General features: G+C 36.7%; 106 protein-coding genes, 1 tRNA gene and 2 riboswitches (2 of these 109 cut by a window edge). Of the genes, 89 read left to right on the top strand and 18 right to left on the bottom strand.

Annotated elements, in window-relative coordinates; translation table 11 throughout:
• From atpB to G6Q10_RS08295, 15 genes are all read left to right on the top strand, one after another.
• Window positions 1-452, top strand: partial view of a F0F1 ATP synthase subunit A gene (atpB, locus tag G6Q10_RS08365; protein WP_163655039.1) — the 3' portion only. Its footprint begins 265 nt before the window's first position; only the last 452 of its 717 coding nucleotides appear in the window; the start codon falls outside the window, past its left edge; its stop codon occupies window positions 450-452.
• Between the two features lie 41 nt (window positions 453-493).
• On the top strand, window positions 494-712 hold the full coding sequence (atpE, locus tag G6Q10_RS08360; RefSeq protein ID WP_003723467.1) for a F0F1 ATP synthase subunit C: 219 nt from the start codon (window positions 494-496) through the stop codon (window positions 710-712).
• A 62-nt stretch (window positions 713-774) separates the two neighbouring features.
• The gene (atpF, locus tag G6Q10_RS08355) at window positions 775-1287 is read left to right on the top strand and encodes a F0F1 ATP synthase subunit B (protein ID WP_163655037.1); all 513 of its coding nucleotides are present in this window, start codon (window positions 775-777) and stop codon (window positions 1285-1287) included.
• Window positions 1284-1823, top strand: coding sequence for a F0F1 ATP synthase subunit delta (locus G6Q10_RS08350; RefSeq protein WP_163655035.1), 540 nt, complete (start codon window positions 1284-1286; stop codon window positions 1821-1823). Before atpF ends, G6Q10_RS08350 begins: the two co-directional genes overlap by 4 nt.
• A gap of 26 nt (window positions 1824-1849) precedes the next feature.
• Window positions 1850-3364: a F0F1 ATP synthase subunit alpha gene (atpA, locus tag G6Q10_RS08345; protein WP_163655033.1), complete on the top strand. Its 1515-nt coding sequence runs from the start codon at window positions 1850-1852 to the stop codon at window positions 3362-3364.
• A gap of 40 nt (window positions 3365-3404) precedes the next feature.
• Complete coding sequence (locus tag G6Q10_RS08340) at window positions 3405-4274, top strand: F0F1 ATP synthase subunit gamma (RefSeq protein WP_163655031.1); 870 nt, start codon at window positions 3405-3407, stop codon at window positions 4272-4274.
• 56 nt (window positions 4275-4330) lie between these two features.
• A complete protein-coding gene (gene atpD, locus G6Q10_RS08335) occupies window positions 4331-5752 on the top strand; it encodes a F0F1 ATP synthase subunit beta (RefSeq protein WP_163655030.1) in 1422 nt (473 codons plus the stop codon).
• Between the two features lie 20 nt (window positions 5753-5772).
• Window positions 5773-6174 (top strand): F0F1 ATP synthase subunit epsilon, encoded by a 402-nt coding sequence (locus G6Q10_RS08330; protein ID WP_163655028.1) that lies wholly within the window; start codon window positions 5773-5775, stop codon window positions 6172-6174.
• Between the two features lie 122 nt (window positions 6175-6296).
• Window positions 6297-6530, top strand: a complete 234-nt coding sequence (locus G6Q10_RS08325) for a DUF1146 family protein (protein WP_163655026.1) — start codon at window positions 6297-6299, stop codon at window positions 6528-6530.
• A gap of 190 nt (window positions 6531-6720) precedes the next feature.
• Window positions 6721-8019, top strand: coding sequence for a UDP-N-acetylglucosamine 1-carboxyvinyltransferase (murA, locus tag G6Q10_RS08320; RefSeq protein ID WP_163655024.1), 1299 nt, complete (start codon window positions 6721-6723; stop codon window positions 8017-8019).
• Between the two features lie 180 nt (window positions 8020-8199).
• Window positions 8200-9195: a rod shape-determining protein MreB gene (gene mreB / locus G6Q10_RS08315; RefSeq protein WP_163655022.1), complete on the top strand. Its 996-nt coding sequence runs from the start codon at window positions 8200-8202 to the stop codon at window positions 9193-9195.
• 256 nt (window positions 9196-9451) lie between these two features.
• Window positions 9452-9880 carry a 3-hydroxyacyl-ACP dehydratase FabZ gene (gene fabZ, locus G6Q10_RS08310; protein WP_163655020.1) on the top strand — a complete coding sequence of 143 codons (429 nt, stop codon included), beginning with the start codon at window positions 9452-9454 and terminating at the stop codon, window positions 9878-9880.
• A gap of 293 nt (window positions 9881-10173) precedes the next feature.
• The gene (locus tag G6Q10_RS08305; protein ID WP_163655018.1) at window positions 10174-10911 is read left to right on the top strand and encodes a WecB/TagA/CpsF family glycosyltransferase; all 738 of its coding nucleotides are present in this window, start codon (window positions 10174-10176) and stop codon (window positions 10909-10911) included.
• A gap of 9 nt (window positions 10912-10920) precedes the next feature.
• Window positions 10921-12033 (top strand): o-succinylbenzoate synthase, encoded by a 1113-nt coding sequence (gene menC, locus G6Q10_RS08300; protein WP_163655016.1) that lies wholly within the window; start codon window positions 10921-10923, stop codon window positions 12031-12033.
• Window positions 12034-12052: 19 nt separating this feature from the next.
• Window positions 12053-13102: a glycosyltransferase family 4 protein gene (locus G6Q10_RS08295; protein ID WP_163655014.1), complete on the top strand. Its 1050-nt coding sequence runs from the start codon at window positions 12053-12055 to the stop codon at window positions 13100-13102.
• Window positions 13103-13169: 67 nt separating this feature from the next.
• Here the strand turns inward: G6Q10_RS08295 and G6Q10_RS08290 are convergent, their stop codons facing one another.
• The 4 genes from G6Q10_RS08290 to G6Q10_RS08275 all read right to left on the bottom strand — a co-directional run bounded on the left by G6Q10_RS08290 (window position 13170) and on the right by G6Q10_RS08275 (window position 17026).
• Complete coding sequence (locus tag G6Q10_RS08290) at window positions 13170-14180, bottom strand: leucine-rich repeat domain-containing protein (RefSeq protein WP_163655012.1); 1011 nt, start codon at window positions 14178-14180, stop codon at window positions 13170-13172.
• A gap of 393 nt (window positions 14181-14573) precedes the next feature.
• Window positions 14574-15629 carry an LCP family protein gene (locus G6Q10_RS08285; RefSeq protein ID WP_163655010.1) on the bottom strand — a complete coding sequence of 352 codons (1056 nt, stop codon included), beginning with the start codon at window positions 15627-15629 and terminating at the stop codon, window positions 14574-14576.
• 204 nt (window positions 15630-15833) lie between these two features.
• Window positions 15834-16388, bottom strand: coding sequence for a GNAT family N-acetyltransferase (locus tag G6Q10_RS08280; protein WP_163655008.1), 555 nt, complete (start codon window positions 16386-16388; stop codon window positions 15834-15836).
• Window positions 16389-16390: 2 nt separating this feature from the next.
• Window positions 16391-17026 carry a YigZ family protein gene (locus tag G6Q10_RS08275; RefSeq protein WP_163655006.1) on the bottom strand — a complete coding sequence of 212 codons (636 nt, stop codon included), beginning with the start codon at window positions 17024-17026 and terminating at the stop codon, window positions 16391-16393.
• A gap of 379 nt (window positions 17027-17405) precedes the next feature.
• On the opposite strand from G6Q10_RS08275, the gene G6Q10_RS08270 reads away from it, so the two are divergent.
• The 43 genes from G6Q10_RS08270 to G6Q10_RS08060 all read left to right on the top strand — a co-directional run bounded on the left by G6Q10_RS08270 (window position 17406) and on the right by G6Q10_RS08060 (window position 66286).
• The gene (locus G6Q10_RS08270) at window positions 17406-18092 is read left to right on the top strand and encodes a response regulator transcription factor (protein ID WP_163655004.1); all 687 of its coding nucleotides are present in this window, start codon (window positions 17406-17408) and stop codon (window positions 18090-18092) included.
• A gap of 258 nt (window positions 18093-18350) precedes the next feature.
• Window positions 18351-19688 carry an ATP-dependent helicase ComFA gene (locus G6Q10_RS08265; protein WP_163655002.1) on the top strand — a complete coding sequence of 446 codons (1338 nt, stop codon included), beginning with the start codon at window positions 18351-18353 and terminating at the stop codon, window positions 19686-19688.
• Complete coding sequence (locus G6Q10_RS08260; protein WP_163655000.1) at window positions 19681-20358, top strand: ComFC family protein; 678 nt, start codon at window positions 19681-19683, stop codon at window positions 20356-20358. Before G6Q10_RS08265 ends, G6Q10_RS08260 begins: the two co-directional genes overlap by 8 nt.
• Window positions 20359-20537: 179 nt before the next feature.
• A complete protein-coding gene (gene hpf, locus G6Q10_RS08255) occupies window positions 20538-21098 on the top strand; it encodes a ribosome hibernation-promoting factor, HPF/YfiA family (RefSeq protein WP_163654998.1) in 561 nt (186 codons plus the stop codon).
• A 258-nt stretch (window positions 21099-21356) separates the two neighbouring features.
• The gene (gene secA / locus G6Q10_RS08250) at window positions 21357-23867 is read left to right on the top strand and encodes a preprotein translocase subunit SecA (protein ID WP_163654997.1); all 2511 of its coding nucleotides are present in this window, start codon (window positions 21357-21359) and stop codon (window positions 23865-23867) included.
• A gap of 148 nt (window positions 23868-24015) precedes the next feature.
• Window positions 24016-25117 (top strand): peptide chain release factor 2 gene (gene prfB, locus G6Q10_RS08245; RefSeq protein WP_163654994.1). Its coding sequence is split into 2 segments (ribosomal slippage): window positions 24016-24087 and window positions 24089-25117, totalling 1101 coding nucleotides; the frame shifts between segments, so codons are not numbered across the junction.
• A gap of 5 nt (window positions 25118-25122) precedes the next feature.
• Window positions 25123-25956, top strand: coding sequence for a YitT family protein (locus tag G6Q10_RS08240; RefSeq protein ID WP_370519530.1), 834 nt, complete (start codon window positions 25123-25125; stop codon window positions 25954-25956).
• A gap of 568 nt (window positions 25957-26524) precedes the next feature.
• Window positions 26525-27211, top strand: a complete 687-nt coding sequence (ftsE, locus tag G6Q10_RS08235; RefSeq protein ID WP_163654990.1) for a cell division ATP-binding protein FtsE — start codon at window positions 26525-26527, stop codon at window positions 27209-27211.
• Window positions 27201-28085, top strand: a complete 885-nt coding sequence (gene ftsX / locus G6Q10_RS08230; RefSeq protein WP_163654988.1) for a permease-like cell division protein FtsX — start codon at window positions 27201-27203, stop codon at window positions 28083-28085. The genes ftsE and ftsX overlap by 11 nt, the downstream gene beginning before the upstream one ends.
• Window positions 28086-28174: 89 nt before the next feature.
• Window positions 28175-29392, top strand: a complete 1218-nt coding sequence (locus G6Q10_RS08225; RefSeq protein WP_163654987.1) for an NlpC/P60 family protein — start codon at window positions 28175-28177, stop codon at window positions 29390-29392.
• Window positions 29393-29529: 137 nt separating this feature from the next.
• On the top strand, window positions 29530-30978 hold the full coding sequence (cls, locus tag G6Q10_RS08220) for a cardiolipin synthase (RefSeq protein ID WP_163654985.1): 1449 nt from the start codon (window positions 29530-29532) through the stop codon (window positions 30976-30978).
• A 27-nt stretch (window positions 30979-31005) separates the two neighbouring features.
• The gene (locus G6Q10_RS08215; protein ID WP_163654983.1) at window positions 31006-32181 is read left to right on the top strand and encodes a PDZ domain-containing protein; all 1176 of its coding nucleotides are present in this window, start codon (window positions 31006-31008) and stop codon (window positions 32179-32181) included.
• Between the two features lie 36 nt (window positions 32182-32217).
• Window positions 32218-32916: a response regulator transcription factor gene (locus G6Q10_RS08210; RefSeq protein WP_163654981.1), complete on the top strand. Its 699-nt coding sequence runs from the start codon at window positions 32218-32220 to the stop codon at window positions 32914-32916.
• Window positions 32913-34682, top strand: a complete 1770-nt coding sequence (pnpS, locus tag G6Q10_RS08205; protein WP_163654978.1) for a two-component system histidine kinase PnpS — start codon at window positions 32913-32915, stop codon at window positions 34680-34682. Before G6Q10_RS08210 ends, pnpS begins: the two co-directional genes overlap by 4 nt.
• A gap of 183 nt (window positions 34683-34865) precedes the next feature.
• A complete protein-coding gene (locus G6Q10_RS08200; protein WP_163654976.1) occupies window positions 34866-35735 on the top strand; it encodes a phosphate ABC transporter substrate-binding protein in 870 nt (289 codons plus the stop codon).
• 62 nt (window positions 35736-35797) lie between these two features.
• Window positions 35798-36721: a phosphate ABC transporter permease subunit PstC gene (gene pstC / locus G6Q10_RS08195; protein WP_163654974.1), complete on the top strand. Its 924-nt coding sequence runs from the start codon at window positions 35798-35800 to the stop codon at window positions 36719-36721.
• On the top strand, window positions 36718-37605 hold the full coding sequence (pstA, locus tag G6Q10_RS08190) for a phosphate ABC transporter permease PstA (protein WP_163654972.1): 888 nt from the start codon (window positions 36718-36720) through the stop codon (window positions 37603-37605). The genes pstC and pstA overlap by 4 nt, the downstream gene beginning before the upstream one ends.
• 102 nt (window positions 37606-37707) lie before the next feature.
• Window positions 37708-38454, top strand: coding sequence for a phosphate ABC transporter ATP-binding protein PstB (pstB, locus tag G6Q10_RS08185; protein ID WP_232057832.1), 747 nt, complete (start codon window positions 37708-37710; stop codon window positions 38452-38454).
• 18 nt (window positions 38455-38472) lie between these two features.
• Entirely contained in the window at window positions 38473-39243 is a 771-nt protein-coding gene (gene pstB, locus G6Q10_RS08180; RefSeq protein WP_163654970.1) for a phosphate ABC transporter ATP-binding protein PstB, read from the top strand.
• Window positions 39244-39259: 16 nt separating this feature from the next.
• Window positions 39260-39919 carry a phosphate signaling complex protein PhoU gene (gene phoU, locus G6Q10_RS08175; protein ID WP_163654968.1) on the top strand — a complete coding sequence of 220 codons (660 nt, stop codon included), beginning with the start codon at window positions 39260-39262 and terminating at the stop codon, window positions 39917-39919.
• A 69-nt stretch (window positions 39920-39988) separates the two neighbouring features.
• Window positions 39989-40294: an ArsR/SmtB family transcription factor gene (locus G6Q10_RS08170; protein ID WP_163654966.1), complete on the top strand. Its 306-nt coding sequence runs from the start codon at window positions 39989-39991 to the stop codon at window positions 40292-40294.
• 137 nt (window positions 40295-40431) lie between these two features.
• On the top strand, window positions 40432-42564 hold the full coding sequence (locus G6Q10_RS08165; protein WP_163654964.1) for a heavy metal translocating P-type ATPase: 2133 nt from the start codon (window positions 40432-40434) through the stop codon (window positions 42562-42564).
• A 195-nt stretch (window positions 42565-42759) separates the two neighbouring features.
• Window positions 42760-43410: an HD domain-containing protein gene (locus G6Q10_RS08160; RefSeq protein ID WP_163654962.1), complete on the top strand. Its 651-nt coding sequence runs from the start codon at window positions 42760-42762 to the stop codon at window positions 43408-43410.
• A gap of 16 nt (window positions 43411-43426) precedes the next feature.
• The gene (locus G6Q10_RS08155) at window positions 43427-43648 is read left to right on the top strand and encodes a DUF2198 family protein (protein ID WP_163654960.1); all 222 of its coding nucleotides are present in this window, start codon (window positions 43427-43429) and stop codon (window positions 43646-43648) included.
• Between the two features lie 205 nt (window positions 43649-43853).
• Entirely contained in the window at window positions 43854-45830 is a 1977-nt protein-coding gene (uvrB, locus tag G6Q10_RS08150; RefSeq protein WP_163654958.1) for an excinuclease ABC subunit UvrB, read from the top strand.
• Window positions 45831-45837: 7 nt separating this feature from the next.
• The gene (uvrA, locus tag G6Q10_RS08145) at window positions 45838-48708 is read left to right on the top strand and encodes an excinuclease ABC subunit UvrA (RefSeq protein WP_163654956.1); all 2871 of its coding nucleotides are present in this window, start codon (window positions 45838-45840) and stop codon (window positions 48706-48708) included.
• A gap of 295 nt (window positions 48709-49003) precedes the next feature.
• Entirely contained in the window at window positions 49004-50245 is a 1242-nt protein-coding gene (locus tag G6Q10_RS08140) for a DUF4097 family beta strand repeat-containing protein (protein WP_163654955.1), read from the top strand.
• Between the two features lie 60 nt (window positions 50246-50305).
• Window positions 50306-51535, top strand: coding sequence for a DUF4097 family beta strand repeat-containing protein (locus G6Q10_RS08135; RefSeq protein WP_163654953.1), 1230 nt, complete (start codon window positions 50306-50308; stop codon window positions 51533-51535).
• The gene (locus G6Q10_RS08130; RefSeq protein WP_163654951.1) at window positions 51536-51733 is read left to right on the top strand and encodes a PspC domain-containing protein; all 198 of its coding nucleotides are present in this window, start codon (window positions 51536-51538) and stop codon (window positions 51731-51733) included.
• Between the two features lie 9 nt (window positions 51734-51742).
• Window positions 51743-52093 carry a phage holin family protein gene (locus G6Q10_RS08125; protein ID WP_163654949.1) on the top strand — a complete coding sequence of 117 codons (351 nt, stop codon included), beginning with the start codon at window positions 51743-51745 and terminating at the stop codon, window positions 52091-52093.
• A 186-nt stretch (window positions 52094-52279) separates the two neighbouring features.
• Complete coding sequence (hprK, locus tag G6Q10_RS08120; RefSeq protein ID WP_163654947.1) at window positions 52280-53218, top strand: HPr(Ser) kinase/phosphatase; 939 nt, start codon at window positions 52280-52282, stop codon at window positions 53216-53218.
• Window positions 53219-53241: 23 nt separating this feature from the next.
• Complete coding sequence (lgt, locus tag G6Q10_RS08115; RefSeq protein ID WP_163654945.1) at window positions 53242-54063, top strand: prolipoprotein diacylglyceryl transferase; 822 nt, start codon at window positions 53242-53244, stop codon at window positions 54061-54063.
• Between the two features lie 27 nt (window positions 54064-54090).
• The gene (gene ppaX, locus G6Q10_RS08110; RefSeq protein ID WP_163654943.1) at window positions 54091-54747 is read left to right on the top strand and encodes a pyrophosphatase PpaX; all 657 of its coding nucleotides are present in this window, start codon (window positions 54091-54093) and stop codon (window positions 54745-54747) included.
• Between the two features lie 3 nt (window positions 54748-54750).
• Window positions 54751-55230 carry an acyltransferase gene (locus tag G6Q10_RS08105; RefSeq protein ID WP_163654941.1) on the top strand — a complete coding sequence of 160 codons (480 nt, stop codon included), beginning with the start codon at window positions 54751-54753 and terminating at the stop codon, window positions 55228-55230.
• Window positions 55231-55273: 43 nt separating this feature from the next.
• Window positions 55274-56713, top strand: coding sequence for a tetratricopeptide repeat protein (locus G6Q10_RS08100; protein WP_163654939.1), 1440 nt, complete (start codon window positions 55274-55276; stop codon window positions 56711-56713).
• A gap of 82 nt (window positions 56714-56795) precedes the next feature.
• Window positions 56796-57752, top strand: a complete 957-nt coding sequence (gene trxB / locus G6Q10_RS08095) for a thioredoxin-disulfide reductase (RefSeq protein WP_163654937.1) — start codon at window positions 56796-56798, stop codon at window positions 57750-57752.
• A gap of 299 nt (window positions 57753-58051) precedes the next feature.
• Window positions 58052-59041: a UDP-glucose 4-epimerase GalE gene (gene galE, locus G6Q10_RS08090; RefSeq protein ID WP_163654935.1), complete on the top strand. Its 990-nt coding sequence runs from the start codon at window positions 58052-58054 to the stop codon at window positions 59039-59041.
• A 19-nt stretch (window positions 59042-59060) separates the two neighbouring features.
• Complete coding sequence (locus G6Q10_RS08085; RefSeq protein ID WP_163654933.1) at window positions 59061-60791, top strand: phospho-sugar mutase; 1731 nt, start codon at window positions 59061-59063, stop codon at window positions 60789-60791.
• Window positions 60792-60999: 208 nt separating this feature from the next.
• Window positions 61000-61875 carry an RNase adapter RapZ gene (gene rapZ / locus G6Q10_RS08080; protein ID WP_163654931.1) on the top strand — a complete coding sequence of 292 codons (876 nt, stop codon included), beginning with the start codon at window positions 61000-61002 and terminating at the stop codon, window positions 61873-61875.
• A gap of 1 nt (window position 61876) precedes the next feature.
• Window positions 61877-62833, top strand: a complete 957-nt coding sequence (gene yvcK, locus G6Q10_RS08075; protein WP_163654929.1) for a gluconeogenesis factor YvcK family protein — start codon at window positions 61877-61879, stop codon at window positions 62831-62833.
• 15 nt (window positions 62834-62848) lie between these two features.
• Window positions 62849-63820, top strand: coding sequence for a DNA-binding protein WhiA (whiA, locus tag G6Q10_RS08070; RefSeq protein WP_163654928.1), 972 nt, complete (start codon window positions 62849-62851; stop codon window positions 63818-63820).
• Between the two features lie 21 nt (window positions 63821-63841).
• Window positions 63842-64855 (top strand): NADPH dehydrogenase NamA, encoded by a 1014-nt coding sequence (gene namA / locus G6Q10_RS08065; protein ID WP_163654925.1) that lies wholly within the window; start codon window positions 63842-63844, stop codon window positions 64853-64855.
• A 249-nt stretch (window positions 64856-65104) separates the two neighbouring features.
• A complete protein-coding gene (locus G6Q10_RS08060; RefSeq protein ID WP_163654924.1) occupies window positions 65105-66286 on the top strand; it encodes a NupC/NupG family nucleoside CNT transporter in 1182 nt (393 codons plus the stop codon).
• Window positions 66287-66475: 189 nt separating this feature from the next.
• Here G6Q10_RS08060 and clpP read toward each other — a convergent pair whose 3' ends face one another.
• Window positions 66476-67069: an ATP-dependent Clp endopeptidase proteolytic subunit ClpP gene (gene clpP / locus G6Q10_RS08055; protein WP_163654922.1), complete on the bottom strand. Its 594-nt coding sequence runs from the start codon at window positions 67067-67069 to the stop codon at window positions 66476-66478.
• Between the two features lie 198 nt (window positions 67070-67267).
• Here clpP and G6Q10_RS08050 point away from each other — a divergent pair.
• Together G6Q10_RS08050 and G6Q10_RS08045 are read left to right on the top strand one after the other, a co-directional pair.
• Window positions 67268-67339 (top strand) — tRNA-Arg (locus G6Q10_RS08050).
• 499 nt (window positions 67340-67838) lie between these two features.
• On the top strand, window positions 67839-68720 hold the full coding sequence (locus G6Q10_RS08045; RefSeq protein WP_163654920.1) for a hypothetical protein: 882 nt from the start codon (window positions 67839-67841) through the stop codon (window positions 68718-68720).
• Window positions 68721-69044: 324 nt separating this feature from the next.
• On the opposite strand, the gene G6Q10_RS08040 is transcribed toward G6Q10_RS08045, so the two are convergent.
• The 6 genes from G6Q10_RS08040 to G6Q10_RS08015 all read right to left on the bottom strand — a co-directional run bounded on the left by G6Q10_RS08040 (window position 69045) and on the right by G6Q10_RS08015 (window position 77071).
• Window positions 69045-70373, bottom strand: coding sequence for an APC family permease (locus tag G6Q10_RS08040; protein ID WP_163654918.1), 1329 nt, complete (start codon window positions 70371-70373; stop codon window positions 69045-69047).
• A gap of 76 nt (window positions 70374-70449) precedes the next feature.
• Window positions 70450-71409: an L-threonine 3-dehydrogenase gene (locus G6Q10_RS08035; RefSeq protein ID WP_163654916.1), complete on the bottom strand. Its 960-nt coding sequence runs from the start codon at window positions 71407-71409 to the stop codon at window positions 70450-70452.
• A gap of 99 nt (window positions 71410-71508) precedes the next feature.
• On the bottom strand, window positions 71509-72696 hold the full coding sequence (locus G6Q10_RS08030) for a glycine C-acetyltransferase (RefSeq protein WP_163654914.1): 1188 nt from the start codon (window positions 72694-72696) through the stop codon (window positions 71509-71511).
• A 48-nt stretch (window positions 72697-72744) separates the two neighbouring features.
• On the bottom strand, window positions 72745-74811 hold the full coding sequence (locus G6Q10_RS08025) for a BglG family transcription antiterminator (RefSeq protein ID WP_163654912.1): 2067 nt from the start codon (window positions 74809-74811) through the stop codon (window positions 72745-72747).
• A gap of 381 nt (window positions 74812-75192) precedes the next feature.
• Complete coding sequence (locus tag G6Q10_RS08020) at window positions 75193-76521, bottom strand: APC family permease (protein ID WP_163654910.1); 1329 nt, start codon at window positions 76519-76521, stop codon at window positions 75193-75195.
• Window positions 76522-76915: 394 nt separating this feature from the next.
• Window positions 76916-77071 carry a hypothetical protein gene (locus tag G6Q10_RS08015; RefSeq protein ID WP_163654908.1) on the bottom strand — a complete coding sequence of 52 codons (156 nt, stop codon included), beginning with the start codon at window positions 77069-77071 and terminating at the stop codon, window positions 76916-76918.
• 315 nt (window positions 77072-77386) lie between these two features.
• On the opposite strand from G6Q10_RS08015, the gene licT reads away from it, so the two are divergent.
• Window positions 77387-78223, top strand: coding sequence for a BglG family transcription antiterminator LicT (gene licT / locus G6Q10_RS08010; protein WP_163654906.1), 837 nt, complete (start codon window positions 77387-77389; stop codon window positions 78221-78223).
• Between the two features lie 41 nt (window positions 78224-78264).
• On the opposite strand, the gene G6Q10_RS08005 is transcribed toward licT, so the two are convergent.
• Window positions 78265-78549 (bottom strand): DUF3116 family protein, encoded by a 285-nt coding sequence (locus tag G6Q10_RS08005; RefSeq protein WP_163654904.1) that lies wholly within the window; start codon window positions 78547-78549, stop codon window positions 78265-78267.
• 334 nt (window positions 78550-78883) lie between these two features.
• Between G6Q10_RS08005 and G6Q10_RS08000 the strand changes: the two genes are divergently transcribed.
• From G6Q10_RS08000 to sufB, 19 genes are all read left to right on the top strand, one after another.
• The gene (locus G6Q10_RS08000) at window positions 78884-79858 is read left to right on the top strand and encodes an ABC transporter substrate-binding protein (protein ID WP_163654902.1); all 975 of its coding nucleotides are present in this window, start codon (window positions 78884-78886) and stop codon (window positions 79856-79858) included.
• Window positions 79855-80856: a FecCD family ABC transporter permease gene (locus G6Q10_RS07995; protein WP_163654901.1), complete on the top strand. Its 1002-nt coding sequence runs from the start codon at window positions 79855-79857 to the stop codon at window positions 80854-80856. Before G6Q10_RS08000 ends, G6Q10_RS07995 begins: the two co-directional genes overlap by 4 nt.
• A complete protein-coding gene (locus G6Q10_RS07990; RefSeq protein ID WP_163654899.1) occupies window positions 80853-81641 on the top strand; it encodes an ABC transporter ATP-binding protein in 789 nt (262 codons plus the stop codon). Before G6Q10_RS07995 ends, G6Q10_RS07990 begins: the two co-directional genes overlap by 4 nt.
• A 149-nt stretch (window positions 81642-81790) precedes the next feature.
• Entirely contained in the window at window positions 81791-82957 is a 1167-nt protein-coding gene (gene rodA, locus G6Q10_RS07985) for a rod shape-determining protein RodA (RefSeq protein ID WP_163654897.1), read from the top strand.
• 233 nt (window positions 82958-83190) lie between these two features.
• Window positions 83191-83544 carry an arsenate reductase family protein gene (locus tag G6Q10_RS07980; protein WP_163654895.1) on the top strand — a complete coding sequence of 118 codons (354 nt, stop codon included), beginning with the start codon at window positions 83191-83193 and terminating at the stop codon, window positions 83542-83544.
• Between the two features lie 24 nt (window positions 83545-83568).
• Window positions 83569-83946, top strand: coding sequence for a glycine cleavage system protein GcvH (gene gcvH / locus G6Q10_RS07975; protein WP_163654893.1), 378 nt, complete (start codon window positions 83569-83571; stop codon window positions 83944-83946).
• Between the two features lie 91 nt (window positions 83947-84037).
• Complete coding sequence (locus G6Q10_RS07970) at window positions 84038-84337, top strand: thioredoxin family protein (protein ID WP_163654891.1); 300 nt, start codon at window positions 84038-84040, stop codon at window positions 84335-84337.
• A gap of 167 nt (window positions 84338-84504) precedes the next feature.
• Window positions 84505-85383: a cation diffusion facilitator family transporter gene (locus G6Q10_RS07965; protein WP_163654889.1), complete on the top strand. Its 879-nt coding sequence runs from the start codon at window positions 84505-84507 to the stop codon at window positions 85381-85383.
• Between the two features lie 86 nt (window positions 85384-85469).
• On the top strand, window positions 85470-86165 hold the full coding sequence (locus tag G6Q10_RS07960; protein ID WP_163654887.1) for a response regulator transcription factor: 696 nt from the start codon (window positions 85470-85472) through the stop codon (window positions 86163-86165).
• Window positions 86149-87291 carry a sensor histidine kinase gene (locus G6Q10_RS07955; RefSeq protein ID WP_370519545.1) on the top strand — a complete coding sequence of 381 codons (1143 nt, stop codon included), beginning with the start codon at window positions 86149-86151 and terminating at the stop codon, window positions 87289-87291. Before G6Q10_RS07960 ends, G6Q10_RS07955 begins: the two co-directional genes overlap by 17 nt.
• Before the next feature lie 108 nt (window positions 87292-87399).
• Window positions 87400-87508: riboswitch (SAM riboswitch) on the top strand.
• An 89-nt stretch (window positions 87509-87597) separates the two neighbouring features.
• Entirely contained in the window at window positions 87598-88620 is a 1023-nt protein-coding gene (locus G6Q10_RS07950; RefSeq protein WP_163654883.1) for a methionine ABC transporter ATP-binding protein, read from the top strand.
• The gene (locus G6Q10_RS07945) at window positions 88617-89282 is read left to right on the top strand and encodes a methionine ABC transporter permease (protein ID WP_163654881.1); all 666 of its coding nucleotides are present in this window, start codon (window positions 88617-88619) and stop codon (window positions 89280-89282) included. The genes G6Q10_RS07950 and G6Q10_RS07945 overlap by 4 nt, the downstream gene beginning before the upstream one ends.
• A gap of 17 nt (window positions 89283-89299) precedes the next feature.
• Window positions 89300-90124 carry a MetQ/NlpA family ABC transporter substrate-binding protein gene (locus tag G6Q10_RS07940; RefSeq protein WP_163654879.1) on the top strand — a complete coding sequence of 275 codons (825 nt, stop codon included), beginning with the start codon at window positions 89300-89302 and terminating at the stop codon, window positions 90122-90124.
• 265 nt (window positions 90125-90389) lie between these two features.
• The gene (locus tag G6Q10_RS07935; protein WP_163654877.1) at window positions 90390-92318 is read left to right on the top strand and encodes a copper-translocating P-type ATPase; all 1929 of its coding nucleotides are present in this window, start codon (window positions 90390-90392) and stop codon (window positions 92316-92318) included.
• 270 nt (window positions 92319-92588) lie between these two features.
• Complete coding sequence (sufC, locus tag G6Q10_RS07930) at window positions 92589-93374, top strand: Fe-S cluster assembly ATPase SufC (RefSeq protein WP_163654875.1); 786 nt, start codon at window positions 92589-92591, stop codon at window positions 93372-93374.
• 19 nt (window positions 93375-93393) lie between these two features.
• Window positions 93394-94695, top strand: coding sequence for a Fe-S cluster assembly protein SufD (sufD, locus tag G6Q10_RS07925; protein ID WP_163654873.1), 1302 nt, complete (start codon window positions 93394-93396; stop codon window positions 94693-94695).
• On the top strand, window positions 94696-95922 hold the full coding sequence (locus tag G6Q10_RS07920) for a cysteine desulfurase (RefSeq protein WP_163654871.1): 1227 nt from the start codon (window positions 94696-94698) through the stop codon (window positions 95920-95922). It begins immediately after the preceding gene.
• Window positions 95919-96374, top strand: a complete 456-nt coding sequence (sufU, locus tag G6Q10_RS07915; RefSeq protein WP_163654869.1) for a Fe-S cluster assembly sulfur transfer protein SufU — start codon at window positions 95919-95921, stop codon at window positions 96372-96374. The genes G6Q10_RS07920 and sufU overlap by 4 nt, the downstream gene beginning before the upstream one ends.
• Entirely contained in the window at window positions 96367-97761 is a 1395-nt protein-coding gene (gene sufB / locus G6Q10_RS07910; RefSeq protein ID WP_163654868.1) for a Fe-S cluster assembly protein SufB, read from the top strand. Before sufU ends, sufB begins: the two co-directional genes overlap by 8 nt.
• 121 nt (window positions 97762-97882) lie before the next feature.
• Here sufB and G6Q10_RS07905 read toward each other — a convergent pair whose 3' ends face one another.
• Window positions 97883-99058 (bottom strand): helix-turn-helix domain-containing protein, encoded by a 1176-nt coding sequence (locus G6Q10_RS07905; protein WP_197914087.1) that lies wholly within the window; start codon window positions 99056-99058, stop codon window positions 97883-97885.
• 172 nt (window positions 99059-99230) lie between these two features.
• Between G6Q10_RS07905 and G6Q10_RS07900 the strand changes: the two genes are divergently transcribed.
• From G6Q10_RS07900 to G6Q10_RS07880, 5 genes are all read left to right on the top strand, one after another.
• Window positions 99231-101438 (top strand): glycoside hydrolase family 3 N-terminal domain-containing protein, encoded by a 2208-nt coding sequence (locus G6Q10_RS07900; protein ID WP_163654866.1) that lies wholly within the window; start codon window positions 99231-99233, stop codon window positions 101436-101438.
• A 12-nt stretch (window positions 101439-101450) separates the two neighbouring features.
• A complete protein-coding gene (locus G6Q10_RS07895) occupies window positions 101451-102797 on the top strand; it encodes a PTS sugar transporter subunit IIC (RefSeq protein ID WP_163654863.1) in 1347 nt (448 codons plus the stop codon).
• Between the two features lie 15 nt (window positions 102798-102812).
• Window positions 102813-103694 (top strand): ROK family protein, encoded by an 882-nt coding sequence (locus G6Q10_RS07890; protein ID WP_163654861.1) that lies wholly within the window; start codon window positions 102813-102815, stop codon window positions 103692-103694.
• Complete coding sequence (locus G6Q10_RS07885; RefSeq protein ID WP_163654859.1) at window positions 103691-105058, top strand: glycoside hydrolase family 1 protein; 1368 nt, start codon at window positions 103691-103693, stop codon at window positions 105056-105058. The genes G6Q10_RS07890 and G6Q10_RS07885 overlap by 4 nt, the downstream gene beginning before the upstream one ends.
• A 135-nt stretch (window positions 105059-105193) precedes the next feature.
• Window positions 105194-105793: a class I SAM-dependent methyltransferase gene (locus tag G6Q10_RS07880; RefSeq protein WP_163654857.1), complete on the top strand. Its 600-nt coding sequence runs from the start codon at window positions 105194-105196 to the stop codon at window positions 105791-105793.
• On the opposite strand, the gene G6Q10_RS07875 is transcribed toward G6Q10_RS07880, so the two are convergent.
• Window positions 105790-106905, bottom strand: a complete 1116-nt coding sequence (locus tag G6Q10_RS07875) for a homoserine O-acetyltransferase MetX (protein ID WP_163654855.1) — start codon at window positions 106903-106905, stop codon at window positions 105790-105792. The genes G6Q10_RS07880 and G6Q10_RS07875 overlap by 4 nt on opposite strands.
• An 82-nt stretch (window positions 106906-106987) precedes the next feature.
• A riboswitch (SAM riboswitch) is annotated at window positions 106988-107091 on the bottom strand.
• Between the two features lie 131 nt (window positions 107092-107222).
• Between G6Q10_RS07875 and G6Q10_RS07870 the strand changes: the two genes are divergently transcribed.
• Both G6Q10_RS07870 and G6Q10_RS07865 read left to right on the top strand, forming a co-directional pair.
• Complete coding sequence (locus G6Q10_RS07870; RefSeq protein WP_163654853.1) at window positions 107223-107750, top strand: HdeD family acid-resistance protein; 528 nt, start codon at window positions 107223-107225, stop codon at window positions 107748-107750.
• 253 nt (window positions 107751-108003) lie between these two features.
• Complete coding sequence (locus G6Q10_RS07865) at window positions 108004-108501, top strand: GNAT family N-acetyltransferase (protein ID WP_163654851.1); 498 nt, start codon at window positions 108004-108006, stop codon at window positions 108499-108501.
• Window positions 108502-108566: 65 nt separating this feature from the next.
• Here G6Q10_RS07865 and cbpA read toward each other — a convergent pair whose 3' ends face one another.
• Window positions 108567-109205 carry a cyclic di-AMP binding protein CbpA gene (gene cbpA, locus G6Q10_RS07860; RefSeq protein WP_163654849.1) on the bottom strand — a complete coding sequence of 213 codons (639 nt, stop codon included), beginning with the start codon at window positions 109203-109205 and terminating at the stop codon, window positions 108567-108569.
• A 231-nt stretch (window positions 109206-109436) separates the two neighbouring features.
• Here cbpA and helD point away from each other — a divergent pair, with 231 nt between their 5' ends.
• A complete protein-coding gene (gene helD / locus G6Q10_RS07855; protein WP_163654847.1) occupies window positions 109437-111701 on the top strand; it encodes an RNA polymerase recycling motor HelD in 2265 nt (754 codons plus the stop codon).
• Window positions 111702-111792: 91 nt separating this feature from the next.
• On the top strand, window positions 111793-113268 hold the full coding sequence (locus G6Q10_RS07850) for a peptide MFS transporter (RefSeq protein WP_163654845.1): 1476 nt from the start codon (window positions 111793-111795) through the stop codon (window positions 113266-113268).
• A gap of 238 nt (window positions 113269-113506) precedes the next feature.
• On the opposite strand, the gene G6Q10_RS07845 is transcribed toward G6Q10_RS07850, so the two are convergent.
• The 3 genes from G6Q10_RS07845 to gdhA all read right to left on the bottom strand — a co-directional run.
• A complete protein-coding gene (locus tag G6Q10_RS07845; RefSeq protein WP_163654843.1) occupies window positions 113507-114016 on the bottom strand; it encodes a DinB family protein in 510 nt (169 codons plus the stop codon).
• Window positions 114017-114174: 158 nt separating this feature from the next.
• Entirely contained in the window at window positions 114175-115218 is a 1044-nt protein-coding gene (locus G6Q10_RS07840; protein ID WP_163654841.1) for a lactonase family protein, read from the bottom strand.
• A 66-nt stretch (window positions 115219-115284) separates the two neighbouring features.
• Window positions 115285-115343 carry the 3' end of an NADP-specific glutamate dehydrogenase gene (gene gdhA / locus G6Q10_RS07835; RefSeq protein ID WP_163654839.1) on the bottom strand. Its footprint extends 1303 nt past the window's final position, so the window shows 59 of its 1362 coding nt (coding positions 1304-1362); the start codon falls outside the window, past its right edge; the stop codon is at window positions 115285-115287.

The raw sequence follows: 115343 nt of genomic DNA, 5'->3' as shown, positions 1-115343 counted from the left end.
CAAACATGCTTGGTGTTATTACTTCCATTGCAATTCATGATGAAGTGTGGTGGCGTTCACCTACAGCAGATCCAATCGTAACGATGACACTTGCGATCATGATCCTTGCACTTACGCATTATTATGGGATTAAAATGCGTGGATTTAAGCACTATTTCACCGCTACCTATTTTAGCCCAATGAAGTTTCTCTTTCCACTAAAGCTCGTGGAAGAATTTGCGAATACATTGACACTTGGTTTGCGGCTTTACGGGAATATTTTTGCGGGAGAAGTTTTACTAGCAATTATTGCAACACAACTTGCGCACATTAATTTTTTTGTTGGTGTATTAGCTATTATTCCAGCGCTTGCATGGCAAGGATTTTCAGTGTTTATTGGAGCGATCCAGGCTTATATTTTCACCATGCTGACAATGGTTTACATGTCACATAAAGTAAGTGACGAGCATTAAAACATTATTAAATAAAGTAGATTTTAAGGAGGATATTAATTATGTCTTTAGGAGTTATTGCAGCTGCGATTGCAGTAGGTTTAGGTGCGTTAGGTGCAGGCATCGGTAACGGTTTAATCGTATCAAAAACGGTCGAAGGTGTTGCACGTCAACCCGAAGCACGTTCTATGTTACAAACAATTATGTTTATCGGTATTGGTTTAGTTGAAGCTCTTCCAATTATCGCTGTTGTTATCGCGTTCATGGTACTTAATAAATAAGAACTTTAAGGTAGAACGTATGCGTAACTGTTAGCGAATGTATGGAAAGGAGTGGAAAAGGCGTGTTACAACCACATTTAGTAATGGGTGCTGCCTTTACAATGGGTGATAGTCTTTTTACGTTATTTACATTTGCCGTTTTATTAGTGCTTATTCGCATATTTGCTTGGAAGCCTCTAATGAAAATAATGAAAGAACGTGAAGAGCATATTGCTTCTGAAATTGATTCAGCCGAAGAAAGTAGAAATCAAGCGGAAAGTTTGCTTGCTGAACAAAAAGACGTTTTGCAAAAAGCCCGTATTGAAGCCCAAACAATGATTGAAAATGCCAAGCAACTTGGCGAAAAAGAACGCGAAGAAATCATTAAAACGGCGCGTACAGAATCGGAACGCTTGAAAGAGGAAGCTAAAGATGACATCAAACGTGAAAAAGAAGATGCCATTACAGCACTTCGTGAACAAGTCGGCTCTTTATCTGTTTTAATCGCCTCCAAAGTCATTGAAAAAAATCTTGATGAAAAATCGCAAAATGAGCTTATTCAAAACTATATTGAAAGGCTAGGCGATCATAAATGATGAAGGATTGGGAAGTTGCAAGTCGGTATGCGACAGCTGTTTTTCAAGTAGCGGAAGAGCGCGGCTTAATTGATACCTTTTCTGAAGAATTAGCGCTAATTAAGCAAGTTCTGAGTGAAAATCCTGACTTCGTGAGCTTGCTTGAAAACCCGACATTTACAATCGTACAAAAGAAAGAGCTTGTGGGAACCGTTTTTAAAGGGCTAAATGAGCTTCTTCAAGATTTTGTATTTTTATTAATTGACCGTGGCAGGGAAGATTACCTTTCTAGTATTGCTGATATTTATGCAAAACGAGTAAATGATCTGCGAGGTATTGCAGATGCCGATGTATACTCTGTAATTCCGCTTTCTGAGGGAGAAAAATTGGCATTATCCCAAGTTTTTGCCCAGAAATTAAACAAAACAAAATTAAATATTCATAATCACATTGACAAGTCGTTACTAGGCGGCGTAAAAGTCATTATTGGAACGAGTATTTATGATGATAGTCTTAAGACGAAATTAAAAGATATGGAACGGCAAATTAGAGCTTAGTTCCCGTTTAACGAGGGGTGAAACTGATGAGCATTAAGGCTGAAGAGATCAGCTCAATCATAAAGCAACAGATTGAAAATTATCAAGGCGAGCTAAAAGTGAGTGATGTTGGGACAGTTACCTATATTGGTGATGGTATCGCACGTGCTCATGGACTTGATAATGCAATGGCTGGAGAACTACTCGAGTTTTCAAATGGTGTTATGGGCATGGCTCAGAACTTAGAAAATAACGACGTAGGTATTATCATTCTTGGCAACTATACTGAAATTCGTGAAGGTGATGAAGTTCGCCGGACAGGGAAAATTATGGAAGTTCCAGTTGGAGAAGCACTTATAGGGCGTGTTGTTAACTCTTTAGGTCAACCTGTAGACGGCTTAGGAAAGATTGCAACAACTGGAACGCGACCAATTGAAGCAGTTGCACCAGGTGTTATGGCACGGAAATCTGTAACAGAACCACTTCAAACAGGTATTAAAGCAATTGATGCGCTTGTTCCAATTGGCCGTGGACAGCGTGAATTAATTATCGGCGACCGCCAAACAGGTAAAACATCTGTTGCCATTGACACGATTTTAAATCAAGCGGACCAAGATATGATCTGTATTTATGTGGCAATCGGTCAAAAAGAATCCACTGTTCGTACAGCAGTAGAAACTTTGCGTAAAAATGGAGCACTTGATTACACGATTGTTGTAACAGCATCTGCTTCACAACCAGCCCCACTTTTATACCTAGCGCCTTATGCTGGTGTTGCAATGGCTGAAGAATTCATGTATAACGGAAAGCATGTGTTAATCGTTTATGATGACTTATCAAAACAAGCTGCAGCGTACCGTGAATTATCTTTATTACTTCGTCGTCCACCAGGTCGTGAAGCTTATCCAGGAGATGTTTTCTACTTACATTCACGTTTGCTCGAGCGTGCAGCAAAATTGAATGATACATTAGGAGGAGGCTCAATTACAGCACTTCCATTTGTTGAAACACAAGCGGGAGATATCTCTGCATATATTCCGACGAACGTTATTTCCATTACTGATGGACAAATTTTCTTACAATCTGATTTGTTTTTCTCTGGAGTACGTCCAGCGATTAATGCAGGGTTATCCGTATCACGTGTAGGTGGATCCGCACAAATTAAAGCAATGAAAAAAGTTGCAGGTACGCTTCGTTTAGATTTAGCAGCGTACCGTGAGTTAGAATCATTTTCTCAATTTGGCTCTGACCTAGATGCAGCAACCCGTGCTAAATTAGAACGTGGTAAACGAACAGTTGAAGTATTAAAGCAAGATTTACACAAACCTTTAAAAGTAGAGAAGCAAGTACTAATTCTTTATGCGCTTGTTCATAATTTCTTGGATGATATTCCTGTTCATGATGTATTGCGTTTTGAAACTGAAATGAATGTATGGTTTGATCATAACCATCCAGAACTTCTTGAAGAGATTCGCACAACAAAAGAATTACCTGAAGAAACAAAACTAAATAGCGCACTCAATGAATTTAAAAATACATTTGTTTCTTCTATGGAAAAATAATTGCTTTTGACTTCGAAAAATATAAAGGTGGTGAAGACCTTTGGCATCTTTAATTGACATTAAGCAACGGATTACGTCGACGAAAAAAACAAGCCAAATCACAAAAGCAATGCAAATGGTATCGGCTGCAAAATTAGGCCGAGCAGAAGCAAATGCAAGAGCTTATGCGCCTTATGTTTCTAAAATTCGTGATGTTGTGATGCATGTTGCCGCAACTGGAAATAGCTCTGATCACCCTATGTTAACAACTAGATCAGTAAAGCGTACAGGGTATCTGGTTTTAACTTCAGATACAGGTTTAGCAGGCTCATATAATAGTTCTGTTATTAAAGAAGTTTATCAAGATATAATAAACCATCACGCATCAAAAGATGAATATGCAATTATTACGATCGGTCGCACAGCTAGAGATTTCTTTAAAGCGCGGGATATGAACATTGTGCTTGAGATACAAGGGATATCAGACCATCCAGCTTTTGCAGAAATCAAAGATATCGCAAGTAGTACTGTTCAAATGTTTGAAGACGGCGTGTATGATGAAGTGAAAATTTATTACATTCATCATATTAATTCGATTTCCAGCCAATTGTGTACTGAACAATTACTTCCATTAACTGAATTTCACAGTGAAGAGGAATCTCAAGATGTGTTAACAACATATGAATTTGAGCCTTCTGAGCAAGAAATTTTGGATGTATTGTTGCCGCAATATGTTGAGAGTTTAATTTTTGGAGCGTTATTAGATGCTAAAGCTGCCGAACATGCTGCACGGATGACGGCAATGCGAAGTGCAACGGATAATGCATCTGATCTTATCGATGACTTATCGCTTCAATATAACCGTGCTCGCCAAGCAGCGATCACACAAGAAATTACCGAAATTGTTGGTGGGGCAGCCGCACTCGAATAACCATTATTTGAAACGACTCTAACCCTTTAGGCAATTAAGTGAGGAGGAAAAATCGCATGACAAGAGGACGAGTAATCCAAGTAATGGGCCCAGTAGTAGATGTTAAATTTGAAGGTGGGACTTTACCTGAAATTTACAATGCCCTTACTGTGGAATATAAATCTCAGTCAAAAGAAGAAACTACAAAAAAACTTACTTTGGAAGTAGCTATTCAGTTAGGTGATGATGTTGTTCGGACAATTGCTATGGCTTCAACTGATGGTATTCAAAGAGGTATGGAAGTAGTAGATACTGGGAGCCCAATTACAGTACCAGTAGGTGATGTAACCCTAGGCCGTGTATTTAACGTACTAGGTGAAACGATTGATTTAGACGCGCCGATTGCAAGCGATGTGAAGCGTAATAAAATCCATCGTCTAGCTCCAACATTTGATCAATTATCGACAACAACAGAAATTCTTGAAACAGGAATTAAGGTTGTTGATCTACTTGCACCTTATGTCAAAGGTGGAAAAATTGGCTTGTTCGGTGGTGCAGGTGTAGGGAAAACGGTATTAATTCAAGAACTAATCAACAATATTGCCCAAGAACATGGTGGGATTTCTGTTTTTGCCGGTGTAGGTGAACGTACTCGTGAAGGTAATGACCTTTATTTTGAGATGAAAGAATCAGGTGTTATTGAAAAAACAGCGATGGTATTTGGGCAAATGAATGAGCCACCAGGTGCTCGTATGCGAGTTGCTTTAACTGGATTAACAATTGCTGAATATTTCCGTGATGTGGAGCATCAAGATGTATTGCTATTTATTGATAATATTTTCCGTTTCACACAAGCAGGTTCTGAAGTTTCTGCTTTACTTGGACGTATGCCATCAGCAGTTGGGTATCAACCAACTTTAGCAACTGAAATGGGCCAATTACAAGAGCGTATTACATCTACTAATGTTGGTTCTGTAACGTCTATTCAAGCGATTTATGTTCCAGCTGATGACTATACTGACCCGGCTCCGGCCACGACTTTCGCTCATTTGGATGCCACAACCAACTTGGAACGTAAATTAACTGAGCAAGGAATTTATCCAGCTGTAGATCCTCTTGCATCAACTTCACGTGCTTTATCACCTGAAATCGTTGGTGAAGAGCATTATGGAGTAGCCATTCAAATACAACAGCTCTTACAGCGATATAAAGAGTTACAAGATATTATTGCAATCTTAGGTATGGATGAATTGTCAGACGAAGATAAACAAGCGGTAGCACGCGCTCGCCGTGTACAATTCTTCTTATCACAAAACTTCCATGTAGCTGAACAATTTACTGGACAACCAGGCTCTTATGTTCCTGTTAAAGAAACAATAAAAGGCTTTAAAGATATTCTTGCAGGCAAATATGATCATTTGCCAGAAGATGCGTTTCGTTCTGTTGGACGGATTGAAGAAGTTATTGAAAAAGCTAAAAAAATGGGCGTTGAAGTCTAATAAATCAGGAGGAGATAGGTATGGCTTTGTTGAATGTTAGCATTGTTACTCCAGATGGTCCTGTTTATGAAGGCACAGCTAATATGGTTATCGCTCGTACAAAAGCTGGTGAGCTAGGTATCTTACACGGACACGTACCACTAGTTGCTCCACTAAAAATCGATATCGTTCGTCTTAAACAAGACTCAGGCGAAGAGTGGATTGCCGTTAATGGTGGGTTTATGGAAGTAAATGGCGAAGAAGTAAATATTCTTGCAGATAGTGCCGAACGTGAACAAGATATTGACATTCTTCGCGCTGAACGTGCAAAAGAAGAAGCAGAAGCGAAGTTGCAAACAGCAAAAGAACAGAAGGTTGATGAAGTCATGGCACAGGTCGCTCTTCAGAAAGCAATCAATCGAATTCATACTAAAAAACATTAACTATTTAGTTAAAACTACCTGGATTTCCTAGGTAGTTTTTTGCTAGTTGGGGGATAAGAGTATATTTTCGCTTTAGTTTTTGTTAAAATAGAATTGTAAACTCTATTTAAGGAAGTATATGAATGTATAATATTGTTATGCAGGATCCCATGATAGTCATTATTTCGCATTTGATTTTTATTATTATTACATTTTGGGCATTACAAGCGCTTAATTATGAAAAATTTCTTAAAAAAAATAAAGTGATGCAAGCTAGGTTGCTTTTTGCCATTTTAGCCGTTGTCATTGGCTATTTGCTTAGTAGTTTTTTTCTTGAATATCTTTCTGCTTCGAAACAGTTACTAACTTTTTTATGAAATAAAAGTTTAAAAATAGTAAAATTGGTAATAAACAGAGAGTAGTCATAATTTATCAACTTTATTAAGATTAAATTAAATTTAGTTGATCTTTGCAAACAGATAATGATAGAATGTACTAGATGTGTGTTAAATTGAGAATTAGTCTACAATGTGTGATAGAGAAGTTTAGTAACACGGAGGGATTGTTTTGGAAAAAATAATAGTGCATGGAGGTAAGCAATTAACCGGTAGTGTAAAAGTAGAAGGGGCAAAAAATGCCGTGCTACCAGTCATTGCTGCAACTCTTTTAGCCAGCAAAGGTACTAGTGTGTTAAGCAATGTACCAAGTCTATCAGATGTATATACGATAAATGAAGTTTTGAAACACTTAAATGCTGATGTCAATTTTGAAAAAGGCATAGTAACTGTTGATGCAACTGGAGATATTAGCTCTGATGCTCCTTTTGAATACGTTCGTAAAATGCGTGCATCGATGGTTGTCATGGGCCCTTTGCTTACACGTACTGGTTGTGCACGTGTAGCTCTCCCTGGTGGTTGTGCCATTGGCTCTCGTCCTGTAGATTTGCATCTAAAAGGCTTAGAAGCAATGGGTGCAACTGTCAAAATTGAAAACGGGTATATTGAAGCAACGACAGAAAAGCTACGAGGTGCTAAAATTTATCTTGATTTCCCAAGTGTTGGTGCGACTCAGAATATTATGATGGCGGCTACACTTGCAGAGGGGACAACCATTATTGAGAACGTGGCTCGTGAGCCGGAAATTGTTGATTTAGCCAACTTTTTAAATCAAATGGGCGCTAAAGTCATCGGTGCCGGAACAGAAGTCATTCGTATTGAAGGCGTAAAAGAATTAACTGCAACTGAACACTCTATCATTCCAGACCGTATTGAAGCAGGAACTTTTATGATTGCAGCTGCAATTACAAAAGGAAATGTATTAGTTGAAGATGCTGTTCCAGAGCATATTAGTTCACTTATTGCTAAGCTCAAGGAAATGGGTGTGCAAATTATTGAAGAAGAAAAAGGCCTGCGCATCATCGGCCCTGAAAAATTAAAGGCTGTCGATGTAAAAACAATGCCGCATCCGGGATTTCCGACTGATATGCAGTCACAAATGATGGTTATTCAAATGTTAAGTGAAGGTACAAGTGTTATGACTGAAACAGTATTTGAGAACCGCTTTATGCATGTTGAAGAAATGCGCCGTATGAATGCTGAAATGAAAATTGAAGGTCATTCTGTCATTATTTCTGGCCCTGCTAAGTTACAAGGTGCTGAGGTAGCGGCAACCGATTTACGTGCAGCAGCAGCGTTGGTGTTAGCTGGATTAGTTGCTGAGGGTTATACGCAAGTGACAGAGCTCAAATATTTAGATCGTGGTTATAACAACTTCCATGGTAAATTAAAAGCTTTAGGTGCTGATATTGAACGTGTTGATAACGAGAAAATAAAAAATACTAATTTAGATATTCTTTTTAAATCTTAAATATCTTTGTAAAGAGTCTAAAGATAGAATAAATAAGTTATTTCTGTTTGCTATTAACTTGTTTCGTCTATAATTTTAGGCTCTTTTTTGTAGTTTGTGTAAAAATTCGTTTCTGTCGGTGCTTGATTTGTGTTATAATTCAAAATGAAATCGTTTTACAACATAGGAGGGGAATTGAGTTTGGGTAAACATATTGGAGTTGACTTAGGTACTGTTAATGTACTAATTCACGTGAATGGAAAGGGTATCGTAATAAATGAACCTTCAGTTGTTGCAATCAATAATAAGACTGGAGAAGTTCTTGCTGTTGGTAAAGACGCACGAGATATGATAGGAAGAACACCGAGTGATATTACCATAGTGAAACCAATGAAAGACGGAGTGATTGATAATTTTCAAATTGTACAAGAGATGCTACATTTCTTCTTGCAAAAACTTAATTTGAAGACTTTTTTTTCGCGCCCTAAAATATTAATTTGTTGTCCTACTAATATTACTTCTGTTGAACAAAAAGCTATTCGTGAAGTTGCTGAAAAAAGTGGCGGAAAGCAAGTTTTCTTGGAAGAAGAGCCGAAAATAGCTGCTATTGGTGCTGGAATGAATATCTTTGAGCCTAGCGGTAATATGGTGATTGATATTGGCGGAGGAACGGCTGATGTCGCTGTGTTATCAATGGGAGATATCGTAACAAGTCGGTCCGTTAAAATTGCTGGGACACAGTGGGATAAAGATATTATGCAATACATAAAAAGAAAATATAACTTATTAATTGGGGAACGTACTGCAGAATCTCTAAAAGTTAATATTGGAACTGCAATTAAGGATATACGTACCGAAACAATGGATGTCAGAGGTCGGGATCTAGTTAGCGGCCTACCTAGTACAATTACTGTAAGTAGCAATGAGGTAGAAGAAGCTATTCATAATTCATTGTACGACATAATACAAGCGGCTAAGCAAGTGTTAGAAACGACTCCTCCTGAATTATCAGCTGATATTATTGATCGCGGAATTATTATGACAGGTGGTGGATCGCTTCTTTATGGATTAGATCACCTAATAGCTGAACAATTGAAAGTACCAGTGTTTATAGCTGACCATTCATTAGAAGTTGTAGCGATTGGTACGGGTATACTACTTGAATCGACTGCTAAAAAAAGACGGCGTTGGTTTTAGAAAAATTCATTGTGAAAATGGACATTTTCGAATGAAAAAGTAAATGTTTTTCCTTAGATGGTTGTTTTATAAAAGGCTTGCTTGAATCTTTATTGTTTTTAGTTGTCAAAGATCAATCGTTGACATATGCGTTATGAGCAGAAAAAGGATTTGGATAGTTTATGAAAAAGATTACTATTTTTGTCAATCTTGATTGAAAAGCTCATGATATCTTATGAAATTATAACGAAGGATCAGGTTGAAAGGAGAAATTAATGTGTTAGGTATTAATGAAATTAAAGAGATTTTACCACATCGATACCCATTTTTGCTGGTGGATCGCGTGCTAGAAGTTGAAGCTGGAAAAACGGTAAAAGCTGTTAAGAATGTTTCTGCTAATGAACCATTTTTTAATGGTCATTTTCCAGAATATCCAGTAATGCCAGGAGTGCTAATTATTGAAGCTTTGGCACAGACAGTAGGTATTGCAATTAACCAAAGTCCGGAAAATAAAGATAAAATTGGTCTTTTTGCAGGTATTGATAGTTGTCGTTTTAAGCGTCAAGTAATACCTGGGGATCAATTGGTCTTAGAAGCAGAAATTATCCGGTTACGTGGTGCGATTGCTAAAGCAAAAGTAGTTGCTAGTGTTGATGGCGATGTAGCTTGTGAAGCAGAGATTATGGTCGCTTTAAGCGATGTATAATAGTGAAAAAAAGTCGGGTTTTATTCCGGGCTTTTTTTATTTGTCTAATATTAACATCTTCTGAAGAAAGTAGCAAAAAGATAAAAATTGATTTTATCCCGTTTTAAGCTAGTTAAAATGAAATATTTTGTAAGAGAAAATAAGGTTTTTAAACAGAAAAGAGCTTGAAAAAGAGATTTTCCTCATTTTACAATAAAATAAAAAAAGGATAAGATAGCTTTAAGCTAAAAGCAATAGGAACGAACGAACTTTTATGATAAACTGAAAGAAGAGAATGATTGTAGGAGTATAGAATGGATAAAAACAAGATCGAAATATTAGGAATTCCTTTTTATAATACAACACAAGCTGGTTTTATTAATGAGCTTATTTTTTGTCATGAGCAGGGTTTACGAAAATTTGTAGTAACAGCGAATCCTGAAATAGTTATGAATGCTAGGAATGACGATACTTTTAAACAAATTTTATTACAAGCTGACTATATTACACCAGATGGAGTAGGGATATTAATTGGTGCTGAAAAATTAGGAACGCCACTCCAAGAGCGTGTAACTGGTTATGATACGCTAGTAGGGGTTTTAAAGGAAGCGCAACAGAAACCACTTAGCCTGTACTTCCTTGGTGCTAAACCTGAGATCTCAAGGGAGCTTAAAAAACGACTATTAATTGATTACCCTGGAATTCGTATTGCAGGTATGCGACATGGATATTTTAATTTAGAAGAAAGCGAACAAATTGTTGAAGAAATAATTCAAACGAAACCAGATTTTATTTTTGTTGCACTAGGTTCGCCTGCACAAGAAAAATGGATTATGGCACATCTTCAACGTTTTTCTAAAGGGATTTTCATGGGTGTAGGAGGCTGTTTTGATGTTCTTTCTGGGAAAGTAAGGCGTGCACCTAAATGGATGATCCAAATGCGTATGGAATGGATGTATCGTTTATTATCTAATCCTTCAAGGTGGCGTAGGTTTATAGCACTTCCAAAATATTTACAAGAAATACAGAAAGAAAAAAGGTTAAGAAAATAGGTGGAGTCCGTGCAAATTATGGAAGTAAAGTTACATCAGCTTAAAATCCCATTAAAAACTTCTTTTAAAACAAGCTATGGAGAAATGGATGCTAAAGAATTTTTACTAATTGAGCTTATTGATTGTGACGGGATTATTGCGTATGGTGAAGTTGAAGCTTTTGCTCGCCCGGATTACACAGAAGAAACGATAGAGACAGCTTATAATATCATAACAACATTTCTGATCCCAGGTTTGCAAAATTGGCAGTTTACTCATCCACAAGATTTTCGTGAAAAATTCAAGTGGATTCGTGGGAATCAAATGGCAAAAGCTGGTATTGAAATGGCGTTGTGGGATTTATATGCTAAAAAGAAAGAGGTTTCTTTACAAGAACTAATTGGTGGGACGAAACAAAAAGTTGCTGTTGGGGTAAGCTTAGGTATTCAGGAAAATGAAACAGCGTTATTAAATACCATTCGACGCTATGTTCAAAAAGGCTATCAGCGAGTTAAATTGAAAATTCAGCCTGGAAAAGACATTCGTTTTATTGCTGCTGCTCGTGAAGCTTTTCCAAATCTTACATTGATGGCAGATGCCAATTCAGCTTATAAAGTGAGTGATATTGTACTTTTAAAAAAACTTGACCAATTTAATTTAGCCATGATTGAGCAGCCTTTTAGTGAAAAAGATTTTATTGACCACGCGGAGCTACAAAAGCAGATAAAAACAGCTATCTGTCTTGATGAAAACCTTCGTTCATTGGAGGATGTTCGTCAAGCTCATTTATTGGGTAGTTGCAAGGCTATTAACTTAAAGCTTGCACGTGTTGGTGGTTATAGTGAAGCTTTGGATATTATCAATTATTGTCATCAAAATAATTTATTAGTATGGTGTGGAGGAATGCTCGAAGCAGGGATTGGTAGAGCGCATAATCTTTTATTAGCTTCAAGAGAAGAATTTGTATTCCCAGGGGATATTTCTGCATCATCGCGTTATTTTGAAGAAGATATTATTTGTGAACCGTTTGAGTTAATAGGAGATAGCTTGCAGGTTCCTAAAGGCTTTGGAATAGGTGTAACATTAAATAATCAAGTAATAAAACGCTTTTTAAAGAATACAAAAACAATGGTTTTAAGATAAGATTGGAGCTGAAATAAGTTTGCTAGTTTGGATAATCATTACATTTTGTGTAGGGCTAATTCTTATTCCACTAACGCGTAAGTTTGCATATTTGGTCAATGCTGTAGATGTTCCAAGGGAACGTCATTTGCATAAGAAAAGCACCCCTACTTTAGGGGGATTGGCGATTTTTATTAGTTTTTCTATTGGTTACTTCTTGGCGCCAATTGATCGCTCTAATATGTTACCTATTTATCTAGGTGCCGTAATTATCATTATTACGGGTCTAATTGATGATCTTATTGAGCTTTCTCCCAAGCTAAAATTAGTCGGGCAGTTATTAGCTGCAATTTGTGTAACTACTTGGGGCCATGTATTAATTAAATTTATCAATATTCCTTTTTATGGGACGATTCATTTTGGTTATTTTGCTGTTCCAATTTCAATTATTTGGATTGTAGCTATTATTAATGCGCTTAATTTAATTGATGGTTTAGATGGCCTTGCAGGAGGAATTTCGATTATTGCCTTAATGACAATTGCAGGGATGGCCTTGCTGCTTAATGATGGCTTTGTCGCACCTGTAGCTTTCTTACTTGTTGTAGCAGTATTAGCTTTTATGTTTTTCAATTTTCCGCCAGCATCGATTTTTATGGGGGATACAGGAGCGCTGTTCTTGGGATATATGATAGGTGTCCTTTCATTGATGGGATTTAAAAATGTGACATTTATCTCGTTACTAGTCCCGTTAATTATTTTAGGTGTCCCGCTATCTGATACTTTTTTTGCTATTATTAGACGGTTAAAAGAAAAGACGCCAGTTACTTCGGCCGATCGTTCTCATATTCATCATCGGTTGATGGCTTTAGGATTTACACCTAAACAAACTGTGTTACTAATCTATTGTATGGCTTTACTTTTTTCAATAGCCAGTTTTATTTTTTCATTTTCAACTACTTGGGGTTCAGTTATTTTATTAATCCTATTATGTTTTTTGATTGAGACAGTTGTTGAATTTATTGGTTTAGTGGGTCCTGACTATCGACCGATTTTAAATGTATTGCAAAAGATTCATCGCAAGCGGTCTTAATGTAATAAATGATTGAAAAAACCACAAAGTAGCCTCTTCACTTGTTTTTAAGAGAAGAGGCTTTTAATTATTTAACAGTTTGTGCTATTGTTCCGCTAACTTCTATTTCTTTTGTTGTATCGTGAGCTGCAAAGAAGAGTTGGTGTTCGCCTGCTGTATTCCATGTTAATTTACCATTTTGATAAGTTCCGCTTCCACTGAGCAAAATATCTGTTGGAGTTTGACCTTTCCAATCAAGAACGTTTACTGTGGTAGCTGTTCCTACATTTCCAATTGGAAGCGAGATTGCTTGGGATGTACCCTTAAGTGTTGTTAGTTTTGTTGCACCTTTTAACGGAGAAAAATCGCTAATCTGGTTATGAGATACGGTAACGGTAGTGAGTTTTTCTAAGTTATTTAATGGTGTTAAATCATTAATTTTATTGTTGTCCGCAACAAAATTTTCTAAATTCGTCAGCGAAGAAAGCACGTTAATGTCAGAGATATTATTTGTTGCTACCTCTAGAGAAATTAATTCAGTTTTATCAGCAAGGGAAGTGAGATCATTAGCATTATTGCCATTTATATTTAAGAATTTTAATTTGTTTAAATTCGTTAATGGCGTAATATCTGTTACGTTATTTTCAGCGAATGATAGATTTTCTAAATTAGTTAGTCGAGCTAATGGCGTGATATCTTCCACATTGTTGGAATCGATAAATAAGTCAGTAAGCGATGTTAAGTTACTGATCGGCGCAAGGTCCTTTATTTGGTTTTCAGATAATAGTAAACCCTTTAAACCAGTTAAGTACTGTGCTCCTTCTAGTGATTTGATTTCTGATCCCGTTGCTATAAGAGTCTCTATTGAAGCCAGCTCTTGAGCATCTGTGGAATCATTCACATCTTTTTTTAACGCTTCTGCAACTAATTTTGCTAAGTTTTCATCAGGGAAAAATTCGCTAATCTTTTTTTCTTCTTGTACAGCGTTTGATGGTTGTGTGGCAGCATGTGCATTTGGTGCTGCTAATGGCAATGCCACCGATGTAGTGAGTAAAGCAGATAAAGCAAACGTGTAAATTATTTTTTTGTTTTTTGTCATAATAAATATCCTCACAATCATTTTTAATTGGTCCCGTTATTAGGAATTGTCTACTTTATTACTTTTTTATAACTATGTACTATCTAGAAGTAATTTCTTCAATATGATCCCCCCTTTTTAGCGATTGATTGTATTTATAAAAAATAACTGTTAATTCAAAAAAATATTTCCGGTTATTTTCATACCAATTTATTAAATTAGTTAAAGAACTAATTATTTGCAATAATATATCATTTATTGAATTTTTTGTCTACTAATATGGTTACAATATTTTTAATGATTGAATACAAAATAAGGATAGAAGTATAATCTAGATAAACAAAAAATTGTGATAGCAGACAGTAAAAAAGCCAAATTTACAAAAGTAAATTTGGCTTTTTTATAGGCTTATAATTAATTTGTCGATTTAGTATTGGACTGCTCCTCTTCACTATAAGGTACGGCGCCTGGGAATGGCTTTTTAATATCTAATTCAGAAGCAAATTCATTTGCTACACTTTGCATAGAATTTTCGTTTAGTTGGTAGTAGTAAATACCATTTTGTGGGGCATCACTACCTTTTAAATTAAGAGATTTAATTTTAACTTTATTGGTCATTGCATATTTAGCGATAGAAAGCATTTGGTTGAAATTAAGGTTGGTTGCCATATTTTCACCAACAGCATCAATAATACTAGAATATTTATTAATTGATGTGATTTTTGTTGCTTCTTCAGCAATAGACTTAATAATTAGTTGCTGTCGTTTACCACGCTCGATGTCACTATCGATATGTCTGGTTCTCGCTAATGCTAAAGCCTGCTCGCCATTTAAGCGTTGATAACCTTTTTTCAATGTGATGGCGCCAGCTTCGTCTTTGGAATTTTGTTCAGTGAAAGATACAGGAACATCAACATTAATACCATTAAGAGCCTTAATAATTTTAAGAAAAGCATCAAAATCAAAGCGTACGTAGTAATCAATAGGGATTTTAAATTGTTCTTCAACTGTTTTCATTGTAAGTTCAGGACCACCATAGGCATGAGCGGCATTAATTTTTGTATATTTATTAATATTTTTTTTCGGGTAATTGATGTGGACATAGGAATCGCGCGGTATACTTGTCATTTCTACACGTGAATCTTTAACATTAAAAGTTGCAAGTATGAGCGAGTCACTTCTTGGATTCCCATCACTAGCGCGTTTTTCGCTTGTATCTACTCCGATAATCAGAACAGAAAAGTTATCTTTAATAGGTGTAATATCTTTTGTTCGTAACGTTGATGCTTCACCGTTGCGGACACTATCATAAGAGCGATCAGCCATTAGTTTTGTTTTGCTAAACAAATAAGTGCCATAACCAACTCCTAATAAAATACACGCCATAACAGGTATTAAAATCCAGTAAAGTATGGTGCGGCGGCGCTTATACTTGTTTGCGCGATGCAAACCACTTCTGTCATTATACATATATAAATTCTCCTTAATGTTGCTTCATTGCTAAACAACAAACATAACTTAAAGTTTATCATGTAGAAGACTTTTGTTTGTTACATTAAATTTACGTTTTGTTTAATTTTGAAAGAATAGCTACAGATAAATCATTTAATTACATTATACAAAAAGTTGATAAAAATAGACATAATAAAATTCCAACCTTGCAAAAATGTAATATTAAGATGGCCTTTTGTTACTATTTAGTGTTATTTTATAGATATAAACGTTATGGAAATTATGGGAATGAAGGTCAAATTCCTGAATACTCTCTTTTAATTCAAAACCCATTTTTTTAAGCAAAGAAATTGAAGCAATATTATCAGGAAGTACTTTAGCGGTTACTTCTTCAAAAGATAACCATTTTTCAATGAGGGATAGAAAATGATATAATACTTCAGACATAATTCCTTGTCGCCAATACTTTTCAGATAGTTCATAGCCGATTTCACAACTGGAACTCTTTTGATCAACATCATTAATGCCAACAGAACCGATTAATTGATTTTGGTAAAAAATGGAGTAGCGACAAGCAAACTTTTCTTTTGAAATCGTTTCAATCATATCTTTAGCTTGTTTCATTGTCATGAAATATTCAATGTTCATAAAACGAGATACAGACGCGTCTGTCCAAATAGTATAAAGTGAAGCTGCATCTTGTAGGACAGTTTCCTTTAAAATAGTACGCACTGTTTTGAATTCAGATGGAATATAAGTAAAAAAATTAGTCGCCATGATTAAAGTATTTCCTCTTCTCGATATTGCTGCCCGTGCTCATCAAATAGAATACGACCATTTAAAATTTCTATCATTTTTTCTTTAAAAATCGTTAAATCATTTTGGTTAACATAAACATAAAGTGTTATCTTTTCTGCAAATTGTTTGTCAGCGATTTGATAATTTTCAAGTGTAAGGAAATTTTCGATTTTGCCAAGCTGTGAATAATCAATCTGAATGGAAATAATGGTTGCAAGCTGTCGTTCGATGATACCAATTTTAGAGCAGGTTTCATTAACGGCATTTCCATATGCACGAACAAGGCCTCCTGCGCCGAGTTTGATTCCGCCAAAATAACGAGTGACAACCGTTACAACATTTTTGAGTTGTTTCTTTTTTAAGATTTCAAGCATAGGATATCCAGCAGTCCCACTTGGTTCGCCATCATCACTAGCTTTTTGGAATTGATCATGATCGCCGATAAGATAGGCGGAACAATTATGAGTGGCATCTCGGTTTGACTTTTTCACAGCCAGTATAAAAGCTTGGGCTTCTTGTTCAGATTCGGCCCGGTCTATCGTACAGACGAAACGAGATTTATCAATAATAATCTCATGCGTACCCTCTTTTTTTATCGTTAAATACTTTTCTAACATTGAGAATCCTCCTATTTTTAACAAAGGATGTGGACTCCTCCTATTTTAGCTGAAAAAGTGTCGATTGTATATCTTTTTTCTGTAGTTAGGGGATATAGATTGATTACGGGATGAAGTAGGAGTAAAATCATGGTATAATGTAAGGTATTATTACTTTAATTTAGGTATAAAGACAAATATCGTATTTTATAATAAGCAAAATGGAGGGTTTTTTGACCTACTTGTTTTATAATAAAAGTATCAGCTTGATGACTAAATTTTGCTTACATTACAGTATAGTTAGGTTAAGAAATGCTTTCAAACAAAGTTATAAAGGGAAAAAGTTAAGCAACTTCGTTTAACATACTAAAAAATAGCTATTTGAAGGAGGTAAATTATTATGACGCTCAAAATTATGGTTGTTGATGATCACCAATTATTTCGAGAAGGAATTAAACGAATTTTAGAGCTTGAGGATTCTTTTGAAGTAGTCGCTGAAGCCGAAAACGGGAAAAATATTATAGCGAAGATTAGAGAATCTAAGCCAGAGATTGTTTTAATGGATCTCAATATGCCTAATGTAAATGGGGCTGATGCAATAGCATTATTGGTGCGACAGTTTCCGGGCATCAAAGTGATTATACTTACAATTCATGAATCTGATGAATACGTAACAAAAGCACTGTCTTCAGGTGCAGTGGGATATTTATTAAAAGAAATGGATGCTAAAGAATTAATAGAAGCAATAAAAATTGTTCGAGATGGAGGTGCTTATATCCATCCAAAAGCGGCTATCAAGTTAATTCGCGAATACAGACACTTAGCTAGTACAAACAATGCGCAAGGTTCGTATGGTTACCAACAACCTGAGGTGAAATTACCAATACCGCTTTTAACACATCGAGAATGCGAAGTGTTGCAATTAATGACTGATGGAAATAGCAATCGAGGCATTGGAGAGACGCTTTTCATCAGTGAAAAAACTGTAAAAAATCATGTGAGTAGTATTCTCCAGAAGATGAGAGTAAACGATAGAACCCAAGCTGTTGTTACAGCAATAAAACGAGGATGGGTCTATATTCGATAAGGAATGCGATATAGTCCAGGGGAAATTTATCTTAGCAATAAAATAACCTTTTAAATTCTATGTGCTTAGTATAGCGCATAGAATTTTTTTTTCAAAATGATTAAAAAAGGATAGTGAATGGTTATAAGTAAGTTTTGAGTGGCGAAAAAATGGTTTTGTCTAAGATGAAAAAGCTTTTTTATAGGTGTAAAGTATAAAATTAGCTTCTGCAACATAAAATTAAACATGGTATAACCGTATTAGGCGAGGTGATAGGAAATGCACACTTGTGGTTATCCAGGAAGGTTGTATTTGAAGGAAGAACTAATCAATGTTAATGGATTTGAAAGTCAAAAAGCGATAGCGAAAAAGAATAAGCATTTACGTTGTGTAAGATGTGGGAATACATCACTAGAAAAATTTGGCTTTATGCCTTGCTTACATTGTGGTCAAGAACATTGTCCTTATTGCCGAAATTGTCTAATCATGGGCAAATTAACAGGATGTACTTCATTGTTTTATAAAAAACCTTTACCGCTACTACCAAAAAAAGATAAATTGCTATTATGGCCAGGAAACCTTTCGCATGGACAAAAAAAGGGTTCTGAAGCAGTTATAAGAGCAGTGGAAGAAAAGATTAATTTGCTGTTATGGGCAGTTGCGGGCGCCGGAAAAACAGAGATGATGTTTTCGGGAATGGAGTTAGCCTTACAAAAAGGCGAGCGAATTTGTTTAGCATCTCCGCGTGTAGATGTATGTATTGAACTATTTCCTCGATTACAGGAGGTTTTCCCAGCAGAAAAGCTTGTTTGTTTATATGGAGATTCGGAGCATGTCTTTGAAGGAGAGCATTTTGTGATTGCAACGACGCATCAATTAATTCGCTTTCAAGGTTATTTTGATACAATTTTTATTGACGAAGTAGATGCCTTCCCTTATGCTAAAGATCCATTATTAGAGTATGCGGTCAATAAAGCTATGAAAGCAAGGAATACACAAATCTACATTACTGCTACTCCGGATGTCAATTGGCAAAAGGAATGTCTTAGAGGCAACCGTAATTTTGTTAAAATTCCTGCACGATATCACCGGTTCTCATTGCCGGTTCCGCGAGTCGTATGGCTTCAAAAATGGGAAGAGAAAGTGAGCCAAGGAAAACCGATTAAAACAATAATAAAGTGGATTGACGAGAAAAGAAATCAGAATTTATCTATGCTTATTTTCTTCCCGCGGATTGATCGTATGCTTAGTTTTGCTAAAATGTTGCAGGAGAAATTCACTTATAACATAGCTACTGTGCATGCAGCAGATCCAAAGCGTAAAGAGAAAGTGATGGCGCTTAGAGATGGGCAAATTAATATTTTATTAACAACAACAATTTTGGAACGTGGGATAACGATCGAAAACATACAAGTAGCTGTTTTTGGTGCCGAACATCAAGTGTTTACTGAAGCTGCACTTGTGCAAATTGCTGGACGTGTCGGTCGAAAAAAAGATTTTCCCACTGGAGATGTGTGCTTTTTTTGTCATGGAAAAACGAGAAGTATAAAAAAAGCAATACGACACATCCAAGAAATGAATCGATTAGGAAAAAGTGAGGGCTTATTAGATGGCTAGCCAACATTGTTTGTGGTGCGGTAAACCGTATAGAATAATGATTAGTTGGAGTTTTAAGAAATGGCTTGTTCCTCATCAACGTATTTGTGAGAGATGTGCTAAGCAACTTGAAGTGTTGAATGAGCCAACCTGTATTCGGTGTAATAAAGCGAATATAGATGGGGAATGTAGGGATTGTCAACGAAGAAAAGAATACTTTATTCAAAAAAACACTTCCTTATATCGTTATAATGATTTTGCAAAAGAATTGATGACTCAATATAAATATCGAGGAGATTATGTGCTTGCAGAGCTTTTTGCACCGCCTATGAAGAAGTTTTTCAAGCAAAGGATGAAAGATTTTATTATTTCACCGATACCACTGGCTGCTAATCGGTTACAAGAGCGTGGCTTTAATCAGGTAAGTGCGATGCTAACGTATGCGAACGTCCCGTATCAATATCTGTTAAAAAGAGATGAAGGCGATAAACAATCAAAACGTACTAGAAATGAACGATTACAAATGATACAAGTATTTCAATTAAATACGACTGATATTCATCATATAAAAGGAAAAAATATTTTTCTTGTTGATGATATCTATACAACGGGCGTCACACTTAATTTAGCAGCAGAGCGATTAATTTTAGCTGGAGCAAAAATGGTTTACTCTTTTACGATTTTTAGATGAAAAATAAAAGTTGAAAAAATTTAGTTTTGTAATTACTTTTTTGTGGAAAAAATAATAAAATAAAGGTAAATATTGTAATATGTAAATGTTTGCAAAAAGCCTTTGTTTGTCATAGACTGAATATAAGGAGAGCAATCTCTTTGTAAGAATTATTGTTTTATCTCAAAGGAGGAATTACTATGCTTAGGTACAACATTCGTGGTGAAAAAATTGAGGTAACTGATGCAATCAGAACTTATGTAGAAAAGAAAGTCGAAAAACTTGAACGCTATTTTACAGAAACTCCTGATGCTAACGTTCACGTAAATCTAAAGGTTTATTCTGATAAAAATGCGAAAGCTGAGATTACCATTCCTCTTCCTAGGCTTGTATTACGTGCAGAAGAAACAAGTAATGACTTATATGCAAGTATTGACTTAGTTGTTGATAAATTAGAAAGACAAATACGTAAATACAAAACAAAAGTTAACCGTAAGTTTCGCGATAAAGAAGCAACACAAGATTATTTTGCTTCTGTTGTTGAGGAAAACGGCGAAATCGAATCAGAAGAAGGCCATGCTGACTTAGAAATCGTAAGAACAAAACAATTTCCATTAAAGCCAATGAGTTCAGAAGAAGCGGTATTGCAAATGAATTTATTAGGACATAATTTTTTTATATTTCTCAATGCTGATACGAATGAGATAAATATCACTTATCTCCGAAAAGATGGTAAGTATGGGTTAATTGAAACGAATTAAAACTTGTTGTCAAGAAAGGATGGGGTGAAATTGCCCACATCCTTTTTTTAATAAAATTTATCTTGGATATATTTTTTCTTTTAGAAGCATGATATAATGATTATTAACTGTAAATAAAATAGTGAACTTTATAGTGTGAATTTTACTTTATAAGTGATAAAATTAATAAGTATAGCATTCATTTTTAATAATTCTATAATTAATATATTAACAACATTTGTGGAATGAAGTAGTGAAATTAGTAGAGGAGAATAAAAAATGGCAAGTATTTTAAAAAAGATTTTTGAATCAGGTAAGAAAGATATTAAGTATCTTGAAAAAAAAGCTGATTTAATTGAAGCTCTTGCTGCTGATACAGCAAAACTTTCAGACGACGAGCTACGCGCTAAAACAGCAGAGTTCCAGGAACGCTTTCAAAATGGTGAAACACTTGATGATTTATTAGTTGAGGCTTTTGCTGTAGCAAGAGAGGGAGCAAAACGAGCGCTTGGCATGTTTCCTTTCCGCGTACAGTTAATGGGTGGAATTGTACTACATGAAGGTAATATTGCTGAGATGAAAACTGGTGAAGGTAAAACATTAACAGCAACACTCCCTGTTTACTTGAATGCACTCTCTGGTGAAGGGGTACATGTTGTTACGGTCAATGAATATCTAGCACAACGGGATGCAACTGAAATGGGGCAGCTTTATAAGTTCCTAGGATTAACAGTTGGGCTAAATCTTAATGCTCTTTCCAGTGAAGAAAAACGTGAACAATATAATTGTGATATCACTTATAGTACGAATAATGAATTAGGCTTTGATTATTTACGTGATAACATGGTTGTATATAAAGAGCAGATGGTACAACGTCAGCTTCCATTTGCTGTTATTGATGAAGTGGATTCCATTTTAGTCGATGAAGCAAGAACGCCATTAATTATTTCTGGTGAAGCAGAAAAATCTACACTTCTTTATGTCCGTGCTAATACATTTGTTACGACGCTAACAAAAGATAAAGATTATACAGTTGACATCAAAACGAAATCCGTTAGCTTGACGGAAGAAGGCGTCGAACGCGGAGAAAAATATTTTGATGTTGAAAATTTATATGATCTAGAACATGCACCTTTCCTACATCATATTGTTCAAGCTTTGAAAGCTAACTATACAATGGCACTTGATGTTGATTATGTAGTTCAAGATGATGAAGTGCTAATTGTTGATCAATTTACTGGTCGTATTATGAAGGGCCGTCGCTTTAGTGAAGGGTTACACCAAGCGCTTGAAGCGAAGGAAGCAGTAACCATTCAAAACGAATCTAAGACAATGGCGACAATTACATTCCAAAACTATTTCCGTATGTATAAAAAATTAGCTGGGATGACTGGTACTGCAAAAACAGAAGAAGAAGAATTCCGCGATATCTATAACATGCGTGTCATTGAAATTCCAACAAATAAAGAAGTTATTCGGAAAGATAATCCAGATTTAATTTATACAACGGTGGAGTCTAAATTTAATGCAGTTGTAGAAGATATTGCAGAACGTCATGCTAAAGGACAACCTATTTTAGTTGGTACAGTTGCTATTGAAACGTCAGAATTGATTTCCAGCAAACTGAAGCGAAAAGGAATTCGCCATAATGTACTAAATGCTAAACAACATGAGCGTGAAGCAGATATCATTAAAGATGCTGGTGAATCTGGAGCTGTAACGATTGCCACCAATATGGCTGGTCGTGGTACGGATATAAAACTTGGTGAAGGTACAGTTGAAGTAGGTGGCTTAGCTGTTATTGGTACGGAACGTCATGAATCACGCCGGATTGATAACCAATTGCGTGGTCGTTCTGGTCGTCAAGGTGATCCAGGTGAAACTCAATTTTACATCTCAATGGAAGATGAATTGATGCGTCGTTTTGGTTCTGATAACATGAAGAGCATGATGGAACGCTTTGGAATGAACGATGAAGCTATCCAAAGCAAAATGGTGAGCCGTGCTGTGGAATCAGCCCAAAAACGCGTTGAAGGGAATAACTTTGATTCTCGTAAACACGTTCTTCAATATGATGATGTATTACGTCAACAACGTGAAGTAATTTATAAGCAGCGTTATGAAGTAATTACTGCTGAAAATAGTTTGCGTGAGATCATTGAGAAAATGATCGGCCGGACAGTGAACTTTATTGTTTCTGCTAATGCAAATTCACACGATTCTTCAGAAGACTGGAATTTACAGGCAATTGTTGATTATGTTGATGCTAACATTTTAACAGAAGGCATTACAGTAGAAGATCTTGAAGGTAAAGATAGCAAGCAAATTGAAGACTTCATTTTAGAAAAAATTAAACATGCTTATAATGAAAAAGAAACGTTGCTTCCAGAAGATGAATTTAATGAATTCCAAAAAGCAATATTACTTCGTTCAGTTGATTCTAAATGGGTCGATCATATTGATGCGATGGACCAATTGCGTGATGGCATTCATCTCCGAGCTTATGGACAAATTGATCCGCTTCGTGAGTATCAAGCAGAAGGTTTCGGAATGTTTGAAGCGATGGTTAATTCAATTGAAGAAGACGTTACTCGCTATATTATGAAAGCAGAAATTAGGCAAAATCTTGAACGTGAACAAGTGGCAAAAGGTGAAGCAGTAAACCCTGGTGAAGGAAAACCAGAAGCAAAACGTCAGCCAGTTCGTGCAGACAAACAAATTGGCCGTAATGACCTTTGCCCATGTGGTAGCGGTAAAAAATATAAAAATTGTCACGGTAAAGAAGCATAAACTTTTTAAAAGAGCTGAATTCGATTGTAAAATCAATTTAGCTCTTTATTGTCATATAAGAACAAAAACAAGTCTGGAAAAAAAGAACAAAATTTTATATACTAAGTTAGTCTTATCATTAAAATTTTGAAAAAAGGTGGAAAAAACAATGGAATTAGCAGAAATTCGTAGTTCATTAGAAACTACAGCGCAGCAAATTAAAGATTTTAGGGGGTCTCTTTGACTTAGAAAATATGGAAGTCAGAATTGCTGAGTTAGAAGATCAAATGCTGGACCCGGATTTTTGGAATGACCAGCAAGCAGCACAAAAAGTTATTAACGAATCGAATGAGTTAAAAGAAGTGTATAATTCTTTTCAGAGTCTAGCTAAACAACAAGAGGATATGGAAATTAGCTTGGAGCTCTTGAAAGAGGAAACTGATATTGACATGCAGCAAGAGTTAGAAGAGGAGCTAATACAATATAAGCAAGATATAGCCAATTTTGAATTGAAGTTGATGTTAAACGATCCTTATGATAAAAATAATGCGATCTTAGAACTTCATCCAGGGGCAGGTGGGACTGAATCACAAGATTGGGGCTCAATGTTACTTAGAATGTATCAACGTTTTGCTGAGAAAAAAGGATTTAAGGTGGAAACGATTGACTATCAAGCAGGGGATGAAGCAGGTATTAAGAGTGTTACGCTGCTAATCAAAGGACATAATGCATATGGCTATTTAAAAGCGGAGAAAGGCGTTCATCGTTTAGTGCGAATTTCCCCATTTGATTCATCTGGAAGAAGGCATACTTCTTTTGTTTCGATCGATGTTATGCCAGAATTGGATGATGATATTGAGATTGAAGTGCGTCCAGATGACTTGAAGATCGATACTTACCGTTCAACTGGTGCTGGAGGACAACATATTAATACAACGGATTCGGCAGTCCGAATGACACATATTCCAACAGGCATTGTTGTTACTTGTCAGTCAGAACGTTCACAAATAAAAAACCGTGAAAAAGCAATGAAAATGTTAAAAGGTAAACTATACCAAAAAGAGCAAGAAGAAAAGGAACAGGAATTGGCGGAAATTCGCGGAGAGCAGAAAGAAATCGGCTGGGGCAGTCAAATTCGTTCCTACGTTTTCCACCCTTATTCAATGGTAAAAGATCATCGCACAGGAATAGAAACTGGGAATACGCAAGCGGTGATGGATGGTGATCTTGATGAATTTGTTAATGGTTACTTACGTTCGCGGATAGGTTAATGCCCATGAGTAAAAAATCGAAAGTTGTAGAATATCTTTACATTATTATAGGAGCGGCGATTATTGCTTTGGCGTTTAATGTGTTGCTTTTGCCTAATCATATTGCCTCGGGTGGCGTTAGCGGTATCAGTACGATTGTCAATTACTTGGCGGGTTTCAATCCAGCTTTTATTCAGTGGGCACTTAATATTCCTCTATTTATAGCGGGCGTTTTTTTCCTCGGTTATCAATTTGGGATTAAGACGTTTGTTGGAACGCTGATTATTCCATTATTTGTTTATTTGACACAAGATTTCACACCTTGGACTAAAGAGCCCCTTGTTGGTGCTTTATTCGGTGGTGTGCTAATTGGCGCTGGCTTAGGGATTGTTTTTCGCAGTAATGCTTCTACTGGTGGCACAGATGTTATTGCCCAGATTATGCACAAATTTACGCATCTTTCGCTTGGGATTTGTGTAGCATTAATCGATGGATTAGTCGTATTAACGGCGATGGTTGCCTTTGATATTGAATCTGGGCTTTATGCTTTGATTGCTTTATTTGCAACAAGTAAAACAATTGATGTTGTTCAAGTTGGCTTAAAACAATCTAAAGCAGTTTTTATTATTTCTAATAAGCAAGATGAGATTCGTGAGGCTATTTTATTTAAAATTGGCCGTGGGATTACAAGGCTTGAAGCAAGAGGCGGTTACACAGATGACGATAAGCAAATTTTATTTTGTGTTGTTGTGCAACAAGAGTTCCCTAAATTAAAAAAGGTTGTCAAAGAGATTGATGACAGTGCCTTCGTCGTTGTGATGAGTGCAAGTGAAGTGATGGGCGAAGGATTTAGCCTGTAAAAATAAATCGGTGTTTAAGCGCCTCGTGTTTGGAAATTCCAGTATGCTTTGTTTTCCTGAGCTGCTGTTAAATTCCAAAGCGAGGTGCTTTTTATATGTTCGAAATTTGTTTCTCCTCTAAATCGTTCTTTTTAAGCTCATTTTATATAACAATTAGATGACAGGATTTTTGAGAAAGCTTGAGCATACCAAGCTTAAACGAGGTAAGTGGTCTATCCCATTTAATCTATAATGTAATCTTTTTTAATCTCCTTGTAATGTTATTTTGCGATAAAAAACGGTACAATGAGAGCAGTTGAAAAACAGGATGCATTGTTTTCAATTTAGCCTAATCAAAATTGGTTTGGTAAAAATTAGCAAAAACAAAAATAGTATTACAACATTAAAAATAATGTCATAGCTTGAAATATAACTGTAATGTAAATAACCTAAAGCTGAAAAACTAGAATGCTATAATAAAGCCTGTGTTCAATTGGGGCTATCCTAAACACTACAGTTTTATGTCAAAGGTTATCATTACATTACCTTACAAACGATTCCTAAAAAGAAAGGCGAGTTAGGTGATAAGATGATATTAATGGAAGACGTTTATAAGAAATACCGAAATGGAATTACTGCAGCGAACGGCTTAAACACTAAAATTGAGCAAGGTGAATTTGTTTATGTTGTAGGGCCTAGTGGTGCTGGTAAATCTACTTTTATCAAGATGATCTATCGCGAAGAGCATGCAACAAAAGGTAATATAGAAGTAGACGGATTTGATTTGGTGCACATGAAGAATCGTGAAGTTCCGTTTTTAAGACGGGATGTTGGTGTAGTTTTCCAAGATTTTAAATTGCTTCAAAGCAAAACAGTGTATGAAAATATTGCTTACGCGATGGAAGTCGTTGAAAAAGACCCAGCCGAAATTAAAGCACGGGTCATGGAAGTACTTGATCTAGTCAATTTAAAACATAAAGTTAGAATGTTGCCAGACGAATTGTCTGGTGGAGAACAGCAGCGAATATCGATTGCTCGTTCCATTGCAAATACTCCTAAGGTTTTGATAGCAGATGAGCCAACTGGAAATCTCGATCCTGATACATCATGGGAAATCATGAATATCCTTGAAGAAATTAATAGTCGCGGTACGACGATTGTGATGGCGACCCACAATAGTTCAATTGTGAATACGCTAAAACATCGCGTTATAGCTATCGAAAATGGTAGAATTGTTCGCGATGAACAGCAAGGAGAGTATGGATATGAAATTTAGAACGTTTGGAAGACATCTGAAAGAAAGCTTTAAGAGTCTTTATAGAAATGGCTGGATGACATTTGCCGCAGCAAGTGCTGTAACAGTAACGCTCATTTTGGTTAGCGTGTTCTTTTCAATATTAGTCAACATGAATAAACTTGCTTCAGATGTTGAAAATGATGTACAAATCAATGTACACATTTCACTCGATGCAAAAAAAGCTCAAGAAGATGAGCTAAAGAAAAATATTAAACAACTAAGCGGCGTTAATAGCGTTACTTTTTCTTCAAAAGATGCTGAGTTGAAAAAACTTGTTGGCGCATACGGAAAAAACTTCGAGCTATTTAAACAAGACAATCCGCTATACGATGTTTTTATTGTACAGGCTAAAGAGCCAGAACAAACCAAACAAGTAGCTTCGAAAATTGAAAAATTTAAACACGTAACTGATGTTAATTATGGTGAAAAAACCGTGGATAAATTGTTTAATACGTTAAGATGGGCTCGTTATGCCGGAATTATTCTCAGCATTGGCTTACTTTTAACAGCAATGTTCCTTATTTCAAACACCATTAAAATAGCAATATTCTCTCGTCGCAAAGAAATAGAAATTATGAAACTCGTTGGTGCGACGAACTGGTTTATCCGCTGGCCGTTCATTTTAGAAGGCGCGTGGCTAGGACTAATTGGTTCTGTGATCCCAGTTATATTGACAATCATAGGATACTTTAATATGTATCACTTAGTAAATCCAAAGCTTGGAAGCACTTCGCTTTCGCTTTTGACACCTGTCCCATTTGCTTATGAAATAAGTGCGTTAATTATTTTAATCGGAGTTTTAATCGGAGTTTGGGGAAGTACCATTTCGATTAGAAGATTCCTTAAAGTATAAGTTGCACATTTGTATATATACCCAGAAGTAATAAAAATAATCATTTAATGGAAAAAAAGCTTAGGGAGCTTTTTTAGGAGGTAAATTCTTTGAAAAAAAATGCGTTTATTGCAGCATCACTTGCAGCGGTTATTAGTTTTACACCAGCTTTTACAACAAATGTTTCTGCCAATGTAAATACAGACATCCAAAATCAAGATAAAAAAATTAGTGAACTTAAATTACAAAAATCGGCTTTACAAGATCAATTATCTAAGTTAGTAGCTAATCTTGATTCTGCTCAAGCTAAAGCAAAAGATTTACAAGCAGATTTTGATAAATCCAGTAAAGAATTAAAGCAGCTTAACACAGAGATTAAGCAAATAAATGAACGCATTAAAGAACGTGAAGGCGTGCTTAAAGAGCGTGCACGTGCAATGCAAAAAACATCCAATTCTAGCGCATATTTAGATGTTATTCTTAGCGCTGATAGCTTATCTGACCTAGTTGGTCGTGTAGCAGCTGTCAATCGCTTAGTTGATTCTGATAAATCCATTTTAGACGAACAACAACGCGATGAAGAAGCATTAAAAACAAAACAATCTGCAGTGCAAAAAGAACAAAAAGCTCAAGCAAAAGCGATCCGCGAATTTGAAGCAGAGCAAAATAGAATCGAAGCACAAAAAGCACAAAAAGAAGCTGTTGTGACTCAACTTGCAGCTGACCAAGCAAATGCAGAAAAATCAAAAGCCAGCTTAGAAGAAAAACGCGATGCCGAAAATAAAGCAAAAGAAGCAGCAGAAAAAGCAAAACAATTAGTAACAGCTACTGAAGTTGCAGCACCGGCTCCTAGATCTACTACACGCGCAGTTAACACAAACTCAAGTAGTTCATCATCATCAGCAACAAACACTTCAAATAATAATGGTGGCGGCAATAGCTCTGCACCAGCTCCATCTGGTCATGGGTATGCTGCAATGATAGCGACTGCTCGCGCACAACTTGGCAAACCTTACTCTCTAGGAGCAAATGGTCCAGACATGTTTGACTGTTCAAGTTTCACACGTTATTCATTCCAAGCAGCAGGAATTAGTCTACCAAGAACATCTGGTGCTCAATATGCAGCATCACAAAAAGTTAGTGAGAGCCAAGCTAAACCAGGTGACTTAGTATTCTTCAGCTATGGAAGCGGAATTGCTCACGTTGGTATTTATGTTGGTGGCGGACAAATGATTAACGCTCAAAATAACGGTGTAAAATATGACAACATTCATGGCGCTGGCTGGGGCGAGTACCTCGTTGGTTTTGGCCGTGTAGCTAATTTCTAAAAAGTTTCAGAGCATCCTTGCTTTTATTTAAAGCAAGGATGCTTTTTTATGTAAAAAATTCGTAGGAAAAATTCGGCAATAAATAACATTGTATGATATGATTAAAAGTACAAAGAAAATATAAAAGGGGGCGCCTCATGGGGATTTTGGCCGTGTTTTTAATTATTTTACTTGTGCTTAATGTTTTCTTTGCGGCTGTCACTGTTTTTCTAGAACGAAGAGATACTTCCGCTACATGGGCATGGCTCTTAGTTTTAACTTTTATTCCAATCGTTGGTTTCATTATTTATTTGATTTTCGGGCGTAAACTTTCTAAGAAAAAGATTTTTGATTGGAAAGGGCAAGAAAAGATTGGGATTAGTGAGTCAATAATGAATCAAATTGAATTAATGCGTCAAAAGGAATTTCCATTTAGTGATATAAATGTGAAGAAGCACCGGAATTTAATTTATTTATTACTCGTTAATGATGGCGCTATTTTGATACAAGATAATGAAGTTGAAGTTTTTACTGATGGATATGAAAAATTTGAAGCATTATTTAACGACATTAACAATGCCAAAGATCACATCCATATTATTTATTACATATTTCATTCGGATGAACTTGGGAAACGTATGATTCATTTATTAGAGAAAAAAGCTGCAGAAGGCCTTAGTGTGAAAGTGATTTATGATGCGATGGGTTCAAGAACAACAAAGAAGAGCTTTTTTAAGACACTTAAAAAAAATGGTGGACATGTTACCCCTTTTTTCCCGTCTAAATTACCTTTAATTAATTTTCGCCTTAATTATCGAAACCATCGTAAGTTAGCGATCATCGATGGGGAAATTGGCTACATCGGTGGTTTTAATATTGGCGATGAATATTTAGGTTTATCCAAGAAATTTGGCTATTGGCGCGATACGCATTTACGTGTTTATGGAAAAGCTGTCTATGCTATGCAAACCCGTTTTATTATGGATTGGAATTCAGCTGCACCACATCAAAAAATTGATTATAAATTTCGCTATTTCCCAACATTTTATGGGTCAGGGAATACAAGCATGCAGATCGTTTCAAGTGGCCCCGATTCAGAATGGCAACAAATTAAAAACGGTTATATCAAGATGATCAATTCAGCTGAGCGATCAATTTATCTACAATCGCCATACTTTATTCCAGATGCTAGCTTGATAGAAGCTTTAAAAATAGCGTCACTTTCAGGCGTGGATGTGCGTATTATGATTCCTAATAAACCAGATCATCCGTTTGTATATCAAGCAACAACAAGTTATGTTGGGGAATTAATTGAAACGGGTGCCAAAATCTTTATTTATGATAATGGGTTTATTCATGCTAAAATGCTTATTATTGATAGTGAAATAGCTTCTGTTGGTACGGCAAATATGGATTTTCGAAGCTTTCGTTTAAATTTTGAAGTCAATGCCTTTATTTATGAGAAAAAGTTAGCCCAAAGACTAGAGGACAGTTTTTTAGACGATCTTTTGAAATCATATCAGCTAACCCCAGAGCTTTATGCTAAGCGATCGATTTGGATAAAATTTAAAGAAGCTGTTAGTCGCTTACTTTCACCTATATTATAGAATTTGTGTTCACGGAGGCCTAATAAAATGGAAATTATCAAGATTATCGAAAAAGGGATAGCTAGTTTATTTGCGCAGCCTTTGCTTTACCTGTCGATTATTTTACTTATTATAGTAGGTTTCCGTCGTGTGAAACGGGAACGAAAATCATTTAGTACGCGTATCTATTCCCCGTGGTTAGAGCTAAGAACTTTTTTTTCAAGTTCTCTCATTTTTGGGGGGCTGCTTTCGGTTATTACTTTTTTTACTGGGTTTAGTATTACTGTTCATTGGTTAGTCGTTTTTAATGTGATAACGATGCTTGTTTTGATTGGCTCAATGTTTCGTCTCGTTTCAGTTGCTGTTACAATTGGAATGTCTAGTTTGTTTTTTTACATATGTTATTACCATGACGTAAAATTAGTGCCATTTATGAAGCTGAATTTTAATTATAAAGACTTATATGTGGATAATTTTATGGTCGCAATGACCTTCTTTTTAGCGTTGTTATTGCTCTTTGAAGGCTATTTGATTCAGCGTTACGGTGCAAAAAATGCGCTGCCAATGCTTAAGAAAACAGCGCGTGGTAAAGTAGCAGGAGCCTTCCAGTTAAGAAAACTTTGGTTTATTCCGCTGCTTGTTTTTATACCTGGGACTGAAATGCAAAAATTGTTTGATTGGTGGCCTGTGTTTACAATTGGTGCACATTCTTACTCACTGATTGTTTTGCCAATTGTCATTGGTTTTGGTAAGCACATCGAGACGGCTTTACCTAACAATATTAGCCGAAAGATTTCGTCTCAAGTTACTATCCTTGCAGTAATTATTGCAATGATTGGTTTGTTGAGTATCATGATGCCGACACTAACATTATTTGCTTTCGTATTAGCGGTTGTCGCGAGGCTGTGGATTGCTTTTCGCTTTTATCGGGAAGAAAAATATGGACGTAAATGTTTTGTCCCACTTTCAGATGGTTTGGTTATTCTGGGTGCTCGTGCTGGTTCACCTTCTGAAAGACTCAACTTATTAGCCGGGGAAAAAATTATTGAAGTAAATGGACAAAAAGTAAACTCACGCGCTTCACTTTACAAAGCATTAAATATTAATCGGGCTTTTTGCAAGATAAAAGTTATTGATTTAGATGGAGAGCCAAGAATCGAACAAACTGCTTTATACGCTAATGACCCATTTGAACTCGGATTGTTGCTAGTGGAACCTCGTTAAAACAGAAGCATAAAATAAAAAAGAGGAGCGATAATTTTGGAAAAAATATTGATTGTTGATGATGAAAGCTCCATCCTAACATTGCTCCAATTTAACATTGAAAAAGCTGGGTATGAGGTGATAACGGCAGAAGATGGGAAAAAAGGATATGAGCTTGCCCTATCTGAAAAGCCAGATTTAATCGTACTTGATTTAATGCTTCCTCAAATGGATGGGATAGAGGTAACAAAAAAATTACGCCAGGAAAAAATAACTATACCTATTCTAATGTTAACCGCTAAAGACGAAGAACTTGATAAAATTATTGGCTTAGAACTTGGCGCGGATGATTATTTAACAAAGCCATTTAGCCCAAGAGAAGTTATTGCACGAATTAAAGCTATTTTACGCCGAACTGAAAAGCAAACAAATGATACTGAAATCAAGCTGACGATTGGGGATCTTACAATCTTACCTGACAGCTATGAAGTGTTTTTACAAGAAGAGCGACTGGATTTAACGCCAAAAGAATTTGAGCTGCTACTTTTTCTAATGACCCATCGAGGAAAAGTTTTTTCAAGAGATCAATTGCTTGATATTGTATGGAATTATGAGTATAGTGGTGAAACTCGTATTGTCGATGTCCATATTAGTCATTTACGTGAAAAAATTGAGGCCGATACAAAACAGCCGAAATATATTAAAACGATTCGCGGCTTTGGCTATAAAATAGATAACATTAAGGAAACTTTATGAAGCAGCTCTGGTTAAAAATTGGTGTTTCATTTGTTGTTTTATTTTTTGTGACAATGGGAATTGTTGGGCTTTTATCGGGCGAGCTTATGAAAACGACCTATTTAAACATGAAAAAAAATCAGTTACAAGACGAAGCGCAAATTTTATTAAAAACGACAAAGCTAACAAAACTAGACCTTGATTCGCAAAGTAAGACGGTAGAACAGCAACTTGAGCCTTTAAAAAGTGATATTGGCGCGCGAATTACAATCATCAATAAAAAGGGAAAAGTGATTGCCGATACGCAAGATGATCCGATGAAAATGGAAAATCATTTAGGACGACCAGAAATACATGATGTTTTAAAACAACAAAAAACAGTTAGTTCAGCCGTACGTAAAAGTCAGTCTGTTGGTTATTCAATGTTGTATGTTGCCGTGCCACTTAAAAATCAAAATGGTATGGAAGGTGCTTTACGAATCTCTGTATCATTAAAGTCGATTGAAGTAGCGACAAAGCACTTATGGAGCGGATTATTTGTGATCTTTGGTTTAGCTTTAATCGTGATTGCTGCAATTAGCATTTTTCTTGCACGAAAAATCACGCAGCCCATTAAAGAAATTATTACGGTATCGAATGATTTAGCTGAAGATAAGTACGATAGCCGAATCCACGGAACCTCAAGTGGAGAACTGCAGGATCTATCACTTAGTGTCAATAAACTTGCTGAAAGTTTGGAAATTCAAATGTACGAAATAAAGGAAAATGCTGAACGGCTTCGTGCAATTGTTGAGAATTTGGTCAGTGGGGTTATGTTGATTAATGCAGATAAACAAGTGGTTATGACAAACAAAATGATTCATACGATTCTTTCTGAAAAAAATATGGTTGGTAAAGCCTTTTATGAAGTTATTAAAAGTTATGATCTTGATCAATTATTTGAAAAAGCCTTGAAAACGAAAAAAATTCAACAAGAAGAAGTCACGCTTTATTTTCCACATGAAGCGATATTAGACGCGAGCGTTTCACCAATTATCAATGAAAAAGGTGAAATTTCAGATATGGTCCTATTATTGCACGATGTAACACAAATTCGCCATTTAGAAAACGTTCGTTCAGAATTTGTAGCAAATGTTTCGCATGAGTTAAAAACACCCGTTACAGCACTTAAAGGTTTTGTTGAGACATTGTTAGATGGAGCGATGTATGATGAGGAATTACTTAAACAATTTTTAACCATTATAAAAGATGAAAGTGATCGATTACATCGTTTGATTATCGATATTTTAGCACTATCTCGAATTGAACAAAAAAAAGTGGTCATAAAACAAGAAGAAATGATCGATCTTAAAGAACTGGTTAATCAGTCGCTAAAAACAATTCAAAAGTTTGCTGATGAAAAAGCAATCCAACTTCGAATAAAAAGCGATAATGAGCAAGTCATGTTATTGAGTAATCGTGATGCTTTGCAACAGATTTTGCTCAATTTGCTATCCAATGGCATTGCTTATACACCAGGAAATGGGGAAATCATCATTGGTATAAGCAACTTAAGCAATCATGTTAAATTAACGATTACAGATAATGGCATTGGAATTCCGGCAAATGATTTAGAGCATATCTTTGAACGTTTTTATCGCGTAGATAAAGCGCGGAGTCGTCACTCAGGAGGAACAGGCCTAGGCCTTTCAATTGTCAAGCATCTTGTTGAAACAATGCAGGGCTCAATCAATGTAACAAGTGTTGAAGGAAAAGGAACAACATTTTCTATTCAATTTCCAAAATAAAAAAAGAATATATATCAAAATGCCTAAAAGCTTGGGAAATAAACCGATTTATTTCGTTTATATCCTGATTTTTGAGGCATTTTTATATTTACAATAACTTAACATTGACTACACATCTTCTTAACGCTATACGGCTATAGTTAAATTATTAAAGATATTAATCAAAAAAGGTGGTAGCTAGTGATGAAAAAGAAGTTTTTTGGAATAAGTATAGTTGTTTTAGTATTATTAGCACTTGCAGGTTGCGGCAGTGCTTCACCGAATAAAAATGCAAGTGGATCGATTACTGCAGTGGGATCGACAGCACTTCAGCCTCTTGTTGAAGCAGCAGGAAAAGAATTTCAAAATGAGAATCCAAAAGCACAAATTAATGTTCAAGGTGGAGGTTCTGGCACAGGCTTGACTCAAGTCGAACAGGGCGCAGTAGCCATCGGAAATTCAGATGTCTTTGCTGAAGAGAAAAAGGGTGTTGATGCATCAAAACTAGTTGATCATAAAGTAGCTGTTGTCGGTATGGCACCAGTCGCTAATAAAGATGTAGGTGTTAAAAACCTCAGCAAGCAACAACTCATTGATATTTTTACTGGTAAAGTAACGAACTGGAAAGATGTAGGTGGCAAAAACGAAAAAATTACAGTTATCAATCGGGCTGAGGGAAGTGGGACACGTGCTACTTTTGAAAAATGGGCGTTAGATGGAAAAGCACCAATAAAAGCGCAAGAGCAAGATTCTTCAGGTACAGTACGCAAAATCGTTAGTGAGACACCAGGAGCAATTAGTTATCTAGCCTTTTCTTACATCAATGATTCAGTTTTAGGTCTTTCTATTGATCATGTAAAACCAACAGAAAAGAATGTTGCATCTAACGAATGGAAAATCTGGTCATACGAGCATATGTATACCAATGGAAAGCCAACTGGTACCAAAAAAGCTTTCTTAACGTATATGACAAGTGATGCCGTACAAAAAAATATTGTCTCTAAATTAGGTTATTTACCAATGACAAGCATGAAAGTAGAGCGCGATGCACATGGTAAAGTATCAGAAAAATAAAAGCCTAAGTAACAAAACTTGAAAAAGCAAGTGGTCGTCACTTTACTGGGGAGGAAAAACTTATGGAAGAGTTAAATAAAACCCAACTAATGAAAGTATCAAAAAAAGCGCATCTTGAAGCACGAGGTAAAATGGTAGCTTTCATCTGTATTGCGATAATGATTATTTCCGCCATAGCCATTTTATATTTTGTTCTCTCAAAAGGGCTTGCAACTTTTTTTGTGAATAAAGCATCAGTTACTCAATTTCTTACTGGAGTGAACTGGAACCCTTCAAAGGTTAATGCGTCTGGTGAGGCGCTTATTGGAGCACTACCAATGATTGTTGGGTCATTTGCTGTGACGCTCTTTGCTGCTTGTATTGCAGCTCCTCTTGCTATAGGAGCAGCTATCTTTATGGTTGAAATTTCACCACGTTTTGGGAAAAAAGTTTTGCAACCTGTAATGGAGCTCTTGGTGGGAATACCTTCTGTTGTCTATGGTTTTATTGGTTTAAGTGTCGTTGTCCCTTTTATAAGAGAGCATACTTCAGGAAGTGGTTTCGGCATTGCTGCGGCTACGATTGTGCTTACGATTATGATTTTACCAACTGTCACATCACTTACAGTGGATGCGATTAAAGCAGTTCCAAGACACTATCGTGAGGCTTCACTAGCACTTGGGGCAACTAGATTTCAAACCATTTGGCGAATTGTTCTCCGCGTTGCTAGGTCAGGCATTTTAACCGCTATTGTCTTTGGAATGGCGCGAGCTTTTGGGGAGGCATTGGCTGTGCAGATGGTTATCGGTAATTCAGCAGTTATGCCCCATTCATTATTTGAGCCAGCTTCCACTTTGACAAGTATTTTGACGATGGGAATGGGAAATACTGTGATGGGAAGCTTAGAAAATAATGTGCTCTGGTCACTTGCAATGGTCCTTTTAGTGATGTCTCTCTTTTTCATTATTATTATTCGCTTTATTGGACGTAGGAGGAAAGTAAAATGAACGTAAAGACGAAAGATAAAATAGCAACCGGCATTTTTTACGGCATTGCGATACTCATCGTTCTTATTTTGGCCGGCCTGCTTGGATATATTTTAGTTAAAGGATTGCCGAAACTTAGTTTGTCCTTTTTAACGAATCCACCACAATCTTTTACAGCTGGTGGAGGAATTGGACCGGAAATTTGGAATTCTTTTTACATGCTGATTCTTACAATGATTATTTCGATTCCACTTTCACTTGGAGCAGGCATTTACATGGCAGAATATGCTAAGAAAAATTGGCTGACAGATTTAATTAGAACGATGATAGAAGTGCTTAGTTCCCTTCCTTCTATTGTAGTTGGACTATTTGGTTTTTTGATTTTCGTTATTCAAATGGGTTTTAGTTTTTCGGTTATTTCTGGGGCACTTACGTTAACTATTTTTAATTTACCATTACTAATACGCGTTGTTGAAGAAGCGCTAAGATCTATCCCAAAGACGCAGCGAGAAGCCGGACTTGCGCTTGGGATCACGCGCTTTGAAACGATTACACGAGTATTGATTCCTGCAGCTACCCCGGCGATCATTACGGGTGTTATTTTAGCGGCGGGACGCGTATTTGGTGAAGCGGCTGCGCTTATTTTTACGGCAGGACAAAGTACGCCAACGCTTGATTTTGCTAATTGGAATCCGCTTAATGCTGCATCGCCACTCAATATTTTCAGGCCAGCAGAAACACTTGCCGTACACATTTGGAAAATAAATGGAGAAGGAATTATGCCAGATGCCGGAGCCGTTTCAGATGGAACTTCAGCAGTCCTTATTATTTCAGTGCTATTATTCAATATTTCGGCCCGCTTACTTGGCAAATTTGTATTTAAAAAATTGACCTCATCAACATAGAAAGAAAAGGAGTTTTGCGTGATGATGATAACGAAAAGGATACCATTAGATCTAGTTCAACGTGAAGAAGATAGACCACAAGTTGTTGAAAATCATTTTTATATGATGAAAACGAATGATTTACACGTTTATTACGGCGAAAATCAGGCGATTAAAGGTGTTAGTTTAGGTTTTCCTGTGAATCAGGTGACGGCATTAATTGGCCCTTCTGGTTGTGGAAAATCTACTTACTTACGCGCACTAAATCGGATGAATGATGAAATTGATGGTTGTAAGATGAGCGGTGAAATTCTATATAAAGGCGTTGACATCAATAGCAAGCACATCGATTTATATAATGTCCGTAAAGAAATTGGGATGGTTTTTCAAAAACCAAATCCATTTTCGAAATCGATTTATGAAAATATTGCATTTGGTTTAAAACGTCACGGCATGAAAAGTAAAACCGATCTAATGGAACGCGTTGAAAAAAGCTTGCGTGGAGCAGCGCTTTGGGATGAAGTAAAAGACGATCTTGGTAAAAGCGCATTATCGCTTTCAGGTGGTCAACAGCAACGTTTGTGTATTGCTAGAGCTATTTCCATGCAGCCAGAAGTCTTGCTTTTAGATGAACCAGCTTCAGCACTTGACCCGATTTCAACAAGCAAAATTGAGGATTTAATTAATGAATTAAAAAAGAAATATACGATTGTGATCGTGACGCATAATATGCAACAAGCAGCCCGGATTTCGGATTATACGGCATTTTTCTATTTAGGCGAAGTGATAGAATTTGCGCGAACAAAAGAGCTGTTTACAGCACCTAAAGAAAAACGAACGGAAGATTATATTTCTGGTAATTTTGGTTAAAGAAAAGAGGATTTGATAATGAAGACAACCACAGAACCGTTAATGATTGAAACCAATGAGGTTAACTTTTTTTATGGAGACAAGCAAGCTTTACAAGATATTTCAGTACAAATTACTAAGAATCAAGTGACTGCTTTAATTGGTCCTTCTGGTTGTGGGAAATCAACCTTTTTACGAATATTAAACCGCATGAATGACTTGATTCCTGGTGTGAAAATGACGGGAAGCTTTCGAATTGCAGGAGAAGAAATCACTCAGCTAAAAACAGACATCGCTAATTTGCGTAAAAAAGTAGGGATGGTTTTTCAACAAGCGAATTCTTTTCCTTTTTCGATTTACGATAATGTAGCATATGGGCCGCGCATACATGGCATTTCAGATAAAAAACAGCTAGATGAAATCGTTGAAAATAGTTTGAAACAAGCTGTGTTATGGGATGAAGTAAAAGATCGCTTAGACCTTCTGGCAACCGGAATGTCTGGTGGACAGCAACAGAGACTCTCTATTGCGCGCGTGTTAGCAGTGAAGCCTGATGTTATTTTAATGGATGAACCAACCTCAGCACTTGATCCGATTTCAACAGCAAAAATTGAAGAGCTAATTTTGAGACTAAAAGAGGACTATACGATTGTGATCGTAACACATAATATGCAACAAGCAGCCCGGATTGCTGATAAAACAGCATTTTTCTTAAATGGTAAAGTGGTCGAATTTAGCGATACGGCAACAATTTTCACAAATCCGGCAAAAAAACAAACAGAGGATTATATTTCAGGACGTTTTGGTTAAAGGAGGAAGAGGAATAATGGTTGTAAGAACAATTTTTACAAAACAATTGAATGATTTACACCAGCAATTACTTGAGATGGGTGTTCTGGTGAACGAAGCGATTGTGAAGGCAGTAAAATCGCTAAGTACACGCGATAAAGGGTTAGCAGAACAAGTTATTGCTGGAGATAAAATCATTAATAATATGGAATTGACGCTTGAACAGCACTCATTTGAATTAATTGCTTTACAACAGCCAGTAGGAGCCGATTTGCGTAAAATTGTTACCGTTATGAAGGCGAGTTCTGATTTAGAAAGAATTGGAGATCATGCTGTAAGTATTGCTAAAACAACCAATATTTTAGAGAGTAGTAAAGTTTTACAGCAAGTTTCAGAAATTGTCCAGATGGGTGAAATTGTTAAAAACATGCTCCATGATGTCCTTGATGCTTATTTAGCTGAAAATGTGGACTTTGCTCGTGAAATCGCAGCACGCGATAATGAAGTGGATCATCTGCATCAAGTTGTCTATCAAAAATGTATTGCTTTTATGCACGTGGAACCAGAACTGTTAGAAGATACTTCCCATTTGCTGCTAGTGGCTCAGCATTTAGAACGAATCGGAGACTATGTTACCAATGTTTCAGAATGGATTGTTTATTTAAAAAGCGGTGAAATTGAGGAGCTAAATCAATAAATAGTTGCATAATAGAGTCTTTTCGCGCTATCATGAAACATATAACTTAATTAGTGGAGTGAAAAAATCATGGAAGATAGCAAAGTGCTGTTAGACGAAGAGACGCTCTTTAATGTCACGCAAATTTTTAAAGCATTAGGGGATCCAACGCGTGTTCAAATATTGCATTTACTACAAGATAGAGAATACTCCGTTAATGAAATTGCTCGGACGTTGGTTTTTAATCAAACGACAGTGTCACATCAACTGCGTTTGTTGAAAAATCTGCGTTTAGTTAAATCGAGACGTGAGGGGACATCTATTTTTTATACACAAGATGATAATCATGTGCTTGAATTATTGACACAAGCAATAAGACATACGAAGCACCATTAATGAGGCCTTTTTTAGGTCTTGCCTATCTATATATGTTTATATGCACATATATAAAATAAGTTATTGAAAAATCACGCGGTTTATGGTATCTTAAATATGTGAAGTTGCTCATATATAAATATAAAAAATGGAAAGGAATGATTCCCATGTCTGCAAGCGAAACCGTGCAAAAGGCATTTTTCTTAAAGGGCTTGGACTGCGCAAATTGTGCAATGAAGGTAGAAAATGGAGTAAAAGGAATCAAAGGCGTCGTCACATGTAATGTCAATTTTGCTACAACAACGCTGGTTGCTGATGTCGATGTGGAATCAGAAGAAAGCGTGCAAGAAGCGATTATCGCTAAAATCAAGCAAATTGAACCAGAAGTTACGGTAGAAGATAAAAATACGAAAAAAAATGAACACAACCATGAACATGCTTCGATCAAGAAGATGTTAATTTGTATTGCGATTAGTAGTATTTTTCTTTTTGCAGGTTTATTTATTCCTTTGCCTGTTGCGATGAAGATCGTCCTTTTTGTAGTGGCCTATTTGATTATTGGTGGAGAGGTTCTTTACCGCGCAATCCGCAATATCACGCGTGGACAAGTTTTTGATGAAAACTTCTTAATGGCTATTGCCACAATTGGAGCGTTTGCAATTGGCCAATATCCTGAGGGCGTTGCAGTGATGCTGTTTTACCAAATAGGTGAATTTTTCCAAAGCTTAGCAGTTAACAAGTCGCGGAAATCCATTAGTGAACTAATGGATATTCGGCCTGACTATGCTTTTATAAAACGTGGTGCTAATTTTGTCGAAGTTTCTCCAGAAGAGGTGAGTGTTGGCGATACTATTCGCGTTAGACCTGGAGAAAAGATCCCGCTTGATGGCAGTATTATTGATGGAAAATCAATGGTTGATACATCCGCGTTAACTGGCGAATCTGTACCACGAAAGGTTACGACTGGGAGCGAAGTGCTCGGCGGTTTTATTAATACGAATGGTGTCCTCATTATTGCAGTAACAAAGAATTACGCTGAATCAACGGTATCTAAGATTTTAGACTTAGTAGAAAATGCAAGCAATCGTAAAGCGCCAACAGAGAATTTTATCACTAAGTTTGCAAGATACTATACACCAGCAGTTGTCATTATCGCTTTATTGCTTGCTGTTATTCCACCACTTGTGTTCTCTTTGGAAACATTTTCAGATTGGATTTACCGGGCGCTTGTCTTCCTTGTTATTTCTTGTCCATGTGCGTTGGTTGTTTCAATTCCGCTAGGGTTCTTTGCCGGGATTGGTGCTTCAAGTAAAAAAGGTATTTTAGTCAAAGGAAGTAACTATTTAGAAGCGTTAAACGATGTAAAATATGTTGTCTTTGATAAAACGGGGACGCTAACAAAAGGAATTTTTGAGGTAACAAAAATTGTTCCAGCAGAAGGATTTTCATCAGAAGAAATCAGTGAATATGCAGCAATTGCTGAAGTGCATTCGAATCACCCGATTGCTACATCGATTAAAAAAGCATATGGAAAAACAATAGCTGATGAAAGAATTGCTGATTATGAAGAAGTTTCAGGACATGGAATTAAAGCGAATATTGATGGAAAACAAGTTCTTGTGGGAAATATTAAATTGATGCAGCAAGGAGAATTTCAGGTTGATGCGCCAGAAACGAGTGGGACGATCGTTTATGTTGCTATTGATCAAAAATTTGCTGGCTACTTGATTATTTCTGATGAAGTGAAAGACGATGCTAAAGGAGCAATAACCGCACTTAAAAAACTTAATATCAAAAAGACCGTGATGTTAACCGGCGATGCGAGAGCAGTCGGTCAAGAAGTGGCTAAAAATCTTAGCGTAGATGAAGTTTATTCCGAATTATTGCCACAAGATAAAGTTACACAAGTAGAAAAAATCATGGAGCAAGCCCATTCAAGAGAAAAAGTAGCATTTGTAGGAGACGGGATTAATGACACCCCAGTTCTTGCCCGTTCTGATGTCGGCATTGCGATGGGAGGCTTAGGTTCAGATGCAGCGATTGAAGCCGCGGATATTGTTATTATGACCGATGAGCCGTCACGAATCGCTACTTCCATTAATATTGCTAAACGGACAAGAAAGGTTGTTTGGCAAAATATCATTTTTGCTTTAGTTGTGAAAGGAATTTTCTTGACGCTTGGGGCGTTTGGTTTTGCTACAATGTGGGAAGCTGTTTTTTCTGATGTAGGTGTAACACTACTCGCTGTGCTTAATTCCACACGAATTTTACAAGTGAAAAATTTAGACTAAATAAAAAATAAAGAGTTTAGAGCGTAAACGAAATAAGAGTATCTCGATTTATTTCATTCGTGCTCCAAACTCTTTTTTTGCTCATTTGTAAAAAATTGTGGTAAAGTTAATGACAAATATTGTCGACGGAAAATAATGAATGGACAAACGACTGTCAAAAAAATAATCATGTTGTAAGGAAAGAAGTGATATGATATGGGAATTCATCAATATTTCAAGAGTTTAGTTGACTTAGAAAATATTTACCGTTGTCCAGGCAAGTTCAAATACCAAGAACATTCTGTTGCCGAGCATTCTTTCAAAGTAACCAACATTGCCCAGTTTTTAGGATATGTAGAAGAACAAGCTGGGAATAAGATTGATTGGCGTGTTTTATATGAAAAAGCGCTTAACCATGATTATTCTGAACTGTTCATTGGTGACATTAAAACACCTGTTAAATATGCTACAGAAGAGTTGCGCGGAATGCTTTCAGAAGTAGAAGAAAGCATGGCACGCAATTTTATCAAACGGGAGATTCCAAAAGAATTCCAGGCATTTTATCGCCATCTATTAAAAGAAGGAAAAGATCAAACTTTAGAAGGTAAAATATTAGCGATTGCTGATAAAGTAGATTTATTATATGAGTCTTTTGGCGAAATTCAAAAAGGGAATCCCGAGGCCATTTTTATTGAAATTTATAGTGAAGCCTTGGCCACTATTTATGAATATCGTAAGCTTAGCTCAGTGAAATACTTTTTAAAAGAAATTTTACCAGAAATGTTAGCTGAAAAAGGAATTAACAAAACGGATTTACCTGAACTTACAGCAGATATTATTACACGAGCACTAAAAGAAAATGATTAAAGGAGCTGAAAAGGAGTTGGATCAAATTCTGTCTGCTTTTTTCTTCCCAGGACTACTTATTCTTTTATTCGCACGAGTCACATATAATCGCTTCGTTGCCTTGATCTTAATGTTGGGGCTGATTACTGCTAGCGCTAAAATGGGTTATACTTCTTCTTTTTCAGTTATCATAATAGATGCTTTTTCAATGGTAATTGGCTTTTTTTTATCCGGAATGATGCTAAGACGGCTAAAGTAAAACACGAAAGCGAATTAATAGGGAAAAAGCAAAGATAGTGGTAAAATAAAAAGAAAACGTGATCAAATTTTGATTGCGTTTTTTCTGTCTTTCATGTATAAAAAAGCGAAAATACGTTCGCTTTTTGCTGGGAAGGATATAAAATATATGTTAAAATAAGGATAATAGGTTAGAACAGGATTTGATGTAGAACGGAGGGAAATCATTGACTGATAAATTTGACTTAGTTTCCGCATATAAACCATCAGGAGACCAACCAAATGCAATAAAAGAGCTTGTTGCTAGTATTGAAAGTGGTCAAAAACATCAAACACTTCTTGGTGCAACCGGTACAGGTAAAACATTTACCATTTCAAATGTCATTCAAGAAATCAATAAACCAACGCTTGTCATGGCGCATAACAAGACATTAGCAGGGCAATTATATAGTGAGTTTAAAGAATTTTTTCCAAATAATGCAGTAGAATACTTTGTAAGCTATTATGATTATTATCAACCAGAAGCTTATGTGCCACAAAGTGATACGTACATTGAAAAAGATGCAAGTATCAATGATGAGATTGATAAATTACGTCACTCTGCAACCGCTGCTCTTTTTGAACGACGAGATGTTATTATCATTGCTAGTGTATCTTGTATTTACGGTTTAGGTTCCCCGGAAGAGTATGGTGAAATGCTTGTTTCTCTTCGCAAAGGAATGGAGATTAGCCGAGATGGCTTGCTGCGTAAATTGGTTGACATTCAGTATGATCGGAACGACATTGATTTTCAGCGTGGCCGTTTCCGTGTGCGCGGAGATGTTGTTGAAATTTTTCCAGCTTCAAGAGATGAGCACTGTATGCGTGTTGAATTTTTTGGGGATGAAATCGAACGAATCCGCGAAGTTGATGCACTAACTGGTGAAATTATTGGTGACAGAGAACAAGTATCCATTTTTCCAGCTTCTCACTTTGTCACAAGGCCAGACATCATGCGTCAAGCGGTTGAGAACATTAAAATAGAACTTGCAGAACAATTAAAGGCATTACGCGATGATAATAAATTACTCGAAGCGCAAAGATTAGAGCAACGTACCAATTATGATCTTGAAATGATGGAAGAAATGGGCTATTGCTCAGGTATTGAAAATTATTCTAGGCATCTAGCTTTGCGACCTGCTGGATCTACACCCTATACTTTACTTGATTATTTCCCAGATGATTTTCAAATCGTCATTGATGAATCACATGCCACAATGCCACAAATTAAAGGGATGTATAACGGTGACCAAGCGCGAAAACAAATGCTTGTCGATCATGGATTTCGCTTACCATCTGCCCTTGATAATAGGCCGTTACGTTTAGAAGAATTTGAAAAGCATATTAATCAAATCACATTTATTTCAGCCACACCAGGTCCTTACGAATTAGAAAGAACGCCCGAAGTCGTTGAACAAATTATCCGACCAACTGGACTTCTTGATCCAATTGTCGAAGTGCGCCCTATCCAAGGCCAAATCGATGACTTGATGGATGAAATTAATGATCGTATCAAAAAAGATGAGCGCGTACTTGTTACAACATTAACGAAAAAAATGGCAGAGGACTTAACCGATTATTTAAAAGAAGCAGGAATTAAAGTGCAGTACCTTCATTCAGAAGTGAAGACACTAGAACGAATTGAGATTATCCGTGATTTGCGGCTAGGCGTATTTGATGTGCTTGTTGGAATTAATTTGCTTCGAGAGGGTATTGATTTACCAGAAGTATCACTTGTTGCGATTCTTGATGCAGATAAAGAAGGCTTTTTACGTTCAGAGCGCTCACTCATCCAAACGATGGGACGAGCCGCACGTAATGAAAATGGACGTGTCATTATGTATGCTGATCGAATGACAGATTCCATGCGTACTTCAATTGATGAAACAGAGCGTAGGCGTAAAATCCAAGAAGTATATAATCAAGAACATGGCATTACGCCAAAAACAATCCGTAAAGAAATTCGTGGCGTTATTGCTGCGACCACTGCTGTCGAAAGTGGAGAAGACGAGAAATTACGAGATGTTAGCAAAATGTCGAAAAAAGAGCGCTTAGCTTTGATAGAAGAAATGGAGCACGACATGAAAGAAGCTGCCAAAGCGCTTGATTTTGAACGTGCCGCTGAGTTACGCGATGCACTGCTTGAATTAAAGGCGGAAGGATGAAGCGAAGTTGAACAAAGATAAAATTGTTATTCAAGGAGCCAGAGCTCATAATTTAAAAAATGTAAATGTCGAAATCCCCCGCGATAAACTTGTCGTCATGACCGGACTTTCTGGTTCTGGGAAATCCTCACTTGCTTTTGACACCATTTATGCGGAAGGCCAACGCCGTTATGTGGAATCACTTTCAGCTTATGCTAGACAATTCTTAGGACAAATGGATAAGCCTGATGTTGACTTAATTGAAGGTTTAAGTCCAGCTATCTCAATTGATCAAAAGACAACAAGCCGAAATCCAAGGTCAACAGTCGGTACAGTTACCGAAATTCATGATTATTTACGATTACTATACGCACGTGTTGGCCATCCAATTTGCCCAAATCATGGAATCGAAATTACGTCACAAACGATTGAGCAAATGGTTGATCGTGTTCTAGAATATCCAGAAAAAACACGACTGCAAGTGCTAGCCCCTATTATTTCCGGTAAGAAAGGAACACATAAGAAAACACTAGAAGAAATCAAAAAGCAAGGTTATGTTCGTATTCGTGTTGATGGGGAAGTTTATGACATTACTGATGATATCACCATTGAAAAAAATAAAAAACATTCAATTGATATTATCATTGACCGGATTGTTATTAAAGAAGGCATTCATTCACGACTTTACGATTCATTAGAGGCTGCCCTCAAGTTAGCAGATGGTTATGCAGTTGTCGATCTTATTGGTGAAAAAGAACTTCTTTTCAGTGAACATTATGCTTGTCCATATTGTGGTTTTACTGTTGGGGAATTAGAACCGCGGATGTTTTCTTTCAATAGTCCATTTGGTGCTTGCCCAACTTGTGATGGCTTAGGGACAAAACTAGAAGTGGATGTTGATACCGTTATCCCAGATCGGTCGCTTAGTCTGAATGACGGAGCAATTGTACCTTGGCGCCCAATTAGTTCACAATATTATCCACAAATGCTCAGTTCAGCTTGTAAAGAGTTCGGTATCGATATGGATGTACCGCTCGAAAAGCTACCTAAAGAGCAGCTTGACATTATTTTAAATGGCTCTGGTACAAAAGAATTTTTCTTTGAATACAAAAATGATTTCGGTATGTCACGCGAAACATGGATGCCATTTGAAGGGATTTTGCCAAATGTTGAGCGTCGTTATCGCGAAACGAATTCAGATTTTACACGGGAACAAATGTCACAGTATATGACAGATTTACCTTGTCCAACTTGTCATGGCTATCGCTTAAAAGAAGAAGCTTTAGCTGTAAAGATTGGTGGTCATCATCTGGGGGAAATTAGCAATTTTTCGATCGATGAAGGACTCGCGTTTTTTGATAAGCTAGAGATGTCAGATAAAGAAAGTCAAATTGCTGCGCCAATCCTGAAAGAAGTGAAGAATCGCTTAGGCTTTTTGAAAAATGTCGGCTTAAATTACCTTACACTTAGCCGAGCAGCAGGGACACTTTCTGGTGGAGAAGCACAACGCATTAGGCTTGCCACTCAAATTGGCTCGCGTTTAACAGGCGTCTTGTATATTCTCGATGAGCCCTCGATCGGTTTGCATCAGCGTGATAATGATCGGCTTGTAAGTACACTTCAAAGCATGCGTGATATTGGTAATACATTGATTGTCGTTGAACATGATGAAGATACAATGATGGCAGCAGACTACCTCATTGATATTGGCCCTGGCGCTGGTGAACACGGAGGAACGGTTGTTGCAGCAGGTACACCAACCGAAGTTGCCAAAAATAAAGCTTCCATTACCGGAGATTATTTATCTGGGAAAAAATTTATCCCAGTGCCTGCTGAACGTCGCAAAGGAAATGGCAATAAAATTCAAGTTGTTGGAGCAAAGGCGAATAACCTTAAAAATGTCTCAGTAGATATACCGCTTGGCACCTTTACTTGCGTGACTGGTGTATCCGGCTCTGGAAAAAGTTCGCTTGTCAATGAAGTTTTGCGCAAAGCGTTAACAAGAAAATTAAATCGAGGTAACGTCAAACCAGGCGAACACAAAGAAATCAAAGGCATTGAAAATCTAGAAAAAATGATCGATATTGATCAGTCGCCAATCGGCAGAACACCACGTTCAAATCCAGCAACTTATACTGGAGCTTTTGATGACATACGCGATCTTTTTGCTAGCACAAATGACGCTAAAATACGTGGCTATAAAAAGGGACGTTTTAGCTTTAATGTGAAAGGCGGTCGCTGTGAAGCATGTAAAGGCGATGGGATTATCAAAATTGAAATGCATTTTTTACCAGATGTGTATGTGCCGTGCGAGGTTTGCTCAGGAAAACGTTATAATAGTGAAACGCTTGATATTCGTTACAAAGGGAAAAACATTGCTGAGATTTTAGAAATGACTGTCGAGGAAGGTTTAGAATTCTTTAAAAATCAACCTAAAATCGCTCGTAAATTACAGACAATTGTTGATGTTGGTCTAGGTTATATTAGGCTAGGTCAACCAGCTACAACATTATCAGGCGGTGAAGCGCAACGTGTTAAATTAGCTTCAGAACTACACAAACGTAGTAACGGAAAATCATTTTATATTTTAGATGAACCAACAACTGGACTTCATGCCGATGATATTAATCGATTGTTAAAAGTACTACAACGCTTGGTCAATGATAACGGTGATACGGTACTTGTCATTGAGCATAATCTAGATGTCATCAAACAAGCTGATTATTTAATCGATCTTGGCCCAGAAGGTGGAGATGGTGGTGGGCAGGTTATTGCCACTGGAACACCAGAACAAGTAGCTAAAGTGAAAAAATCGTATACTGGGAAGTACCTTAAACCAATCTTAGAACGAGATAAAAAGCGAACAGCAGCTAAAGTCAAAAAAGCCCAGAAAGATTGACCGATAAAAGCTTTTGACATTTTGCGATTTAGTTTTGTTTTTAAGAAAAACGTAGCATAGGTACTACATTTCGAATGCGACAAATCGAGCGAAGCGTTTGCATTGAATAGGGTTGTCAGAAACCGGAGCGTACGACTGTACGTGAGAATCGGAAGTCTGGCAGCCCTTTTCAATCGTTTATCTACCCAAAGTCTAAATAAAGAATCGTTCTTAGGGTGTATGACAGAAAATGAAAACTGCTTCATAATAAGAACATAGAAAACCTATACCGATTATTTTAGGAGGTCATTTTAAAATGGAAAATGAACGTAAACGTATTCTCGAACTTGTTAAGCAAGGTATAATTTCCACAGATGAAGCACTAACATTGCTTGAAAATATTTCAAAAAAAGAAGGGGAAACAGCAGCGACTGAACATATTCGAAAAGCAGATTCTCCCCATAAAGATAACAGCGAAAAGGGTGAAAACCACGATTACACGCATGGTTGGAACACACAAGATAACCCTTATCACCACGGCAGTAAACGCGAGTCAAACAGACAGCACAATAAGAATGAGTGGAACAAGCAAGATGAAGATACTGATAAAAGAAATAAAAATGAAGAACCATTTAAAAACGTAATCAATGATTTTTCACAGGCAGGTGAGAAATTCGGTTCATTTTTAAATAAAGCATTTAATCAAGTAAAAGACATGCCATTTCCGTTTCTAACTTCAACAAAATTAGAGCGTGATTTTGTTTATCATGATACAACCCTTTCTATTCTTGAATTTGAGATAGCAAATGGGAATGTTGAATTTAAACCGTCAGATAATGATGACATTAAAATTCATGCAATGATCAAGCTTTTCAGGGAATATCCTGAAGAAGAAGCAATGAAAATTTTCTTTGATCGTACAACTTTACGAGTAGATGAAGAAACCCTTCGATTTGAATCTAAATCGAAGCAAATCATCACTAATCTAACCGTATATTTGCCACGTCGCGAGTATGACTATGTTTCCATCAAGATCTTAAATGGCAACTTTCATATTGATGAATTAACAGGTCGTGATTTATTTGCCAAAACAACAAACGGAAATATTAGTGTTGGGACATTAGATGCGACTTTAGCTGAAATTGAGTCAATTAATGGGAATGTCCGCATTCAAAATGGTGTTATTCGTGATGTAGCTTTAAAAACATTTAATGGAAATGTTGCTGTAAAAGGTGATTTTTATTCGACAACCTTACAAACCAAAAACGGCAATGTCAATTATCAACTAACAGGGGAAGAAGCCGTACGAATTAAAGCAAAAACCGGAGCTGGCAACATCGATATTGTTCTACCGGGCGAAATTGGTAAAGATGGCAAACTTCATACGAATCTCGGTAAAATACAACTTGATATTAAAGAAGCTGAAGTACTACAATCCAAAAAAGAATCCGTCAATAAATCAGTTGTTTTTACAAAAATGCCAGAAAATAATAGTGCCTCCGTTCAGATTGAAGCAGAAGCAACTACAGGGACTGTTAAAGTACGTGAAGCAAAGTAATAAACTAAAAGGCAATTAGTTTATACTCCCTAAGAAAAACAAAGAAAGGAAGCGAGCGACATGGGGAAAAAGTTAAAAAGATCTCGAGTTGACCGCAAAATCGGTGGTGTTTTTGGTGGGTTATCCGAATACACGGGAATTGATGCGACCTTACTCCGTTTGATTTTTGTTGTGGTTGCTATCGTAACAGTAAAGACAGGAATTGCGTTTATCGCTTATATCATTGCTTTATTCATCATCCCTCCTGATGATCTAAGCAATGAAGAGGTTTTAGAACAGCACAGACGTAAAGCAGAAGAAAAAGCGCGCTATGCTTCTAATCGCAGAAGAGCAAGATTTGAACAAATAGATCGCATGAAAAAAAGACATCGAACACACGTTCATACGCATGTTCATAAAGGAAAACACGAAAGAGAGCCTTTAGTACAAGAACCCAAACAGTGGCCTGTACGTGAGTTCACTTTTGAAAATACAACTTGCAAAGAAATCGCATTACGTATTGCAACAGGAGACGTAACTATTGATACTTGGGAAAACGAAACATTAAAAATGCGTGTTGAATTAGCTGTGCATGAGCGTGCAAGAACAGTACGCCAGTTTAGTGAAGACCAATTGTGGGATTGCTTTTTCAGTCAAACGATGTTAGACATTAATCAAGAATGCTTTACTTTTGAATCAAAAAAAGAAATTTTGAAAACAAACGTTACCTTAACTTTGCCTAATCGTTTATATGAACAAATAAAGATTCAATTGCTTAACGGTAGTTTGAAATATAATGATTTGGCAGTAGAAGATGGGATGGTTAAAGTACATCATGGCGATATTCGTTCGTCAAGAGCAAGTGGGAAGTTTTTAAGCACCGAAGCTTTAGATGGTGAAATTTATTGTAACGAGAGCAATATTGAAAATGTTGATATGAAAACCGCACGGGGGGACATTCTGCTAAGTGGAAAATTCTTAACAATCGTTATGAATGCTGAGCAAGGAGATATTGATTTAGCACTTGAAAATGATACAGCTACTTCAGTCGATTTGAAGGCACCTAAAGGTGATATTCGTATCCAAATCCCATCAAGCTGGAACGTTGATGGAACGATGGGCACAAAACGCGAAAAAATCTATTTTGATTTGAAAAATGCAAAAGTGTGGGATAGTTCTGCTCAAAGCTTTGTCTTTACACAAAATGCGGATGAAATGAGCACCGCAACCTTACAAGCACAAGTTAATACAGGAATTATAAAAGTAACCGAATTAACAGAAAAACCAATTTCACCTGAGGAGGATAATTAAATGAAAAAATTGCGAAAATCGTCAGACCAAAAGATGCTTTCTGGTGTTTGCGGTGGTATAGCGGAATATTTTGGTATTGATGTGACTGTTGTAAGAATTGTTTGGGCGCTTTTTGGACTATTTGCCTTCACAGGTGTTATACTGTATATTGTCGCGATGATTATCATGCCTCGAGATACAAGTTCTGAATGGGAGTGATGGCAGGCTATGCGCTGGTTAGCCGGAGTTATTATTAATGCTGTTTTATTTGTTGCATTATCAGGTTTCTTTTCAAGCTTTCATGTTGCCGGTTTTGGAACAGCTGTTTTAGCAAGCTTTATTTTAGCCATTTTAAACATGCTTGTGCGTCCAGTCCTTTTTATCTTAACCTTGCCAATTAATATTTTTACGTTGGGATTATTTACTTTTGTCATTAATGCGTTAATGCTTAAGTTGACTACTTATTTTATGGGAAGCTCATTTGTGATTGATGGTTTTGGTACGGCTTTAATTTTAGCTGCTATTATGGCATTTGCTAATCTAATTATTAATTCAGTACTCTGGGAAAAAAAGAACTAAAGGTAGTAAATATACTAAGGTTAGTGGACAGCTTTTTTTGTTAAGCGGGCCGTCCACTAATCTTAGTATATTTTAATTATAAGAAAAAACTGTTAGAAACTCTTTTGAAGTGTTAAAATAAGAATAATCGTCTAGCTGCAAGTGGGCAGTTAAATCACTCACAATTTATATGGAGGGTTTACTTACATGTCGAAATCAGTTTCTGTAAAAGAACTAAAGGAACGATTACAATTAGAATTAGTTTGTGCTGAAGAAGGGCTGGAACGGCCGATTTTAACAAGTGACCTGTCACGTCCAGGGCTTGAATTAACTGGCTTTTTTTCCTATTATCCTGAAGATCGTGTCCAGCTTTTTGGAATGACTGAAATCTCTTTTTCAGAAGGAATGGAACCGAAAGAAAGGCTAAAGCGTTACCGGCAAATGTGTACAAGTAGAACGCCGGCTTTCGTTGTATCACGTAATCTAGAAACGCCTAAAGAACTTATTCAAGCCGCTTCGGAAGTCAGTATACCTGTCCTTCGTTCGCGCCTTAAAACAACAAGGCTTTCCGTTTACATAACCAATTTTTTAGAAAGCAAGCTTGCACCAGTAATTTCAATGCATGGTGTCCTTGTTGATATTTATGGGTTAGGTGTTTTGATTACTGGAAATAGCGGCGTTGGGAAAAGTGAGACAGCATTAGAACTTGTAAAACGTGGGCATCGACTTGTTGCAGATGATAATGTCGAAATTCGTCAAGAAGATGAATTGTCATTAATTGGTTCTTCACCTGCGATTATTGAACATTTACTAGAGATACGCGGTCTAGGTATTATCAATGTGATGACATTGTTTGGAGCCGGAGCAGTGCGTTCAAGTAAAAAAATTACACTCGTTGTTCATTTGGAAAATTGGGATTCTGAAAAGCATTATGATCGTGTCGGTCTAGATGAAGAAAAAACACGTATTTTTGACATGGATGTCCCTAAAATTACAATTCCTGTTCGGCCAGGACGAAATTTATCAGTCATCATTGAGGTTGCGGCGATGAACTTTCGTCTTAAGAACATGGGGTACAATGCGGCTGAACAATTTACGCAAGATCTAAACAAATTAATTAATCATAATCGAAGTATTAACGATTAATCGTTAAAGAAAGAAGGTAGAAGATGTTTAATGCTATTAAGCCGCTCAATCCAATAGCTCTCAAACTAGGTGGTATTTCTATTCACTGGTATGGGATTATCATTGCGACAGCTGTAGTGATTGCGTTATTACTTGCGCTTAGAGAAGCGACGAAACGTGGCCTTAACAAGGAATTATATGTGGATTTACTAATCTGGGCAATTCCAATTTCTATTATTTGTGCGCGGATTTATTATGTTGTTTTCGAATGGAGTTATTATAAAGATAATCCAAGTGAAATCATTAAAATATGGCACGGCGGGATTGCTATTTATGGTGCCTTAATTGGAGCGGTTATAACAGCGATTGTCTTTGCTTGGAAAAGGAAGATCTCTTTTTGGCAGCTTGCAGATATAGCTGCGCCTAGTTTGATTATTGCTCAGGCTATTGGACGCTGGGGGAATTTTATGAATCAAGAAGCACATGGTGTGGAAACCACTCGTCAGTTTCTTGAAAGTCTCCATTTGCCTCATTTTATTATTAATCAAATGTACATTGATGGGGCATATTATCAGCCGACTTTTTTATATGAAAGCTTATGGAATGTGCTTGGTTTTATTGTGTTGCTCATTCTTCGTCGGACAAAAATCAAACGCGGAGAATTGTTCTTAAGTTATCTTATTTGGTATTCATTTGGACGCTTTTTTGTGGAAGGGATGCGAACAGATAGCTTGATGTGGGGTGCATTTCGCGTTTCTCAAGTTTTAGCAGTTGTACTCATTTTTGTTGCCATTGCGCTAATCGTTTATCGCCGTGTGAAGACGAATCCGCCATATTATTTAGATAACAAGTTTGGTAAAAAATAAATTGATGACAAAAAGAGGCGAGTAGAAATGACAAAACGATTGACAACGTTATTATTTGATTTAGATGGAACATTAATTAACACAAATGAACTAATTATTGCTAGTTTTACAGAAACGTTAAGTCTTTTTTTCCCAAATCAGGTGTTTACGCGTGAAGATATTTTGCCGTTTATTGGTCCGCCACTTAGTGAGACATTTCAACAATTTTTACCAGATCGGGTTGATGAAATGACAGCTGTTTATCGAGAGCACAATATCGCCAACCATGATGCTTTAGTTCTTGAATATGATGGAGTATATGAAGCTGTGCGGGCACTTTACGAAGAAAATTACAAACTAGCTATCGTCTCAACGAAGCGATATGATGTGATCATGCGCGGATTAAAATTAACCGGTTTAGATAAATTTTTTCAAGTTGTGATTGGGCTTGATCAAGTAAATCAAGCAAAACCTGATCCAGAAGGAATAAAGATGGCGTTATCGCTCTTAAACGCTACAGCGGATGAGGCTATTATGGTGGGCGATAATTATCATGATATTTTAGCAGGAAAAAATGCGGGGACGCTCACAGCAGGAGTTTCTTGGACAATTAAGGGTGTTCAGCATTTACAAAATTATCATCCTGATTATATGTTAGCAACAATGGGCGATTTACTTAAAATTGTAAGAAGTGAGGAGCAGTAAAGCATGCGGGATGTGAAAAGTTTTCCTGCAAAAAATAACAATGAAAACCCGTTATTTCATCTTTATCAATCCGTTTCTTTCTGGCGGGTATTGAAAAATACAATAATTATTGAATGTTGTCGTTTTTTTCCATGGATTGCGGGTAAAAGGAAACTATACCGTAAACTGTTAGGCATGGAAATCGGTGCGAAAACGGCCTTTGCTTATAAGGCGACGCCCGATTTGCTTTTTCCTGAAAAGATTACAATTGGCTCAAATACAATTATTGGCTACAATACTACGATTTTGACACATGAGTATTTAATCAAGGAATATCGTGTTGGTGAGGTTATTATTGGAGATAATGTCTTAATTGGTGCAAATGTAACAATTTTACCCGGCATTATAATTGGTGATAACGCTACAATTGGAGCAGGAACAGTCGTGTCAAAAAATATTCCACCGGGTGCTTTTGTTACAAGTAATCCTATGCAAATGAAATGAAAAAAGCACTTTTTATTATCAAAGAAGAAATGGAGGGGAGAAAGTGAAAAAAGAAGTAACGAAGATCGTTCATTTTCTCCCGAGCGGTCAATTTTATTTTCAAAGAGGTTTAACTTTTTTCAGAGAAGAAAATCTCAAAGAAGCGATTCGCTTTTTAAAGCGAGCGAACGAACTTGAGCCTCGTGAACCAGTTATTATGTGTCAACTGGCGATCTGTTACACTGAGATTAGGCGATTTTATGAATCGAATCAGCTGCTTAGGCGAATTTTAGAAGAAATTAGTCCAGAGATGACGGAATGCTATTATTTTATTGCTAATAATTTTGCTTATATGAAAGATTATCGGCGAGCGTTGCAATATGTTCGACGTTATTTGGAGCTAAATCCAAATGGCGAATATAAAGAAGAAGCGGATGATCTTGCACATATTTTACTTGAAGAAACGCCGATTGCTGGTATGCTTGAAAGTCGTTTTAGTCATTATGAGCAAGAATTTTACGAATATAAAAAAGAAATTAATCAGTATTTGGCTGAAGAAGACAGTTCTTCGGCTTGCCAATTTTTAGAAAAAGTGTTGAATGAGCGACCTAATTTTTGGCCAGCGTATAATCAACTTGCTGCGCTTTATTTTGAGCAGTTATTGGAAGAAAAAGGGCTTAAGATATTGGCTGATTTATTAGAGCGTAACCCTGGGAACTTGCTTGGGTTAGCAGATATGTATCATTATTACTACTTTAAAAATCAACAGGAAAAGGCGCATTTTTTCTATCATCAATTAAAAAATATTCTTCCTGTTTTGGCTTATCATAAGGAGCGACTGGCAATTATTCATGCAATGGCTGGTGAATATAAACAAGCTTGGAGGTTGTTTCAAACAGTTGACGATTTAGAGATAACAGATCGTGCTAGGTATTGTTATTATTATGCTAAGTCGGCTTTTCATCTTGATTTTTTAGAAGAATCTAAGGCGATGTGGCAGCAATTTCTAGATTGTGATATCTATGAACACAGCGATTTTCCTTGGCATGAAAAAGTGAATTTTGCTGATGATATTATTGAAGTATTAACGCTGCTTGATGCAGAAGACGAAGTGTATCGCTTCATTGGGGTGTATGCTTTATCGATTTCGGCTACTCGGGCGGAAATTGTATTGTTTCATCCGCTTTTTGATATGAGTAAATGGAGTTATTTAGAACATCTTATATTTACTAAACTGGATTATTTACCAGATACATTAGAACAAAATGGTGCTGAATTGTTGAAGGTTTGGCATTTTTACGAGGAGCAAGGCTTATCACTTTCAAGCGAGTATCTTTCTTTTTACCATAAAATGGCTTCGCACCTATTCAAAATGGAAAGTAAGTGGCCCGAGGAGAAGACAGCAGAACTGGCAGCTTTCTTCTTAGTGCATTGTTTAAATTGGGAAGAAGATGAAGCTGCTGCGTTTTGCCATATTGATGTAGAAGCAATTTGCTATATCTAGTTTATGAGCAGATCGATAGACGTTTTCAGAATTTCATATTAAGCTTGTTTTAAGGCTTAGGCTAACTAGAGGAGGGCGCTTTATGGCGAGTGAAGAAAGAATCTATGACGTTATTATTATTGGAGCAGGTCCAGCTGGGATGACTGCCGCTTTATATACATCTCGTGCTGATTTAGACACATTAATGATTGAACGTGGGGTTCCCGGTGGACAAATGGTTAATACTGCAGATGTAGAAAATTACCCTGGTTATGTGAATATACTTGGCCCGGATTTATCAGAAAAAATGTTTGAAGGAGCCAAACAATTCGGAGCAGAATATGCTTATGGCGATATCAAAGGAATTGAAGATTTGAAAGAATATAAGCTGGTTACGGCAGGTACAAAAAGCTTTAAAGCACGTGCTGTGATCATTGCTACAGGTGCAGAACATCGCAAACTAGGAGCAACTGGTGAAGATGAATTAAGCGGTCGAGGTGTTTCTTATTGTGCTGTATGTGATGGTGCATTTTTCAAAAACCGTGAATTAATTGTGGTTGGTGGAGGCGATTCGGCTGTTGAAGAAGGGGACTATTTGACCCGCTATGCAAGCAAAGTGACAATCGTTCATCGGCGCGATAAATTACGAGCCCAACCGATTTTACAAGATCGAGCTTTTCGCAATGAGAAGGTAGAATTTGTTTGGGATTCGACAGTTGAAGAAATCTTTGGCGATGGAAATAAAGTCACTGGCGTTAAATTGATTTCGACTAAAGATGGAACGACGCGAGAAGTTAGCACTGATGGGGTCTTCATTTATGTTGGCCTTGTACCACTTACAAGTGCTTTTCGCGATTTGGGGATTACAGATGAAGAGGGCTATATCATAACAGATGACGAAATGCGCACGGCTGTCCCAGGTATTTTTGCTGCTGGGGACGTTCGTGTCAAAACATTGCGTCAAATTGTTACTGCAACAGGCGATGGCGGCATTGCAGGTCAAAATGCGCAGAAATATGTTGAAGAGCTAAAAGAAGAATTAGCCTCTATTGATATATAATTGAGTGAAAAATGAGTTTGGGTGTCATGTGATTCAGCTCTATTTTTTAAGAAAATATGGTTTAAAAAATAGAACGAAAACATTTGTATTTAAGAGGTTTGTCAGAAGCGGAGCGTACGATTGTGCGTGAGAACCGGAAGTCTGACAAACCTCTTAAATCGTGAGTGGCTTGTTTATGTCCAGACTTTTTTGTATGATTTATGACGATTTAGTGAAACTTGTGCAAATTTTCGTGACCTCAGTATTTTTCTAGTGTAGAATTAAAAGATAGGATTGAATAGTCTAAAGGAGGAATCAGCATGAACGTACTTGTTCTTGGAGGAGCAGGTTATATTGGTTCGCATGCAGTAGATCAATTAGTAGATCGTGGATATCATGTGTCAGTTGTCGATAATTTACAAACAGGCCACAAGCAGGCGGTGCACGAAAAAGCACATTTTTATCAAGGTGATATTCGCGATAAAACCTTTTTACGTACTGTTTTTGAAAAAGAACAAGTAGAAGGTGTTATCCATTTTGCGGCGAACTCACTTGTTGGGGAATCCATGGAAAAGCCACTTCTTTATTTAAATAATAATATTTACGGCACGCAAATTGTACTTGAAGTGATGGAAGAATTTGGCGTTAAGCACATCGTTTTTTCGTCATCAGCTGCAACATATGGGGAACCAGAAGTTGTACCGATTACAGAAGAGATGGCAACCAATCCAGAAAGCACGTATGGCGATACAAAACTCATTATGGAAAAAATGATGAAATGGTGCGATATCGCGCATGGCATCAAGTACGTTTCATTGCGTTATTTTAATGTTGCTGGTGCAAAAGCAGACGGTTCAATTGGTGAAGATCATACTCCAGAAACACATCTTGTTCCAATTATCTTACAAGTTGCTCAAGGAAAGCGTTCTGAGCTAGCCATTTTTGGCGATGATTACCCTACGCCAGATGGGACGTGTATTCGTGATTATGTTCATGTCGTCGATTTAATTGAAGCGCATATTCTAGCATTAGAATATTTAAAAAAAGGGGGACCAAGCAATATCTTTAATTTAGGGAGTAGTGCGGGTTTTTCGGTAAAAGAAATGCTTGAAGCTGCTCGAGCGGTTACAGGAAAAGTAATTCCAGCTAAGGTAGTAGCCAGACGACAAGGTGATCCAAGTACTTTAATTGCTGCTAGTGAGAAAGTAAAATTAACGCTCGATTGGCAACCAACTTATACTGATATAAAAGATATTATCGCCTCAGCATGGGAATGGCATGCAAAACATCCAAACGGGTACGAAGACTAATTTAGAAAGGAGCAATAGGATGAATTGGCAAGAAGAATATGAAAAGTGGCTTCAATATCACAATTTGTTACCAGAATTAAAAGATCAATTAAAGCAACTAAAAGATAATTCTAGCGCTTTAGAAGATAGCTTTTATCGAAATATGGAATTTGGTACTGCTGGCATGCGTGGTGTGCTCGGTCCAGGTACGAACCGAATGAATATCTATACGATCCGAAAAGCCTCTGAAGGTTTGGCACGTTATATTATGGAAAACGGCACAGAAGCAAAGGCACGTGGGGTTGTTATTGCTTATGATCCACGGCATATGTCGCAAGAATTTGCCTATGAGAGTGCTGCTGTGCTGGGAGTATATGGCATTAAAAGCTATGTTTTTGAAGCATTACGACCAACACCAGAGCTTTCATTTGCTGTACGATATCTGAATTGTTTTAGCGGTATCGTGATTACGGCAAGCCATAATCCACCAGAATATAATGGCTATAAAGTTTACGGGGAAGATGGGGGACAGATGCCTCCACAAGGTGCTGATAGAGTAACCGCTTATATGGATGAAATTGAAGACATCTTTTCGGTTAAAACAGCTGATATTATTGAATTAAAAGAAAGCGGTATTCTGGAAGTTATCAGCGAAAAAGTAGATACACCTTATCTTAAAAAGTTAAAAGAAGTTACTGTTAATCAGCAAATGACAAAAGAAAAAGGTTCTGAACTTAAAATCGTTTTTACACCGCTTCATGGAACAGGTGGTATCTTAGGCGTGCCAGCACTGCAACAAGCTGGATTTACGAATATTATCAAAGTAGATGAACAATTTATTAACGATCCTAATTTCAGCACAGTAAAGTCACCAAATCCAGAAAACCGAGAAGCTTTTGATCTAGCTATTCGTTATGGTAAGAATCACCATGCAGATATTTTGGTTGGGACAGACCCAGATGCGGATCGTCTTGGAGTAGCTATTCGTACAAATGAGGGAGAATATCATGTCCTTTCTGGGAATCAAATTGGTGTTTTAATTTTGAACTACCTTTTAAAACAAAAAAAAGCTCAAAATGAACTTCATGAAAATGCGGCTGTTTTGAAATCAATCGTAACAAGTGATCTAGGAAGTGCCATTGCTGAATATTATGGTGTAAGCATGATTGAAGTCTTAACCGGCTTTAAGTTTATTGCTGAAAAAATTAAAACCTTTGAAGAAAATAATACGCATACATTTGAATTTGGCTATGAAGAAAGTAATGGTTATATGGTCAAATCATTTACACGCGATAAAGACGCTATTCAAGCTGTCCTTGCTATTTCCGAAGTGGCTCTTCATGCTAAACTTCAAGGGCTAAGCTTGGATGATGAACTTAAACAGCTTTTTGAGCAGTTTGGTTATTACAAAGAAGATTTAGTGTCACTCACATTAAGCGGTAAAGATGGAACTGAACGGATTACTGAGATCATGACAACCTTCCGCTCAGAGCCGATAACAAACATTGCCGGTGAAAAAATTGAGCGCATAGAGGATTATTTACGTAGTGAAATCACTTACTTAAAAACAAATAAGACAAAGAAAATCACGTTGCCGCGCGCAGATGTTTTAAAATTTTATCTTGAAGATGGATCATGGTTTTGTTTGCGTCCATCGGGGACTGAACCAAAAATTAAATTTTATTTCAGTGTAAAAGATCAAAATGAAGCAGCAAGCGTTGATAAATTAACGAAAATAAAAATCGCACTAATGGAATACGTGGAAAAATAAATTGGCGAAAGCACTTATATTTCATAAATTTGGCAGGGCCTGCTTCTAGGTTCTGCCAAAATCTGTAATTGGGAGTTTAAATGAACAATTTCCACAACTCGCCATTTGTTTACCGCTTGAATTTAATCATTCATTCATCCATTTTTCGTTTTTTCCAAAGCAAAATGTGCTAAAATAAAAGATATATGAAATGAAGGGACGGAAATTTATGGCAGCTAGTCAATTGCAATTGGTTATTATTACAGGAATGAGCGGAGCAGGGAAAACAGTTGCTATGCAATCACTGGAAGATTTAGGCTATTTTTGTGTTGATAATTTACCTCCAACACTTTTACCTAAATTTTGGGAATTGATGAAAGAAACCGGGAAGATGAATCGAATTGCGCTGGTGATGGATTTGCGTGGACGTGAATTTTTTGATTCGATCCAAGTAGCACTGGATGAACTCGATAATACTTCTTTTATTACAACAAAAATTTTATTTTTAGAAGCTGATGATCAGGTGCTTGTATCACGTTATAAAGAAACAAGACGACACCATCCGCTAGAACCCAATGGCTCCATTATTGACGGCATTAAGGCAGAACGCGATATGCTAAGCGAACTTAAAGGGCGTGCGCAAATTGTCATTAATACATCAAATTTAAAGCCACGTGAACTGCGCGATCGAATCAATGCGGAATTCAAGGAAAGTGAAAAAGATGTATTTAATGTCCAAATTGTCTCATTTGGCTTTAAATATGGTTTACCAATTGATGCTGACTTAGTTTTTGATGTGCGTTTTTTGCCAAACCCACATTATATTGACAAAATGCGTCCGCAAACAGGTAAAGATAAAGAAGTTTATGATTATGTCATGAAGTGGCCAGAAACGCAAGAATATCTAGATAAAGTCATTGATCTTCTAATGTTTACATTGCCTTTTTATAAACGAGAAGGAAAAACACAACTTGTTATTGCTATAGGATGTACTGGTGGACAGCATCGTTCAGTTGCTCTCACTGAATATGTGGGCAAAGCAATCGGTAATAAATATGAAACGACAATCACACACCGGGATATGTTGCGGCGGAAGGAAAGGTAATATGAAGAAATTAAATAGACCTAATGTTGTGGTTATAGGTGGCGGCACAGGGCTTCCCGTTATTTTAGAAGGGCTTAAAGGTCAAGAGATTAATTTGACAGCCATTGTAGCGGTTGCAGATGATGGGGGTAGTTCTGGTAAAATCCGTAAGCAAATGGATGTTTTGCCACCAGGTGACATTCGCAATGTTATGGTCGCACTTTCAAATGTTGATCCGCGTTTTGTCGAATTGCTACAATATCGTTTTAATGTAGATGGGGAGCTATCTGGACATGTTATTGGGAATTTAATTTTAATTGCGTTGTCGGAGCTGAATGAAAGTTATGTTGCTGCCATTGACATTCTTTCAAAAGTTTTGCGAATTCGTGGTAAAGTGATTCCGGCAACAGATAAACCACTTATTTTAAAAGCAAAAATGAAGGACGGTTCAATTGTTACCGGTGAGTCAATGATTCCTCTTCAAGGCAAACAAATTGATCATGTTTTTCTTGAACCTAAAGATGTCAAACCACTAGATTCAGCACTTCAAGCCATTAAGGAAGCCGATTTGATTACAATTGGTCCAGGGAGTCTCTATACTAGTATCTTGCCCAATTTATTGGTAAAAGATCTAGCACAAGCAATCGTAGAATCTAAAGCGCCAAAAGTTTACATTACGAATATCTTAACGCAAATTGGTGAAACAGATGACTTTAGCGATGCGGATCATATTCAGGTTATTCATGAACATGTAGGGGTTCCTTTTATTGATAAAACGTTAATCAACATTTCTGATGTACCAAAAGAGCTACTTTTTCCAGATGATGTGATGCAAGTCAAGCATGACGTTGATGGAATGGCTAAATTAGGCATTCAAGCTGTATATGAGGACTTCTTATCAACGGAAGACCGCTTAGTACGGCATGATGGCGAAAAGGTAGCAAGAGCCCTGCTAAATCTACTGCCTGAAAAAGAGTAAAGGAGCTGATAAACGATGTCTTTTGCCTCGGAAACAAAAAAAGAATTAACTAATATTGAAGTAACGGATGAAGAAGCAAGAGCGGAATTATCTGCTTTTATTCGGATGAATGGTGTCCTTTCATTTTCAAATGGCAGGATGATAGCAGACGTACAAACAGAAAATGCTGCAATTGCAAGGCGGATGTATCAGTTATTAAAGCGCATTTATGATATTCAAGCAGAACTTCTTGTTCGTAAAAAAATGAAGTTGAAAAAAAATAACGTGTATATCGTACGTATTAAAGTAAATACAAAAGAAATTTTAACCGATCTTCGTATTTTGGATGAAAGTTTTGCTTTTACGAAAGATATCGATGCCAAGTTTATCGAAAAGCGTGCCATTAAACGTGCTTATCTAAGAGGAGCCTTTTTAGCAAGCGGTTCGGTCAACAACCCAGAAACCTCTTCTTACCATTTAGAAATTTTTTCATTTTATGAAGAGCATAATCAAGCCATTTGTGCGTTAATGAATCAATTTCATTTAAATGCACGTATTATTGAACGGAAAAAGGGCTTTATCACCTATTTAAAAGAAGCAGAAAAGATTACGGAATTTCTAAGTATTATCGGAGCAACAACGGCATTACTCCATTTTGAAGATGTCCGTATCATGCGCGATATGCGAAATTCAGTGAATCGTCTTGTAAATTGTGAAACAGCCAATTTAAATAAAACAATTAATGCTGCGGTTAGACAAATTGATAATATTAAATACATTCAAGAAGCAGTAGGGCTTGAAGCGCTACCCGAACGTTTACGCGAGATTGCTGAACTGCGGATTTCCTATGAAGATGTTACACTAAAAGAGTTAGGTGAAATGCTTTCAAGTGGTCCAATAACGAAGTCTGGTATCAATCATCGTTTACGCAAAATAGATGAGATCGCCGAACGCTTAAAAAAAGGGGAATCCCCTTCACAAGTAGGACTTAGAGTGCCACAAAAATAAAGGAAAAGGAAGCGAATAGGAATGTCCAAATTATTTTCAAGTTATAAACTGCAAAACATTACATTGAAAAATCGCCTAGTAATGGCGCCAATGTGTATGTATTCTGTTGAAAAAGGTGACGGGATAGCAACTGATTTTCACTTTGCACATTACGTTTCACGTGCAGCAGGAGGAACAGGTTTAATTTTACTTGAAGCAACAGCAGTCGCAAAAATAGGACGTATTTCTCCATTGGACTTAGGCATTTGGGACGACAAACAAATACCAGCGCTTAAGCGAATTGTAAATAGTGTGCATGAGCACGAGGCTAAGATCGGCATTCAGCTAGCACATGCTGGGCGAAAGGCAGAAATTCCAGGTAAAATCGTTGCTCCTTCAAGTATTCCTTTTAATGACGATAGCGTAATACCAGATGAATTAACAACCAGCGAAATTCATGAAATTGTCGCAGCTTTTAGACATGCTGCTTCTCGCGCTCTTGAAGCTGGTTTCGATGTTATTGAAATTCATGCGGCACATGGCTATTTGTTGCATCAATTTTTATCGCCTATTTCTAATCGCCGGGAAGATGTATATGGTGGACCAGCTGGTAATCGCTACCGCATCTTAAGTGAAGTCATAAAAGCAGTTCGCGAAGTTTGGAATGGACCAATACTTGTCCGTATTTCTGCTACAGATTATACACATGCAGGCTTACAAATAGATGATTATCTCCCATTTGCGAAATGGATGAAAGCAGATGGTGTAGATTTGCTGGATGTAAGTGCAGGTGGACTTGTCGCTGTTATGCCAAAAAGCTATCCAGGCTACCAAGTTCCTTTTGCTGAAAAAATTCGGAGCTTTGCTGGAATTGCAACGGGAGCTGTGGGCTTAATTACAAATGGCTTGCAAGCAGAGGAAATCCTTGGTAATGAACGTGCTGATTTAATTTTTATTGGACGCGAACTATTGCGTAACCCTTATTTTGCAAAAGTAGCTGCTGAACAATTAGGAGAAAAAATTGAAGGCCCCAAACAATATGGGCGTGCTTGGTAAAGCTGTTATAAATGGCATCAACTTTCGCTTTGCAGGTTTTGAAAGAAATGGCCTTTATTTTCTTTTCAAAACTTGTAAATCGAGGTGCTATCGTTTATTTGAAACAGGAAGATTGAAAATTCAAATAAAACATCGCGCTAAACTTTTATATTTTTACCCTAAATCATGGATTAACTATTTACATGTAGTAAGGAATAGGCGATAATAACAAGGGATGTATTATATTTATCGTTTCTAGGGGGTTATTGAATGAAATTTTTAATTTTTATACTAGGAATTGCAGTGCCATTTTTAATTGCTTTTCTTGCCAGTAGTGACCGAAAAAAGATTCGAATTAAACCAATTATTTTAATGCTCGTAGTCCAAATTGCTTTGGCGTATATCCTGTTAAATACATCGGCTGGCCTTGTTGTTATAAAAGGCATTAGCAATATGTTTGGTGCTATTTTAGGCTATGCTAAGGAAGGTGTAGACTTTGTTTTTGGCGGAATAGCGAATAAAGGGGAAGCGCCATTTTTCTTAACTGTATTGTTACCCATCGTTTTTATTTCTGCTTTAATAGGGATCTTACATCATTTTAAAATTTTACAACTTATTATTCGTGCGATTGGCTTTTTGATTAGTAAGATCAATGGTTTAGGGAAGCTCGAATCGTATAATGCAATAGCAGCTGCGATCTTAGGGCAATCTGAAGTATTTATTACACTTAAAGATCAACTTAAAGATTTACCAAGCAAACGTTTATATACGCTTTGTGCATCGGCTATGTCAACCGTATCAATGACCGTTGTTGGCTCTTATATGACATTGATTGAACCTAAATATGTAGTGACTGCACTCGTGCTTAATTTATTTAGCGGGTTTACCATTATACATATTATCAACCCATACACTGTCAGCCCTGAGGAAGATATTTTAGAAATTAATGAAGAAAGACGTCCTTCGTTTTTCGAAATGCTAAGTGAATATATTATGCTAGGTTTTACTGTTGCGGTAACTGTTGGAGCTATGTTGATCGGTTTTATCGCCTTAATTGGCGGAGTTAATGGTGTTTTTGATTCCATTTTCGGCATTAGTTTCCAAGAGATTCTAGGCTATGTTTTTGCGCCATTCGCCTTTATTATGGGAGTTCCTGCTAAAGATATCGTTGAAGCAGGGAGCATTATGGCAACGAAACTTGTAACAAATGAATTTGTGGCAATGATTGACCTGACGAAAGTTGTTGGAGATTTGACACCAAAAACAGTGGGGATCATTTCAACTTTCCTTGTCTCCTTTGCGAACTTTTCTTCAATTGGAATTATCGTAGGAGCAACGAAAAGTATTGATAAAACACAGGCTAATGTTGTCGCGAAGTTCGGATTGAAATTGTTACTTGGTGCAACGCTTGTAAGCCTTGTAACAGGTGCAATTGTTGGTTTAATGTTATAACACATAAACAAAATAAATCGGCGACAAGCGCTCGCGATTGAAGAGGTTTGCCAGATTTTCGGAAGTTGTACGCTTCCGATTTCTGGCAAACCTCTTCAATTACAAACGCTTTCGCTTGATTTGTCGTATTCGAAATATAGAATTTCCGCTAATTTTTTGAATCGTGTGAGCTTCTACACTCATTTTTCATTATTTAATAGTTGAACTGTTTACTATAATATCATCAATTAAACCATATTCTTTAGCTTCCGTTGCATCCATAAAATTATCACGATCGGTATCACGAGCAATAACCTCAATTGGTTGCCCAGTTTTTTCGGATAAGATGCGGTTCATGCGTTCTTTAATTTTAAGAATATGGCGTGCAGCAATTTCAATTTCTGTTGCTTGACCTTGTGCACCGCCTAGTGGTTGGTGAATCATGATTTCTGCATTTGGCAAGGCAAAACGTTTGCCACTCGTACCAGCTGCAAGTAAAAAAGAACCCATTGATGCAGCCATTCCCATACCAATTGTCTGAACATCAGAATTAACAAAATTCATTGTGTCATAAATCGCCATACCAGCGGAAATATTACCACCTGGCGAATTGATATAAAGGAAAATGTCTTTTTCAGAATCTATGGCATCTAAAAATAAGAGCTGTGCAACGATCGAGTTTGCCACGTCATCATTGATCTGGCTACCAAGCATAATAATCCGGTCTTTTAATAAGCGAGAATAAATGTCATAAGCACGTTCTCCACGGCTTGTCTGTTCAATAACTGTAGGAATTAAATTCATAATTCAAAAACCTCCTGTATGAGCTTAAATATTTAGGATAGAAAAAGCTTTTCTATACGATACCCTCATCATACACTCTTGGTCAAAATAGGTCAAATGATAGACCTTGAAGAGGCTATTTTTTAGTGATTTGACTAAGTTTACTTGTTTTAAACTACTTTTTCAGGTATAATACTAATTTGTATGGGATTATATATAGCCCTCGTGGTGCAACGGATAGCACGTGAGATTCCGGTTCTTAAAATGGGGGTTCGATTCCCTCCGAGGGCGTTTTTAATAAATTAAAAACATCTTATAAATGGCGTTAAACTTAGCTCTGGTAGGGCATTTGCTATTTATAAGATGTTTTTTATCTATCATTAAAACCAATTTCACTCATAATTTTTTAAAAATAAAAAATTATGAGTGAAATTGGACTCGAAAGTTTTGTTTTGATATAATTTTTTTATGATAAAGAAAGGGAGAGATGATCCTATCAAATATTTTATTACGTATAGTTTATTTGTTATTAATCTGATCGGGTTTTTAATGTATAATACGGGGAATTTTTCTATTTTCAATAATGAAATATTATTTTACGTAATCATGTTAGTACTACCTGTTGTTACACAGGTTTTATTAGGTATCATATTACGGTTGACAACAAGTAAAGTTTTTAGTTTGTTAATTGTATCGTTTTTCTTGATTAATTTTTTGGTACTGATTAGTCAATTACTTATTATATTGATTGGGTTTCAAAATTATAGTTAAACTAGGGAGAGAATGTTTAGTGAAAAATATTGGTTATTGCTTAGTGCTAATTTTAATAACTATTCTAGCTTATCATTGTAACATTCAGGAAGTAAATGCAGTAGAAGTCAACTATGTTAATATTTATAAAAATGGCATTAAAAAAAATATTATAAATCCCTTTTCCTTTTCCTATAAAAAATGGGAAAAAGAAATAGCTAACCCTTTATACTTGAATTATGAAAACATGAAAGGGGAAGAATTATTACCAAAAAATATTGATTTTAAAACATGGGTAGAGGTGAATCATTATGGGATTGTTCCAGGTACTAGTGATAAAATATTGGAAGAGAAAACTTACGATATTTTATCAAGATTAAAAAATAGTGTATCCAGTAATAGTAACATTGAAAGGTTTGTAAAAGCTGTTAAACCGGGTGATATTATTTATACAACTGAGTATACGTTATCTGGTTTTATTGGGCATGCTGCTATGTCAAATGGCAATGGCTGGATTGTTGAAATGCCAGGAGGACGAAATTGGATAAAAGGTATACCAAATAATAACAACCAATGCACAACCAGACAGTACATAAGTAAGCATATTACACAGTGGAATTATGTTTATAGAGTTCCCAGTAAATCATTGGCAGATAAAGTAGCTAAATATGCAGATCGGACGTTTTATTCTTCTAAAGGAAGTAGAATAAAGGACAGGCATGTGACGTATAAAATTAATTTTTCTATTAGAGAGTATAATCCTAGCTATTGTTCAAAACTAATATACTATTCATATTACTACGGAAGTGGAAATTTACCAGTTATGATCCCAACCCCTAGTGTTACTTTCCCTATTTCTCCAGTCAATGTGGTAGGTATGTTTTCTTCTAAGTATAGACCATATTATGTAGGTAAGTTCTAATAATTATTTTTATAAAGATTTGTGCAGATGTTGTGCAATATAATTTTTATATCAAAAATTCTGAAGCAATTTTGATCCATGTAAAACATTTAATAAAGTGTGTAAACAAACTCATCATAAAGAATTTCACTTTCTAACCATACTAAAAAGTGAATGCACGTTATGTAACAAAAGAAGTAAAGAGCAAATTTGCTTATACTTTATTAGATAACGCTTTGATAGAGCAAGTAATAATTTGAAAAAGCAGGGTCAGATAAGTAATTAAAACTTATCTGACCCTGCTTTTTTAGACTAGAATTTTAGCTTTTAACAAAAATTATTCACTCATTCACGATCTAAATGGCCTTGCTTTTTCTTATAAAAATAAATTGGCAAACCAATTGCAGTTAAAATCAAGCCAATGCCTGCGTTGAGTGGCTGAGTAAATAACGTATTTAAAACAATGAAGGTTCCGCCCAAAATTGCAATGGCAGGAATGACAGGATAAAGTGGGACTTTGTAAGGGCGGTGAAGCTCTGGCTCGCGTTTCCGTAAAATAAAAATAGCGATAAATGTCATGGTATAAAAAATCCAAATAACGAAGATTAACATATCAGTAAGTTGATTAAACTTGCCTGTAAAAATCATAATGATGGAAATCAATAGAATGATGATACCGCAATTGTAAGGGACTGCTGATTTTTTTCCTAATTTTTTGAGCCAATTGCTGAAAGGTAGTTGGTTTTCAAGAGCCATTGCGTAGGGAATGCGAATACCTGTCATTGTATAGCCATTTATCGTGCCAAATACTGAAATTAAGATACCAATTGTAATGAGCTTACCCCCAACTGATCCAAAGATAATATTTGCTACATCAGCTGCAGGAGTGGCTGTTGCGGCAAGTGTTGCAGCTGGCATGACAAATAAGTAAGCGATATTGATTAATAAGTAAACGCACATTACTGCTGTTAAGCCAAATATAATGGCTTTTGGTAAATCTTTTTTAGGATTTTTCATTTCACCAGCAATATTTCCAACGTGAATCCAGCCATCATAGGCAAACATCGTAGCAACAAGGCCAGAGCCAAGGCTTGTTAACAAAGGATGATCAGCGGGATTAATTGGAAATAAGCGGAAGGTCACGTCACCGCTATAAAACAAGCCAAAAATAATAATCAGTGCTAGTGGAACAAGTTTGCACACTGTCGTGATGGCTTGAAAAGAGCCAGCTGCTTTGGCTCCTAAAGAATTAATAAACATTAAAAATGCTGCAGCAATAATCGCTATTGGAACAATAATTGCGTCGCTAGTCCCAAATAAATTTGCAATTTGTGTGCCAAAAATAATAGACAAAGCAGCAATATTGGCTGGAAAATAGATGACTGTTTGCGCCCAACCAAGTAGGTAGGAAGTAGTTTTACCATAAGTTTTTTTCAAATAAATCATCATGCCACCAGTTTGGGGGATAGCTGCAGAAAGTTCTGCAGCAGTTAGGCCGCCACAAATAGTGATTAATCCCCCAAGAAACCAAGCAAATAGGCCTAACCCAGCTGTGCCCGTAGCAGAATAAACAGCTTCAGGTTTAAAAAAAACACCAGAGCCAATGACCGTGCCGATTACAACAGTTAATGCTGTAAAAAAGCCAATCTCTTTTTTAAGCTTTCGATTTTCCATAGAAATCCTCCCCTGATTGTTCATTTGTATAGTGAGAAATGAGTTGGTGTTTTCATTTCTGCTCAAACTGAATATGCTATAAGAATGCTCCTAATTTCTTGGTAAGTTTTTCGAGCATGTCTTCGGTCATTTTATCAAGATGATACTGTGGCGCAAAATCCCACTCTTTTTTAGCGCAGCTTGAATCAATGTTATCTGGCCAAGAATCAGCAATTTTTTGGCGAACTGGATCGATAGCGTAATTCATTTTAAACTCGGGAATGAATTTACGTATGGAATCAGCAATTTGTTCAGGTTCGAAACTCATTGCGGTAATGTTGAAGGCATTACGATGTACAAGGCGTTTTGGATCAGCTTCTAACAGCTTAATGATTGCATCGATGGCATCTGGCATGTACATCATGTCCATATACGTGCCGGCTGAGATAGGGGAAGTATATTGCTTATTCTTAAGCGCTTCGTAATAAATCTCTACTGCATAATCAGTGGTGCCTCCACCAGGTAATGTTTTATACGAAATTAAGCCTGGAAAACGGACACCACGTGTATTTACGCCAAACTTGGTATGATAGTAGTCGCAAAGCAGTTCACCAGCAACTTTTGTTACGCCATACATTGTTGTTGGACGCTGAATGGTATCTTGTGGTGTATTTTTAGCTGGCGTTTCTGGTCCAAAAGCGCCAATCGAACTAGGTGTGAAAAATAATAAGTTTAGTTCGCGAGCTGTTTCAAGAGCATTGACGAGGCCATTCATATTTAGATCCCATGCAAGTTGTGGTTTTGTTTCTGCTACAGCGGACAATAAAGCAGCTAAATGGATGAATGTATCAACGTTATATTCCTTGGCAATTTGAAGCATTTTTTCTTTATCGGTCACATCAAGGATTTCAAATGGCCCGGCTTCAATGACTGGATTGCCATCAATTTTGCGGATATCTGTGGCAATTACATTTTCAGTACCATAATCTTTACGTAAACGGATGGTTAATTCAGAACCAATTTGTCCTAAGCAGCCTGTAATAAGTATTTTTTTCATTTTAATTCCTCCATATTGAATAATGTTCAGTTTAATATTTATAGATGTCACGGGCTGGAAGATATAGGAATTCTCTAGCCACGTGAAATGATTGCTTTTTTAAATAACGCCTAATTCTTTACCGACACGCTCATAAACGGCTAAAACTTCATCGAGCATTTCGGACGTATGGGCAGCAGTTGGCATATTGCGTACACGACCTGTGCCTTTTGGAACAGTAGGAAAGACGATCGACTTAGCGTAAATACCTTCTTCAAGTAATCGACGTGAAAATTTTTGGGTTAAATTTTCATCGCCAATGATACAAGGCGTGATCGGCGTTTCAGAATGCCCGATATTAAAGCCTAAATTTTTTAAACCGTTTTTAAGATACGTGCCGTTATTCCAAAGTTGTTCGATTGTTTCTGGGTTTTGTTCCATAATGTTAAAGGCTTCAATACAAGCAGCAGCAGATCCTGGTGTTAGTGATGTGGAAAAGAGGAAAGGCCTAGCACGAACCTTGAGCCAGTCGATTAGTTTTTGGCTTCCGGCAACGTAGCCACCAACAACACCAATTGCCTTGGATAAGGTACCAATTTGAAAGTCAATGCGATCTGCTAAGCCAAAATGTTTTACAGTACCAGCGCCGTTTCCCATTACGCCAGAACCATGAGCGTCATCGACATATGTGATTAAATCAAATTCTTCGGCGATTTTTACAATTTCAGGGAGTTTAGCCACATCACCATCCATTGAAAAGACGCCGTCCGTAATGTACATCACTTTTTCATATTGACCGCTTTCTGTAGCCTCTTTAGCTGTTTCGCGTAAATGATCCATATCTTGGTGACGAACACGAATAACTTTAGCTCCAGATAAACGGCAGCCATCAATGATTGAGGCATGATTAAGCTCATCAGAAATAATCGCATCTTTCTTTGTCATGACAGCAGAAATTGCCCCCATGTTACAATTGAAGCCAGACTGAAAAGCGATTGCAGCTTCTGTGTGCTTAAAGTCGGCGATCCGTTTTTCAAGTTCATCGTGGATTGTCATCGTGCCGTTAATTGTACGGACAGCTCCAGCACCGACGCCGTATTTTTTTGTTGCTTCAATACATTTTTCTTTTAAGCGGCTGTCATTTGAAAAGCCAAGGTAGTTATTGGAGGACAAGTTGATTAAAGTCTGTCCTTTAATTTTAATTTTAGCGCCATTTGGACCTTCAACTGCATCGATTATATTATAAAGACCTTGTTCGTGTAGCGCGTCTAGCTGCGGGGTTAAACATTCATTTAAAGCTTTTGACATTTTCTATTCCTCCTAAAAATTTTATATTAACACATCTGAATGCTGTCTTCAGATGAGATAATGACCAAAATCATTTTTTTGTTGTAAGAATGTTTGTAAGTAGTGTGTAAATAAAGCTGTGATTTCCTCTTTGTCTTCAGATTCGATGAGGAAAGCGGCTTTTTCATCTTCTGTAAGCATCTCTAGTAAATACGTGATAACTTCTAGTTGGGCAGGGTGTAAAGAGCGTGGTAGGATAAAAGTAACTACCGTTGAAATCGTTGCTTTTAGCTGGCGTTCAGTATGAAGATCTAAAGCGTGTTTTAAATGAAAGACATGAATAGAAGGTTGCTTGGCATCGGTATTTGTGATGAAATAGGCCGTATTATTAGTGTTTGTACGTACTTTTTGCTGAATTAGGTCCCGAAAAAGTTTTTCAGCGTTGATTTGCGGCTTTGTTTTTTCTGAAATAGATTGACTAAGTGAACGCAAATTATCTTCGGTATTACGAGTGATATCGGCAATTTTTTCGATATAAAGTGCTTCGAGAAGTTGGATTACGATTTCATAATACTGCTTCGTGTCTTTTAAATTGCTTAGTGTTTCGGCTTTTTCCATATCTGTTTTATAGTAGAGTTTGTTTTTTGTATTGGCCATTTTTTCTAAGTACTGTTGGATCTGTAGAATCTCGTTGTTAGAAATAAATAGGCTGATTTGTTGGTACTCGAAAGGGAAATTTTCAAGAGCATCGGTTGATAAAATAATATCGTATGCTTGAAGTGCCTTTTCTTTAACAAGTTCAAGTGATGTGATAAATTTAATTTTTTTTAGTTTCGGTAGTTTTTTGCGAAACCTTGCTTCAAGCCAAGTATTCACACCATTACTTCCCGAGGTAACAATGAGCGCACTGTAAGGGTACATATTTTCAGAGCGTAAAATGGCTGCTTCAAAGTGAAGAACAATGAAACCGGTTTCTTCTTCAGGCAACTGATGAAACGGATAAAGCGCAGCAGCTTCTTTGTGGATCAGTGAAAAAAGCTCTCCGAATTCGACCTTAATAAGTGGCAACAGTGGATTAGTAAGGGGCATTTTCTTTTTTAAGCGAATCAGTGAGCTACGGATGTGCTCTGTTAAGCCTTTTAAAATTGTCATTTGTGCAAGTGGCATATCCATTTCTTTCGTTACTTTAGAAATGAGCTTTTTAGCAATTCGAAGCGCTTGAACTTTTTCGTTATGGTAAAAAAGATCTTGTCCTTTATGGATCTCTGAGTCTAATATTTGCATGGTAAGTTCGGTAATTTCTGCTTCTGGGATCGTTTCTTCGGGTAAACAATCTTTTAAAATCCGTTCAGCAATATCATGTTCTGGATAATCTTGCAGGAAAATAGGGCTGTCAGGATACTTGTGGATTTTTTGTCCTTTACCGATTTGTTGTATCGTAATTAAAAGATAAAGCAGCAAATTTAAATAAGAAGTGTTTCCGATTTCATAAGGAAGTTTTTTCATCCACTTTGTTAAATTACGATCAGCTTTATCTAGCAAAGTTAAATTAATAAACATTGATAATTCTTCTTTTACCGGTGTTTTTGTGCCACTTAGTATATCTTTTAAATGTTGATAAAGCTTGCGTTTTGGATAAGAAATCAAGGTAAGCTCGCGAAGCAGTTCCCGTTTCTCAAGGATTGCTGCCTTAAGTTGTACACCGATCCCACGTTTTCTCACAATATTTACTTTCTCGTTCCATTCTTCTTCAATTCGTGTTAAATCACTGCTGACAGTTGCTACCGTAACAGAAAGTTTACTGGCAAGTGCGATGAGCTTCATTGGTCCGTTTGTTGTTAGGAGCTCGCGTAAGATAATTTGCTGTCTTTCAGGTGGTGTATATTCGTTGCTGACGAAATGTAGTAATATTTCGCGAATCCGATCGCGATCTTTTTTCACACCATTTACGGATAGCTTACTTCCTTTTTTTATAAGCATTAAGTTGAACTGGGCAAGCGTTTGTTTTACTTCATCAAGGTCACGACGTACGGTACGTTCGCTAACATCTAGGTGATGAGCAAGCTTTTTAACGGAATCATCTTTTACTGATAAAATTCTCTCTAAGATAATCCGTGAACGTGCTGATAGGTACATTTATTTTCTTCCTTTCGTAGCCACTTCGTTAATGCTGAACTTTTTAACGAGGAATCAAATTGAACCTGATAAAGGCGCTAACTCCTTTATATCTTTATCCTATGACTTCGCTTACAAATAAGCAATATAAACAAATCACTAATTTGTCCAACTTTTATTAGCTTGGTTTGGACAAAGTTTAAATAAGATACTAGAGTAAGTTAGCATAATGATAAATTCAATGAACTTTGTTTGAAAGCGTTGTCAAAAAAGAGTGGCAATTTTTAACTTATAGCGTTGTGATACATGGGGGATAAAAAAATCTTTAACACCATACGACTCAGCTAATTGTATTTTCTTAAAAAATAGAGCTGAATTGCATGATGTTAAAGACTTAGTACATTATTCTGATGGAAAATGACCTTTATATTTTTTGTAAAAATAAATAGGTAATCCAATTAGTGTTAAAAGTAATCCCAGCCCAGCATTATATGGCTGTGTAAACAATGTATTAAATACGATAAATGTACCACCGAAAATTGCAATAAACGGAATAACTGGATAAAGTGGTACTTTATATGGACGTGCAAGATCTGGTTGCTGTTTACGTAAAACTAAAACAGCAATAAATGTCAATGTATAAAAGATCCAAATAACGAAAATAAGCATATCTGTTAATTGGTTGAATTGTCCAGAAAAAATCATAATAATTGAAATGATAAGCACAATGATTCCAGCGTTATAAGGAACAGCTGTATGTTTGCTCAACTTTTTAAACCAATTACTAAAAGGGAGTTGATTTTCGAGTGCCATTGCATAAGGAATACGTGTCCCAGTCATTGAGTAACCATTAATTGTACCAAATACAGAAATCAAAATACCGATTGTAATGAATTTTCCACCGATGGAGCCAAAGATAATATTAGCAACGTCTGATGCTGGTGTTGCTGTTGCTGCAAGTGCTGCAGCAGGCATAACAAATAGGTAAGCGACATTGATAACCAAATAGACAATCATGACAGCAGTCAAACCAAAAACAATCGCTTTGGGTAAGTCTCTTTTTGGGTTTTTCATTTCACCAGCAATATTCCCAACATGAATCCAACCATCGTAAGCAAACATGGTAGCTACAAGGCCAGAGCCCAGACTTGTTAAAAATGGATGGTCAGCGGTACTCATTGGAAAAAGACGAAATGCTACATCACCACTATGAAATAAACCAAAGATAATAATAAGGATTAGTGGAACCAACTTACAAATAGTTGTCACAGCTTGAAAAGAGCCAGCGACTTTTGCCCCAAGAAAATTAATCAGCATTAAAAAAGTAGCTACACTAATCGCCACAGGAATAATAATCCCGTCGCTTGTACCAAATAAGTTAGCTATTTGTGTTGCAAAAATGATAGATAAAGCAGCGATATTTGCAGGGACATAAATAACAGTTTGTGCCCATCCTAATAAAAAAGAAATAAGTTTGCCATAAGTCTTACGTAAATAAATCATCATTCCACCAGTTTGGGGAATTGCTGCGGAGAGTTCAGCAGCAGTCAAGCCACCACAAATGGTGATGAGTCCACCTAAGACCCAAGCGAGTAATCCTAGTCCAGCAGTACCCGTTGCTGAATACACTGCCTCTGGTTTGAAAAACACGCCAGAACCGATAACGGTACCGATAACCACGGTCAAGGCTGTAAAAAAACCAATCTCCTTTTTTAATTTCTGTGCTTCCATATATTGTCCCCCTAAACTCACGATTTGAATTATAGAAAAAAAGTAACCTACAAATCAATCTTTTTTATTATAGCATAGCATGCCCAAGTGTTTTAGTACAGAAATTTTTGTGAAAATAAACTAGTAAACATCAGTTTGAGACGTCATGCGAGTCAACGCTCTTTTTTAAGAAAAGACATCGTGTAGATGCTACATTTCGAACATGACAAATCAAGCGATAGCGTTTGTATTGAAGAGGTTTGCCAGAAACCAGAAGCGTACGACTGTACGTGAGAACTGGAAGTCTAGCAAACCTCTTCATTTTGAACTGCAAGCGCTTGTCGTCGATTGATTTTATTTATGTCACAGGCTCTGTTTGAAAAAATTTTATTGTGGTGTTAATTTAACTACACTTTTAATCTAGGATTCGACGATGATACTGCTGTTGTTTTACCTCTTTTGGTGCGTGCTCTTTTATGTGGCTTTTATCTGTTTTTGAGTGGTCATGTTCGCTTGGAATGGCATCTTTGATTTTAGGTGTCTGATCGGTTTTGTGCTCTGATTTAGACATAATTTCGCCCTCCTTTTCAAGATTATTTTCAGTATTCCCCTTTAAAAGATGTAAAAACATGATAAGTGTACTTTTAAATACAGATAGCATAGAAAAAAGATAGTATAAAATAAATAGTAAAAGTCTGAACGTAGAAGTTCCTGTTGTATAATAGGTTGCAAACGATTTCTCTATATACTATAATAAAAACAGAATCAGGAAGGATTGTTACTGTTCGGCAGGCAAAACCTAAATTAATTTAAATGCTACTATTTAAGTAGTAGTATTTGAGATTAGTTTGGGTTTTTTTCTTTTGAAAAAGGGAGGAGGTTAACGATGATAATAAAAAAAGTACTTAATAATAACGTTGTTGTCGCCGAAAATTCCAACGGTAAAGAAGTCGTTGTAATGGGACGTGGATTAGCTTTTCAAAAAAAAGTGGGAGAAGTTATTGAGCATGAAAAAATAGAAAAAACATTTGTTGTTGAAAGTCATGAACTTTCTGAAAAACTGTCTGAGTTAATTAGTGAAATTCCAGTCCAATATTTAAATGTTGCTGATGATATTGTAAATTACGCAAAAGTTAAGTTAGGAACAGAAATTAACGATAATGTCTATTTAATGCTAACAGATCACATTAACTTTGCTGTTACAAGATATAACCAAGGTATTCATTTGAAAAATGCTTTATTATGGGAAATTAAAAAATTTTATTATGCCGAATATGAAGTGGGATTACAAGCCTTAAAGATTATTGAAGAAGAATTAGGTTATCTTCTTGATGAAGACGAAGCGGGTTTTATTGCTTTACATATTGTTAATGCTAGAGAAGATGGACAACAAATGAAAACAACTGTTGCAATGACGCAGATAGTTCAAGATATTTTGAGTATCGTTACCTACCATTTTGGTATGAAGCTGGATGAAACATCGCTTAATTACACACGTTTTGTGACGCATTTGCAATATTTTGCACAGCGGATGCTACGCGATGAAGTCGTAAATTCTGGAGATGATTTTCTTTACGAATTGGTTAAAAGAAAATATCCAGATGCCTTTTTTTGTGCTGGAAAAATTAATACCTACTTAATTAATACACATCAAACAGAGCTGACAAGAGACGAACAAGTTTACTTAACCATTCATATCTACCGAGTGACAGATGAGATATAAATAGAGAGTGGAACAAAATTCATGTTCCACTCTATGTTTGTTTAACCTTTCCGATTAGTTATAGGCCATTTAAGATTTTTTTTTAGCCTTCCCGTTAATTCATGTCCTTTTTTCGTGATGTGGTAGCTTGTGCAACGCTTTTCATAAACTCTCAAAACATAGCCGTATTGTTCAAGTTTATATAATATTTCAAGAATTTGGTTTTTACTTAGGCAAGTTTCATCTTCAACCATACTTTCTTGTTTTTCAAAATGTTCCACACGCAAAGGGTTCTTGGTTAAAAAGAACAGAATGGCGAGAATCGGTTGGTATACATGGTTATCCATCTCGTTCACCTCTTTGGTTATCTTTATCTATTTTATTAGCTTTGTATACACCCCCTTCTTTTTCGACAATTTTAATGTTCACCTCCTTTCATTTTCTAAAGTGAGTATAGCATAACCTTATGACTTCTGGAAAACAACGGGAATGTTAATTAAAGAAATAACTTTTTCTTATCATTAGACTTTAAGGAATAATATGAAACAACTGGAAAAGATAGGATAATAAGCCATTGTGCTCTTTTTTAAATGAAAATATTTCTCAATTAGGATATAGATCCCTTTGAATATCCTCCTATATTTAGTACAATAAAATTAACATAAGGTTAGGGAGGAAATTATGAAAAAGGTAACAATGATATCTATCTTTACTGTTTTTTTACTTCTTCTTTCTGCATGTACAGCAGAGAAGGCAAGCGAGTTGCCTGTAAAAAAGACGAGTGAGCCAAAGGGAAAAGCAGTATTAACAATAAAGGATATGGCTGGACGAGAAGTTGCATTTGCAAAGAGGCCAGAGCGGGTCGTTGCATTGACGAATTCAGACATGAATATTATTTATGCACTTGGTGGCAAAGTGGTTGGTAGGCAAACACAAGATGCGAGTGGTGTCTATCCGGAAGAAGCCAAGAAAGCAGCTGAAGTGGGGAATACACATAACCTCAACCTTGAAAAAATTGCTGCGCTTTCACCAAGTGTCGTCATCGCAAGCTCAGAACAAAATGTAAAAGACGTTCCTGCACTTGAAGGTTTAGGGACAAAAGTTGTTTTAACTGGGGCGAACTCCATTTCAGAAATTAAGCAACAAACAATGATTCTTGGCAAGCTCCTTGGTAAAACGGATCAAGCCAAGGCATTGAATAACAAAGTGACGATAAAAGAAGAGGAAGTCAGCAAAAAAGGACAAAATAAACCTGTCCGTTCTTTGCTTGTCTTAGGCGCTCCGGGCAGTAATTATGCTGCGCTTCCAACTTCTCTTAGCGGCGATATTTTAACAAAAGCTGGTGGCGAGAACGTTGCAAAAAACTTTAAAGGGGCTCAAAATTTCCCGCAGTATGCAGCTTTAAATGTTGAAAAAATCGTTGTGTCTAATCCGCAGATAATCTTTCTAATGATTCATGGTGGCGATGAGAAGGAAACAGAGGCAGCCTTTCAAAAGGAAATGAAGCAAAACAACGCATGGAAATCTGTCGATGCTGTAAAAAATAATCACATTGTAGTTCTACCGGCAGCGCTCTTTGGAACGAATCCAGGTGTTAGAATTACTGAAGCACTTGATTATATGGCAAAAGAGCTTCATACGGTGGCTACGCAATGAAGATACGTGATCCAAGGCAGAGGCGACGTTACCTTACCTTTATTGTGATTTTAGCTTTGCTCATCATGGTCTTCTTTTATAGCTTAACAACCGGTGCTGTAAAAATTAGTTATGGAGAAGTCTGGCAATCTTTGATAGGGAAAGCACCTGAGCTTTCCGATCAATTAATTTGGAATTTGCGGTTGCCACGACTTCTTATTGCTTTTTTAGTAGGGGCAGCGCTTGCAATTAGCGGATGCCTTTTACAGGGCGTGATGCGAAATCCTTTAGCAGATCCTGGTGTTATCGGTGTTTCTGCTGGGGGAGGGCTCATTTCGATTTTACTAACGATTGTCTTTCCTAATTTGACGAGTTTTGTGCCATTAGGTGCTTTTATTGGTGCTTTTGGGACAGCGCTTTTAATTTATATGGTTGCTTGGGATAAAGGTGTCTCACCTTTACGTGTGATTTTATCTGGAGTGGCGATCAATGCTTTTGTTACGGCGCTTACATCTGGAGTGATGGTCCTTTACAGCAATCGCGTTCAAAGCGTTATTTCCTGGATGACAGGAACGCTTTCTGGGAGAAGTTGGTATCATTTGGAATTGATATGGCCGTATATGATGATTGGTTTTCTTCTTAGTATTTTTGCCATTCGTTCATCTAATGTCTTGCTACTTGGAGATGATGCAGCAAAATTATTAGGCTATGCGGTTGAAAGGCATCGTTTCTTTATCATCATGTTGGCAGCTTTTTTAAGCGGAATTGCTGTTAGCGTTGCAGGTTTAATTGGCTTTGTTGGTCTTATTGTACCACATATTTTCAGATTAATTATTGGAAACGATTATCGTTACTTATTACCACTTTCTGCATTAGGTGGTGCTTTGCTTGTGGCGTTTGCGGATACCGCAGCTAGAAGTTGGTTTGGTTCCATTGAACTTCCAGTAGGCATATTGCTAGCTATGATTGGTGCACCATTCTTCTTGTTTTTGCTGCAAAGGGGGCGCGTCGTTTCATGAAAAAGATCATTGAATTAAAAAACCTCTCTTTTACGCGCAAAAAAGATTTTCAAATTAAGGAGCTTTCCTTGGCGATACCTGAAGGGAAAATAACAACATTAGTGGGGCCAAATGGGTCGGGTAAATCAACTATTTTGCGCTTGATGATGAATTTACTATCGCCTGAGCGTGGTGAAGTCCTTTTACAAGGCAAAAAGATCACAACTTACAGCGCTAAAAGGTTAGCTCAAGAGATGACGATGTTATCCCAATCACCAGATGGATTAATTGATGTTGTTGTTCATGATTTAGTGGCATATGGGCGTTTGCCGCACAAAAAATGGTTAGCACGTCTTGAAAAGGAAGATGAGGAGGCTATTCATTGGGCAATATCTGTATGTAATTTAGAGCAGTTAGCTTATAGACCACTTCATACGCTGTCTGGCGGAGAACGGCAACGAGCTTGGTTAGCTATGGCATTAGCGCAAAAAACACCAGTGCTTCTTCTTGATGAGCCAACAACGTATCTTGATATTTCACATCAACTAGAACTATTGGATTTACTTACCCATCTTAATAAAAAATATCAAATAACAATCGTTCTAGTGCTACATGATTTAAATCAAGCCTCTTTTTATAGCGATTTTATTATTGCCTGTCAAAATGGGTCGATTGTGAAGCAAGGAGCACCTAAAGAGGTGTTTACCCAATCATCGTTAGCGAGCATTTTTCATATCCAAGCAGAGCTAAACATAAGAGGCGAAAAGCTAACTGTGCAGCCACTTACGTCCACGCGATTCAAATAATTTAGTTAAAAAACTTCCTATCTGGGCTAAACTTTATTATAATAGTACAAGATTAGCGGCGTATGCCAGCATTTGAGCTTAACTGTTTTCTTAAAGCTGTAAAATAGTCTTATGTTGTTAGGCCAATCAGTGAGGAGCGTATTTATAAAATGAATCAGCAGGATAAAAAATCGGCGCGAATCGATTACGGACTTGTATTATCACTTATGCTTTTTTGTTTAATTAGCATGATTTCGATTTATAGCGCCCAGCTTACAAATCAACAATATGATTCAAACTTTGTTATTAAACAAGCGATTTGGTGGATAGTTTCTGTTTTTGCGATTGTTGTTGTTGTGCAATTAGATTATGAAAAGTTAACAAAGTGGGGCTATTATTTTTACGGGCTTGGCTTGTTAATGCTTACCTTTGTTTTGTTGTTTGGTAAAGAGATTAAAGGTGCAAAAAGTTGGATTGTCATTCCTTTTTTGGGAAGCATTCAACCTTCTGAAGTGGTCAAAGTCATTTTGATTATTGTGTTAGCTAAAGTGATTTGGGATCATAATAAAAAGTATAGTAGTCATCGTATAGGAAATGATATTTTCTTACTGATTAAAATTTTTGCGTGTACAGCGGTGCCACTTGTTTTTATTATGTTACAGCCAGATTTAGGAACAGCATTAGTATTTATTGCCATCATGACTGGGATGATTCTTGTTTCTGGTATTACATGGAAAATTATTGTTCCGCTATACGGAGCGATTACAGCTATTGGTGTGACAGCGGTTTGGATGGTTGTTGCCCATCAAGAATGGCTAATTAAATTAGGTTTTAAACCTTATCAATTTGAACGAATTACCACTTGGATTAATCCAGAGACAGATCCACAAGGCGGCGGGTATCAAGTATTACGCGCACTTACAGCGATTGGTTCAGGACAAATTTTTGGAAATGGGGTAGGTTATAATGCGATCTCCATTCCAGAAAATCATAATGACTTTATTTTTACAGTTATTGGTGGCGATTATGGCTTTATTGGAGCGAGTGTTTTACTTGCGTTATATTTCTTCTTGATTTATCAAATTATCCGTGTCGCTCTTGATATTAATGTGCCTTTTTATTCTTATATTTGCACTGGCGTTGTCATGATGATTATGTTTCATGTGCTTGAAAACGTGGGCATGAATATTGGCTTGCTACCTATTACAGGGATTCCTCTTCCTTTTGTTAGTTACGGGGGGAGTGCTCTTCTTGGAAATATGATGGCGGTTGGTCTAATTATTGGTATTCGTTTTAATTATCAAAAATCAATGTTTGCAATGAAAGAAGAGAAATAAGTCAGACAAACGGGTGATATGTGTCTAGGTGGATAGCAAATCTATCCATCCAGACATTTTTTATTTTTATGCTACAAAAATTGAATGCGCTTTCTTTTTATGTTGATTAAAAAAATATGACATGGTAAGATAAATTTAGCCATGAGTTTGCGCATAAATGGCGTCTGTCAGTTGTACTTTGAGTAAAAATACACTATGATAGAATTATGATTTAAGCTGGAGGGAGTTGCGCAATGATTAAATTTTATTGGTATCCGAAATGTTCTACATGTAGAAAAGCAAAGGGATGGTTAGAGGAAAATAACATCCAGATAGAAGCAATTGATTTAGTTGAAACGCCACCAATAATTGCTGAGCTAGAAACATACTGGCAAAAAAGTGGACTGCCGCTGCGACGCTTTTTTAATACAAGTGGAATAAAATATCGGGAATTAGGTTTGAAAGACAAGCTAGAGCAGATGACAAATGCTGAAGCACTAAGTCTTTTAGCCTCGGATGGCAAATTAATCAAGCGACCGCTAACAACTGATGGAAGTCGCGTTACTTTAGGATTTAAAGAAGATGAATTTGAAAAAACTTGGAAGTAAAGTGGATGAAAAGGAGGAATTAAAATGAGTTTACCGAAAAATTTTCTTTACACAAAAGAGCATGAGTGGGTGAAAGAAGAAGGAACTACATACAAAATAGGAATAACTGATTTTGCGCAAGATCAGTTAGGGGATATTGTTTTTGTAGAGTTACCCGAAATTGGTGATAAAATTGCACAAGGTGATTCAATTGGAAGTATTGAGTCTGTTAAAACGGTTTCTGATTTCTATGCGCCGATAACTGGTGAGATTGTTGAAGTGAACGAAAAATTAGAGGACGCACCTGAACTTTTAAATAGTGATCCTTATGAAGAAGCCTGGATTTTAAAAGTTAAAGATGTAAATGATGCTGAAGTAAAAGAATTACTTTCAAGTGAGGAATATGAAAAAGAAATTAGCTGAAATCAGTTTAGGGAATGATTGTAGGTTTTGATGACACTGCATCAAAACCTGCGTTACTCCCTATTCTTTTTATTTTGAGAGAAGTGTGAAAATGATTGAGATCAAGATGGACGACCTTGCAACTAAATTAGCACAAAAAGAAACGTTTGCGCTTTATTTTTATACGCCAATATGTGGTGCTTGTATGATTGCCGGTCGCATGTTAGAGCTTGCTGAGGCAACGACGGAACAAACGATTTTTAAAATGGATTTGAACGTAACAAAAGGTCTTGCGGAAAAGTTCAAGGTTCTTTCGATACCATCGCTTGCTCGCTTTAGTTCTGGGAAATTTGTAGCGATAAATTACCAATTTACCGATATAACGTCACTTCATCTTTTTTTACAAAGTTGAGCTTCTTTGCGCTTTAAAAGTTTCCTTTATGCAAAAAAATTGCCTTCGCGTTATAGAGATGCACTATACTAAAAAGATTGCCGTAGACTCATATAAGGCTAGCATGTTAAGATAAATCAGTTCTTTAAATCGAAGGAGTATTAGCCAAAAATGGAGGCATTATTAAGATGAATCATAGCAATTTAACTATTCTTTCTGTTATCAGTAATTTTGTGATTGTTATTTTGAAGTTAATTATTGGTTTTTTTACAGGTTCAGTTGCTGTTATTTCAGAAGGAATTCATTCGTCAATGGATTTATTTGCATCAGTGATTACTTTTTTTTCCATTCGGATAGCAGGAAGGCCGGCTGATGAAGATCATCCGTATGGGCATGGAAAAGCTGAGAATATTGCTGGAACGATTGAAACTTTACTTATTTTTGTTGCTGGAATTTGGATTATTAGCGAATCTGTAGAAAAATTCTTAGATCCAAAAGAAATCCGTTTTCCAGCGCTTGGCATTGCGGTTATGTTGTTTGGTGCGGCTGTGAATATTATTATTTCACGAGTGATTAATCGAGCTGCTAAAAAAGCGAACTCAGTGGCAATGAAATCGAATGCATTACATTTATTTACTGATGTCTTTACTTCACTTGGTATTGCTTTAAGTTTACTGCTTGTCTATTTAACTGGCTGGTTATGGCTTGATCCTGTTATTGCGATTATTACTGCCATTTACATTATGTTTGAAGCTTGGCAGTTGTTAAAAGAATCATTCCCGCCATTGATGGATGAGCGTCTTTCAAAAAAGGAAGAGGCAGAAATTAAACGCATTATTTTAACCCATAAAGCAGAGTTTATTGAGTTTCATGATTTTCGTTCTAGACGCGCAGGTGCTGAGGAATACATTGATTTTCACTTAGTTGTCCCATCGGAAATGACAATTGAAAAAGCGCACTCATTATGTGATGAAATTGAGACAGAAATTGGCGATTTTTACTCGAAAGCACAAGTATTAATTCATCTAGAGCCAGAAGAAGAACGAATTTATTCGAAAAAAGTTTAATTTTTATTAAAGAAGTCTCATAGTAGATTTCTTTTTTTTATCAGCAGATGATACAATGAAGATAATTCAAATAGAAAGGATAATAGATGATGACGGCTATTTTAATTGCAGATGATGACAAAGAGATTGTTGATTTAGTCAAACTCTATCTCCAAAATGAAGGCTATGATATCTTTCAAGCCTATGACGGGGCACAGGCATGGCAATATGTGCAGGAAAAAGATTTGTCGCTCGTTATTTTAGATATTATGATGCCTGAAATGGATGGGCTTGAAGTTTGTAAGAAAATGCGTAATGATGGCATTAATACACCGATTTTAATGCTTAGCGCGAAAGCAGAAGATAATGATAAAATTATGGGCTTGCTCACTGGGGCAGATGATTACATGGTTAAGCCCTTTAACCCAGTAGAACTCTCCGTTCGAGTTAAAGCGATTTTGCGTCGCATCCAATTGATGAAAACAAGCGAACAGACTTCAAGTGAAAAGCTTGTCATCGGTCCAATTATCATTGATCGGTCACATCATATTGTGACAGTTAATGAAAAAGAGCTTCATTTGACGACATCTGAATTTGATATTCTATATTTGTTAGCAAGTGAGCCAGGGCGTGTTTTTAGCTCAGAATATATCTTTGAAAGAATTTGGCAAGAACAAGCATTTGGTGCTAGCAAAACGGTTATGGTGCATATTAGTAATTTGCGTGATAAATTGCGGGAGGCGCTCGGCGGGGAAAATGTGATTAAAACCATTTGGGGAGTGGGTTATAAAATTGAGATTTAAACGATTCATTAAAAATATTAGTCATATAATGAACCCTTGGCAGATCATGTTTTTTATCGTTGTTTCCTGGTTAGGTGCTGCGATTCTTTTACGAACAGTTTATTTTTGGATGATTAATATTCGTGATGATTCCGTTGTTTTACGTGGCTTGACTGAAACTTTCCTCACTTTATTTGGTCATGGAAAATTTCAAACCATCATCGATTCGCCGTTGTTGCTTTTGACCAAATTTCTTTTTCAAGTGATGATTGCGCTGCTCATTTTTTTCATTTTCTATCGTTTAACGCGTCAAAGAAGGTTGAAAAAGCAGCTGCAAACCATTAATTATGCGTTAAATCTTGATCAACCAGTCGATACAGAAAGCCTTGTGCCAGAGATTCGCGAACTTGAGGTTAATATTGAAAAAATGCGTGATCGCCAAAGAAACCTGATGGAGCAAGAGCAGCAAGCACAACAAGCTAAAAACGATTTAATTACCAATGTTTCGCATGATCTTAGAACCCCACTTACCTCTATTTTAGGTTATTTGAGCTATATTCATGACGATCGGTATCGTGATGAAATCGAACTTCGCTATTATACCGAACTCGTTTATAATAAAGCGCGTCATTTGCATAAATTGATTGATGACTTATTTTCCTATACACGTCTTGAGAGCCCAGATTATACATTAGCCAATGATCAACTTGATATGATTGAACTTTTACGACAATTGGTTGCAGAATTTGATGGTTTAGCGCAAAAAAAAGGAATGGAATTGGTTGAAATATACGAAGATGATAATTTAATGGTCAGTGGCGATGGAAATCAGATCATGCGACTTTTTGAAAACTTATTTTCAAATGCTTTGCGTTACGGAGAAGGGGATAAACAAATTGACATTACTGCTCGTCGTGATGGTGAATGGGCAGTTATTGGTGTAACCAATTATGGCAAAGAAATTCCAGCGTTTGATTTACCACATTTATTCGAACGTTTTTATAAAGTGGATAAAAATCGTACAACGACAGGTACAGGTTTAGGCCTTGCGATCGCTAAGTCAATTGTAGAAAGACACGGTGGTTTAGTTATGGCAACCAGCAAGAATCATCGAACGACATTTACGGTGAAATTACCGTTATTATAGCTATAATTTTTTAAAATTCGATAATAACAAAAAATAACAGTTGCTTTTCACGCTCATTTCACTTATAATTTAAAACATACATTTACACTAGGAAACGTTATCTGTAGATTCTTATCAAGAGTGGTGGAGGGAAATGCCCAGTGAAGCCCAGCAACCTAAGTAGTTTTACTTAAGGTGCTAATTCATGCAGGACACAAGTTGTTCTGGAAGATGAGAAGAAAGCAAACCTTAACATTCGGTGCCTTTCTGCTCATGCAGGAAGGTTTTTTTGTGTGATGGATTAATCTCGAAAAAAGGTGAAATAAAATGATTACTTTGCAAAATGTTATTAAAGATTATACTTCTGGTAAAAAAAGGGTTCGTGCTGTTGAAGGTGTCAATTTAACCATTAATCAAGGTGAAATCTTTGGAGTTGTTGGCTATTCAGGTGCAGGGAAAAGTAGCCTAATTCGTATGTTTAATGGTTTAGAGCTACCAACTTCTGGCAAGGTTGAAGTAAACAACAAAGAAATCAGTCGCATTCGTGGTCGTGAATTGCGAAAAGCCCGCCAGAAAATTGGAATGATTTTCCAACATTTCAATTTACTTTGGTCGCGAACTGTTTTTGAAAACATTGCTTTTCCACTTGAAATAGCTGGAATTCGTGGTAAAAAACGAAAAGCCCGAGTAAATGAACTCATTCGACTCGTGGGCCTCGTTGGAAAAGAAGACGCTTATCCAGCGGAGCTTAGTGGTGGACAAAAACAGCGCGTTGGTATTGCGCGCGCTTTGGCTAACGATCCAACGGTTTTACTTTGTGATGAAGCAACATCAGCGCTTGATCCGCAAACAACGGATGAAGTTTTAGAATTATTACTAGATATTAACAAGCGACTGAACTTAACGATTATTGTCATCACACACGAAATGCACGTTATTCGTAAAATCTGCAAACGCGTAGCTGTAATGGAAGCGGGTAAAGTTGTAGAAATGGGCGAAGTATTAGAAGTCTTCAAACATCCAGAACAAAATGTTACCAAACGTTTCGTCAGACAAGTGACGGAAACAGATGAAACAGAAGATCTCATTCATTTGCTCCTAAGCAATTATTCAGATGGGAAGCTTGTACGACTCCTTTTCATGAGCGAAAATGCGACACAGCCAATCATCTCCCAAGTAGCGCAGCAAAATCATGTGTTGCTGAATGTTCTTCATGGCAGTTTAACACAAACGCAAAATGGTGCTTACGGAACATTATATGTTCAAATTCAAGGTGATGAGCAACAAATTGAGGCGACAATTGGCGATCTGCGCGCACTTAATGTAGAAACTGAGGTGATTGAAGCATGAGCAAACTTTTTCCAGATGTTGATTGGCATATCATGTGGGGCTATACAAGTGAAACTTTATATATGACCTTAAGTTCGCTTGTTGCTGTATGTATTCTTGGTATCTTATTAGGGTTATTATTATTTTTAAGCAACCGCCAAGGGAATGTCGGCGCTAAGGTTTTATATTGGATTACAGCTATTTTAGTCAATGTTTTCCGATCTATTCCTTTTATTATATTAATTGTTTTACTTTTACCAATGACAAAGACGCTTGTAGGTACGATCATTGGACCGAAAGCCGCTTTGCCTGCTTTAATTATCTCAGCAGCGCCATTTTATGCGCGTATGGTAGAAATTGCTTTCCGCGAAGTAGATAAAGGGGTTTTAGAAGCAGCTAAAGCAATGGGAGCTAATTTATTTACAGTGATTTGTAAAGTCTTAATTCCTGAAGCTTTACCAGCAATTATCTCAGGTCTTACAGTAACCGCGATCTCACTCGTTGGTTTTACAGCGATGGCAGGTGTTATTGGTGCAGGTGGGCTAGGAAATGCTGCGTACTTAGAAGGTTTCCAACGTAATCAGCCAGATATAACGATTGCGGCAACAATTATTATTTTAATTATCGTCTTTATCTTCCAGATCATTGGCGATTTATTAGTTAAAAAAGTAGATAAAAGATAAAAGAGGAGCGTGTTTATATGAAGAAAATTGTTTCAGGTTTGTTGATCACTAGCTTAATATTTGTTCTTGCTGCGTGTGGTGGAGGCGCGAGTAAAAAATCTTCTGACGACAAAACATTAGTTGTTGGTGCATCTAATACACCTCATGCACAAATTTTAGAGCAAGTTAAACCGATTTTAAAAAAAGAAGGTGTTAACTTAAAGATTGTTAAATATACCGATTATGTAATGCCTAATAAAGCTTTAGACGAGGGAGAACTAGATGCCAACTACTACCAGCATGTACCTTTCCTTAAATTGGAAGAGAAAGAAAAAGGTTATAAATTTGCTAATGTTGGTGCCATTCATCTTGAACCAATGGGTGTATACTCTAAAAAAGTAAAAAAACTTAAAGATCTAAAAGATGGTTCACAAATCTTACTTTCAAACAGTAAGTCTGATTGGCCGCGTGTCATTAGTATTTTTGTAAAAGCTGGGCTACTTAAATTAAAACCAGGTGTTAACCCAGAAGATGCAACATTTAATGATATCAAAGAAAATCCAAAAAACTTAAAGTTTAAGTATGACTTAGATCCTGCGTATCTCATGACAGCTTACAATAATGGAGAAGGCGATGCAGTTGTCATTAACTCAAACTTTGTTGTAGACCAAGGTTTAAATCCGATGAAAGATTCTATTGCCATTGAAGGCAAAGATTCTCCTTATGCAAATATTATTGTTACCAAAGAATCAAACAAAAATAATAAAAATATAAAGAAACTAGTCGATGCACTTCATTCAAAAAAAATACAAGACTGGATTCTAAAAAAATGGAGCGGAGCAGTTGTTCCAGTGGATAAATAAGCAAAACATGTAATTTTGACTTGTTCATGATATCTGACCTTTACATCATATAGTTCAAAAAATAGCGCGTAGGTGCTACATTTCGAACACGATAAATCGAGCGAAAGTGTTTACATTGAAGAAGAGTGCCAGAAGCCGGAAGTGGAGCGTACGACTGTACGTGAGAACCGGAAGTCTGGCACTCTTCTTCAATGCTGCCGTTAGCGTTTAAAGGTGGTAAAGTCGTGGTAAAGAAATGTATAATATACCTATAGGGGGTATGAAGATGAAGCATAGTAATTTTAAAAAACGTTTCTTCATTTCAGTTATTTTAACGATTCCCATTTTTTTCATGTCATCAATGACGGAAATGCTAACAGGGGCTAAAGTTGAATTCCCAGGCTCTAATTGGGTGCTCTTAAGTTTAGCAACAGTCATCTTTTTTTATGGTGGATGGCCTTTTCTTTCTGGCACGATAGAAGAATTAAAGGAAAAAAATCCAGCAATGATGACACTGATAGCGCTAGCGATTATTGTGGCATATGTATATAGTGTCGCGATTCTTTTTTCAAGTAATGGTATGAATTATTTTTGGGAATTAGCGACATTAATTGACATCATGCTTTTAGGCCATTGGATTGAAATGCGGGCAGTAATGAATGCTAGCAATGCTTTGAAGAAAATGGCCGAATTACTTCCAGGAAATGCTCACCTTGTACTTCAGACTGGAAAAATAAAGGATATCTCGTTACAAGAAGTGACAACAGGACAAACTGTGTTAGTCAAAGAAGGGGAAAAAGTCCCTACTGATGGCGAAATTATTTCAGGAGAAACCGATGTGAATGAAGCTCTTTTAACAGGGGAATCGAAAGCAGTGAATAAAACAGTTGGTAACCAAGTGATTGCGGGTTCGCTTAATGGAAATAATGCAATCAAAATAAAAGTAACAGCTACGGGCGAGGATAGTTATTTATCACAAGTTATCAAACTTGTTAGCGATGCCCAAAAAGAAAAATCAAAAACAGAAACGATTTCTGATAAAGCTGCTAAATTGCTGTTTTACTTGGCACTTTTGGTAGGGATAATCACCTTTATTGTTTGGTTTAGCCTCTCAAATGATTGGGCGGAAGCTGTTAATCGCGCTGTGACTGTACTAATTATTGCTTGCCCGCATGCGTTAGGTTTGGCTATCCCGCTTGTTGTTGCTAAATCCACATCACTATCAGCCCATAATGGATTATTAGTTAGAAAGCGAAGGGCTTTAGAAAGTGCAAGGTTAGTTGATACGATTGCTTTTGATAAAACGGGAACCTTAACAGAAGGTGAGTTTAAAATAACAGATATGGTAGCTATACATGGAACAGAACAAGATTTACTCCAAATAGTAGCAAGCCTTGAAGCGCAAATGAGCCATCCTATTGCAACAAGTATTGTCAAAGCTGCCAAAGAAGAGGATATTTCCTTTATGACTGCTAAAAATGTGAAAGCTATTTCTGGTGTAGGATTGACAGGTAAAGTCGAAGGTAAAACATATCAAGTGGTCAATAGCAAGTATATGGCTGAAAACCTTAAAGACATTGATATCAGCAAAGCGACAGCACTTGCTAAGGAAGGAAAAACAATTTCATTCTTGCTTCAGGATCATTCGTGGGTTGGGTTTATCGCCATCATGGATGAAGTGCGCACAACAGCTAAAGATACAGTGCAAGGTTTACATGAATTAGGCAAAAAAGCCATGATGCTAACAGGAGATAGTCAAAATGTAGCTAAAACGGTAGGGCAAATCTTAAACATTGATTATATTGAGTCGGAGCTATTGCCCCAAAATAAAGCAAGCGTTATTAAAGATTATCAGAAACATGGCAAGAAAATGATGATGGTAGGGGATGGCGTAAATGATTCACCAGCTTTAGCCACAGCAGACCTTGGTGTCGCAATTGGGGCAGGAACTGATGTAGCCATAGAAACAGCAGATGTTATCCTTTCAAAAAGCAATCCGAAAGATATTCTCTATTTCATCCGATTATCAAAAATAACATATCGAAAAATGATTCAAAATTTATGGTGGGCAGCCGGGTATAACATCATTGCGATTCCATTAGCAGCGGGTGTACTTGCCCCAATTGGGATTGTGCTTTCGCCAGCAGTAGGCGCGATCTTGATGTCACTTAGCACAGTGATTGTTGCGATCAATGCTCAAATTATGAAAGTTTAATCCATCGGTGACAAGCGTTTGTGGTTTTCAAACTGCAAGCGCTTCCGTCTGTTTTGTTGTGTTTCTGATGCAGTATCTGTACCTTGTTTTTATAAAATCATTCTCAAAAAGAGAATAAAAAATGATAATAAAAGCAGGGCTGGTAAAAACACAGTTAAAGTAGTAAAATGTAGGAGTGATCATCAAAAAAACATTTCTTATAGTTGTAATTAAATTAGAATTATACTAAACTAAAATAAGAGAATAACAAATTTAGGGAGGGTATTTTTAATGGCAACATTGAAGATTCAAGATTTACACGTTGAAATAGAAGGAAAAGAAATTTTAAAAGGTGTCAACCTTGAAATTTCAACTGGTCAAATCCATGCAATCATGGGACCAAATGGAACAGGGAAATCGACACTTTCTTCCGCAATTATGGGGCACCCTAAGTATGAAGTAACGCAAGGAACCATTACGCTAGATGGCGAAAACGTGTTAGAAATGGAAGTTGATGAACGTGCACGTGCAGGTCTTTTTCTTGCTATGCAATACCCAAGCGAAATTAGTGGTGTAACAAATGCTGAATTTATGCGCGCTGCAATTAATAGTCGCCGCGAAGAAGGCAATGAAATCCCGTTAATGAAATTTATCCGCACATTAGATGAAAAAATGGAACTTTTAGATATGGATGAAGAAATGGCTGAACGCTACCTAAATGAAGGTTTTTCCGGCGGTGAAAAAAAACGAAATGAAATTTTACAATTATTAATGATTGAACCAAAGATAGCCATTTTAGATGAAATTGATTCAGGGCTTGATATTGACGCATTAAAAGTAGTATCTAAAGGTGTGAATGCCATGCGTGGCGATGGCTTTGGGTGCTTAATCATCACGCACTATCAACGTCTTTTAAATTATATTGAACCAGATTTTGTTCATGTGGTGATGCAAGGGAAAATAGTCAAAGAAGGCGGTCCAGAACTTGCTAAACGTCTAGAAGCTGAGGGTTATGACTGGATCAAACAAGAACTTGGAATCGAGTTTGACGAAGAAGAAACGGTAGACCAAAATTAAGGAAGGTGAGGCTAAAATCATGACAGAAAATAGTTTAGTACAAGATGATTTTATCCGCACTTTTTCTAAAAATGCTGACGAACCAAGCTTTTTAACAGATTTTCGTCTAGCATCATGGGAACTTGCAAGCAAACTGGACTTGCCGTTTGTGGATAAAACTAAAATCGATCGTTGGAATTTTACTCAGTTTGGCACCTATCAAGCTTTTCAAAGTGAGTTAACGAATGAAGATTTACCTGAAGAAGTGACTCGTTTAGTAGAGACCAATAATCCTCATGCGAATTATTATATTCAAATTGATCAACGCCCAGTAAAACGCCAATTAAACAAAGAGTTACAAACACAAGGCGTTATTTTTACGGATATTTTTACTGCAATTAAAGAACATCCAGAATTAGTCCAAAAGTATTTTATGAAAGAAGCTGTAAAAGCGGATGAACATAAATTAACAGCATTCCATGCAGCACTTGTAAATGGCGGCGTCTTTTTATACGTGCCTAAAAATATAGAAATTACTGAACCAATTCAAGCAGTATTTGTAGTTGATAAAGCAAACGCCCCCCTTTTAAATCATGTTTTATTAGTAGCGGATGATCATAGCTCCGTTACTTATGTTGAAAATTATATCAGCTTAGACAGCGAAAAAAGCGGGATTGCAAATATAGTTGAAGAGGTCATTGCAAATAAAAATGCACGAATCACTTACGGGGCAGTAGATAATTTGCCAAGCGGGATAACAAGTTACGTTAATCGTCGGGGTCATGTTGGGCAAGATTCAACAATTGAATGGGCACTTGGTTTGATGAATGACGGTGATACAATTAATGAAAATGTCACCAATTTAATCGGTAGTGGTGCGAGTAGCGATGTTAAAACAGTCACTGTCGGGCGTGGCAAACAAACGCAAAATATTACAACTCGCGTGACGCATTATGCAAAAGCAACAACTGGAACCATCCTTTCACACGGCGTAATGAAAGAACGCGCTACGACAATTTTTAACGGAATAGGTCATATCAAACATGGTGCTTCAAAATCTGATGCTCAGCAAGAATCACGTGTGCTGATGTTAAGTAAAGAGGCACGTGGCGATGCGAATCCGATTCTATTGATTGACGAAAATGATGTAGTTGCAGGACATGCTGCCTCTGTTGGACGTGTGGATCCGGTAGAACTTTTCTATCTGATGAGCCGAGGGATTTCAAAACAAGAAGCTGAGCGGTTGATTATTCATGGCTTCCTTGATCCGGTTGTTAAGCAGTTGCCAGTTGAAGGTGTGAAAGAATTATTACAGGAAGTTATCGAAGGGAAAGTGCGCTAAATGATAAACATCGAAAAAGTGCGAGCTGACTTTAAGATTTTAAATCAAGAAGTCAATGATAAGCCACTTATTTATTTAGATAATGCGGCAACTTCTCAGACACCAAGACAAGTCATTCAAGCGTTAAGCCATTATTATGAAAACGATAATGCGAATGTTCATCGCGGTGTCCATACGCTTTCAACCAGAGCAACAGATGCTTATGAAGCTGCGCGTGCAAAAGTAGCGCGTTTTATTGGCGCACGTGTAACATCTGAGGTTATTTTTACGCGAGGAACAACAACCGCATTGAATTTAGTATGTAATAGCTACGGCGAAGCAAATATTCAACCGGGCGATGAAATTGTGATTTCTTATTTAGAACATCATAGCAATTTAATCCCATGGCAGCAATTAGCTAAGCGAAAAGGCGCAGTGCTTAAATATATTGATTTAGAAAAAGATGGAACAATTTCTGAAGAGAAAGCAAATATTGCCATCACTGAAAAAACAAAAATTGTAGCGATAGCTCATGTTTCAAACGTGATCGGAAGCATTACCCCCATCAAAGAAATTGCAGCGCTGGCTCATAAGCATGGAGCTGTTATTGTCGTTGATGGTGCGCAGGCTGTGCCGCATTTAAAAGTAGATGTGCAGGCTTTAGATGTGGATTTTTATGCCTTTTCTGGACATAAAATGCTTGGCCCAACAGGTAGTGGAGCCCTTTATGGTAGACGTGAGCTCCTTGAAAATATGGATCCTAGTGAATTTGGTGGCGAAATGATTGATTTTGTTGAGCTTTATGATTCGACTTGGAAAGAACTACCATGGAAATTCGAAGCTGGAACGCCGATTATTGGAGGGCAAATTGCTTTAGGTGCAGCGATCGATTATATCGAAAATATCGGCATTGAAACCATTCATCAACATGAAATTGCGCTTAATGAATATGCGCTAGCTGAAATGCAGAAGATCGATGGAGTGACGATTTACGGACCACTTGAGGCGGACAAACGTTGCGGATTAGTTACTTTTAATTTAGAAGGCGTTCATCCGCACGATGTGGCGACAGTTCTTGATGAAGAAAGAATCGCGATTCGTGCCGGGCATCACTGTGCACAGCCGCTAATGAAGTGGCTTGAAACTAGCTCCACAGCACGAGCGAGTTTTTATCTGTATAATACTAAAGAAGAAATAACAGCCTTTATCGATGGGCTTAAGCTAACGAGGGAGTATTTTGGCTTATGAGTAGTAGTCGAAAATTGGATCAACTTTATAGGCAAGTGATTATGGATCATTATAAAAATCCGCGCAATAAAGGCGAACTTACTGATTCTAATATTACAATTGACCTAAATAATCCTACTTGTGGTGATCAAATTCACCTTCATTTAAAAATAGAAGCTGGTACGATTACAGCAGCAAGCTTTACTGGAGAAGGCTGCTCTATTTCAATGGCTAGTGCTTCAATGATGACAATGAGTATCATCGGACATACCGAAAAAGAGGCGCTCGAGATGAGCCGTCAATTTTCAGAAATGGTTCAAGGACATGATCATGAACCAATTGATGAAGATGGTGACGTTGAGGCTCTTGCTGGTGTTGCAAAGTTTCCTGCAAGAATCAAATGTGCAACGCTCGCTTGGAAAGCAATGGAACGTGCTATTTATGAAAAAGAAGGAGGAGACATAGATGACTGAAATTCCAGAAATTGGTGAATATCAATATGGCTTTCACGATAAGGATACATCTGTTTTCCGTACAGAACGTGGCTTAACGGAACATGTTGTAAGAGAAATTTCGCAAATTAAAGAAGAGCCTGAATGGATGTTAGATTTTCGCCTAAAGTCACTTGAGCAATTTTATAAAATGCCGATGCCGATGTGGGGCGGGGATTTATCTGAACTTAATTTTGAAGATATCACGTATTATGTTAAACCTTCTGAGCAAACCGTACGTTCTTGGGATGAAGTACCAGAAGAAATTAAACGTACTTTTGATAAATTGGGAATCCCAGAAGCAGAGCAAAAATACTTAGCTGGTGCTTCCGCTCAATATGAATCAGAAGTTGTTTACCATAATATGAAAAAGGATTTAGAAGACAAAGGAATTGTTTTTAAAGACACGGATACGGCTTTAAAAGAAAATGAAGATCTTTTTAAACAATATTTCTCAAAAGTAATTCCACCAACTGACAACAAATTTGCTGCACTTAATTCAGCTGTTTGGTCAGGTGGCTCCTTCATTTATGTTCCTCCTGGGGTGAAAGTGGATACGCCATTACAGGCTTATTTCCGAATCAATTCACAAAATATGGGACAGTTTGAACGAACACTTATTATTGTTGATGAAAATGCTTCTGTTAATTATGTAGAAGGCTGCACAGCACCAGTTTATACAACGAACTCACTTCATTCAGCGGTTGTCGAAATTATTGTTAAACCTGGGGCATATTGCCGCTATACGACCATTCAGAACTGGGCAAATAATGTTTATAATTTAGTAACCAAACGTACTTTTGTTGAGGAAAATGGGACGATGGAATGGATCGATGGCAATATCGGTTCTAAATTGACCATGAAATATCCCGCTTGCTATTTGCGCGGAGAAGGTGCTCGTGGTATGACGCTTTCCATTGCGATTGCTGGTAAAGGTCAGCGGCAAGACGCTGGTGCGAAAATGATTCACTTAGCACCAAACACATCAAGCACCATTGTTTCTAAATCCATTTCTAAACAAGGTGGAAATGTTACGTATCGCGGTATTGTCCATTTTGGACGTGCAGCAGACGGGGCGCGTTCAAATATTGAATGTGACACGTTGATTATGGATAATGCGTCCACATCAGATACCATCCCGTACAATGAAATGTTAAATAATAATATTTCATTGGAACATGAAGCAAAAGTATCTAAAGTATCTGAAGAACAACTCTTCTATCTGATGAGTCGAGGTGTTACTGAAGAAGAAGCGACAGAGATGATTGTGATGGGATTCATTGAGCCATTTACTAAAGAATTGCCAATGGAATACGCAGTTGAGATGAACCGCTTGATTAAATTCGAGATGGAAGGTAGTATTGGCTAGTTGCTCAATATGGGCTATCATGCGTTTTAAAAAATAGAGAGTTTAAATATGATAAATTGAGCAAAAGCGTTTGTATTGAAGAAGTCTTTCAGGCTTCTTCGATACAAACGCTTTTTATTTTTTAAATAATGGAATGAGCATAGTGAATATCTTTATACTCTTTTGGTGTACTACCAGAAATTTTCTTAAATACTTGGATAAAATGACTTTGACTAGAGAACGCCAAAAGATTACTGATTTTTTCACAGGAATAATCAGTGAATAAAAGGAGGTGCTTTGCTTCGTCAATTTTCTTTTCTTGAATGAATGTGTGAATGGTTTTACCCATCTCTTTTTTGAATTGGCTGCATATATGAGTCTTATGTTTTTGAGCGATGACTGCTAATTCATCTACAGTTATGCGCTCATATAAATGCCCATCTATATGATTAACAATGGTTTTAACTAATAATGATTTATGTGCTAGAGGATAATTGTGTAGTAATTCCATAAAACGAAAAGTTGCTTCTTTAATATATTGCAGACATTCTTCAGCAGAGTGAATATGGACCAACCCTTGAATCAAGGAATCAGATAGACCAAAAGCTTGATTGATAGGGACCCCTTCTTCAATAGCCATTCTCGTAACAATCGCTACGAAAGCAGCAAACTTTAGTTTTAATCCTTCTAGTTCAAATGGTGAGAGCGCAACTTTATAGGTTTCCTTCATTTTGTTAAAGATCCAGGTCACTTTTTCTGGTTCATTCCGTTTAATATAGTCAATATACCGTAGTTCAAAGTGATAGGAATCAAAAGTGGTTTCATGTACTCGGCGATCATAGAGATTATTTTCTAAATTAATATCTGTTTGTAATGATTTTTTATCTTTTTCATTTTGATAGAACCAGCAAAAGTTTTTCTTATCTATGGTTTCCTGAGTCAGAATGGTGTGTAATAAATGGACAAACTCTTCAAATGAATATTTATCTTCTTTAGAGTAATGAATTTTATGATGGTATTCATGACCTAAGAAGGTGCAGGAGTTTTCTTTAGAACCAATTGCACCACAAGGGCCGGCAACCATATAAAAAAATTGTTGATTGATTTCAAAGCGGAAATAGGCAAATAAATAGTTCCCCATATTATATAGTTGGATTTTTTGAGTAGTTGTTGGTTTTAGGAATTGTTGAATTGGCTTTTTTATTTCCCAAGAGTTATCTGGATAGAGTAATTTGCCTTGCTCGTCAACTAATAGCATAGGAATTAGATACTTATGATACAAAAGATCCATTACATGTTTGACACTGTCAATCTTCAATTTCAAAAACTCCTTACTCAGTTGCAATCAACTAATAATTTTTTGTTTATTATACCAAATGCTTTTTCATAACACTAATAAATTGATATGAATCGACGTTTTTTTATATCAAAAATCGCTTTTTCCTTTTATAATCAATGTATATAGAAAGCGATTTCAGAAAGGGATGCTTATGAAAAAAGTACAGTTGCAAAAGTTGTTTGAGCAATTATCCACAACGGAAAAAATTGCCCAGACGATACAATTGAATGGGAGTTTGCTTGTCGAAAATGATGTTATGAATACGGGTCCTATGGAAGAATTAGGCCTATCTTCTAGTTTAAACATTTATGAAATTGGTTCAATCTATAATGTAAATGATTTTCAAAAATTGAAGCAGTTACAAAAAGATACATTAAATAAAAGTAAACATAAAATTCCAATGCTCTTTATGTCAGATGTTATTTATGGCTTTCGTACGATTTTTCCAATGCCCTTAGCCCAAGCTGGCTCTTATGATTTTGGATTGATTCAAAAAGCTGCTGAGCTAACTGCAAAGGAAAGTTATTTAAGTGGTTTACATGTATTATTTTCACCAATGTTAGATTTAGTGCGTGATCCTCGTTGGGGTCGTGTGATGGAATCGCCTGGTGAAGATGTCTATACAGCTAAACGTTTTGCTAGAAGTGTAGTGACTGGTTATCAAGGGGATGTTCAAGAACAGGTGCCAAAAAATCATGTCGCAGCTTGTATCAAGCATTTTGCAGGTTACGGAGCACCAGAAGCAGGACGAGAATATAATACAGTAGATATGTCTAATCAGCGCCTGTTTAACGAATATCTTCAGCCATATCAAGAAGCTATCGAGTCGCAAACGATGCTAGTAATGACAGCATTCAATTTATTAAATGGCGTTCCAGCTACAGGAAATCAATGGTTAAATCGGGAAATCTTGCGTGACCGTTTCTGTTTCGAAGGTGTTTTGGTTTCTGATTACGCTGCGGTGAAAGAATTGATTCCTCATGGCTATGCGAAAGATGAAGTTGATGCAGCGAGAAAAGCACTATTGGCTGGAGTAGATTTAGATATGATGACTTCTATCTATGCGAATCATTTACCACAGCTAGTGGAAGAACCTGAGTTCATGGCATTATTAGATGAAGCAGTTTGGCGTATTTTAGTTCTTAAAAATAAATTAGGACTATTTGAAAATCCTTATCGTGGATTGAATGAAGTTAACACAGGAGAAGTTTTAACTGATGAAGCCAAGTCAGTTGCCATTGAATTAGTAGAAAAAAGTTGTGTCTTACTAAAAAATCAAGGAAGTTTGCCACTTGAGAAAGGGCAAGCTATTGCGGTAATTGGTCCTTATGGTGAAAGCCGTTTGACATTAGGATTTTGGGCGTCAGTCAGTGGAAAGCCACAAGATACTGTAACTTTAAAAGAAGGGATGCTAGAACAATTTGATGCTGATCAGTTAACGTTTGCAAAAGGCTATAATCTCTTTGATTCTTATGAACCTTTTGGGCCTTTGAAAAAAGGGATCGAAAGGTTGAATGGCTCCATTGAAGATCCAGAAAAACTAGTAACAGAAGCTATTACGATCGCTGAAAAAGCAGACATCATTATTTTGACGATCGGAGAACAGTTTTTAGAAAGTGGTGAAGGCGCTTCAAAAACACGTTTACGTTTACCAGAAAAGCAAATGAATCTTCTGGAAAAATTAAAGCAGACAGGCAAACCCATTGTTGGCATATTATATACGGGCCGCCCATTAGTGCTAACGGATATTGTCGATTATTTTGATAGCTTACTATTAGTTTGGTATCCGGGAATTATGGGAGGAATTGGTATTGCTAATCTATTGTCAGGAAAAACGAGTCCTTCTGCGCGTTTATCGATGACTTTCCCAAGAAATGAAGGTCAAATTCCGATTTACCATGCACAATACACTACGGGCCGCCCATTAGCAAGTAGTAGTCATTCGGATCGTTTTGTTTCAAAATATATTGATGAAAGGAATGAGCCACTCTTCAAATTCGGTGTTGGTGAAAGTTACGCTAAATTTGCTAGTAAGCTTTTATCCGGAGAAATCGTGAATCAGCAAATAGAATTGCTCTGTCAAATTAAGAATTTATCTGATTTTGAGGCAAATACAGTAGCGCATATTTATCTTCATCAGGCTTCCGCTAGTATCGTGAGACCTGAAAGAAGGCTGATTACTAGCCAAATTATCCATCTTGCTGGAAAAGAAGAAAAACAATTGAAAATGCATTTAGTGATTCCTGATTTAGCTTTCTTTGACAATACAGGAACTCAGTTTGTTGAAGAAGGAAGTTATCAGTTTTATTTAGATGTCACTGGGGAAGAAAGTTCCGTTACTTTGGTCTATAAAAAATAGGGGAGTGTTATCATGCAAAAATTAGAATCATTTTTAAGTAGTAAATTATTGCCGTTATCCCAAAAGTTGCAACAAAACAAAGTTCTAGCCGCGTTAATGGAAGGTTTCATCCGTACTAGTCCGATTACACTTGGCGTCGCTTTGATCACCATTATTGGGAATTTTCCTTTTCCTGGGTGGATTAATTACCTAAAGTCGATTGGTGTTTATCCACATGTTGAAGCAATTACCAATGGTGCTATGGGTGTTTTCTCGCTATACGTTGTTTATAGCTTGGCCTTTTCTTATGCCAAACAATTAGAGACAAACGAACGAAACTCAGCCATTATTTCATTAGCAAGTTTTGTCATGCTAATGCCTCAAACGATTGTAACGACAGCAATGAAAGATGGTCATGCAGTAGATTCGACGATTGGAGCATTGCGCCTTGATTTCTTAGGTGGGCAAGGTCTCTTTATCGGTATGCTGATTGCGTTGTTAGTCACTCGCTTCTATGCTTACTTATCTAAGAAAAACATCATGATCAAATTACCTGATAGTGTGCCCCCAATGGTTACCCAATCCCTAGCTCCTGTCTTTGGAGTCACCATTATTTTTGTTATCATGTTTGTAATACGCGTATTGTTTGGTTTAACTGCTTCAGGTTCAGTCTTTCAATTCTTTATTGATGTCATTAATGCGCCACTCAATTCATTAGTCGCAAGCCCCTTATCGATTATCATTATTGTGGAACTATTAGCAGTGCTTTGGTTCTTCGGTATCCATAATGCTGTTTTACAAGGACCTTTAGGCGCGATTAGTATGACAATGGTGGTAACAAATATCTCGGCTTTCCAAAAAGGCCAAGACTTGCCATATTTAATTCCTTCAGTTATTTACACAGGTATGTATGCTGCAGGATTTATGGGGTTTGTTGCTTTCTTTATGATTCGTAGTAAGTCTGCCAAAATGAAGCAATTAGGGAAATTATCACTCGTCCCATCGATTTTCAATATTAATGAACCAGTTATGTTTGGGATGCCGATTATTTTGAATCCAATCTTCTTTATCCCGCAAGTATTTACACAATTGATTGCAGGTTTTGTTACTTGGGCTCTAGCAACCACGATTTTACCAATCTCTTTGAATCCGACGATGAGTTTACTACCTTGGACGACACCAACTTTTATTAAAATGCCATTCGCTGGTGGGCTAAACTACACGATTTTACTGGTCATTTGTATGTTAATCAGTATCGTTATGTGGTATCCATTCGTTAAAATCGCTGACAAAAGAGAATATGAATTAGAACTTGCAGCAGAAGCAAATAAAGAAAAAGAAACTGCTGAAGAAATAAAGGCTGAAGGAGTCCAAGCTTAATGGAGGTCGAAGGAAATGGCTATTTTAGGAATTGATATCGGTGGCACAATGATTAAAGTTGGTTTCGTCCACCAGGAACAAATTTCCCAAAAAAAAAGTTTCCTAACACCAAAGACTTTTGAAGAATTTCAACAATTATTATCACAAATTGTCGTGGAATATGCTGGAATTCATCCGATTGATAAAGTCGCTTTTTCAGTACCTGGTTCGGTTAACGAATCGGGTACTGTCTTCTTTGGTGGGGCTGTACCCTATCTCAATGAAGTCAGCTTAGCGGATTTATTGAAGCTACAAAAAGTAAAAGTGGTAGTAGAAAATGATGCTAAAGCAGCCACTTTAGGTGAGATGACTTACGGGCACTTAAAAGATGTTAAACAAGGTGCAGCAATCATTTTGGGAACAGGTGTCGGCGTTGGAATCTGTATGGATGGCAAACTTTATAAAGGTAATCATTTTCAAGCGGGAGAAGTGAGTTTCATGATTCGTGACCGCGTGATCACCGGAATGGATTCTTTTGTCGGCGTTGGCCTTTCAGCGGTTCAATTAGTTAAAAAATTAGCAGAGCATCTAAGTGCTGAAAACGATGGGAAAAGAGTTTTTGAAGAATTAGCAATGGCTGAAAATGCCCAAGCACAAGAAGTATTATTAAATTATTGCAAAGAAGTGGCTACGCTTTGCTTTAATATCCAAAGCCTATTAGATATTGAAAAAATTGTGATTGGCGGTGGTATAAGTCAACAAGCGTGTTTGATTCAGACCATCCAAACCGTTTATCAAGGTTTATTTCGCGTAGCACCAATTATTCAAAAAACGCTGCAACCTGTTACGATTGAAGCCGCTAAATTTAAAGCAGATGCCAATTTAATAGGAGCAGCAGCAAAAGGAGTCTTACAATGACAAATAAATTTCCAAAAGATTTTTTATGGGGCGCTTCCACTAGTGCTTATCAGGTCGAAGGAGCCTGGAACGAAGATAACAAAGGGCCTTCTGTACAAGATGTTAAAGAAATACCAGCAGGAACCACAGATTTTAAAGTGGCTACGGATCACTATCATCGCTATGAAGAAGATGTTAAATTGTTCAAAGAGCTAGGATTAAAAGCTTACCGTTTTTCTATTTCTTGGAGTCGTGTCATGCCTGATGGTGTGGTTAATCCTGAAGGCATTCAGTTTTATAAGAATTTAATCCAGCTGCTTTTAGATAACCAGATCCAACCAGTTGTTACTGTATTTCATTTTGATTTACCCGTTTACATTGCTGAACAGGGCGGTTGGGAAAAACGTGAAACAATTCAAGCCTTTGCAGATTATTGCCAAGTACTATTCGAACATTTCGGTCAAAAAGTCCCCCTTTGGCAAACGATCAATGAACAAAATGTAATGGCATTAGCTGGTTCGATAATCGGCACTAGTAATAAAACTATGAAAGAAAAATTTCAAGAAAACCACCATATGCTAGTTGCTCAAGCTTTAGTAACAAAACAATTTCACGAAGGAAACTACATTGGGAAAATTGGACCAGCACCCAATATTGCGAGCGTTTATGCAGCTTCAGATAAGCCAGACGATCAAATAGCCGCTTTATACATGAGTGCTCTACGCAATTGGTTATTTTTAGATGTCGCTGTTTTCGGTAAATATAACCATAACGCTTGGCATTTGTTGGAAAAAATCGGGGCAGCACCACAAGTCACTGAGGAAGATCGCCAAACTCTGGCAGCAGGTTCTTGTGATTATATTGCTTTCAATTACTACAATACAATGACTGTTTCTAGTTACTTTGAAAAAGACCAAAGAATTGATCAGCAATCTGGCTTCGGTATTCCAGGTTTTTTCCAAACCGTAGAAAATAAACATTTGCCAATGACTGAATTTGGTTGGCCAATTGATCCTGAAGGCTTTAGATTTACTTTAAACGAAATTTATTCTCGTTACCGTTTACCACTACTCGTTACCGAAAATGGCATTGGTGCTAAAGATCAATTAATAGATGGAAAAGTCCATGACCAGTACCGAATTGACTATCTGGAACAACACATTCAACAAATGGAACGAGCGATTGAAGATGGCGTTGAAGTTTTAGGTTATTGCCCTTGGAGTGCCATTGATTTGATTAGCACACATGAAGGAATTGCTAAGCGCTATGGCTTTATCTATGTCAATCGCACAGATGACGAATTACTAGATTTGGCTCGTTATAAAAAGGATAGCTTTTATTGGTATCAAAACGTGATTGAAAAAAATGGATTAGATAAGAGATAGATGCTTTTAATTAGATGAAAATAGCTTCTCGGCACAGCTATAAAAGAGTAGCTGTGCTGTTTGCTTGCGCTTAAAACACGCATTGATTGACGAAACAAGACAAAGTTTGATACGGTAATTTTGAGGTGAGAATACATGACTATTTTTGATCAAATGGCTAAAAAATACGACACAGAAGAACGTATCTATATCGCAAGTCAAATCGCAAATGAAATCAAGCATTACCTTGGCCCAGAATCCAAAACGAAAAAAGCGATTGACTTTGGCACAGGAACAGGCCTCGTCGGTTTACAGCTTGCTACTGAATTTAAGGAGCTAATCATGATCGATATTGCCAAACAAATGATTGAACAAGTAAATAAAAAAATTACTGATCAGAACATAACAAACGCGAAGACTTTAGTCACGGATTTAAGCCAAAATGTATCGGACAATTTACACACAGATTATCTATTCATGTCACAAGTCCTTTTGCATGTAAAAGAAATCAAAGCGCTTTTAAGAAATATCTTGCACACCTTAAGCCAATCTGGAAAACTGATTATTGTCGACTTTGATAAAAATCCTAATGTCCCATCTGACCGGGTACATAATGGCTTTCGACAACAAGATCTCCAGATAACACTTGAAAAAATAGGTTTTAAAAACATCCAGTCAAGAACCTTCTATCATGGAGAAAAAATGTTTATGAACCAAGATGCCTCGTTGTTTTCGTTAATTGCTGAAAAAGCTTAATAAAGTAGATCAGGCTGTTTTTCATGCTCCTTTAAAAAGTCCGTGATTAAATTAGCAAATTTACTTGTCTCTTCTTCTACTAAAAAAGCATCGTGTCCGTATTCTGAATCAACCTCAACATATGTGACTGGAACTTGAGCCGCTTTTAGCACATTATGATGACGGCGTAAATCGTGAATCCGGAATAGTTGATCGCTTGTAATACCAATCATTAGGTAGGGGATTCGAATGGTCTCACAACATGAAATTTCTCCACTTCTTGGCACAGTAACATCAAATAAATCGATCGCTTTAGTTAAAAATAAATAGCTATTCGCATCAAAGCGTTCAACAAAAGCATCGCCTTGATAATGTAAATACGATTCAACTTGAAAGTGCTCTTTAGAAAATGCAGAAGGAGAACTTTCGCTAACAGTAAAGCGTTTGAAGCGTTTAGAAAAGAGCTCACTTGTTCGGTAAGTCATCATTCCTATCATTCGAGCAGTGGCCAGTCCGCCTTCTGGTTGCCCATCATAATTTCCTTCGTTAAAATCTGGATCATTTAAAATGGCCATACGCATAATCAAATTATAACCAATTGCGTCAGGACCGGCTGCAAGTGGCGAAGCAATATTAATCGCTGTGTCAGTTATGTCAGGATAATCAATCGCCCACTGTGTTGCCTGCATACCACCCATTGAGCCGCCGATAACCGCGATAAGATGCCGAATCTCTAAAGCTGTTAGTAGCTCACGCTGTAGTCGAATGATATCTTTTATACTAAACCCGGGAAAAGTTAGCCGAAAAGCTTTTCCTGTTTTAGGGTTGAGAGAAGAAGGACCAGTTGTGCCACTACACCCGCCAAATACATTCGTACAAATAATAAAATATTTTGTTGTATCAAGCGCTTTACCAGGTCCAATATAAGAATCCCACCAACCAGCTTCATCTTCTGCAAAGTGTTTAGCTGCATGTGCAGTTCCTGTCAACGCATGCTCTAATAAAATAACATTATCCCCTGTTTTATTTAAAATTCCGTATGTTTCATAGCCGATCATGACTTCAGTTAATTTCGCACCATTTTCAAGAATAAATGGCGTTTCTTCAAACAACACTACTTGTTTTAATCCCATATTTTCACATCCTTTTTATAAAATAAAAAGCCCCTCTGGAAAGATACCAGAAGGGACAAATTTTGCAGCATAGAATTGTACCAACTTATCTTTTCAGAAAAAATTTCTGCTGGAATTAGCACCGTGAAATAAATTTCGGTTGCTAAGGCTTCATCGGGCCAGTCCCTCCACCTTTCTTGATAAGAAAACGATTAAATTACATTTATAATACGTTGAATTGATATAATTGTCAATCACTTATCCTACATTTAGCGTTTTAAAAGGGCGAGTAAAGGGTATTTAAATAGCATAGACAGAAGGAAAGGAAGGGTTTTAAGGTGAAGAACTTGACGAGAATTTTAATATTAATTATGGGGATTTTGATGGTTGGCCTTGGTTTTTGGCTAATGTGGAACCCAGTAGCATCTTTACTTGCACTTAACGTTTTTATTGCTACGATCCTTTTAATATCAGGTGTTTTTCAGACGGTTACATATTTTTCTGATCGAAGTAGCCAACATGTTTCAGGATGGGTATTAGCTAACGGGATTTTATCGTTGCTATTAGGTATCTTTCTTTTATCAAACCAGGTTGTCGGTGCGGCAACGCTTGTTCTAATATTTACAATCTGGATTCTCTTTACTGGCATTATGCGTACAGTTGGCGCATTTAGTGCTAGAGATTATCAAGCTAGTGGCTGGGGTTTTCTACTAGTCGTTGGGATTTTAGGAATCATTCTAGGAATTATTGCAATGATCAATCCGCTTGTCAGTGCGATTGGCATTGCTATTATTGTTGGTCTGTTTTTCGTTATAGAAGGTCTTGGCGCAATTGCCACCTTTTTCTTTACAAGTAAAATGAAATAGTAGGACTTGTTTAAAAAATATAGCGTAGGTGCTACAGTTCGAACACGACAAATCGATAGAAAGCGTTTTTATTTAAAAAGTTTGCTAGAATCGGAGCGTACGATTGTACGTGAGAACCGGAAATCTGGCAAACTTTTTAAATGCGAACGCTTGCCGTCGATTTAGTTTGTGCATGCCCAAACTCCTTTTTGTTGATCATCTGAGTGGAAAAGCATAAGCTAGTAATAATACGAAAAGAAAGTGAGGACAAAGAATGTATATTCGTGCACTGGAAGAAGATGATTTGCTTGATATTCATAAATTAAACAATCGATTGCATATTATGGCTTATTGGTTTGAAGAGCCCTATGAATCTTTAAGTGAGCTCAAAAGCTTATATCTAAAACACATTTATGATGAATCAGAGCGCCGTTTTGTTATTATTGAAAACAAAAGCTTTGCTGGAGTGATTGAACTGGTTGAAATTAATTACATTCATCGTAATTGTGAAATTCAAGTGATTATTAAAGAAGATTATCAAGGAAAAGGTTTGGCGCAAAAAGCAATGGAGCAAGGGATAAATTATGCTTTTCAAATACTTAATTTGCATAAAATTTATCTATATGTGGATATTGAAAATAAAGGAGCCATTCATATTTATCAAAAACTAGGTTTTCAAATCGAAGGGACAATGATTGAACAGTTTTATATGAAAGGCGAGTACCGGGATAGTTACTTTATGGGGCTATTAAAAAGAAATTGGAATCAATAATTAGCCATATGATTAGTGGATAGCCTTTCTTATTAAAAAGGTTATCCACTGACAAGGCTATCCTTTTATTCTTTTTTCACTTGCTCTACTTCGACCACTCGAAAGCCTTTTTTATTTAAGCGTTGAACGATGATATCTTTTGTGTTAGCCGTTGTATCAAGAGGTAAGGAGATAAGAACACGGCGAATAAAATCATCAGTTTGATTATCTAAAGTGATTAAGTTTGAGATCGAAGTATAGCGATCAATAATTTTTGTGATTTTGGTAAGCGCACCAGGAACCTCGCCAGTTGCAACAGTCAAAACATAACTTGTTGTACTAACATTCCAAGCATCTTCTAATAGGCCGAGTAATTTTCCATGCGTTAAAATGCCATAGAAAGTACCATTTTCATTTAAAACGGTGATAAAAGGTAATTCCTTAATTGTAAAAAAAACTTCAAAGAATGAAGAATTAACGTTGATGTGTTTTGTTTTATTTTTTAGTAATGAGGTGACAGGTTCCATTAGGCTACCGCCATTAGCTGCATGTCGATAAATGTGCATCTTGTAAATATTACCGAGAAATTTTTCTCCGGTCTCATCAAGAACGGGGACACAGCGGTATCCTGATTTTTCCAATAAATCAATAGCTTCTTTTAGTGTGGCCGTTTTCGAAACAGTGGTTAACTTGATTTTTGGAATACAAAGATTTTTGATTAACATGACAGTCACTCCATTCATTTCTTATTTATACCTATTTTAGCTTAAAGCATGTGGATAGTACAGCGACAATAAAAAAGCACTTCACAAAAGCGAAGTACGTGGTTGCTTAATTGCAATAAACATGTTATAGTAAATGGATGTCATCTTTTATGTATAATTATTTAATTCTATCTCATTTCAATTATACATAAAAGATTGATTTTTGTCAAGTGATAAATGGAGGGTTTTTTTATGAAAGATAGCGAATGGCAAAAAGAACAGGCGCGTGTTGATTATACAATCCAACAAATTAATAAACGAGAAAATGAATTGATCCATTTGATTGAAAAAGTCAGACAAGAAGCAAGTCATATTCGTACTAATTTTTGGGAAGATGTTCGTGTTAATTTGAATGAGCTTGATGATGTATCGGAAACCAATGCCAGCATCCGTCAGCAAGAACATTTTTTGCGAGAACGTGAGCGGAATTATCAACATTCTGAAAAACAAATTCGCGCGTTTAAAAAAATGAAAAGCTCGCCTTATTTTGCGCGCATTGATGTTGCTGAAAAAGATGAAAAAACAGAATCGCTTTATATTGGGATTTCTTCTTTTTTAGATGAAGAGGATCATTTCCTTGTATATGATTGGCGTGCACCAATTGCTAGTATTTATTATGATGGAGGGATGGGTGAAGCAGTTTATAATACGCCTGAAGGAAAATTGAAGGTGGATGTTAAGCTTAAGCGGCAATATACCATTAAAAAGGCTGTCATTCAGAGGATGTTTGATACAACCGAAGCGATCGGGGATGAAATGTTACAAGAAGTGCTTGGTGAGGGTTCAAGTGCACAAATGAAAAGCATTGTTTCTACGATTCAACGGGAACAAAATCAAATTATTCGTGATACAACAAGTGATTTATTGTTTGTCCAGGGTGCTGCAGGAAGTGGGAAAACATCAGCTATTTTACAGCGGATTGCTTATTTGCTTTATCGTTTTCGTGAAGGACTGGATGAAACGCAAATGATGATTTTTTCGCCTAATCGCTTGTTTAACCATTATATTGCCAATGTACTGCCTGAACTTGGTGAAAAAAATATGGTACAGACAACTTTTCACGATTTTGCTAGTGTTAGACTAAAGCGCATGGAAATGAAAAGTCTATTTGAACAGTTTGAAGCACGTGAAAAAAAGCAATATAAAAATATTTTAGCTTTAAAAGAGTCCCTTGTTTTTTACCAATTAGTGAAGCGTTATGCAGCAGAACTTGGGGATTTAATTCAATTTAAGAATATTAAATTTCGTGGGAAAATAATCATTTCAAAACAAGAAATTCAAGCGATCTATGCTTCATTTCCTGCTTATTTTAAGCGAATAGAGAAGCTTCAAGAAACCAGTAAAAAATTGCGAGAACGGCTTTATGTCATCATGAATCAAGAAGCTAAAAAAGACTGGATTAAGGATGAAATTGAATTGCTTAGTGAAGAAAATTATCATGCCTTAGTGCCAACACATTTAGAGTTTAGCAGTTTTGAAGAGGAGGAAGACTATTTAGCCAAGAAACTGGTTCGCTTAAAATTTAAAAATACCCATGAACAAATTAAGCAGCACGATTATTTTCACCTTAAACAACAATACGTTCAATTTATAAAAAAAGTGCCACAATTACTTGATTTAAAGGATTTTAATATTCGTTTAGAGGAATGGGAAGCTGAAAGAAAACAATTGATGGTGCGGCTGAATGCGAATCAAATCGCATTGGAAGATGTTGTTTTCTTTTTGGAGCTAGAAGATCAACTAACTGGTAAAGAGACCATGCGAGCGATGAAGTTTGTGTTTATTGATGAGATTCAAGATTATACACCTGCACAAATTGCGTATTTAAGATCTATTTTCCCAAGTAGCCATTTTACATTATTGGGGGATTTGAATCAAGCGATCTTTAAAACAAAGCAAACTGAAAGGTCACTCATCGATGAAATTCTTCATTTATTTGATCCTTCACGTGCGCGGCAAATCGAACTGAAGAAAAGTTATCGTTCAACATATGAGATTACGCAATTTACAAGAGATATTATTCAAGATGAAAATCAGATTATACCTTTTGAACGACATGGTGAATTGCCACAAATTGTTGAAGCAAAAAGTTATTTAGAAATGATGGATAAAATTGTGAAGCAAGCAAAGGCGATGCAAGAAAAATATGGGATGGTAGCGATTATTGGTAAAAATAAGGAAAGCTGCGAGCATTGTTATCTTTCCTTATATCAGCAAATGGAGGTGCGCCTGATTCATTTAGATAATCAAAAACTAATCGATGGGATTATGATCATTCCTTCCTATTTAGCAAAAGGATTGGAATTTGATGGAGTCATTGTGTTAGATGCTTCCGATGAAAATTATCATTTGGAAGAAGAACGAACGCTTCTTTATACGATTTGTTCGCGAGCAATGCACCAACTTTTTATTATAAGTGAAGGCAAGCCATCGCGTTTATTACCGATTCAAGAATAATTTTTTGCTGGTATAGGGATTTTATAAGGAGTATAATGATTATTGTCATTAAAGTGGGGAAGGAAAAATAAAAGAAAGAGGGTAAAAATGAATGAATGCAGAAAAAGGGAAGACCTTTTTTGGACATCCACGTGGGCTAGCAACCTTGTTTTTTACAGAGTTTTGGGAGCGTTTCTCTTACTATGGGATGCGAGCGATTTTAATTTATTATATGTACACACGTGTTACAGATGGAGGGCTAGGTTTTAGTCAATCCACATCTACTGCGGTTATGTCGATTTATGGTTCACTTGTATTCATGTCGGGCGTTATTGGTGGGTTTGCAGCGGATCGAATCATGGGAGCTCGGCGAACTATTTTTTATGGCGGCGTGTTAATTATGTGTGGGCACATTGTTTTAGCGCTTCCTTTAGGAGCAGGCGCTTTGTTTGTTTCGATGGCACTAATTATTTTAGGGACAGGCTTTTTAAAACCTAACGTATCCAATGTTGTTGGCGATTTGTATGACAAAAATGATAATCGCCGTGATGCTGGTTTTAGTATTTTTTATATGGGGATTAATTTAGGAGCCTTTGTTGCGCCTTTCATTGTTTCTGGTGTTCAAGGTGTAGCAAATAATTATCATGCTGGCTTTTTGATGGCAGGGATTGGGATGGCAATTGGACTGATTGTTTATTTAATTACAGGCCGTCTTTACTTAAAAGATGCAGGGAAGCAAGTTCCAAATCCACTTAAAAAAGAAGAGACAACGAAGATCGTTACTTACGGGATTAGTGTGATTGTTGCTTTAGCTCTATTGTTTGGGACTTTAGGCTTGATTACAGGGAATTTTAGCTTAAAGACGGTTATTTTAGCGATTACTATTTTGGGTGTTCTTGTTCCGCTTGCTTATTTTATTATTATGTTGACGAGCAAAAAAACAACCGCAGAAGAACATGCGCGGTTATATGCTTATATTCCTCTTTTTTTGATTGCGGTCTTGTTTTGGATGATTGAAGAGCAGGGCTCGACTACACTCGCTATTTTTGCAGCTGAAAGAACGAATTTAGACTTCTTTGGGTGGAAACTTAATCCGGCTAATTTCCAGTCACTTAATCCGGTCTTTATTATTATTTTGTCGCCAGTATTTGCTTGGATTTGGACAAAGCTTGGTGAAAGACAACCTTCGATCCCCCGAAAATTTGCTTATGGCTTATTTTTTGCTGGACTGAGTTTTGTGATCATGATGTTACCTGGAATCATTCATGGAAATACGAGTACGCTTGTTAGCCCACTTTGGCTTGTTGCAAGCTTTCTAATTTGTATCATTGGCGAAATGTGTATTTCACCAGTTGGCTTATCGGCAACAACAAAACTCGCACCGGCTGCTTTTTCGTCCCAAACAATGAGTCTTTGGTTTTTATCAGATGCAATGGCGCAAGCGTTTAATGCACAAGCAACGCAATTTTTCAATGCAAAAACGGAGATTGTCTATTTTGGAATAACAGGCTTTGTTGCGATTATTTTTGCTATTTTCCTTTTTATTATTTCACCGATTTTGAAAAAACAAATGAAGGGCGTTCGTTAAGTAAGTGGAAAAATCCATGCTATAAAAAGACTAACTTTTTGGGGTCAAAACACTATTAGCCACGGTGAATATCCATTTTGTAAAAGTCTCTGAACCTTATTGGCGTGTTTAATTTTCTTTCGATCATACCTTCTCTTTGTAACGGGTTTAATAGGGTTAATTTATATAACGATAAAAAGAAAGAAGGAAAGTTCGGCTAATTTGTACCATAAATCAGTCGACCTTTCCTTCCTATAGATTACTTATTAATCACTAACCTTCTTGTATAAACCGCCTGACCAGAGTGCATTACAGCATCATCAATGATGGATACAATACGAGTTGCACGCGTAACGACGGGATCCCAATTTGCATCAATAATTTCATCAAGGCTTTCTTCCTCAAGTGTATTTAAAAAAGACGTTGTAAAGTCGATACTGGCGTTTAAATAATCTAGCAAGATTGCTTTATCTGAAACAATCACTTTAGCTGCTTCTTGAGGAGTATGATGCCAATCCTCCGTATCATCAGGTAAATCCAATCCAAATTTTTCTTTCCATCCTTGGCTTAACCACAGTGGTTGACTCTTGTTTAAATCAGAAATTTGATAATCAAGCTCTCGTGCCGTGTGCCAAATTAACCAAGTGACGGATTTAATTAACGGAGCAGGCATTGTATTGCTTTCAGCTACGCTCATTTGATTTAAGGACTCTTCAAAACGTTCTTTAGCCCGTGCTAAAGTATCAATTGATAATTGTGTGAATTTCATTATAAAACCTCCTTTGCGTAAACATTCATTCCTATCGCTAAACTATTGTTAATATACCCACTTCAACGTTTATTTACACAAAAATAGAGACGTTCCTGTCATCGAATTTATTAGAGATCTCGATGACAGGAACGTTATTTTGAAAAGGAGTGAAGTGTTTACTTCATAAATTTTACACAAACAGGTTCAGGCACTTTGATGTTTTTTTGTAAAAGCTTTAATGTTCCAGTTTGTTTCTCTACTTTAAATACGGTGATATTATTTGAATTTTCGTTAGCAGCAATCAGAATTTCACCACTTGGATCAAGATCAAAGTCGCGTGGTCCATCTCCCTCAACAGAAACGGTTTCGTTAAGTGTTAGTGTTCCATCTGTTTCATTTATGGTAAAACTTACAATCGCATCTTGTCCACGATTTGAAATATAGAGAAATCTTCCGTCAGTTGAAATATGAATCGCACTTCCTTTATAGGCTTTGGTAAAATTAGTTGGTAAAGTAGGGATTGTTTGAATCATATTCAATTGGCCACTGGCAGCATCGTATTCACAAACGATTACTTCAGAAGTAAGCTCTGTCATAATATATACATATTGCCCATTTGGATGAAATACTAGGTTACGTGGCCCACTACCTGGCGTTACTTTTAAGCTGCTGGTTTCTTTTAAAGAAGCATCCGCTTCACGGTAAGTTGTTACGTGATCTGTTCCCAAATCACAAGTTATGACAAATTTTTGGTCGGGTGAAAAACCAGCAAAATGCGCGTGTGGCTTTTCTTGACGCTCGTGGACGCTTTTTCCGATGTGTTGAATTTCGCTCACAGAGTCTGTTAATGCACCACTTTTTGTCTGATAGCTTATAATTTGGCCTAGGTGATAATTAGCAGAAACAACAACACTACCGTCATCAGAAGCATCAACATAGCATGGAGGATTTCCCGGCTTCACTTTTTTATTCAATAAATCAAGTGTACCATCTTCAAGGAGTTTAAATGCTGCGATACCGCCTTTTTCACCATCTTTAGCTACGGAATATAGATAATTTCCGTCCGTTGTAATTTTTAAATAGGTGGGATTGCTCATTTTTCCAGCGAGTTCACTTTGAACGATTTCACCCGTATTTTTGTCGACAACTAAGCGGTAAATTCCTTCACTTTCAGATTTTGTATATGTACCAATATAAGCAGTTACAGTATTTGTTTGCATTAAAATTCTTCCTCCTTTTTAGTGGATAAATAAGCTTGTAAGGATATTTACCCACTATTCCTTTGTTTAAATCACACCTTGTGCAATCATGGCATCAGCGACTTTTAGGAATCCAGCAATATTTG

Source organism: Listeria sp. PSOL-1 (genome assembly GCF_902806445.1).
In the GTDB taxonomy this organism is placed as follows: domain Bacteria; phylum Bacillota; class Bacilli; order Lactobacillales; family Listeriaceae; genus Listeria.
Note: the sequence above shows the minus strand (reverse complement) of the source record. Positions and strands in the feature narration are given on the sequence as shown.

Bases quoted from the DNA above. Each gene is read 5' to 3' on its own strand.
- atpE (WP_003723467.1), top strand. From the start codon at position 494: ATGTCTTTAGGAGTTATTGCAGCTGCGATTGCAGTAGGTTTAGGTGCG.
- G6Q10_RS08350 (WP_163655035.1), top strand. From the start codon at position 1,284: ATGATGAAGGATTGGGAAGTTGCAAGTCGGTATGCGACAGCTGTTTTT.
- atpA (WP_163655033.1), top strand. From the start codon at position 1,850: ATGAGCATTAAGGCTGAAGAGATCAGCTCAATCATAAAGCAACAGATT.
- atpD (WP_163655030.1), top strand. From the start codon at position 4,331: ATGACAAGAGGACGAGTAATCCAAGTAATGGGCCCAGTAGTAGATGTT.
- G6Q10_RS08330 (WP_163655028.1), top strand. From the start codon at position 5,773: ATGGCTTTGTTGAATGTTAGCATTGTTACTCCAGATGGTCCTGTTTAT.
- G6Q10_RS08325 (WP_163655026.1), top strand. From the start codon at position 6,297: ATGTATAATATTGTTATGCAGGATCCCATGATAGTCATTATTTCGCAT.
- G6Q10_RS08305 (WP_163655018.1), top strand. From the start codon at position 10,174: ATGGATAAAAACAAGATCGAAATATTAGGAATTCCTTTTTATAATACA.
- G6Q10_RS08290 (WP_163655012.1), bottom strand. From the start codon at position 14,180: ATGACAAAAAACAAAAAAATAATTTACACGTTTGCTTTATCTGCTTTA.
- G6Q10_RS08285 (WP_163655010.1), bottom strand. From the start codon at position 15,629: ATGTATAATGACAGAAGTGGTTTGCATCGCGCAAACAAGTATAAGCGC.
- G6Q10_RS08280 (WP_163655008.1), bottom strand. From the start codon at position 16,388: ATGGCGACTAATTTTTTTACTTATATTCCATCTGAATTCAAAACAGTG.
- G6Q10_RS08275 (WP_163655006.1), bottom strand. From the start codon at position 17,026: ATGTTAGAAAAGTATTTAACGATAAAAAAAGAGGGTACGCATGAGATT.
- G6Q10_RS08270 (WP_163655004.1), top strand. From the start codon at position 17,406: ATGACGCTCAAAATTATGGTTGTTGATGATCACCAATTATTTCGAGAA.
- G6Q10_RS08265 (WP_163655002.1), top strand. From the start codon at position 18,351: ATGCACACTTGTGGTTATCCAGGAAGGTTGTATTTGAAGGAAGAACTA.
- G6Q10_RS08260 (WP_163655000.1), top strand. From the start codon at position 19,681: ATGGCTAGCCAACATTGTTTGTGGTGCGGTAAACCGTATAGAATAATG.
- hpf (WP_163654998.1), top strand. From the start codon at position 20,538: ATGCTTAGGTACAACATTCGTGGTGAAAAAATTGAGGTAACTGATGCA.
- secA (WP_163654997.1), top strand. From the start codon at position 21,357: ATGGCAAGTATTTTAAAAAAGATTTTTGAATCAGGTAAGAAAGATATT.
- G6Q10_RS08240 (WP_370519530.1), top strand. From the start codon at position 25,123: ATGAGTAAAAAATCGAAAGTTGTAGAATATCTTTACATTATTATAGGA.
- ftsE (WP_163654990.1), top strand. From the start codon at position 26,525: ATGATATTAATGGAAGACGTTTATAAGAAATACCGAAATGGAATTACT.
- ftsX (WP_163654988.1), top strand. From the start codon at position 27,201: ATGAAATTTAGAACGTTTGGAAGACATCTGAAAGAAAGCTTTAAGAGT.
- cls (WP_163654985.1), top strand. From the start codon at position 29,530: ATGGGGATTTTGGCCGTGTTTTTAATTATTTTACTTGTGCTTAATGTT.
- G6Q10_RS08215 (WP_163654983.1), top strand. From the start codon at position 31,006: ATGGAAATTATCAAGATTATCGAAAAAGGGATAGCTAGTTTATTTGCG.
- pnpS (WP_163654978.1), top strand. From the start codon at position 32,913: ATGAAGCAGCTCTGGTTAAAAATTGGTGTTTCATTTGTTGTTTTATTT.
- G6Q10_RS08200 (WP_163654976.1), top strand. From the start codon at position 34,866: ATGAAAAAGAAGTTTTTTGGAATAAGTATAGTTGTTTTAGTATTATTA.
- pstC (WP_163654974.1), top strand. From the start codon at position 35,798: ATGGAAGAGTTAAATAAAACCCAACTAATGAAAGTATCAAAAAAAGCG.
- pstA (WP_163654972.1), top strand. From the start codon at position 36,718: ATGAACGTAAAGACGAAAGATAAAATAGCAACCGGCATTTTTTACGGC.
- pstB (WP_232057832.1), top strand. From the start codon at position 37,708: ATGATGAAAACGAATGATTTACACGTTTATTACGGCGAAAATCAGGCG.
- pstB (WP_163654970.1), top strand. From the start codon at position 38,473: ATGAAGACAACCACAGAACCGTTAATGATTGAAACCAATGAGGTTAAC.
- phoU (WP_163654968.1), top strand. From the start codon at position 39,260: ATGGTTGTAAGAACAATTTTTACAAAACAATTGAATGATTTACACCAG.
- G6Q10_RS08170 (WP_163654966.1), top strand. From the start codon at position 39,989: ATGGAAGATAGCAAAGTGCTGTTAGACGAAGAGACGCTCTTTAATGTC.
- G6Q10_RS08165 (WP_163654964.1), top strand. From the start codon at position 40,432: ATGATTCCCATGTCTGCAAGCGAAACCGTGCAAAAGGCATTTTTCTTA.
- G6Q10_RS08160 (WP_163654962.1), top strand. From the start codon at position 42,760: ATGGGAATTCATCAATATTTCAAGAGTTTAGTTGACTTAGAAAATATT.
- G6Q10_RS08140 (WP_163654955.1), top strand. From the start codon at position 49,004: ATGGAAAATGAACGTAAACGTATTCTCGAACTTGTTAAGCAAGGTATA.
- G6Q10_RS08135 (WP_163654953.1), top strand. From the start codon at position 50,306: ATGGGGAAAAAGTTAAAAAGATCTCGAGTTGACCGCAAAATCGGTGGT.
- G6Q10_RS08130 (WP_163654951.1), top strand. From the start codon at position 51,536: ATGAAAAAATTGCGAAAATCGTCAGACCAAAAGATGCTTTCTGGTGTT.
- G6Q10_RS08125 (WP_163654949.1), top strand. From the start codon at position 51,743: ATGCGCTGGTTAGCCGGAGTTATTATTAATGCTGTTTTATTTGTTGCA.
- hprK (WP_163654947.1), top strand. From the start codon at position 52,280: ATGTCGAAATCAGTTTCTGTAAAAGAACTAAAGGAACGATTACAATTA.
- lgt (WP_163654945.1), top strand. From the start codon at position 53,242: ATGTTTAATGCTATTAAGCCGCTCAATCCAATAGCTCTCAAACTAGGT.
- ppaX (WP_163654943.1), top strand. From the start codon at position 54,091: ATGACAAAACGATTGACAACGTTATTATTTGATTTAGATGGAACATTA.
- G6Q10_RS08105 (WP_163654941.1), top strand. From the start codon at position 54,751: ATGCGGGATGTGAAAAGTTTTCCTGCAAAAAATAACAATGAAAACCCG.
- trxB (WP_163654937.1), top strand. From the start codon at position 56,796: ATGGCGAGTGAAGAAAGAATCTATGACGTTATTATTATTGGAGCAGGT.
- galE (WP_163654935.1), top strand. From the start codon at position 58,052: ATGAACGTACTTGTTCTTGGAGGAGCAGGTTATATTGGTTCGCATGCA.
- G6Q10_RS08085 (WP_163654933.1), top strand. From the start codon at position 59,061: ATGAATTGGCAAGAAGAATATGAAAAGTGGCTTCAATATCACAATTTG.
- rapZ (WP_163654931.1), top strand. From the start codon at position 61,000: ATGGCAGCTAGTCAATTGCAATTGGTTATTATTACAGGAATGAGCGGA.
- yvcK (WP_163654929.1), top strand. From the start codon at position 61,877: ATGAAGAAATTAAATAGACCTAATGTTGTGGTTATAGGTGGCGGCACA.
- whiA (WP_163654928.1), top strand. From the start codon at position 62,849: ATGTCTTTTGCCTCGGAAACAAAAAAAGAATTAACTAATATTGAAGTA.
- namA (WP_163654925.1), top strand. From the start codon at position 63,842: ATGTCCAAATTATTTTCAAGTTATAAACTGCAAAACATTACATTGAAA.
- G6Q10_RS08060 (WP_163654924.1), top strand. From the start codon at position 65,105: ATGAAATTTTTAATTTTTATACTAGGAATTGCAGTGCCATTTTTAATT.
- clpP (WP_163654922.1), bottom strand. From the start codon at position 67,069: ATGAATTTAATTCCTACAGTTATTGAACAGACAAGCCGTGGAGAACGT.
- G6Q10_RS08040 (WP_163654918.1), bottom strand. From the start codon at position 70,373: ATGGAAAATCGAAAGCTTAAAAAAGAGATTGGCTTTTTTACAGCATTA.
- G6Q10_RS08035 (WP_163654916.1), bottom strand. From the start codon at position 71,409: ATGAAAAAAATACTTATTACAGGCTGCTTAGGACAAATTGGTTCTGAA.
- G6Q10_RS08030 (WP_163654914.1), bottom strand. From the start codon at position 72,696: ATGTCAAAAGCTTTAAATGAATGTTTAACCCCGCAGCTAGACGCGCTA.
- G6Q10_RS08025 (WP_163654912.1), bottom strand. From the start codon at position 74,811: ATGTACCTATCAGCACGTTCACGGATTATCTTAGAGAGAATTTTATCA.
- G6Q10_RS08020 (WP_163654910.1), bottom strand. From the start codon at position 76,521: ATGGAAGCACAGAAATTAAAAAAGGAGATTGGTTTTTTTACAGCCTTG.
- G6Q10_RS08015 (WP_163654908.1), bottom strand. From the start codon at position 77,071: ATGTCTAAATCAGAGCACAAAACCGATCAGACACCTAAAATCAAAGAT.
- licT (WP_163654906.1), top strand. From the start codon at position 77,387: ATGATAATAAAAAAAGTACTTAATAATAACGTTGTTGTCGCCGAAAAT.
- G6Q10_RS08005 (WP_163654904.1), bottom strand. From the start codon at position 78,549: ATGGATAACCATGTATACCAACCGATTCTCGCCATTCTGTTCTTTTTA.
- G6Q10_RS08000 (WP_163654902.1), top strand. From the start codon at position 78,884: ATGAAAAAGGTAACAATGATATCTATCTTTACTGTTTTTTTACTTCTT.
- G6Q10_RS07995 (WP_163654901.1), top strand. From the start codon at position 79,855: ATGAAGATACGTGATCCAAGGCAGAGGCGACGTTACCTTACCTTTATT.
- G6Q10_RS07990 (WP_163654899.1), top strand. From the start codon at position 80,853: ATGAAAAAGATCATTGAATTAAAAAACCTCTCTTTTACGCGCAAAAAA.
- rodA (WP_163654897.1), top strand. From the start codon at position 81,791: ATGAATCAGCAGGATAAAAAATCGGCGCGAATCGATTACGGACTTGTA.
- G6Q10_RS07980 (WP_163654895.1), top strand. From the start codon at position 83,191: ATGATTAAATTTTATTGGTATCCGAAATGTTCTACATGTAGAAAAGCA.
- gcvH (WP_163654893.1), top strand. From the start codon at position 83,569: ATGAGTTTACCGAAAAATTTTCTTTACACAAAAGAGCATGAGTGGGTG.
- G6Q10_RS07970 (WP_163654891.1), top strand. From the start codon at position 84,038: ATGATTGAGATCAAGATGGACGACCTTGCAACTAAATTAGCACAAAAA.
- G6Q10_RS07965 (WP_163654889.1), top strand. From the start codon at position 84,505: ATGAATCATAGCAATTTAACTATTCTTTCTGTTATCAGTAATTTTGTG.
- G6Q10_RS07960 (WP_163654887.1), top strand. From the start codon at position 85,470: ATGATGACGGCTATTTTAATTGCAGATGATGACAAAGAGATTGTTGAT.
- G6Q10_RS07950 (WP_163654883.1), top strand. From the start codon at position 87,598: ATGATTACTTTGCAAAATGTTATTAAAGATTATACTTCTGGTAAAAAA.
- G6Q10_RS07945 (WP_163654881.1), top strand. From the start codon at position 88,617: ATGAGCAAACTTTTTCCAGATGTTGATTGGCATATCATGTGGGGCTAT.
- G6Q10_RS07940 (WP_163654879.1), top strand. From the start codon at position 89,300: ATGAAGAAAATTGTTTCAGGTTTGTTGATCACTAGCTTAATATTTGTT.
- G6Q10_RS07935 (WP_163654877.1), top strand. From the start codon at position 90,390: ATGAAGCATAGTAATTTTAAAAAACGTTTCTTCATTTCAGTTATTTTA.
- sufC (WP_163654875.1), top strand. From the start codon at position 92,589: ATGGCAACATTGAAGATTCAAGATTTACACGTTGAAATAGAAGGAAAA.
- sufD (WP_163654873.1), top strand. From the start codon at position 93,394: ATGACAGAAAATAGTTTAGTACAAGATGATTTTATCCGCACTTTTTCT.
- G6Q10_RS07920 (WP_163654871.1), top strand. From the start codon at position 94,696: ATGATAAACATCGAAAAAGTGCGAGCTGACTTTAAGATTTTAAATCAA.
- sufU (WP_163654869.1), top strand. From the start codon at position 95,919: ATGAGTAGTAGTCGAAAATTGGATCAACTTTATAGGCAAGTGATTATG.
- sufB (WP_163654868.1), top strand. From the start codon at position 96,367: ATGACTGAAATTCCAGAAATTGGTGAATATCAATATGGCTTTCACGAT.
- G6Q10_RS07900 (WP_163654866.1), top strand. From the start codon at position 99,231: ATGAAAAAAGTACAGTTGCAAAAGTTGTTTGAGCAATTATCCACAACG.
- G6Q10_RS07895 (WP_163654863.1), top strand. From the start codon at position 101,451: ATGCAAAAATTAGAATCATTTTTAAGTAGTAAATTATTGCCGTTATCC.
- G6Q10_RS07890 (WP_163654861.1), top strand. From the start codon at position 102,813: ATGGCTATTTTAGGAATTGATATCGGTGGCACAATGATTAAAGTTGGT.
- G6Q10_RS07885 (WP_163654859.1), top strand. From the start codon at position 103,691: ATGACAAATAAATTTCCAAAAGATTTTTTATGGGGCGCTTCCACTAGT.
- G6Q10_RS07880 (WP_163654857.1), top strand. From the start codon at position 105,194: ATGACTATTTTTGATCAAATGGCTAAAAAATACGACACAGAAGAACGT.
- G6Q10_RS07875 (WP_163654855.1), bottom strand. From the start codon at position 106,905: ATGGGATTAAAACAAGTAGTGTTGTTTGAAGAAACGCCATTTATTCTT.
- G6Q10_RS07865 (WP_163654851.1), top strand. From the start codon at position 108,004: ATGTATATTCGTGCACTGGAAGAAGATGATTTGCTTGATATTCATAAA.
- cbpA (WP_163654849.1), bottom strand. From the start codon at position 109,205: ATGTTAATCAAAAATCTTTGTATTCCAAAAATCAAGTTAACCACTGTT.
- helD (WP_163654847.1), top strand. From the start codon at position 109,437: ATGAAAGATAGCGAATGGCAAAAAGAACAGGCGCGTGTTGATTATACA.
- G6Q10_RS07850 (WP_163654845.1), top strand. From the start codon at position 111,793: ATGAATGCAGAAAAAGGGAAGACCTTTTTTGGACATCCACGTGGGCTA.
- G6Q10_RS07845 (WP_163654843.1), bottom strand. From the start codon at position 114,016: ATGAAATTCACACAATTATCAATTGATACTTTAGCACGGGCTAAAGAA.
- G6Q10_RS07840 (WP_163654841.1), bottom strand. From the start codon at position 115,218: ATGCAAACAAATACTGTAACTGCTTATATTGGTACATATACAAAATCT.